Origin of the sequence: Gibbsiella dentisursi (assembly GCF_039539505.1) — a bacterium.
Classification (GTDB): domain Bacteria; phylum Pseudomonadota; class Gammaproteobacteria; order Enterobacterales; family Enterobacteriaceae; genus Gibbsiella; species Gibbsiella quercinecans.
Map to the genome: position 1 here is coordinate 402,826 of NZ_BAABDG010000003.1, position 115,343 is coordinate 518,168.

Below are 115,343 nucleotides of genomic sequence, written 5' to 3' on the forward strand. Positions count from 1 at the left end.
CAGCGCCGCGGAAGCCGAATCCCGATTTGCCCGTTGCACGTCCAGCTCGGCGCGGGAAACCACATGCCGCTGCGCCAGGGTGGAAAAACGTTCGAATTGACGCTGCGCCAGGTTAAACGCGCTCTGGCGTTCTTTTACCCGCAGGCCGGCATCGCTCGCATTCAGCTGCGCCAGGATATCCCCGGCTTTGACCTTGGCCCCTTCACGTATATTCAACTGCTGTAATTGGCCAGCGCGCTTGAAAGACAGCGTGGTATCATCCCCGGCCAACACACGGGCCGGAAAAACGCGGCTATCAAGGCGGTGCGTTTCATCGACAGTAAATACTTTTACCTGGCGTGGGGGAGCATTCACTTCCGGTTCGGAACGATCGCAGCCCACCAGCAGTAGGGCAGAAAAAACGACAAGCAGAAAATGGATTTTCAACACTTCACCTCATACGTACGGGGTATAGTTTTTCTGGCCCCAAAGCGCAAACGCTCGCCTTTTTCCTGTTAGAGCAGGCAAGAAGCCACCTGTAAAATGAATGGCAAAGAACAATATTCCCTATATTCAGTAGTGCTACCCTATATTGCTGCTTACCGATGTCAGATTGAAGACAAACGGTTGGTCAACGCAATTTCGGCACTCAATAGAGTATGTATTCATTATTGACACGCCATCTTTAACTATTGCGCGCCCGTAAGGAAATCGCCACATTTTGTGCCAAAAAAATTATAACCAACTGTTTTGAAAGACTATAAATTTGATTATAAGCTAAAAAACATCTTAATGTGGTATTTAATATATTATGGTTTAAGCTTGATTTATATTTTGATTTAGAAAAACCGTAAAATGCCTATTTATTGGATAAAAAAACAAAGAAAAAATATTTCAAAATTCCCACACCGTTTTTTAACATTTTTTTTATGAAATTTAAGGTTGTCCCCATGATGTCTAACCGGATTAACCGGATCAAACAGGAGTCAGACGTATGAGTGATATAAAGCCACCTGTCGTGGATCCTATTTCACCCCAGGAAGAATGGTATCAGCGCAGTGTTGAAGAAAGCCTGTCTGCACTCAACACCACACCAAGCGGCCTGAGTAGCGCTGAAGCACAGCAACGTTTAACGCAATATGGGGCGAATGTCTTACCGCAGGCACAATCCAAATCATTATTTATTAAATTTATTGCGCATTTTAAAGATGTGCTGATCTATATCCTGCTGGCGGCTGCGGTTGTCACCGCCATTATGGGCCACTGGGTCGATACGCTGGTGATCCTCGGCGTTGCGGTGATTAACGCACTCATCGGCTTTATCCAGGAAAACAACGCGGAAAAATCGCTGAAAAGCATTCAGAATATGTTGTCCAACGAGGCGCAGGTATCGCGCGATGGCCAGCATATGACCCTTGGCACCGAACAGTTGGTTCCCGGCGATATTGTCCTGCTGCGCCCTGGCGATCGTATTCCCGCCGATCTACGCCTGATCGAAGTGCATAATTTGCGGGTGGAAGAAGCCATTCTGACCGGGGAATCTACCGTCGTCTCAAAGAAAATCGATCGGCTCGAAGGCGAAAAATCGCTGGGCGATCGTAAAAACCTGGCGTTCTCCGGCACCACCGTCAGCTCCGGTACCGCCGTTGGGGTGGTGATCGCCACCGGCGGCAATACGGAACTTGGGCATATCAACGAAATGATCTCCTCTATTGAGGAGAACAAAACCCCGCTGCTGGTGCAGATTGATAAGCTGGGCAAGGCGATTTTCGTCATCATCCTGTTCATGATGGCCGGCCTGTTAATTTTTGGCTATATGCTGCGCGACATGCCATTGCCGGACCTGCTGCTGGCCGTGATCAGCCTGGCCGTAGCCGCCGTGCCGGAAGGCTTGCCGGCAATCATCTCGATTATTCTTTCGCTCGGCGTACAGGCCATGGCCCGTTCGCGCGCCATCATTCGCAAACTGCCGACGGTTGAAACCCTGGGCGCCATGTCGGTGATCTGCTCGGATAAAACCGGCACGCTGACCATGAATGAAATGACGGTGAAAGCGGTGATCCTGGCAGATAAAACCTGGCGGGTGGAAGGCAACAGCTACGAGCCGCAGGGCGATTTCTATATCGATGGCGAAACCACCGCAACCGCCCCAGACAGCTCGCCGCTGTTGAGCCAGTTCCTGCGCGCCGTGGATTTGTGTAACGAAAGCCAGCTGCGGCAGGACAAACAAGGGCTGTGGTCCATCACCGGCGGCCCGACCGAAGGGGCGCTGAAGGTACTGGCGGCGAAGGCCAGGCTGCCGGCCACCCAGAATGAAATCACCACCAAGATCCCCTTTGATTCGCTGTACAAATATATGGCGATCGCCTGTAAAGTCGACAATCAACCGCAAATTCTGTTGACCGGCGCGCCGGACGTCCTGCTGAACCTGTGCCAATTCCAGCAAACGGCGCCCGGCGCCGAACCGCTGGATAAAACCTACTGGGAAAACGCCATTGCACGCTACGCACGCGAAGGCCTACGTATGGTGGCCGCCGCCTGGAAAGCGCCGCAGGAGGTGATCGACAAACTCGATCACCCGATGCTGCACGACGGCATGATCCTGATCGGCATCGCCGGCATGATGGATCCGCCGCGCCCTGAAGCCATCACCGCGATCGACGAATGCCAACAGGCCGGCATTCGCGTGAAGATGATCACCGGCGATCACCAGGAGACGGCGATGGCGATCGGCAAAATGCTGGGGATCGGCAACAGCGCGGATTCCGTTACCGGCTATCAGCTTGAGCACATGGACGATGAAGAACTTAAAGACGTCGCCCAGAAATACGACATCTTTGCCCGCACCAGCCCGGAACATAAACTGCGCCTGGTGAAGGCACTGCAGAAAACCGGTGAAATCGTCGGCATGACCGGCGACGGGGTGAACGATGCGCCGGCGCTGAAGCAATCCAACGTGGGCATCGCCATGGGGATTAAAGGCACCGAGGTAACCAAAGAATCCGCCGATATGATCCTGGCGGACGATAACTTCGCCACCATCGCCAATGCCGTTAAAGAAGGCCGCCGGGTTTACGATAACCTGAAAAAAACCATCCTGTTCATCATGCCGACCAACCTGGCGCAAGGGTTGTTGATCATCATCGCCATCCTGATGGGCAACCTGTTGCCACTGACGCCGGTGCAAATTCTGTGGATGAACATGGCGACCTCCGCCACCCTCTCCTTCGGCCTGGCGTTTGAAGCGGCGGAAAGAAACGCCATGCGGCGCCCGCCGCGCAATGTTAAAAGCCATGTGATGGACGGCTACGCAATTTGGCGCGTGGTGTTTGTCGGGCTGCTGATCTCGATCAGCACCTTTATTCTGGAAGCCTGGCTGCAGCCACGCGGTTACAGCCCGGAATTTATCCGCACCGTGCTGCTGCAAACGCTGGTCACCGCCCAGTGGGTGTATATGATCAACTGCCGTGATTCCGAGCACTTCTCGCTCAACCGCGGCCTGTTGCAGAACAAAGGGATTTGGATCGTCACCGCCGCGTTGGTCGCGCTGCAAGCGCTGATTATCTACGTACCGCTGATGAACACGCTGTTCGGCACCCAACCGCTGCCGTTCCGTTACTGGCTGATTGCGTTGGGCATCGGCGTCGCGCTGTTTATCATTGTCGAAATTGAAAAACGCCTGACCCGCCGCTGGCGCAAGGCGTAACCGCAGCCGATAAAGGCGGCGCCTGCACAGCGGGCGCCGCCCCTTTCCCGTTTAAGGTCAACGGCAGTAAATACGGAACAGGCGCGCCAGATGCGCCCCCACCGGCGTCAGCGTCGTGTCCTTACGCTGCACCAGGTAAAACGTCGCCCTCGGCAGGCTTTCCGCCAAATCCAACGCCACCAGATGGCGCCCCATGATCGGATCCGAGATCACATCCACCGACAGGATGCTGACGAAATCGCTCTGCGCCACCAGACTGGTGCAACTCATGAAGGTTTCACAGGTCACGCTGACCGCAGGCAGTATTCCCATATTGCCGAACAATTCATGTAACAGCCGATAGTAGCTGCCCTGCGGCGTCGGCATGGTCCAGTCGCAATGTTGCAATTCTTGCAGCGTTGTTGCTCCTTCCAGCGGGTGCCCCTTACGCACCACCACCTTGTACTCTTTATCCATTAGCCGTTCATAGCTCAATTCATTATCCTGGCCGCAGGGATAATAGGTATTGACGGTAAAATCCAGCTCCCCCTGGCGTAACGCCGGGATCATCGAAACCAACTGCCCCTCGACGATACGCACCTTCACGTTGGGATACTCGCGGTGAAATTGCGTGATCACCTGCGGCATCACCGTGCGCGCAATGCTGCCGCCGATGCCGATGTTCACCGTGCCGCCGGCAAGCCCCAGCCGCTGTTGAATATCCTCCTGCGCCACGCGCAGCTCTTCCAGAATCAGGCTGGCGTGCTGAAAAAAGTTATCGCCGCAGTCCGTCAGCACCACTCCCTCGCGGCGGCGGATAAACAGCCTGGCGCCCAAAAACGCTTCCAGTTCCTGAATCGATTTGGTCAGCGCCGGTTGGGAAATATGGCAAATGCGGCTGGCGGCACGAATGCTGCCGTGGCGGCTAACGGCCACAAAGGCGCGCAGCTGATGCAGTTTTATTGCGGCGGGCATAGGCAATGGTGATAACCGTTGTTTATCAATAACAAGATATTGGCATCTTATTTATCCGGTTTCCATTGTGTACATTCGAGAAAAAGCATAATAAATAACCATCCGTTATTTTACACATTTAGCAAAATTTTCCGCTTTTTCGATGGAAATAAGCAATATTTAACACTTTTTCTCATGCAATTGATCAGAGCTTCAATGCTGCCTGCCTTTTGCGCAGGCGCGATAACTATGGAAAATCACGATGGACACACTCTCAACGTTAATCGCCGAACTTTCGCCCCAGCTCCAGGCCTGGCGCCGTGACTTCCACCGCTATGCGGAATCCGGCTGGTTTGAATTCCGCACCGCCACGCTGGTGGCGGAACAGTTGGATCGCTTAGGTTACCGGCTACAGCTTGGCCGCGAAGTCATCAAAGCCGATGCCCGTATGGGCCTGCCTTCGGCCGAAGCGCTGCTGGCGCAGGAGCAACGCGCGCGCGAACAGGGCGCGCTGGAGAAATGGCTGCCGTACTTTTCCGGCGGCTTCGCCGGCATTGTCGCCACGCTGGAAACCGGCCGCCCCGGCCCAACCATTGCCTACCGCGTCGACATGGATGCCCTCGATCTGGACGAACTGCTGCAACCGGCGCACCTGCCGTTCCGCGAAGGTTTCGCCTCTTGCAACAGCGGCATGATGCATGCCTGCGGGCATGACGGCCACACCGCCATCGGCCTGGGGCTGGCGCACGTCTTCAAACGTCTGGAAGCGCAGCTCAGCGGCACCATCAAACTGATTTTCCAGCCGGCGGAAGAAGGCACGCGCGGCGCGAAATCCATGGTGGAAGCCGGGGTCGTGGACGACGTCGATTTCTTTACCGCCACCCATATCGGCACCGGCGTACCCACCGGCGAACTGGTGTGCGGCAGCGACAGCTTTATGGCCACCAGCAAGCTGGACGTCACCTTTCGCGGCACGGCCGCCCATGCCGGCGCCAAGCCGGAAGACGGCCGCAACGCACTGCTGGCGGCGGCGCAGGCCACCCTAGGGCTTTATGCCATCCCGCGCCACAGCGAAGGCGCTTCGCGCATCAACGTAGGGGTGCTGCAGGCCGGCAGCGGGCGCAATGTGATTGCCGATCGCGCGTTAATGAAGGTGGAAACCCGCGGCGCCACCAATGAAATCAACGAGTTTGTCTATCAACAGGCGCTGAACGTGATTCAGGGCGCCGCCCAGATGCACGGCGTCACCTGCGATATTGCCCTGATGGGAGCCGCGCAAAGCAGCAAACCAACGCAACCGTGGGTGGAATATATCCAGCGCCAGGCCCAGGGCATCAGCGAACTGCGCTCGGTGGTGCAACGCCGTGAACAGGCGGCCGGTTCGGAAGATGCCACCTACATGATGGAGCGGGTGAAAGCGCACGGCGGCCAGGCGTCATACGTGATTTTCGGCACCGAACTGAGCGCCGGCCACCACAATGAAAAGTTTGATTTCAATGAACAGGTCATGGCCGTGGCGGTGAAAACCCTGGCGACCCTGGCGCTCAACCTGCCAAGTTTTGGCGAGGCACGATGAGCCACCCGGCGGGGGTAAACCCTCGCCGCTGTAGGTATAACCGTCCCCCAGCGCAGGCTGGGGCGGCGGGAACAAGCACAACACAAAATAATTATAAATAAATCAAATAATAATAATTTCCCACGGCAAAAAATGGCGCAGCGCCCGGCAACGGCGCAACGCCAATTATGGGATATCACAACAGGACAAACACCGAGGGTAGAATATGAATGAGGCGATTCACGCGGCCGATAAAAAACCCAGCCGCATTTTTTACTGGGTTGAACGCATCGGGAATAAAATTCCCAATCCGTTTTTGTTATTCGTTTATCTGATTATTATTCTGATGCTGGCCACCGCGCTGTTCTCCTGGCTTGGGGTCGTGGTGAAAAACCCGGCCAACGGCGCACAGATCCAGGTGAAAAACCTGTTGAGCGTGGAAGGGATCCAGTGGATTTTCCCCAATATCATCCACAACTTCAGCAGCTTCGCCCCGCTGGGGGCGATTCTGGCGCTGGTGATCGGCGCCGGGCTGGCGGAAAAAGTCGGGCTATTGCAGGCGCTGATGTACAAAATGGCTTCGTACGTCAATGCCCGCTACGCCAGCTATATGGTGCTGTTTATCGCCTTTTTTAGCCATATTTCCTCAGATGCCGCGCTGGTAGTCATGCCGCCGCTGGGCGCGCTGATCTTCCTGGCGGTTGGCCGCAACCCGATCGCCGGGCTGCTGGCCGCCATCGCCGGCGTCGCCTCCGGCTTTACCGCCAACCTGCTGATCGTGACCACCGACGTGCTGCTTTCCGGCATTAGCACCGAAGCGGCCAAAGCGGTGGACGGCGCGCTGCACGTCAGCGTGATCGACAACTGGTACTTTATGGCCACCTCGGTGATCGTGCTGACCATCGCCGGTGCGCTGTTGACCGATAAGGTCATTGAACCCCGCCTGCCGGCCTGGGAAGGCGGCGCCGAAGACAAAATTGAAGCACTGACCCCGCTGCAAAATCGTGGCCTGATGATGAGCGGCATTGCCGCGCTGATCTTTATTGCGGCGATCGCCGCGCTGGTGGTGCCGGAATCCGCGCCGCTGCGCGATCCGAAAACCGGTTCGATCATCCCTTCGCCGTTCATCAAAGGCATCGTGCCGATCATCATCCTGTTCTTTTTCGCCGTTGCCATTACCTATGGCGTGGTCACCAAACAGATCCGCCGTGCGGATGACGTTCCCAACCTGTTGATCGATCCAATGAAAAATATGGCGGGCTTTATCGTGATGGTGTTTCCGCTGTCGCAGTTTGTCGCCTTTTTCAACTGGAGCAACATGGGCAAGTTCATGGCCATCGGCCTGACGGATATGCTCGAAGCCGCCGGCATGAGCGGTGCGCCGGCGTTTCTTGGCCTGATGTTCCTTTCCGCCTTCCTGTGCATGTTTATCGCCAGCGGTTCGGCCATCTGGTCGATTCTGGCGCCGATTTTCGTGCCGATGTTCATCCTGCTGGGCTTCCACCCGGCGTTCGCCCAGATGATTTTCCGCATCGCCGACTCCTCCGTATTGCCGCTGGCGCCGATGTCGCCGTTTCTGCCGCTGTTCCTCGGCTTCTTGCAGCGCTACCGCAAAGATGCGCAGTTGGGCACTTACTACATGCTGATCATCCCCTACCCGCTGGTATTCTTCAGCGTCTGGATCCTGTTGCTGCTGGCCTGGTATGCGCTTGGCCTGCCGATTGGTCCGGGCATATACCCAAAACTGGGTTAATCTGCAATGCTCCCCGGCGCTTTACCGGGGAGAAAAGCAACTATTGCAAAAAAATGGCCCGATGACGGCTCACAATTTTGATCTGGTTAACATCTCTCAGATAATTTGTTGCATTGCTAAATCGGTTCTTCTATTTTAGCACCCCATCTATCTACGTTAAAAAAGCAGGGATTAATCATGGCTAATCGCGTGTGGGTTCTGGGTGACGCCGTCGTCGACCTGGTGCCAGGAAATTCAAACAGTTACCTAAAATGCCCCGGCGGCGCACCGGCCAACGTTGCGGTAGGCATCGCGCGTCTGGGGGGCAACAGCGCCTTTATCGGCCGCGTGGGTAACGACAGTTTCGGTTCTTTCCTGCAACAGGTGCTGTGTGACGAAGGCGTCAACACCCAGCATATGACGCAAGACAACGAATACCACACGTCGACCGTAGTCGTGGATCTGGATCAGCAAGGTGAGCGCTCATTCACCTTCATGGTCAGCCCCAGCGCCGATCTGTTCCTGCAACCCAGCGATTTGCCAACCTTCCAATCCAGCGAATGGCTGCATGTGTGTTCTATCGCGCTTTCCCAGGAACCCAGCCGCAGCACCACGTTCGCCGCGATGGAAAATATCAGGGCCGCAGGCGGCTGGGTCAGCTTTGATCCCAACATCCGCGAAGACATCTGGAAAGACCCGGAAGAACTACGCCGGAATCTGGAACAAGCGCTGATGCTGGCCGACGTGGTAAAAATCTCGCAGGATGAGCTGAGCTTCATCAGCAAGATTGATGAATTGGAAAGCGCGGTTGACTGGATGATGGCTCACTTCCCGCTGAAGCTGTTGCTGGTGACCCTCGGCGGCAAAGGCGTTTGCATTCACGATGGCAAACAGCATCATCATTTCAACGCCATGTCGATCACTCCGGTGGACACCACCGGCGCAGGCGATGCCTTCGTGGCCGGGCTGCTGGCCGCACTGGCGGTGCTAGGCCGCCTGCCGAATGACGACGAATGGGCAGCGGTGATCGCCCAGGCCCAGGCCTGCGGCGCGTTAGCGACCACGGAAAAAGGCGCCATGACGGCGCTGCCGCGCGCCAACGAACTGATGGCTTTCCTGAAAAAACACCTGCATCAGCAAGCCTGAGCACCATATAGGCTTGCGAGGCAGGCCCGTGCGACAACGCCATTCATGTTTGTTGCGATGAATGGCGTTATGGCGAGTTCCTTTAGCACTTATGTATTTGGTCAATAAACCGTCAGTTTTCGGGCTAAATTGGGCGCTTGATCACATTAGCGGGATCGTATTCGTCAACTTCGTTGCCAAGTTACACGGACATTTATTATCTTACGGCCAAGAAAAATCGGTTTAGCAATTTAGCAAACATCATAATGCGTTCATATAACGCATCAGCATGGTGAAAACCCACGCTATCTGGCTGGCATAACGGGGTTCCCCCGTTTACCTGGCCCGGCATTTTGGTTTCGGCCGCAACCGTCTTGCGCGCGCTGCGACGCACAGACAAACCGGCGCCTGAACCGGGCTTTCAGTACGTTTCTCACGCTGACCGACTCATTTCCGCTGTGGCGAAGCCAACAGCGGCGTTTTTGTATATATAGGGGATAACATGGATATTACTGCAACCGCCAAGGCGTTGTTACCACTGCTCGGTGGTAAGGATAACATCGCTAGCGCGGCACACTGCGCAACCCGTTTGCGCCTGGTGCTGGTCGACGACAGCAAAGTAGACAAGGCGGCCATCGGTAAACTGGAAGGCGTAAAGGGCTGCTTTAGCAACGCCGGGCAAATTCAGGTGATCTTCGGTACGGGGCTGGTGAACAAAGTCCATGCGGAATTTATCAAAGCCGCTGGCGTGAGCGAATCCAGCAAATCAGAAGCCGCCAATATCGCCGCGAAAAAACTGAACCCGCTGCAACGCATCGCCCGCCTGCTTTCCAACATCTTTGTGCCGATCATCCCTGCCATTGTGGCCTCCGGCCTGCTGATGGGCCTGCTCGGTATGGTGAAAACCTACGGCTGGGCCGATGCCGGCAGCGCCCTGTTCATCATGCTGGATATGTTCAGCTCTGCGGCATTCATCATCCTGCCGATCCTGATCGGCTTCACCGCCGCACGCGAATTCGGCGGTAACCCTTATCTGGGCGCCACGCTCGGCGGCATTATGATCCACCCGGCGCTGACCAATGCCTGGGGCATCGCCAGCGGCTACCCGACCATGAATTTCTTCGGTCTGGATATCGCCATGATCGGCTATCAGGGCACGGTATTCCCGGTATTGCTGGCGGTATGGTTCATGAGCCTGCTGGAAAAACAGCTGCGTAAAGTGATCCCGAACGCGCTCGATCTGATCCTGACGCCGTTCCTGACGGTGATCATCTCCGGCTTTATCGCCATGCTGTTCATCGGCCCGGCCGGCCGCGCCCTGGGCGACGGCATTTCCTTCGTGCTCAGCAACCTGATTGCCCACGCCGGCTGGCTGGCTGGGCTGCTGTTCGGCGGTTTGTACTCCGTGATCGTCATTACCGGTATTCATCACAGCTTCCACGCGATTGAAGCCGGCCTGCTGGGCAACCCGAATATCGGCGTTAACTTCCTGCTGCCTATCTGGGCCATGGCCAACATCGCACAGGGCGGCGCCTGCCTGGCGGTGTATTTCAAAACCAAAGATGCCAAGATTAAGGCTATCGTGGTGCCTTCTGCGTTTTCCGCCATGCTTGGCGTGACCGAAGCAGCGCTGTTCGGCATCAACCTGCGCTTTGTGAAACCGTTCGTGGCCGCACTGCTCGGCGGCGCGCTGGGCGGCGCCTGGGTGGTTGCCAACCACGTGGGGATGAACGCCGTCGGCCTGACCGCCGTTCCCGGCATGGCAATTGCGCAAGCCAGCTCACTGATGAACTATATTATTGGTTTGGTTATCGCTTTCGGCAGCGCCTTTATTGTTTCCCTGCTGCTGAAATACAACACGGCGGACAGTGAATAATGGAAGAATTGAGCTTGATGAAACAGGCAGCGCTGGCCCTGATGAATGGCCAGCAACGTGCCGCAAGCGATCCGCACCGCCCGGCCTGGCACCTGGCGCCAAGCGTGGGTTTGCTGAACGATCCCAACGGTTTTATCCAGCATAACGGCACCTTTCACCTGTTTTATCAGTGGAACCCCTTGGCCTGCGATCACACCCGCAAGTGCTGGGGCCACTGGCAATCGCGCGATCTGGTGCACTGGCAGCACCAGCCGGTGGCGCTGCTGCCCGGCAACTGTTATGACAGCCACGGCTGCTATTCCGGTTCCGCGGTGGCGCAAGACGGCGCCATCGTGCTGGTGTATACCGGCAACGTGAAGTTCCCGGACGGCTCCCGCACCGCCTACCAGTGCCTGGCGCGGGAAGGTGAACTGGGCGAGTATGACAAACTCGGCCCGGTGTTGCCGCTGCCGGAAGGCTACAGCGGCCACGTACGCGATCCCAAAGTCTGGCGCCACCAAGGCAGTTGGTACATGGTGCTGGGCGCTCGCGATTTACAAGATCAGGGCAAAGTGCTGCTGCTGCGCTCCGACGATCTGCGCGCCTGGCAGCTGCTGGGCGAAATCGCCGGTTCGCGGCTCAACGGCCTGGGTGATTTCGGCTACATGTGGGAATGCCCGGATCTGTTTAACGTCGATGGCCAGGACGTGCTGATCTGCTGCCCGCAGGGGCTGGCGGCGCAAGAGGAATGCTACCTTAACGTTTATCAGGCCGGGTATTTTAGCGGCAGCCTGGATTATCAGGCCGCGCGTTTTGCCCATGGCGCGTTCCATGAGCTGGACGCCGGGTTTGAGTTCTACGCGCCGCAAACAACCCAGGCCGAAGACGGCCGCCGCCTGTTGGTCGGTTGGATGGGCGTGCCGGAACAGGATGAAGCATACCATCCGACGGTGGGCTACGGCTGGATCCACACCATGACCTGCCCGCGCGAACTGACATGGAACAACGCGAAGCTGTACCAACAGCCGGCGCGCGAACTGCAGCAACTGCGCGGCGAACTCACCCAGTGGCAAGGCAAAGCCGGCGACGCCCCGGCGCTGGCGATCGGCAGCGCCGAGCTGCAACTGGCCCCAAGCGGCCCGTTCAGCGCCCGCTTCGGCGATGGCATGACGCTGGCCTGGGACGGCGAACGCCTGCAGCTCACGCGCGCCAACCTGCACAGCGGCAAGCCAGAGCACCGCTACTGGCGCGGCCAGGTGACGCACCTGCAGATGCTGTTTGACCGTTCCAGCGTGGAAATCTTCATTAACCACGGCGAAGCGGTGATGAGTTCGCGTTACTTCCCAACGCCGGCGCCGCAGTTGGCATTGGCCGGAGATGCTACAGTCACGTTACAACACTGGCCGATGGCGTCATGCATGCTAGAATGAGTCACCCTGTGACGAATTCAGATGCTGTCAGTGAAAAAAAATAAACGCATTACCATCAGTGATATCGCTGCCCTGGCTGGCGTGTCGAAGTCGACCGCCAGCCTGGTGCTCAACGGCCGCAGCAAGGAATATCGCGTTTCAGATGAAACCCGCGATCGCATTATGGCGTTAGCCAATGAGCACCACTACCAACCCAGTTTCCATGCCCGCTCGCTGCGCTCTAGCCGCAGCCATACTCTGGGGCTGGTGGTGCCGGAAGTGACCAACTATGGTTTTGCCGTTATCTCGCGCGAGCTGGAAACCCTATGCCGCGAAGCCGGCCTGCAACTGCTGATCGCCTGCACCGATGAAAACCCCAGCCAGGAAATGATGGCGGTTAACAGCCTGGTGCAACGGCAGGTCGACGGGCTGATCGTCGCCTCCAGCCAACTGAACGACACCGAATACCAGAAGATCAACGCCCGGCTGCCGGTGGTGCAGATGGACCGCCTGATCGCCAATTCAGATCTGCCGCTGGTGATCACCGATTCGGTATCCGCGACCGCCACGCTGGCGGAAAACGTCGCCCGCCAGCACCCGGATGAGTTCTATTTCCTCGGCGGGCAGCCGCGGATCTCCCCCACCCGCGATCGCCTGGCCGGCTTCCAGCTTGGCCTTGAACGCGCCGGCGTGGCATGCAAACCCGAGTGGATCATCAACGGGCACTATCACCCCAGCGCCGGCTACGAGATGTTTGCGCAGCTGTGCGCCCAGCTTGGCCGGCCGCCCAAGGCGGTGTTCACCGCCGCCTGCGGCATCCTGGAAGGGGTGTTACGCTACCTGACGCAGCATTCGCTGATGGAAAGCGATATCCACCTGTGCAGCTTTGACGACCATTACCTGTTTGACTGCATGACGCTGAAAATAGACACCATTGCCCAGGATTGCCAGGGCCTGGCGCAGTTCAGCTTTGACATGGTCACCGCGCTGATTGACGAGCGTGAGCCGGCCAACCGCAGCCTTTACCTGCCCGGCACCATCCACTGGCGCCACCCCGGTTCGCAGGCGCTGAACGCCTGATGCGCTTGCCAGGCCCGCTCCGGGCCTGGCGCAGTGCCGGCCAATAATGCACATTTGTGCCGTTTCTTTATTCCCCGCCAAAATAAAACTGTGATGCATCGCCGATTTTCGCTCACACGTGCACGCTTTTCCTTCTGCCACAAAAGTAAGTGCGATCAACCAAATAGATGAAAATGCACATTAGTGCATTATTTCATTCTGTATTTTTTTATTTTATACAACGTTAATACCGGGAAATGGATAAATATTCGCGTGCGCTGTTTTGACACTGCCGGAGGGAAATGCTTATATCAAATCAGAAACAGCCTAACGCCATTTGCACATTTGTGCAAATCAATCCGGGGTAATAAATGGAAAGCAATAACGATCTGCGCCTGTTGATAAAAGTTGCCCAAATGTATTATGAGCAGGATCTGACGCAGGCGCAGATCGCGAAATCGCTGGGGATTTACCGCACCACCATCAGCAGGATGCTGAAAAAGATCCGCGATCAGGGCATTGTGACGATCGCCATCAATTACCAGTACCATGAAACCCTGCAACTGGAACAACGCTTAAAACAGCGTTACGGCCTGAAGGAGGCGATTGTTTCTCCGGTGGGCGCAGAGCAATCGCCGCAGGAGAAACTCGACAGCATCGGCCTGCTGTGCGCCAACTTTCTCAATAATATCATTGAGGATCGTGATGTTATCGGCTTCTCGTGGGGCAGCGCGCTGGCGGCCACCGTGGAGCATATGGCTGATGGCTGCGGTAAGAAAAGCGCTATCTGCGTGCCGATGGTCGGCGGGCCTTCCGGCAAGCTGGAAAGCCGCTACCACGTCAACACCATTGTCTACAGCGCGGCGGTAAAAATGCGGGCGGAGTCTAAACTGATTGATTTCCCTGCCATTCTTGAACAAAAGCTGATCCGCGACGGCATTATGGAATCGCAGCATTACCGCACCATCGCTGAATATTGGGATCGGCTCGATATTGCCGTGTTCGGCATCGGTTCGCCAAATATCACCGGCCAGTCCACCTGGCGCGCCTTTTACGGCAATGACGCCATCGCGCATTTTAATAGCGCGGCGGTGGCCGGCGATATTTGCTCACGCTTTTACGATGCCGCCGGCAAGCGTATTGATACCTATCTTTCAGAAAAAACCATCAATATCACACTGGATAAAATCAAGCGCGCCAATTACGCCATTGGCGTGGCGCACTCCTATGAAAAATTATCCGGTATTATCGGCGCCCTGCGCGGCGGCTATATTAATTGTCTGGTGACAACCAAGGAGACAGCAGAAAAACTATTAACCCTTAATGAATAAGTAAATAAACGATAAAAACCACAAAGCGGTAATACACCGCCGACGGCCCCCTTTTGCCCAAAATAAATATCTGCGATGGAGAACACTATGCACGACTGGTTAAATATCAAAGACAAGGTGATTATCGTCACCGGCGGCGCTTCCGGCATCGGCAAGGCGATTGTTGAAGAATTACTGGCCAACGGCGCACGGGTGCAATTGGCCGATGTTCATCACAACCAGGAAGAATTCGCGCCGCACCCGCAGTTGCGGTTTATTCAAACCGATATCGCCGATCGCCACAGCGTGGCGAACCTGGTCGACCAAACGCTGGTTACTCACGGCCGTATTGACGCGCTGGTCAACAACGCCGGCATCAACCTGCCGCGCCTGCTGGTCGATCCCGCCCAGGAAAACAGCGACTACGAACTCAATGACGACGCCTTCGAAAAAATGACCGGGGTGAACCAAAAAGGCGTTTATCTGGCCTCGCAGGCGGTGGCGAAAACGATGGTGAATCAAGGCAGCGGCGTGATCGTCAATATCGCCTCGGAGAGCGGGCTGGAAGGCTCCGAAGGGCAAAGCTGCTATGCCGCCACCAAGGCCGCCATGTACAGCTTCACCCGCTCATGGGCGAAAGAGCTGGGTAAGTACGGTATCCGCGTGGTGGGGGTAGCACCGGGCATCCTGGAAAAAACCGGCCTGCGCACGCTGGATTACGAACAGGCGCTGGCCTACACCCGCAATATCAGCGTTGAACAACTGCGCGCCGGCTACAGCAAAAACGCCATCCCGTTGGGGCGCGTCGGCCGGCTGAGCGAAATCGCCGATTTCGTCACCTATCTGCTTTCCGAACGCGCCAGCTATATCACCGGCGTCACCTACAACATTGCCGGCGGCAAGACGCGCGGCTAGGAGGATAGCGATGCCAACCCCCATCATCCTGTGCGCCCACGGCGAACTTTCTGCGGCGCTGCTCGATTCGGTACAGATGGTTTACGGCGCCACCGGCCCTATCTACCCGCTGGCCTTCCGCCAGGGGCAAAACGCCGAAGATATCGTGCGCGCTATGCAGCACTGCATGGCGCAATTGCCGCCGCAGCCCTGGCTTATCGCGGTCGATCTGTTCGGCGGCAGCCCCTATAACGCCGCAGCGGCGCTGGCCCAGCAAGATCCCACGCTGGAGGTGGTGACCGGTATTTCATTACCGCTGTGCCTGGAAATTGCCGATAACCAGCATGACATGAGCGCCACACAGCTTGCCGCTCATTTGCTTGAGGTGGGTAAAGCCAGCGTGTGCTCTCTGCGCGCCCTGCAACAGAACCTGGAACAAGAAGAGGCGGATTTCTTATGATCATTAACTTAGCCAGAATCGACGATCGCCTGATCCACGGCCAGGTCAGCACGGTCTGGGCCAAAGAGGCCAGAGCCGATCGCATCATTATTTGCAATGACGATGTTTATAACGATGAACTGCGGAAAACATTATTAAAACAGGCCGCGCCGCCGGGCATAAAAGTCAATATTGTGAATATTGAAAAAGCCGTTGCGGTTCATAATAACGAAAAATACGCCAACGATAAGGTTTTTTATTTATTCACCAATCCGACTGATGTACTGCGTATGGTTAACGCCGGTGTCGAGATAAAGAAAATTAATATTGGCGGCATGGCGTACCGTATTGGTAAAACGCAGATCACCAAAGCTGTTTCGCTGGATAAACAAGACGCAGAGGCTTTTCAACAGTTGGCCGCCGCCGGCGTGGAATTGGATCTTCGCGTGGTGATCTCCGATCCGAAAATAGATTTTATCAGCAAAATTAATGCCGTTGAGTTCAGTTAAAAAAATAAATCGTCGTTTTATTTAATCATTAATCGCATTTCATGCCCCGCATGAAACATGGGGTTGTTTTACACAAAAAACGTAAGGCGCACCATCATGGAAATAAGTATCCTACAAATCATCTTTATATTTCTCTTTGCCTGTATTGCCGGCATGGGCAGCGTGCTCGATGAGTTCCAAACGCACCGCCCGCTGATTGCCTGCACCATCACCGGCCTGATTCTGGGCGATATGACTTCCGGCGTGATTTTAGGCGGTACGCTGGAGCTGATCGCCCTGGGCTGGATGAATATAGGCGCCGCGCAGTCGCCCGATTCGGCGCTCGCCAGCATCATCTCCACCATTCTGGTGATTGTCGGCCAGCAAAGCATTCCCACTGGCATCGCCATCGCGCTGCCGGTCGCCGCCGCCGGCCAGGTGCTCACCGTCTTCGCCCGCACCATTACCGTGGTATTCCAGCACGCCGCCGACAAGGCGGCGGAAAAAGCCAACTTCGGCCTGGTTGACCTGCTGCACGTCTCGGCCCTTGGGGTACAGGCGCTGCGGGTGGCGATTCCGGTGCTGCTGGTGGCGATGTTCGTCAGCGCCGACACCGTCAGCCAAATGTTGAACGCCATCCCGGAAGTGGTCACGCGCGGTTTGCAGATCGCCGGGGGCTTTATCGTGGTGGTCGGCTACGCCATGGTGCTCAACATGATGGGCGTTAAGTACCTAATGCCGTTCTTCTTCCTCGGTTTTCTGGTCGGCGGCTACCTCAACTTCAGCCTGTTAGCCTTTGGCGGCATCGGCCTGATTATCGCGCTGATTTATATCCAGCTGAACCCGAACTACCACCAATCGAACAACGCTGCCGCCCGCGGCAATAGCCAACGCATCGACGAGTTGGAAGACTAGGAGCATCGCCATGAACCATTCCCCAAAACGCCTGACCAAATCCGATCTGTTCCGCATGTTTCTGCGTTCGAACCTGCAACAGGCGTCATTCAACTATGAACGGATCCACGGCCTGGGTTTCTGCTACGACATGATCCCGGCGATCAAACGGCTGTACCCGTTGAAAGAAGATCAGATCGCGGCGATGAAACGCCATCTGGTGTTCTTCAACACCACCCCGGCGGTGGTCGGCCCGGTGCTGGGTGTCACCGCCGCAATGGAAGAGTCGCGCGCCAACGGCGCCGACATTGACGAAGGCGCCATCAACAGCCTGAAGGTCGGCCTGATGGGCCCGCTGGCCGGCGTTGGCGATCCGCTGATCTGGGGCACGCTGCGCCCGATCACCGCCGCGCTGGGCGCTTCGCTGGCGCTAAGCGGCAATGTGATGGGCCCGATTTTGTTCTTTTTCTGCTTCAACCTGGTGCGGCTGGCGCTGAAGTGGTTCGGGTTGCAGTACGGCTTCCGCAAGGGTGTGGACATCGTCAAGGACATGGCGGGCAACCTGCTGCAGAAACTGACCGAAGGCGCTTCGATCCTCGGGCTATTCATTATGGGGGTGTTGGTCACCAAGTGGACCAGCATCAACGTGCCGCTGGTGGTTTCGCAAACCCCCGGCCCGCAGGGCGAACCGGTGGTGATGACGGTGCAAAACATCCTCGATCAACTCTGCCCCGGCCTGCTGGCGCTGGCGCTCACGCTGCTGATGATGCGCCTGCTCAAACGCAAGATAAACCCGATTTGGCTGATCTTCTCCCTGTTTGGGCTGGGCATCTTCGGCTACGGGTTCGGCATTCTTTCCTGATTTTCTACCTGACAATACAGAGGGCCCTATGAAAACAACCGCATTACGCCTGTATGGCAAAAACGATCTGCGCCTTGAGCAGTTTGCACTGCCGGACATGGCGGAGGATGAAATCCTGGCAACGGTAATGACCGACAGCATCTGCCTTTCCTCCTGGAAAGAAGCCAACCAGGGTGCCGACCATAAAAAGGTGCCGAATAAGGTGGCGGAAAACCCGATCGTTATTGGCCATGAGTTCTGCGGCGAGATCCTGCGCGTCGGCAAAAAATGGCAGCATAAGTTCACCCCCGGCAGCCGTTACGTGATTCAGGCCAACCTGCAACTGCCGGATCGCCCCGATTGCCCGGGGTATTCCTTCCCGTTCGTGGGCGGTGAAGCCACTCATGTGCTGATCCCGAACGAGGTGATGGAACAGGACTGCCTGCTTAGCTACCAGGGCGACTGCTATTTTGAAGGCTCGCTGGTAGAGCCGTTGTCGTGCGTCATCGGCGCGTTCAATGCCAATTACCACCTGGCCGCCGGCAGTTATAACCACACCATGGGCATCAAACCCGGCGGCAACCTGTTAATCCTCGGCGGCACCGGCCCGATGGGGCTGCTGGCGATTGACTATGCGCTGCATGGCCCCGTGCAGCCGCAACGGCTGGTCGTGACCGATCGCCAGGAAGAAAAACTGCGCCATGCACAGCGCCACTATCCCGCCGATAACGGCGTGCAGGTACATTATTTGAACGCCCACACGTTGGCGGATCAGCGCAGCCATTTGCTTGGCCTGACGGCAGGCGCCGGCTATGACGATATCTTCATTTTTGTGCCTTCGGCCGAATTGGTCACCCTGGCCTCTTCGCTGCTGGCGCCGGACGGCTGCGTCAATTTCTTCGCCGGGCCGCAGGACAAGGCCTTCAGCGCACCGATCAATTTCTATGACATACACTATGCGTTTACTCACTATGTCGGCACCTCCGGCGGCAATACCGCCGATATGCGCGCCGCGGTGAAACTGATCGAAGAGAAAAAAATCGATGTCCGCAAAGTGGTTTCGCACATCCTCGGCCTGGACGCGGCGGCACACACCACCCTTAACCTGCCGCAGATCATTGGCGGCAAGAAGATGGTGTACACCCAGAAGGCGCTGCCGCTGATTAGCCTCAATACGTTGTTGCAGGAAGAGCCGGAAACGGACTTTCTGCGCCAACTGAAGCAGTTACTGGTGGCAAGCGGTGGTCTGTGGTCGAAGCAAGCCGAGGATTTTGTGCTGAAAAATGCCCCCGGCATCTGAATCCTCTAACATTTGGCGTAAGCTGAATGGGTCAACCTTGCGTGAAAGAGAAGGACCAACCATGAGCCGTGAAATCAATAAAGACACCCAACTGTGCATGTCGCTGTCCGGCCGCCCCGGCAACTTCGGCACCCGCTTTCATAACTACCTGTATCAGGAACTGGGGCTGAACTTCATTTACAAGGCATTCACCACCCAGGATATTCAGGCCGCGGTGGGGGGCGTCAGGGCGTTGGGGATCCGCGGCTGCGCGATCTCCATGCCATTCAAGGAGAGCTGCATCCCGTTCCTGGATGAACTCGATCCTTCGGCCAAAGCCATAGACTCGGTGAATACCATCGTCAATGACGCGGGATATCTGCGCGCCTACAACACCGACTATATCGCGATAGCCAAACTGCTGGCGCAATACCAGGTGCCGCCAACCACCCGCTTTGCCCTGCGCGGCAGCGGCGGCATGGCGAAAGCGGTGACGGCGGCGCTGCGCGATGCCGGGTTCAGCGACGGCCATATCATCGCCCGTAATGAAGCCGCCGGTAAAGCGCTGGCGGCGCAGTACGGCTACTCATGGCAGCCCGAACTGGGGGATCTGCAAGCGGCGATGGTGATCAACGTCACGCCGATCGGCATGGCCGGCGGCGCGGAAACGGATCAATTGGCGTTTCCACCTGCCGCTATCGATGCCGCCAGCATCGTCTTTGACGTGGTTGCCTTGCCGGCGGAAACGCCGTTAATTCGCTACGGGCGGGAAAAAGGCAAGCAGGTGATTACCGGCGCCGAGGTGATAGCGCTGCAGGCACTGGAACAGTTTGTGTTGTACACCGGGGTGCGGCCAACCGATGCGCAGGTGGCGCAGGCCGCCGCACATGCCCGCGGCTAGGCCCCAATAAAAAAGCCAGCCAGGGAAACTGGCTGGCTTGATAGCCGCGGCGGCTCAATAACCCTGCCGCCATACTATTTGCTGGCGCTCTCCATCCCCACCAGCCCGACTTTCAGATAGCCCGCGCGGCGTAAGGTATCCATTACGCGCATCAGGGTTTCATAGTTCACGCTCTTGTCAGCCTGGAAGAAAATGGTGGTTTCTTTATCGAAATTGGTCTGTTGCTCCAGCACGGAAACCAACTGTTCATAGGTGACCGTCTGCTCGCCGATGTACAGTTGCCCATCGGCTTTCACCGACAGGAATACCGGCTTCTCTGGGCGCGGCTGCGGCTTGGCGGAAGACGCCGGCAGATCGACACGGACATCCACCGTCGCCAACGGCGCTGCGACCATAAAGATAATCAGCAGCACCAGCATAACGTCGATAAACGGCGTGACGTTGATGTCATGCATTTCACCCGCGTCGTCGATATCTTCATTCAAGTGCATCGCCATAACTCAACCCACCCGCAGTTGATGTGCGTGCTGAGAGCGCTTTGCTTCTGCCGTGGCCTCCAGATCCAGATCGCGGCTGAGCAACAGCAGCACCTGCGCGGCCACATCGCCAACCTGGGCACGGTGGCCGCCAATCACACGGGCAAAGATGTTGTAAATCACCACCGCCGGGATAGCCGCCACCAGGCCCAGAGCGGTAGCCAGCAGCGCTTCGGCAATCCCCGGCGCCACAACCGCCAGGTTGGTGGTTTGCGAATGGGCGATGCCGATAAAGCTGTTCATGATGCCCCACACGGTGCCGAACAGGCCGACAAACGGCGAGATCGCGCCGATGGTGGCCAGGAAGCCGTTGCCGCGGCCCAGATGCCGGCCATAGGCCGCCACTTTGCGCTCCAGGCGGAACCCGGTGCGGTCTTTAATCCCGCCGTTATCGTGGGAATCGGCAGACAGCTCCAGTTCGTTTTTCGCGTCGTTCAGCAGGGCGGCGCTGATGCTTTCCGCCGAGAATTGTTGCGCCAGTTCTGCGGCCTCATCCAGGGAGCGTGCTTCGGCCAGCGCCTGCTGCTCGCGGCGTAAACGGCGTTTGGCGCGGAACAGTTCGCTGCCTTTGGCAAACAGAATGGTCCAGGTCACGATAGAGGCCAACACCAGGCCAATCATCACCGTTTTCACCACGGCATCGGCGTGCTCGTACATGCCCCAGACCGACAGATCGGTGCTCAGCATTTCAGCCGGTGCATTGGCCGGTTGCTGCGGCATAACCGGCGCTGCTGCTGCGGGCGGTGCTGCATTTTCAGGCGCGGCGGGCGCGGGCGTTGCCGCCGGCGCAGCGCTTTCTGCAATGCCCGGTGCCGTTGCCGGCGCAGCATGCACATAGCCTGCCAGCCCCACCATTAACACCATCGGCGCAATAACACCGCGCCCGATCGCATTCCATACTCCCCGGCCAGTACCGTGAGATCCTTGATTCATCGCTTTGCCAGCCGTTTTCACGCTGCGCCTCCACCCATTACCGAAAATTAGAGAATGTACCGAATAAAAAACCAGAGAATAAATCAGCCTGCGATCATATCAAACCGACCGTGAATTGATAGTAGTTATCATTATTATTTGCGCAATAATGCATCTGTGGAAAAAAAATGATGCTTCCACAATAAAAGCAGGGAAATACATCCCCTTACCATGCAACATCAGCGCCTAAAAAGGTTAACAAAAAACCGCTATAACGGCGCCGACGCTTCACATTCCTGCAGGCTAACGGGCCACATCTTGCCGCTTGAAACAGCATGATGCTGCGCTACTGTGCCCCAGCGTAGCAGATTATAGCCACTTGCCACCATAGCAGTTAAAACGTCTGGATGGCTATTCTTGACCATGTTAACGTAAAGGCCATCAACATGACCAGCAGTGAAGCGTAACCAAGGTGAGCCACAGATGAAATCAGAACATATCGAAACCGCACTGATCGGCGCAGGCCGTACAAAACGCTATACCCAGGGCGCCGTTAACCCGGTGACGCAACGCGCCTCTTCACTGGTGTTCGATTCCGTGGCCGCCAAGAAGCACGCCACCGCCAACCGTGCGAAAGGCGAGCTGTTTTACGGCCGCCGCGGCACGCTCACCCATTTTGCCTTTCAGGAGGCAATGACCGAACTGGAAGGCGGCGCCGGCTGCGCACTTTACCCCTGTGGGGCGGCCGCGGTATCCAACGCTATTTTATCATTCGTCAGCGCCGGCGACCATGTACTGGTTACGGGCTCGGCGTATGAGCCTACGCAGGATTTTTGCACCCATATTCTCGGGCGCATGAACGTCAGCACCACCTATTTTGATCCGCTGATTGGCGCCGCCATCGGCGATCTGGTGCAGCCCAATACCCGGGTGGTGTTTCTGGAATCCCCCGGTTCCATCACCATGGAAGTCCAGGATATCCCGGCCATCGTGCAAGCGGTGCGGGCGGTGAACCCCGAAGTCGTCATCATGATCGACAATACCTGGGCTGCCGGCGTGCTGTTCAAGGCGCTGGACTTCGGTATTGATATCTCCATCCAGGCGGGCACCAAATACATTATCGGCCATTCCGACTATATGCTCGGCACCGCCGTCGCCAACGCCCGCTGTTGGGATCAACTGCGTGAATACTCTTACCTGATGGGCCAAATGGTGGATGCCGATACCGCCTACATGGCTAGCCGCGGCCTGCGCACCCTGGGCGTGCGCCTTAAGCAGCACCAGCAAAGCAGCATCGCGGTGGCACAGTGGCTGGCGGCGCGGCCGGAAGTGGCACGGGTGAACCACCCGGCGCTGCCCGGCAGCAAAGGGCACGAATTCTACCAGCGTGACTTCAGCGGCTGCAGCGGGCTGTTCTCCTTTGTGCTCAAGCAGCGCCTAAGCGACCAGCAGCTTGCCGACTATCTGGATAACTTCCGCCATTTCACCATGGCCTATTCCTGGGGTGGCTTTGAATCGCTGATCCTGGCCAACCAGCCGGAAGAACTGGCGGCTATCCGCCCGGCAGGCGGCATCGACTTCAGCGGCACCCTGGTGCGGTTGCATATCGGCCTGGAAAACACCGAAGATCTGATTGACGATCTGGCGGCCGGCTTCGAACGGATCAACCGCTAAGCGACAACCTCAACGATTTGTGCAGTAATTTTGTTTCCTGATACATATTTCTGCACGTCGTTTAATGTTCGCAACCGCGAATAGCGTTACACTGTGGGCAGTTTTGTTAATCGCGATACCCACAGTGATTGGCCCGGCGGCAAAGCCGTAAACGCGTAAATCCTCAGATGCGTTACCACCCGATACCGGTGTGCCTTCGCCCGCCAGCGGTTAGCTGCGCCGCCGTGCCAAAAGCAATGGGTATAGACCAAATAGCCTCGAGAAAGTGACCAGGCGCAACGGGACAGAGAATGGAAGTATTAAGAGAGATTGTTCACGCGCTTTGGCAACAGGATTTTGCGGCCCTGGCCAACCCCGGCGTGCTTTGGGTGGTTTATGCAGTGCTTTTCGCCACCCTGCTGTTAGAAAACGGTTTACTGCCGGCGTCTTTCCTGCCCGGCGACAGTCTATTGCTATTATCCGGGGCGCTGATCGCCAAAGGGGTGATGGGCTATGTGCCAACGTTGCTGATCCTGACCATCGCCGCCAGCCTGGGGTGTTGGTTAAGCTACCTGCAGGGCCGTTGGCTCGGCCACACCAGGGTGGTTAAAGGTTGGCTGCTGCAGCTCCCCGCCCAATACCACCAGCGGGCGCATATGCTGTTCAACCGCCACGGCCTGACGGCGCTACTGATCGGCCGCTTCCTTGGCTTTGTGCGCACCATTTTGCCGACCATGGCAGGCATTTCCGGCCTGAACAGCGCGCGCTTTCAGCTGTTCAACTGGCTAAGCGGGCTGATTTGGGTTACCGCCGTGGTCAGCCTGGGTTATGCCTTCAGCCAGATTCCCCTGGTTAAACGCTATGAAAGCCAGGTTATGACCGGGCTGATGATCCTGCCCCTGGCGTTGCTGACCATCGGTTTGCTGGGCGGCATGCTGGTGATCTGGCGTAAAAAACGCGCCTAATCCTAACGCGCGTCTCCTCAACCGGCGCAGCAGCGCGCCGGTTGGGCGCTTCCGCTTTCTGCTTTAATCAACCACCACGGTGCCATTGCCTTCGCGCTGGCGGGCAAGTTCATCACTGGGCGTAATGCCAAAGAAACGCTTGAACTCGCGGCTAAACTGGGAGGCGCTTTCATACCCCACGCGGTTGGCGGCCGTGCTGGCATTCAGGCCATCAAAGACCATCAGCAACCGCGCCTTATGCAAACGGTAGGATTTCACATACTGCAACGGCGACGTATTGGTCACCGCCTTAAAATTATGGTGGAACGCCGACACGCTCATGTTCACTTCGCTCGCCAGCGTTTCGACGTTCAGGTTTTCCGCATACTGGCGCTCAATACGCCGCAGTGCCTTGGCGATCTGGCTAAAGTGCGTCTGGCGGTTAACCAGCTCCTGCAAGGATGCACCGCAGCGGCCCAACAGCACATAGTAAAGAATTTCCCGCACGATCTTTGGCCCCAGCACGCGCGCATCCAGCGGGCGCGCCATCACGTCCAGCAAACGCTCGGTGGCACACAGCATCTCATCGGTTAAGACGGCGCAGCTCATCCCGGTGCTCTCGGCATGTGGCTTCATCAGGAAATCATCGTCGCCGATGTCGATCAGCAAATCCTGCAGCATCTGCGTATCGATATTCACCGCCATCCCCACCAGCGGTTGCTCCTGGCTGGCAAAGGTTTCGCATTCAAGCGGCAGCGGCACCGTCATCACCAGGTAATTACGCGGATCGTACTGGAACACCTTATTGCCGCAGTAGCCCACCTTATGCCCCTGGAACACGATCACGATACCCGGCTCATACATCACTGGCTGGCGCGGGCGGTGCTGATCCACGTATAAAATCTTCACCAGCGGCACCGGTGATGGCGTGTAGCCGTTGCCCCTGGCAAAGCGCGCCGCCTGGCTTGCCATACGGCTGCGCAGCGCATCAATGTCTGTCATCGCACCCCCTATAAAATTCAAGAATAATCTAGCATCAATCATAATAAAAATATTCACATTCCTACAGACAAATGTAGGAATAGGCAAGATACCAACAGGAATGTGCATTGCGATACCGGCCCAGCTTACTGACAATAAAACCATTGAGAATGCCCGGCGCTGCCAAAACACGCCGGGCTAAGGGACCTCCAACGCAAAGCAGGAACGTTATGAACCAGACTATAGAACTGCTCACCAGCCACCGCAGCGAACGTAGCTACCTGAATAAACCGATTGCCGACGATATCCTCGACAACATCATCGCCGCCGCGCACTTGGCGCCGACCTCCGTCAACTCGCAGCAAGTTTCTCTGGTGGTCACCCGCGACGCCAAACAGCGGGCGCGTATCGCCGAACTGGCCGGCGGCCAGCCGTGGATTGCCCAGGCGCCGGTGTTTATTACCGTGGTGCTGGACATGTACAAAACCCGGCTCGGCATCGAAATGAGCGGCAAACAACAGGTGGCGCATCAGAGCATCGAGAGTCTGATTTCTGGCACCACCGATGTGGGTATCGCGTTGGGCGCGTTAATGACCGCCGCCCGCTCTTATGGGCTGGGCATCGTGCCGATCGGCGGCATCCGCCGCAACCCACAGGCGATGATTGAACTGCTGCAACTGCCGGAACTCACGTTCCCAGTGGTGGGCCTGGTGCTCGGTTACGTTGACCAACCGGCGCACCAAAAGCCGCGCCTGCCTATCGCCAGCTTCCGCCATGACGAGCACTACCAACCGGAAGCGCTGCCGGCGGCAATCAATGCCTATAACCAAACGCTGACGGCTTACTGGCAGAAACTCGGCCGCAGCGACGGCGATGACTGGGGCCACAATACCGCCAGCTATTATCAGCATATTTATTACCCGGATGTGCTGCCCGCGATTCAAAAACAAGGCTTTAAACTGGATAAATAACCCATGCAAAATTTTACTCTCCATACCCCGACCAAGATTCTGTTTGGCCAAGGGCAGATCGCCGAAGTGGGCAAACAGATCCCCGCCGATGCGCGCATCCTGATCACCTATGGTGGCGGCAGCGTGAAGAAAAACGGCGTGCTCGATCAGGTCTATGCCGCATTGGCGGGCCGTGATGTGCGTGAATTTTCCGGCATTGAACCAAACCCGACCTATGAAACGTTGATGAAAGCCGTCGACATCGTGCGCGATGAAAAGATTGATTTCCTGCTGGCCGTGGGCGGCGGCTCAGTGGTCGACGGCACCAAATTCATCGCGGCCGCCGCGCATTACACCGCCGCCAGCGATCCCTGGCATATCCTGCAAACGCTGGGCCACGAAGTCACCCACGCGGTGCCGCTGGGCTGCGTGCTCACCCTGCCGGCCACCGGCTCGGAATCCAACAGCGGCGCGGTGATCACCCGCAAAACCACCGGCGATAAGCAGCACTTCCATTCACCTTATGTTCAGCCGCTGTTCGCCGTGCTCGATCCGGTCGTCACCTATACGCTGCCGCCGCGCCAGATCGCCAACGGCGTCGTTGACGCCTTCGTGCATACCATTGAGCAATACCTGACCTACCCGGTCGATGCCAAGGTGCAGGATCGCTTTGCCGAAGGCCTGCTGCTGACGCTGATCGAAGAAGGCCCGCGCGCGCTGGCAGAGCCGGAAAACTACGCGGTGCGCGCCAACGTGATGTGGAGCGCTACCCTGGCGCTTAACGGCCTGATCGGCGCCGGCGTGCCGCAAGACTGGGCGACCCATATGCTTGGCCATGAGCTGACCGCGATGCACCACCTGGATCACGCCCAGACGCTGGCGATCGTCCTGCCGGCGCTGCTGGTAGAGAAAAAGGCGCAAAAACGCGAAAAACTGCTGCAATATGCCGATCGCGTTTGGGGGCTGCGTGAAGGCAGCGAAGACAGCCGTATTGACGCGGCGATCGCCGCCACCCGCGCCTTCTTCGAAACAATGGGCGTCGCCACCCGGATGGCCGATTACCAGCTCGATGGCAGCAGCATCCCGGCGTTGCTTAACAAGTTGAAAGAGCACGGAATGACCGCGCTGGGCGAGCACCAGGATATTACGCTGGATGTCAGTCAGCGCATTTATGAAGCCGCGCGCTGATCACGATCCGCGATTTCCTGCTAGGCTTTAGTTTCCAGCTCGTTATCGCAGCCGGCTCCGCGCCGGCTGCACTCCCCGCACCACGGCGTTTCTGCCATATTCTGTTTACTTTTTCATTCTTCGCCGGTGGGAACGCGGGGCACCGGCAAAACCGGCAGACGGCCATTTTGCCATCTAAAATATAACGAGAATCTTTCCGGCATTTACCACGCCGGCAATCAGGTTAAAAGGAGAGACGCATGACAACGCAATCCATCATCAAACTGCACGATGGCAATCTGATGCCGCAGTTAGGCCTTGGCGTTTGGCAGGCGAGCATTGAAGAAACCACCAACGCGGTAGCCTGCGCGCTGGAGACCGGTTACCGTTCGGTCGATACGGCGGCAATCTACAAAAATGAAGAAGGCGTCGGCCGCGCATTGCAAGCCACGGCAATCCCGCGTAACGAACTGTTTATCACCACCAAGCTGTGGAATGACGATCAGAGCAACCCGCAGGCGGCGCTGGAAACCAGCCTGAAGAAACTGCAGCTCGATTACGTTGATCTCTATCTGATCCACTGGCCGCAGCCGGCGCAGGATCAATACGTTAATGCCTGGCGCGCGCTGATCAAACTGCGCGAACAGGGGCTGACGAAAAGCATCGGCGTGTGTAACTTCAACATGCCGCATCTGCAGCGCCTGCTGGACGAGACCGGCGAGATCCCGGTGGTGAACCAGATTGAGCTGCATCCGCTGATGCAACAGCGCCAACTCCACGCCTGGAACGCGACTCATAAAATCGCCACCGAGTCCTGGAGCCCGCTGGCGCAGGGCGGCGCCGGAGTATTCGATCAACCGATCGTCAAACAGTTGGCGAAGAAATATGGCAAGACGCCGGCACAAATCGTGGTGCGCTGGCATTTGGATAACGGCCTGATCGTGATACCGAAGTCCGTTACGCCATCGCGCATTCGGGAAAACTTCGACGTGTTTGATTTTAAGCTGGATAAGGATGAGCTAAGCCAGGTAGCCAAGCTGGATATCGGCAAGCGCCTGGGGCCGGATCCAGATACGTTTTAAGTCATCACCTTCCCTTTTCCCTCACCCCAACCCTCTCCCAAAGGGAGAGGGAGCCAATAGTGCAAATACCCGGCTATTGTTCCCCCCTGTACTATCGCAAAGGGAGAGGGAGTTGATGGTGCAAATACCCGGCTATAACGTCTCCTGTACTTTCTAACACAGTCTCGTCATCAATATGCACGTTCTAACAGAGAGCGAGAGTTAGTCACTTAACATGAATACGGCCGCGGGCTGCTCCCTCTCCCTTTGGGAGAGGGAGCCGATAGTGCAAATACTCTGCTATGACTCCCCTGTACTTTCTAACACAGTCTCGTCATCAATATGCACGTTCTAACAGAGAGCGAGAGTTAGTCACTTAACATGAATACGGCTGCGGGCTGCTCCCTCTCCCTTTGGGAGAGGGAGCCGATAGTGCAAATACTCAGCTATGACTCCCCTGCACTTTCTAACACAGTCTCGTCATCAATATGCACTTTCTAACAGAAAGCGAGAATTAGTCACTTAACATGAATACGGCCGCGGGCTGCTCCCTCTCCCTTTGGGAGAGGGAGCCGATAGTGCAAATACTCAGCTATGACTCCCCCTGTACTTTCTAACACAGTCTCGTCATCAATATGCACGTTCTAACAGGGAGCGAGAGTTAGCCACTTAACATGAATACGGCCGCGGGCTGCTCCCTCTCCCTTTGGGAGAGGGTTGGGGTGAGGGCAGGCTACGCCGGCTGAACCACAAACTGGCCGGCAGAACCGCGATCGGCCATTTCCAGCGTCTGGCTGTAGTAAAGGAACGGGAAGTGCTCTGAAGACACCTGCGGGAAATACACCAACAGCTCAACATCGCCGTCAACCCACACCGTATCTTTCCAGCCGCGGTCTTCCGCCATCGGCTGTGCGCCATTCACCCGCTTAATCAAGAACTGCACGCCCTGGATATGGAACGCCTGCGGCGTATCGGCGTGGATCGTCCAGCGCTCCCAGGTGCCCTGCTTCGCCTGCACGTCAATACGGTTCATGTCCCAGATCGCGCCGTTGATGCCGGCCAGACTATCGCCCAGGCGGAACTCGCGCGAACGCACCGCGTTGCCATCCAGCAACTGATCCGCCATCAGGCGCATCGGCAGATTATCGGTCACCAGCGGCAGCAGCCCGGTGGGCTTCAGCGTCAGCACCTGCGTCGACACCAGAATACTCGATGGCTCGAACAGGCCGCGCAGGCGATCCATAATGCCCGCCGACTCGCCGGCGCTGATCGTCACTTCATCGCCCGTCGACATATCAAGCAGCACTTCACGCCGCTCCCCCGGCGCCAGCATCAGCGCCTGCACCACCACCGGCGCAGGCAGGAAGCCCTGATCGCTGGCAATCACATGGAAAGGCCGGCCGTCGCTCAGCTGCAGCGTATAGCGCCGCGAGTTGGACGCATTCAGCAAACGCAAGCGCACCCAGCCGCGCGACACTTCAACGTAGGGGTTCTGCACGCCATTGACCAACAGCGTGTCGCCGACGAAGCCGCCCTGCCCCGGCGGATCGTATTCCGGCATACCGAAGTTATCCAGGCGCTTGTCCTGAATAATCAGCGGGAAGTCATCCACGCCGTAGTGGTTCGGCAGCGGCAACGCCTTGCTGACGGCGTCCTCCACCAGCCACAGGCCCGCCAGGCCGTTATACACGTGCGGGGCCATACGGTTGGGGGTATTCGCGTGATACCAACAGGTGGCCGCCGCCTGCCGGATGGGGATCACCGGCGCCCAGTCAACGCCGGGCGACATCATGCGCGCCGCGCCGCCGGCCAGCGTGCCTGGCACTTGCAGGCCGCTGATGGTCATGGCAACCGGCTCCAGCAGCCGGTTGCTGTAGATGAGCTTAACGTCATCGCCGCTGTATACCCGCACCGTTGGCCCAAGATACATGCCGTTAATGCCCCAGACGGAAGCTTTACGGCTATCCATAAAGGCCCAATGGGCACGTTGCAGGGTTAAAAACAGCGGCTGGCCCCGGCGTGATTCCAGCAACGGGGGAACAGGTAGAGGGGTCTGCGTTCCTTTCGCTTCAGCCCTCAGCGGCACGCTACCCGCACACAGCGCCAGACCCGATGCCTGAATAAACCGACGTCGACTGAGTGACATAAACTCTCCATTAAAAAACAAAGATTGACCATGTGCAAAAAAGCCAGCCCCCAGGGATCATCTGGGGGCCTAAGCGTTAACAGCATCCAGTGCTGTTTAAAATACCTGTTTTAACGCCAGCGGATAATGTTATTTTTTAGCCGCTTCAAGCTGGGCGACTTCGGCATCCAATTCGGCGATTTTTGCCTGCATCAGATCGTGGCAATGCGCCGCCAGTTCGCGCACGTTTTCCTTGCCATACTGGCTGACATCCACCGGCTCCAGCATTTCAACAATCACGTGGCCGTTATTCCAACGGTTCAGACTGATTTTATTGCTGGTATTGGAGACACAGATCGGCACAATCGGCACCCCGGCGGAAATGGCCGCGTGGAAAGCGCCGGTTTTGAACGGCATCAACCCACGCCCACGGCTACGGGTACCTTCCGGGAACATCCAGATTGAAATGTTCTTTTTCTTAATCTGCTCAACCACCTGGGCAATGGTGCCATGCGCCTTGGCACGGTTATCCCGATCGATCAGCAAGTTACCGGCCAACCAATACAGCGGCCCAAAAAAGGGGATCCACGCCAGGCTTTTCTTACCGACGGTCACCGTCCGCGGCTGCACGATATTCGACGCCGTGACCATATCGTAATTATTCTGGTGGTTGGCAATATAAATGCAGTTGCCGTAGCTGGCCGCCGCCGCGGGCTTACGCACCTGAACCTTCAGCCCCAATACGCGTGACAGCCGGCCAAACAAATGCCCAAAGGTGGCGACATGGCGGGGATTACGCGGGCTAAATAAACAATAAATAGAACCGAAAACGCACACCAAAATACAAAACAGAGTGACGAAAACGGCACGTAAAATTAATAACATAACAACCTCTTTAGCACACTGCCGGCACGGCGATAACTGCTGCGCCGCTCTTTGCTTATTTATACCCCGAGGGTTCGGGCTATTTTCCTGCCAGCCGCCGCCGCGCACAATATATTTATGCGTTTCAACGTCATTGATTTAACCATGCCGGCGCCCGGGGGGAATAAGGGCGCAGCTTGTGGCCGCGCCCGGGATTGTATTACTCCTCGCTGGCATCCGCACGCGGCGGCATATCCAGCTCGACGCGATCGATCCGCTGCAGCCCGCGCGGCAACAGCGTGCCCTTGCGGCCACGTTCGGCGCGGAACTTCTGCAAATCTTCCGGCCGCAGCGTCAGCTTGCGTTTACCGACGTGCAGGGTAACGGAAGTCTGCGGCGGCAGCACGAACAGCCAGGCAAGAATATCCTCGCCGGAAGAGGCCTGCGCCGAAGGAATAGAAACGATTTTATTGCCCTTGCCCTTCGAGAGTTGCGGCAGATCGGCCACCGGGAACATCAGCATGCGCCCCGCCTTGGTGATCGACAGCAGCATATCGTCGTCGCTGTAAATCTCCAACGGCGGCAACGCCTTGGCATTATCCGGCAAGGTGATGATCACTTTACCGGCGCGATTGCGCGCCACCAGATCGCTGAAGGTACAGACGAAGCCATAGCCGGCATCGGACGCCATCAGCAGCTTCTGCTCGTCCGGCGCCATGATCACCTGTTCAATGGTGGCGCCCGGCGGCGGCGTCAGTTTGCCGGTCAGCGGTTCGCCCTGCCCACGGGCAGACGGCAACGTCAGCGGATCAAGCGCATAGCTGCGCCCGGTGGAGTCGATAAACACCACCGGCTGATTGCTCTTGCCGCGCGCGGCGGCGCGGAAGCTATCGCCGGCTTTGTAGTTCAGGCCAATCGGATCGATGTCATGGCCTTTGGCGCTGCGCACCCATCCCATTTCGGACAGCACGATGGTCACCGGCTCGGACGGCACGAAATCGTGCTCGCTCATCGCCTTGGCTTCGGCGCGCTCGGTAATCGGTGAGCGGCGATCGTCGCCATAGGTTTGCGCATCCGCCTGGATCTCTTTTTTGATCAGCGTATTCAGCTTGCGCTCAGAGGCCAGCAGCGCCTGCAGATGATCGCGCTCTTTCGCCAGCTCATCCTGCTCGCCGCGGATTTTCACCTCTTCCAACTTCGCCAGGTGGCGCAGTTTCAGTTCCAGGATCGCTTCCGCCTGGGTATCCGTAATGCTAAAGCGCTGCATCAGCACCGGCTTCGGCTCGTCCTCGGTACGGATGATGTGGATCACTTCATCAATATTGAGAAACGCAACCAGCAAACCTTCCAGGATATGCAGGCGCCTGAGCACTTTTTCCAGCCGGTAGTTCAGGCGGCGGCGCACCGTCTCGCGCCGGTAGGCCAGCCACTCGGTCAGGATTTCCACCAGCCCTTTCACCGCCGGGCGGTTGTCCAGGCCGATCATGTTCATGTTGATGCGGTAGCTGCGCTCCAGATCGGTGGTGGCAAACAGGTGGCTCATCACCTGCTCCAGATCCACACGGTTCGAGCGCGGCACAATCACCAGCCGGGTCGGGTTCTCGTGATCGGATTCGTCACGCAGATCTTCCACCATCGGCAGCTTCTTGGCACGCATCTGGCTGGCGATCTGTTCCAGCACCTTGGCGCCAGAAACCTGGTGCGGCAAGGCGGTGATCACCGCGCTGCCGTCTTCTTTTTTCCAGATGGCGCGCATACGCACCGAACCGCGGCCATTCTGGTAAATTTTGCGCAGTTCGTCGCGCGGCGTGATGATTTCAGCTTCGGTCGGGAAATCCGGCCCCTGCACAAACTCCAGCAGTTCGTCCAGGCCGGTGTTAGGTTTCTCCAGCAGCGCCACCGCAGCGGCGGCTACTTCGCGCACGTTATGCGGCGGGATATCGGTCGCCATCCCCACGGCGATGCCGGTGGTGCCATTGAGCAGCACGTTAGGCAGGCGCGCCGGCAGCATTTTCGGTTCCTGCAGCGTGCCGTCGAAGTTCGGCACCCAGTCGACCGTGCCCTGGCCCAACTCGCTCAGCAACACCTCGGCGTATTTCGACAAGCGCGATTCGGTATAACGCATCGCGGCGAAAGATTTGGGATCGTCCGGCGCACCCCAGTTGCCCTGGCCGTCAACCAGCGGGTAACGGTATGAAAACGGCTGCGCCATCAGCACCATGGCTTCATAGCAGGCGCTGTCGCCGTGTGGGTGATATTTACCTAACACGTCACCCACAGTACGGGCGGATTTTTTGAACTTGGCGCTGTTAGTCAGCCCCAGCTCAGACATCGCATAGATGATACGGCGCTGTACCGGCTTGAGGCCGTCACCAATGTACGGTAACGCTCGATCCATGATGACGTACATGGAATAGTTCAGATAGGCGTTTTCAGTGAATGTGTGCAGCGGTAAACGCTCTACACCGTCATGAGTCAGGTCGCTCATTACTCAAATATCCTCAGACCGTGGCTTGGCAATGCTTGTCGATTCTTGCCCGCGATAGTACCCCATCTGCGGGTCACTGTCACAATTGGTGCATTTCTCGTTCACCGGCGCCGGGCAAAATTTTATTTTGTGCAAAATGGCGCTGCTGCCAGGCGTTTTTATTGATTTTTAGTCAAGACTGTTGTGCGCTAGATCTCATTTTCCCTTTCCTTGCTAAGTATTACACTGGCAGTCAGCGTAAGTTCTGTACGGCATGTACAGGGAAAAATCCTTTTTATCGGACAGGAATGACAGACGATGAGCAACATACTGATTATCAATGCCAAAAAACAGTTCGGCCATTCTGAAGGCCGGTTAAACCAAACCCTGAGCGACGTGGCGGAAAACGTGCTGCGCGCCGCACAGCACGACGTAAAAGTCACCGTTGTCGATGATGGCTACGATATCAACGCGGAAATCGAGAAATACCTGTGGGCCGATACGGTTATCTACCAAATGCCCGGCTGGTGGATGGGCGAGCCCTGGATCCTGAAAAAATACATCGACGAAGTCTTTACCGTTGGCCACGGCAGCCTGTATGCCAGCGATGGCCGCACCCGCTCCGACGCCAGCAAAAAATACGGCTCCGGCGGCCTGCTGCAAGGCAAAACGTACATGCTAAGCCTGACCTGGAACGCCCCGTTGGAAGCCTTTACCGATCCAGCTCAGTTCTTCCATGGGGTGGGCGTCGACGGCGTGTACCTGCACTTCCACAAGGCGAACCAGTTCCTGGGCATGGAAGCGCTGCCAACCTTCATCTGCAATGATGTGATCAAAGATCCGCAGATCGACACGTTCATCGCCAACTATAAGGCGCACCTGGGCAACGTGTTTGCCTGATCGCACATGCCCGCCCGCACCGCGGGTGGGCGTTGCCGCTACAGGTGCTGGGCGTCGATATGGGCGCTCACGTAGTCCAGGAAACAGGTAATTCGCGCCGCCAGCGGGGTATTGTGATAATACACCGCGTTAATTGGCCGATGCCCGCCCTGGGTTTGCGCTTCCAGCAGCGGCACCAGCCGCCCAGCACGCTGATCTTCCCGCGTCATGAAATCCGACAGTTGCACGATCCCTTCCCCACACAGCGCCAGTTGCCGCAGGGTTTCCCCGCTTGAAGCCGAAATGGTCGGCGTGATGGTGAAAAATTCCGCCTGCTCATCGCGCAGCGCCCATTGGTTCAGCGATTCCGGCTGGCTAAAACCCAGCAGGCAATGGTCATGCAGGTCGCTCACGCGCTGTGGCGCGCCAAAACGGGCAATGTATTCCGGGCTGGCCAGGATGCGCAGCGTGCTGTAGCCCAGCAAGCGTGCGTGCAGGGTGGAATCGCGCAGGGTGCCGATACGAATCGCAATATCGGTGCGCTTTTCCAGCAGATCGATAAACAGGTTATCGGTATTCAGCTCCAGCGTGATCTGCGGAAACTGACGGCGGAACCCGGCCACCAGCGGCACAATCACGTGCTCCATAAACGGCGCCGCGGCATTGACCCGCAGCCGGCCGGCCGGCAAGGTGCGCCGTAACGCCATCTGTTCCTCGGCATTTTCAACCGAGCGGATGATTTCACGGGCGTGGCTTAGGAAAGTTTGCCCTTCTTCGGTCAATTCAAGGCGGCGGGTCGTGCGGCGCAACAACGTGGTATCGAGCTTTTTCTCCAGCCGGCTGAGGGCGCGGCTGATGCCGGAAGTGGTTTGGCCAAGCTGTTCGGCTGCCGCAGTAATCGAGGTGCAATCCACCACTGCGGTAAATGCCAGGAGTTCTTCAAGGGTGATTTTCATGCATTCCGCCCTGTTCAAGCGCAGAAAACCAGGCCCGATAACCACCGGGCCTGGCTGGGGTTAGACCGACAGTTCTGCCATATCGCCCTTGTCTTGCAGCCAGTTACGGCGATCTTCCGACCGTTTTTTCGCCAGCAGCATATCCATCACGGCCAGCGTCTGATCGACGTTGCCATCATCCACCGTCAGTTGCACCAGCCGGCGAGTGTTGGGATCCAGGGTGGTTTCGCGCAGCTGCAGCGGGTTCATTTCCCCCAGCCCTTTGAAACGCTGGACGTTAGGCTTGCCCTTCTTGCGTTTCAGTTGCTCCAGCACGCCCGCTTTTTCTTCTTCGTCGAGGGCATAGTAGACCTCTTTGCCAAGATCGATACGGTACAGCGGCGGCATCGCCACATACACGTGCCCATCTTTCACCAGGGCGCGGAAATGGCGCACAAACAGCGCGCACAGCAAGGTGGCGATATGCAGGCCATCGGAATCCGCATCCGCCAGGATACAGATCTTGCCGTAGCGCAGTTGGCTGAGATCGTCGCTGTCGGGATCGATACCTATCGCGACTGAAATATCATGCACTTCCTGCGAAGCCAGCACCTCATCCGAAGACACTTCCCAGGTATTGAGGATTTTGCCCTTCAGCGGCATGATCGCCTGATATTCACGATCGCGCGCCTGCTTGGCGGAGCCGCCCGCAGAATCCCCTTCCACCAGGAACAGTTCGGTCATGCTCAGGTCCTGTGCCGTGCAGTCCGCCAGCTTGCCCGGCAGCGCGGGGCCGCTGGTCAACTTTTTGCGCACCACTTTCTTGGCCGCGCGCAGGCGGCGCTGGGCGCTGGAAATCGCCAGTTCCGCCAGCTGTTCCGCAGCCTGCACGTTCTGGTTCAGCCACAGGCTAAAGGCGTCTTTCACCACGCCGGCGACAAACGCGGCGCACTGGCGCGATGATAAACGCTCTTTGGTCTGGCCGGCGAACTGTGGATCCTGCATTTTTACCGACAGCACGTAAGCACAGCGATCCCAGATATCCTCTGCGGAGAGCTTCACGCCGCGCGGCAGGATATTGCGGAATTCGCAAAACTCGCGCATCGCATCCAGCAGCCCCTGGCGCAGACCGTTAACGTGGGTGCCCCCCTGCATGGTGGGGATCAGGTTAACGTAGCTTTCGGTCAGCAGTTCGCCGCCTTCCGGCAGCCACAGCAGCGCCCAATCCACGGCTTCGGTATCGCCGGAGAACGTTCCAACGAAAGGCGCTTCCGGCAATGTAATCAGGCCGTTGACCGCTTCCATCAGGTAATCGGTTAACCCGTCCTGATAACACCAACGCTGTTCGGTGTTGTTGAGCTTGTCGAAGAAATAGATTTCCACGCCCGGGCACAGCACCGCTTTGGCTTTCAGCAGATGCGACAGGCGCGTGACGGAAAAGCGCGGGCTATCGAAGAACTGTTCGTCCGGCCAGAAGTGGACGCTGGTGCCGGTGTTACGTTTGCCGCAGGTCCCGGTCACTTCAAGATCCTGCACTTTATCGCCGTTTTCGAAGGCCATGCTGTAGACATTGCCGTCGCGGCGCACGTTCACCTCAACGCGTTTTGACAAGGCGTTGACCACCGAGATGCCCACGCCGTGCAAGCCGCCGGAGAACTGGTAGTTTTTGTTGGAGAACTTGCCGCCGGCGTGCAGCCGGCACAGGATTAACTCCACCGCCGGCACGCCCTCTTCCGGGTGGATATCCACCGGCATGCCGCGGCCGTCATCAATCACTTCCAGTGACTGATCGGCGTGCAGGATCACATCGATGCGTTTTGCGTGGCCAGCCAACGCTTCATCGACGCTGTTATCAATCACCTCTTGGCCAAGGTGGTTCGGGCGCGTGGTATCGGTATACATACCGGGACGACGGCGCACTGGTTCTAGACCGCTGAGTACTTCAATGGCATCAGCGTTATAGCTGGATTGAGTCATCGTTGATTATTTTTTCGTGGTTAAAGGAAGGTGCCGGAACCGCCTGCTCAGACAGCGTTGAGCCCTAAAAAATCCACAATCTGGGGAAAATAGTGCTCGAAACCGACAAAGGCATGGTTTCCACCGGCCTCTACCGTTTGCCGGCAGGCAGTGTAATACGCCACAGCCTGGCCGTAATCGAGTATTTCATCCCCTGTTTGCTGCAGCAGCCAGATTAAATCTGGCGACTCCAAAGGGTCGATCTGCATCACCTTCAGATCGTAAATGTGACGAGACTCTAACACATATTGCTGGCCGGTGTAGGGGTTCTCATTTTCCCCCAGGTAATCAATCAGCAATTCAAACGGTTTTACCGCGGGATTGACCACCACGGCAGGCAGGGAGAAACATTGCGACAGCCAGGTGGCGTAATAGCCGCCCAGCGAAGAACCGACGATCCCCATCTGCCGGCCGGCGCGCGCCATCACCAGGCTTTCGAGCATTTCCGCCGTTTCCGCCGGGTAGGCCGGCAACTGCGGCACCAGCATTTCGACGCCCGGATGATGTTCGGCCAACCACGCCTTGAAGGCAGCCGCTTTGGCTGACTGGGGCGAACTGTTGAAACCGTGCAAATAGAGTAGCGTTGACATGAGGCGGTATCTCGTCGTTGTACGTGAGCCGTTGATGCTATTTTAGGGCAAAACAGCGCGCGGGCGTGGCCAGGTGAATGAACACGGCAAGGAGCACCGCCCTAATAACCATCGGAATCCATATCAGGGCGAAAATCGTCGTTATCCAGGCGATACACCTGGGTTTCCACCCGCCCGTCTGGCAGCAGATCCAGATAGCGCCAGCCGGGGGAAAGATCGTCAATGGCGAAGTTGGTGCAATGCGGTTTGAACTGCACGCAGGTTGAAGGGCTTGCCAACAGCCGCCGCCCCTGCCAGGCGATATCCATCTCCTGATGGATGTGCCCACACAGCAACGTATTGACCTTCGGAAAGCGCAACAGGATCTCCCCCAGCATATGGGGGTTGCGCAGGCTGTGTTGATCCAGCCAGGTGCAGCCGGACGGCAGCGGATGGTGGTGCAGCAGCAATAGCGTATAGCGCTCGGGATGGGCCTGCAGGCAGCGTTCCATCCATTCAAGCTGATATTCGCTCAGTTCACCGTGCGGCACGCCGAAAACCTGGCTGTCCAACAGAACCACTTGCCAGTTATCGCCCAGCAGCACGTGTTTGGAAGGCGTGATGCCGGCAGCGGCCAATGCGTCCACCATCGCCGGCTGGAAATCATGATTACCCGGCAGCCAGACACAGGGCGCCGGCAGTTGCAAAATGCCCTCGGCGAAATGCCGATAGGCGGCCTGGGAATGATCCTGCGCCAGATCGCCGGTCGCGACGATCAAATCAACCCCCCGCTGCTGTGCCTTGATGGCTTCCAGCACCGCAAGGTAGCTGCGATAAGTATTAATGCCGAGCAGGCTTTCATCCTTGCCGGCAAAAAGGTGGGTATCTGTTATTTGCAGGATTCTGACCTTGGCCCCACTCGCCACGGGCAGTTTAAACAGGCTTTCCAAATGGTGTCCTTTGCTATTTCAGTCTGTCTAACAAACCGGAACCGCCATCGCGCCATGCGCTAAACAGTAGCGCAGCCAATCAGCAAGAAACTGGTTAATTTGATGCTTTTCGTCGCGTTGATGCAACTTTTTATTCGGATAATCATAACGTGCTTTAAAACGGTAGATCTGCTGGCTGGAACACACTTCCGCAACCATGGCGTCGTGGTACAGCCGCACCGTCATTGCCGGCAGGCTCCAGTAACTGACTGCCGGAAACACCTGCTTGATCTCCACCAGCGAGGTATAGCGCGTGGACTCAATAATGGTCAGACGATAACTGGCGCCGTTCACCTGATAAGTCACCGTTTCACCCACTTCATCATTACGCGGCAATAAGCGGCGCAATTGTGCGAAGTTGGTTTCACACAGCCTCATCATTTCCGGGAAATCAGGGGTATAGCGTTTTGTCATGAGTTGACCCATTCTTTTCTGAGCGATTCATGGTGCAGCGCCAACCACTGCAATGCAATCACTGATGCGGCGTTATCAATTACGCCCTCTTCTACCCAGCAATAAGCCTGTTCGCGGCTAACCACATGGACACGGATATCTTCATCTTCTGCCGCCAGCCCGTGAATCCCTTCCGCGGTGGTGGCGTCGACTTCCCCCACCATAATCGACAGGCGTTCGCTGGTGCCGCCGGGGCTGGCCAGATAGCTTAGCACCGGTTTACAACGCCCCACCGCCACACCGGCTTCTTCCTGGGCTTCACGCCGGCAGACGTCTTCCACGCTTTCGCCCGTTTCGATGATACCTGCCACCATTTCCAGTAGCCAGGGGGAGTTACTGCTCTCCAACGCCGGGATGCGCAATTGCTCAACCAACACAACTTCATCGCGCCGTGGATCATAAGGTAGCAGCACTGCGGCATGCCCGCGCTCAAAAACCTCACGTTTCACTTCCCCGCTCATTTCGCCATTGAATAAACGATGACGGAACCGATATAAATTAAGCGAGAAAAAACCACGATACAGCGTCTCACGTGCAATAATTTCTACATCATCTTTACCGAAAGTAACGGGTGTGGTTTTAAGCTGCTTCATCGGTGGCGTTCTCCTGCATGAATGGAGTAGTAGTATAAAGAACCGGGGCTGATAGCGGAAACAGTAAGCCTGCCGCCATCCTCTTTGTGATAGATTGTGAAACATCATAATATCAATTGAGGCGTGAGCAGCCAGCTCCATATGGCTCGTACTCAAGCCAGCAAGGCAAAAAAGTTACGCCAGAGGGCACATTCAGCCACCTGATGCGCAGCCTGGACTCTGCTAAAATCGGCACCTATTCGCCTATCGTCAGCGCTAACATAGCAATATTGCTGCACAACAAGGAATGCAAATGAAGAAACTGCTCCCCCTTCTTATCGGACTGAGCCTGGTTGGGTTCAGTACCATGAGCCAGGCAGAGAACCTGCTGCAAGTTTATAAACAGGCAAGGGAAAACAACCCGGATTTGCGCCAGGCAGCCGCTGTACGTAATTCCGCTTTCGAAAAGATCAATGAAGCGCGCAGCCCCTTGCTGCCGCAGTTGGGCCTGACCACCGGTTATACCTATAACAGCGGTTACCGCGATGCCAACAACATTAACAGCAATGTGACCAGCGGCTCGATCGCGCTGTCGCAGGTGATTTTCGACATGTCGAAATGGCGTGCGCTGACGTTACAGGAAAAAACCGCCGGGATCGCCGACGTGACCTTTCAAACCAGCGAACAGTCGCTGATCCTGAACACCGCCACCGCCTACTTCGATGTGCTGAACGCGATCGACACCTTATCCTATGTGCAGGCGCAAAAACAGGCGGTTTACCGCACGTTGGATCAAACCACCCAGCGCTTTAACGTCGGCCTGGTTGCCATTACCGATGTGCAAAACGCCCGTTCCAGCTATGACACAGTGCTGGCGAACGAAGTGACGGCCCGCAACAATCTGGACAACGCGCTGGAAAGCCTGCGCCAGATAACCGGCAACTTCTACCCGGAACTGGCTTCGCTGAATACCACCCGTTTCTCTACCCAGCGCCCTGAAGCGGTCAACAACCTGTTGAAAGAAGCCGAAAACCGCAACCTGACCCTGCTTTCTGCCCGTCTGAACCAGGATCTGGCGCGCGAACAGATCCGCTCGGCGCAAAGCGGCCACTTGCCGACGATCGACATGAGCGCCTCCAGCGGCATCACCAACACCAAATACAACGGTTCCGCCACCAGCGCTGGCAACTACAGCGACAGCGACGCCGGCCAGAACAAAATCGGCGTGAGCCTGAACCTGCCACTCTACAGCGGCGGCCAGACCAGCTCGGTAGTGAAACAGGCACAGTATAATTTTGTCGCTGCCAGTGAGCAGTTGGAAAGCTCACACCGCAGCGTGGTACAAACCGTTCGTTCTTCCTTCAATAACATCAATGCCTCCATCAGCAGCATCAACGCCTATCAACAGGCGGTGGTTTCCGCACAGAGCTCATTGGATGCCATGGAAGCCGGCTACCAGGTGGGCACGCGCACCATCGTCGACGTGTTGGATGCTACCACCACGCTCTACAATGCCAAGCAGCAGCTTTCCAGCGCACGCTATACCTACCTGATTAACCAGTTGAACATCAAATCCGCGCTCGGGACGTTAAACGAAAACGATCTGCTGATGCTCAACGGCGCGCTGGGCACCCCAATCTCCACCTCGCCGGATGTGGTGGCGCCGCCAACCACCGCGCAGGATGCCTATGTGGATCGCAACAGCAGCAACACGGCTGCGCCGGTCGCCGCCGTTTCTGCCCCGGCCCCCGCTGCCGTAGCGCAGCCCGCCACCACCACGCAACCGCGCAACCCGTTCCGCAACTGATACGGGCCATTAAGCATCCAGGGCGGGTATTTCCCCGCCCTGATTATTTCCCCCTTGGCCTACAGGCTTCACATTCCCGTTCGGCATTCAGTGATATTATTCCCTGATACGTTCCTCAGCCCGAGCAGGATTGGATGAAGAATACTTCACGCTGGCAGCAGTTAATGGCAACCGGGGCACTCCCGGCGGAGCAGCGCCCTGCGCCTGCGATCTACGCCTCCTGGCTACGCTGCTGCAACCTGATGCGCCCCGCCGCCTGGAAAAACCCGCACTGTGCGCTTGGCACCACCTTCCATTCCATCTGCAAACGTAAGAACGATCTGCTGACGCTTGGCCAGGCGGCGCTGGAAGACGCCTACGAGTTTATGGAAAACCGCCGCTGCGTGTTGTTCATCCTCGATGAAAGCGGCTGTATGCTGTGGCTTTGCGGCGCCCCCGATACGCGGGAGCAGTTGCAACGGCTGGGGTTCAAACCCGGCGCTTACTGGGCCGAAGGGGATATCGGCACCAATGCGCCGGCGCTGGCCGCCGCAGAGGGCCACCCGATGCAGGTCTGCGGCAGTGAGCACGTGCGCCAGGCGCTGCACGGCTGGTCATTTTGCGCCACGCCGATTTATGACAACGGCGGGCGTCAACGTGGCGCCATCGCGCTGGGGTGCCTGCTGCAAGAGCGGGCCGCGGGCGATCTTTCCCTGACGCTGGCGATCGCCCGCGGTATCAGTAACTCGCTCAATGCCGACAGCCTGCTGGCTGAATCCAACCGCCACCTGAACCAGCTGTATGGCCTGCTGGAAAGCGTGGAAGACGGTGTCATGGCCTGGGATCACCACGGCAACCTGCAATATATCAACCAGCGGGCGGCAAACATGCTCAAGCTCAACGGCCAGCATAGCCAGGGCAAGCCGCTGGCGCAGTTGCTGACGTTTCCCGCGCTGCTGAGCCGGGCGGTCGCCCAGCGCCAGGCGCTGCACCATGTCGAAGTCACTTTCGAAAGCCAGCGCCAGTTTATCGCCGTCCTGCTGACCTTAAAGCCGATTCCCGACGGGGAGCGCTGTGGGTTTATCGCGCTGCTGCACCCGCTGGAGCGGATGCATCAGTACGTCAGCAGCCAGCTCGGCCGCGTCAGCCATACCTTTGAACAGATGCCTTCGGCTTCGCTGGAAATGCGCCGTCTGATCCGCTACGGCCAACAGGCGGCGAAAGGCCACCATCCGTTGCTGCTGTGCGGCGAGGAAGGAATAGGCAAAGAGTTGCTCGGCCAGGCCATCCACAACGCCAGCGAGCGCGCCGCCGGGCCTTATATTTCGCTCAACTGCCAACTGCTGCCGGAAGCTCAGGGGCTGAGCGAACTGCTGGGCTGCGACGCCAGCGAAGAACAGGCAGGCCTGCTGAGCAAATTCGAGCTGGCCAACGGCGGTACGCTGTATCTGGATCAGATCGAATACCTGCCGCCGGACATGCAGGCCGCGCTGCTGCAGGTGCTGAAAACCGGCGTCGTGATGCGCCTGAATTCCAGCCGGGTGATCCCGGTGGACGTGCGCATCATCGCCACCAGCTCCGCCAATCTGCCTTTGCTGGTGCAGCAAAACCGCTTCCGCCGCCAACTGTTTTATAGTCTGCAGGCCTTTGAAATCCAGATCCCGCCGCTGCGCCAGCGCGTCAGCGATATTCCGCTGCTGGTTAGGCACCATCTGCGCGCGCTGGAACAGCACTTCCAGTGCCGCTTTCGGGTGGATGATGAAGTTATGGCCCAGCTCAGTCTGTATCTGTGGCCGGGCAATGATCTTGAGCTGAAAGGCGTGGTCGAGCGGGCGGCGATGATTTGCCGCGGCCACCACATTCAGTTGGCCGACCTGCCCGCGCACCTTTTGGGGCATCAGCCCCTGTTGGAAAACGAAACGCAGCCAGGATCACCGCCGTTGACTTTGGAGGAAACCGAACGCCAGGCCATTATCCGTGCGGCCAATACCCGCAGGGGCCAACTGAATGAGATGGCGCAGCTGCTGGGGATTGGCCGTACCACGCTATGGCGAAAAATCAAGCAATACCAGATCGATATCAGCCAGTTCAAGCCGCACGCTTAGTGGCTAAGCTGCAGCACCCCGCGGGCCGCATCCAGCATCACCTTTTGGCCGCTGTGGGTCTTTTCCATGCAGCCGCTCAGCCCCACCACCATCGGGATGCCCATCGCTTTGGCCAGAATGGCACTGTGCGAAACAACGCTACCGCCGCTCAGGCAAATGCCGAGCACCATGCGCCGATCCAGCATCACCACATCAGAAGGCATGATCTCATCCATCACCAGAATCACCGGCTCCGCCAGCGCGATCGGCGGGATCGTTTGCTGTTGCAGGTGGCATAGGGTGCGGCGCAGCAGATCGCGCACATCCAGTTCACGCGCCCGCAGGTAGGCATCGTCCAGCGCCAGATAGTCATCGGCCACCGCCTCAAGCACTTCCCGCCATGCCCGTTCCGCACAGTAAAGCCGCTGGGCAATGCGGGCATAGGCCTGCTGCTGCAGATCCGGATCGTCCAACAGCATGCTGTGCGCACCGAAAATACCGGCCTGCGGCTTACCGATCAGCGTCGCCGTTCGCTCCGCCAACTTGTTTAGATCGCTCAGCGTATGTTGCAGGGCTTCCCGCAGCCGTTGTTGCTCGTTAATCACGTCATCGGCGCCGATCAATTTTTCAGCCACCGCCGGCCAGAAACTGGCGGCTTGCAACACCGGGCCGGTGCTGACGCTTTCCGCCACCGGCATGCCGTGCAGCGATGGCTGCTGCTGGGCCGATACCGTTTCGCCAAAATGCTGTTCCGCCAACGCTTTAAACGCCGCCAGCGCCTGATCGGCCTGTGTGCCGTTAGCGATCAGGCGGATGGTATCGCCGTGGCGCACCTGCAAGAGCGCCAGTTGGTTCAGGCTGCGCGGGTTAACGCATTGCCCGTTTTTTTCCAACAGCAGTTCGGCGTCGAAGGGCGCCAGGGTTTCCGCCAGCCGCGCCGCCGGCCGGGCATGCAGGCCGTGCGGGTTTTGCACCAGCCAACTGACGCTTTTCCCCTCGGTCAACGGCAGGCCGACGTTTTCCTCGGCGCCCGGCGCCTCGCCGAGCTGGGCCTGTTTGGCCTGCAACGCCCCCTGCGCCTCAGCCAGCACCTGCGCCAGCGGCGCGCCGGCATTGGCGGCCACCACCGCCGCCAGAGTGCCTTCCACCAGCGGCGCCGAACACAGTTTGACTTTTGCCGCCACCGCCGGCTCCAGCAGTTCCAACGCCGTTTCCGCACTTAATAACGCGCTGCCCAAATCCATCAGCACCACAATTCCGTCACACTGGGCAACGCTGTTGATCGCGTCCATCACTTTGACGGCATCCGTGCCGATAGGGTGTTCTTCATCATCCACCCCGGCCGCCAACGCCAGTTGGCAACCATCGGCGCGCATCATCTGCTGCGCTAATTCCTGCACGCCGCGCGCCAATTGCGCACTGTGCGAAACCACCACGATATTGATCATCTCACCTCCCTGGGGTTGCCTTAACCAAGCCAAACGCCACGGTATACGCACCGCGGCAGGCATGGCTTAGCCAACCACCTGCGCCAATGTTTTTATCATCAGCATTACCGAGGTCGCCCCCGGATCCTGATAGCCAATGCTGCGTTCCCCCAGGTAGCTGGCCCGCCCCTTGCGCGCCTGCATGGTGATGGTGCTTTCCACCGCTTTTTCCGCCTCGCCGACGGCGATATCCAGCGCGTCGGCCAGGTTAAGCTGCTGCCGGGCGGATTGCCCCAGGCTCGCCACCACCGGCCACCAAACATCACACATGGTTTTATCGCCCGGCTCGGCTTTGCCGCGCATCACCACGCCTTCCACCCCTTGCTGCATCACCTGGTGCAATTCTTCCAAATCCAGGCTTTGCTTGGCATTGGCCGCCTGCGCGGCGCGGATGAAAAACGTACCGAACAGCGGGCCGCTGGCGCCCCCGACGCTGGACAGCAATGTCATCCCGGTATTTTTCAGGATAAAACCGATGTCCTTGTCCGCCACCGAAGGCAGTTTTTCCGCCACTTTATTGAAGCCGCGGTTCATATTCAGGCCATGATCGGCATCGCCAATCTCGGTATCCAGGCGCGTCAGAAAATCACGCTGTTCGGCAAACACTGCCGCACAGCGCATTAGCCAATCCACCACCTGCTGTTTCGTTAATGCCATGTTTCCTCCTCAGGCCATGACTTGCTGCGGGCTTAGCGCGGCAATCGCCTCGCCGTGGGCCTTAACCCGGCCCACAGCCCTACGTTTACCTAACATCCCCAGCGTAATGCGGGCGTTTTTACCGGTGCATCCCACAACGACAGCACCTCGTCATCGGCTTTCAGTAAGGTGATGGAAACCCCCTGCATATCCAGCGAGGTGCAATAAGCGCCCACCAGATCGCGTTCAATGATAATGCCGGCCTCGGCGCAGAGCGCCGTCAGGCGGTGGTAAACACCGTACAATTCGGAAAGCGGCGTGGCCCCCAGGTTATTCACCAGCGCAATCACGCGATCGCCGCGTGCCAGCGGCTGCTTCTCTTGGATCTCTTCACGCCATTCGCCATGTTGGCGATCCCACACCCGCAGGGTGCGTTTGTAGTGGCCGTGTTCAATCAGGGTTTTGAACATGTCGTCCACCGCCTGGTTCAGGGTGGTGAACGGCCGCCGTGCGATGCCCGGTTCGCCGTGGATGCCCACGCCGAACTCCATTTCATTCTCCGCCAGTACAAACGACGGTTTGCCGGCCGCCGGCACCGTGCACGCCCCCAGCGCAATGCCGATTGAATGCCCCTGGTTGTTGATCTTGTGGCCGAACGTCACCAGCGCATCCAGGCTATCGCCACGCGCCGCCGCCGCCCCCAGCAGTTTTTCCATCAGCACCGTGTTGGCAACGCCACGGCGCCCGGCGGTAAACAGGCTGTCCTTCACCGCCACATCGTCATCAACCAACACCGTCGCGACCTGCACGCCGCTGTCGTGCAACAGCTCAGTGGCCGTTTCAAAATTCAGCACGTCGCCGGTGTAGTTTTTGACCAGAAACAACACCCCGGCGCCGCCGTCGATGGCCTGGCCGCATTCATACATTTTATCCGGCGTGGGTGAGGTAAAGATTTCCCCCGGGCAGGCGCCATCAAGCATCCCCTCCCCGACAAAGCCGCAGTGCATTGGCTCATGGCCGCTGCCGCCGCCGGAAAGCACCGCCACCTTGCCCGGCACCGGCGCATCGGCACGCACCACAAACAGCGGCTCCTGATGCACCTGCAGCTCGGGGTGAGCCTCGCCCAAGCCCCGTAACTGTTCCTCCAGGACCGATTCAACCTCATTGATCAGTTTTTTCACGGTTCATTCCTCTCTCTGGCATCGCGGGCGCGGCATGCCTCGCCCGCGATGGTAGCTATGCGTGCTGTTGCAACCAGGCACGCCCCAGCCGATCCATAGTCAAAATGGCCGCCTGTACGCTGGCCGGCGTGACCTTGAACGGCATGTTATGAATGGTTTCGCCTTCCGCGCAGCTTGCCTCGGCAACCGCCTGGATTTTCGCCGGCAGATCTTCCGTCACGCCCATCTCAGCCAGCGTGATCGGCAACCCCAGCCGGTGGCAGAAGCGCATCACCGTTTCGATCTGCTCTTCGGAACTGTTTTGCAGCACCAGTTGCGACAACGTACCGAACGCCACTTTTTCACCGTGGTAAAGGTGGTGGGTCTCTTTCAGCACGGTGAACCCGTTATGAATGGCGTGGGCCGCCGCCAGGCCGCTACTTTCAAAGCCCAGACCGCTCAGATAGGTATTGGCTTCGATCACGCGCTCTACCGATTCGGTCACCACGCCGGCCTCAACCGCCAACTTGGCCTTGAAGCCCTCTTTCAGCAGGGTTTCATAGCACAGGCGCGCCAGGCTCAACGCCGCCAGCGTTGATTTACCGCCGGCCATGCTGGTTGCCTGGGCATCAAAGCAGGCCTGTGCTTCAAAGTAGGTGGAAAGCCCATCGCCCATCCCGGCCACCAGCAAACGCACCGGGGCCTTGGCGATGATCGCGCTGTCCATGATCACCATGTTCGGCGGCGTGGGGTAAATCAGGTACTCTTCAAACTGGCTTTGCTCGGTGTAGACCACGGAGAGCGCACTGGTCGGCGCATCGGTTGAAGCGATGGTCGGGATCAACACCACCGGGACTTTCTGGTAATAGGCAATGGCTTTGGCGGTATCCAGCGTTTTGCCGCCGCCCATGCCAATAACGCCGTTGCACCCCTGGTCTTTCAGTTCCTGACCAAGGCGATCGATCTCTTTATGGCTGCATTCGCCGTTAAAAACGCAGGCATGATGTTTAACGCCGTGCTGCTGCAGGCTACCCATCACGGTGTCGCCCGCCAGTTTCATCACAAAGTCATCGGCGATAATAAAATAGTGTTCAGCCAGTGATTTCGCATATTGGCCGACGGAGGCTAACGCGTTCAGGCCCTGGATATATTTACTGGGTGATTGGATGATTCTTAACATAACCGGCTCCTTCTGGGTTCATTGACGATGTTCATTTTCAGGTGAGGTTGTTGCCGGTCTTCCGCCGGCTGGTTGTTAACAATGACTATACGGCCGCCCGCAGGCATTACGAGCCTGGCGATTTTCGTTCCATTGCGAAACGGCCAGCCCGGCAAAACGTTCCAAAATGGAACATCCAGAACAACGTTTTTGCGATTAAAGAGAACTGGCGCACACCGCCACGTAATCCTGCGTAAAGAGTCGATTATCCGCGCGTTTCAGCTTTAATTTTGCACATCTTTCCCCTATTCTTACGCCACCTACTGGGAAAAGGCCGCATGGCTAAAATAATGAATAATGGGATTTAATGCCGATGAAACGGACAAAAAACATCAATAGAGAGACGTTCCGCAAATCCTGGCGTAACTACCGCATGGCCCCTGTCGCGCTGGCCGTCAGTGCGGTATTTATGTTGGCCGGTTGCGAAAAGGCCGATGAAACCGTATCGCTGTACCAAAATGCCGATGACTGTTCACGCTCCAATCCCTCCATGACCGAGCAGTGCACCACGGCTTACAACAATGCCTTGAAAGAAGCCGAAAAAACCGCGCCGAAATACGCCACCCGCGAAGACTGCGTGGCGGAGTTTGGCGAAGCGCAATGCACCCAGGCGCCGGCACAAGCGGGCATGGCGGCAGAATCGCAAAGCAGCGGCAGCTTCTGGATGCCGCTGATGGCGGGCTATATGATGGGCCGGATGATGGGCGGCGCCGGCTTTGCCCAACAGCCGCTGTTCACCTCTAAAAACCCCGCCAGCCCGGCCAACGGTAAGTTCGTTGACGCCACCGGCAAGAACTATGGCCCGGCGACGGCCGGCGGCCGCACGATGACGGTGCCGAAAACCGCCATGGCGCCAAAACCGGCGGTCACCAACACCATTACCCGCGGCGGTTTTGGCGAATCCGTCGCCAAGCAGGCCACCATGCAACGCAGCAGCGCCACCTCCAGCTCACGCACCATGGGCGGTTAATCGATGAAACGCGTTGCTATCACCGAACGCCCAGACTGGCGTGAAAAAGCCACCGAGTTTGGTTTCAACTTCCACACCATGTATGGCGAACCCTACTGGTGTGAAGATGCCTATTATCAATTTACGCTGACGCAGATCGAAGAGATCGAAGACGCCACCGCCGAACTGCACCAGATGTGCCTGCAGGTGGTGGAAAAAGTGGTTGCCAGCGATGCGCTGATGGCGAAGTTCCGCATTCCGAAGCACACCTGGGAATTCGTCCGCAGCGCCTGGCGCACTAACCAGCCCTCGCTCTATTCACGCCTTGATCTGGCCTATGATGGCGTCAACCCGCCCAAGCTGCTGGAAAACAACGCCGATACGCCAACGTCGCTGTACGAAGCCGCCTTTTTCCAATGGATTTGGCTGGAAGATCAGCTTAACGCCGGCCGCCTGCCGGAACAGGCCGATCAGTACAACAGCCTGCAGGAAAAGCTGATTGAGCGCTTTGCGCAATTAAAGGCGCACCACGGGTTTAGCCTGCTGCACATGGCCTGTTGCCGGGATAGCGTGGAAGATCGGGGGACGGTGCAATATCTGCAAGACTGCGCGCTGGAAGCCGATTTGGCGACCGAGTTCCTGTTTATGGAAGATATCGGGCTGGGGGAAAAGGGCCAGTTTACCGATCTGCAAGACCAGGTGATCGGCAATCTGTTTAAACTGTACCCGTGGGAATTCATGCTGCGTGAAATGTTTTCCACTAAGCTGGAAGACGCCGGCGTACGCTGGCTGGAGCCGGCATGGAAAAGCATTATCTCCAACAAGGCGCTACTGCCGCTGCTGTGGGAGATGTTCCCCAACCACCCGAACCTGTTGCCCGCCTATTTTGCCGAAGACGAACATCCGGCGATGGAAAACTACGTCATCAAGCCGCTGTTCTCACGCGAAGGGGCGAATATCCAGATCGTGCAAAACGGCCAGATCGCCGCGCAGGCCGATGGCCCGTATGGTGAAGAAGGCATGATCGTGCAGCAGTTCCATCCGTTGCCGCAGTTTGAAGGCAGCTATACCTTGATCGGCAGTTGGCTGGTGAACGATCAACCCTGTGGTATCGGTCTGCGGGAAGATCGCGCGCTGATCACCCAGGATCTGTCACGCTTCTATCCGCACATCATTCTGGATTAAAGCGCGCGGCCAACGCCGAACGGCAGAAAACCCGGGCACGTCGCCGTGCCCGGGCATTCCCTCCGGTTATTTCAAGGTGACATCAATGATTGGCGGAATATAACCGTAGTCATATTCTTCCACCACGAAGGTGCGATCGCCCACCAGCTTGATGCCCACCGTTGGCGCTTCCGTACCGCCGACGCGGAAGCCAGCGTCAGAATCATCGTCCTCAAGCGGCACGTTATCGATAAACGAGGTGACCAGCCCGTTCGGCATCACATAGTGAGAATAGGTCTGGAACGGCTGGCTTGACGGGTTGCCCAACACCAGGCCGGAACCGTTCAGCGGCACGTAAGGGCCGAACAGTGAATCCGCGACAAAACCGTACACACCGTCCGGGCCGGTCAGGCCATCGGCATAGGTGTACTGATGGCTGATGGTGAACAGGTAATATTTGCCGTCCTGGAACAGCAGGTGCGGGCGCTCGGTCTGGTCATTAACGCCAACCGCCGTCAGCAGTGGAGGCAGCAGTTCCCAATCATCGCCGTCTTCATCACGCGCCATCGCAATACCGATGCAGGCGGTCTGGTAACGTGAGTTGCCCACGTCTTCATAACCCGGCGGCACGTCGCCGATTTCCGCTTCGCCCACTTTGTGTGAACCACGCTCACCGGCCACATTGCCTTCGAACAGCATATACAGCTTGCCGCTCTCAGGATCGCGGAACGGCCATGGGTCACGGAAGCCCCAGTACGGGTTTTGCGCTTCGGTTTGATACATTTTGCCGTCGGCTTCGAACAGGGAAGACACTTTTTTGAAGCCAACCATGTCAACACCGTGTTCAGTGGTCACCACGCGGCCACGCACTTTCACAATGGTCGCGCCAGGCGTAACCGCGGTGTAATACAGATCGACGTCGCCCTGGTCGTTGAGCAAAATCGGCGAGCCGGCCCATTCGCGGGTGGTTGGTGAAACGCCGTCCGCCATCACGCGGCCGCCATACACCCAGTCTTTACTGGTGCGTGAGAACCAGTAGCACATTTTTGCCCGGCCATGACGATCGTTCCAGTCGCGGTTGATGTCATAGTTGCCGTTTTCATCCAAGTACTCTGGGTTGGTCGGCTGGCGCTCCGCCGTCAGGGTGAAAATCACTGACCAGCCGTCAACGGAAGTGACGTTACCGTCGATATCACGCAGCGGCATGGTATCCCAGATAAACACCGTATCGCTCAGCACCGGGAAATCAGCGCTAACCAGCGGTTGCGTGGTGGTCGGGTCATCGGCACGCACTTTCAGCGCGTCGGCACGGGTCCAGATGGTGGATTGATTCGGCTGTTGGCCGAACTTGGCAGTGGCCGCTTTCAGGGGTTGTTGGCCGAAATTCGTAGTGGTCGTTTTCATAGGAAATACCTCGTTAATCAATCAATTAAAATATGACTTTCGTGAAATACTGTATGTTTGTACAGTGAATTCACTATAGGACGAGGAGATTTCCGGATCAAGGCCAAACGCCCTCTTCCAGGCGGGTGCTGGCTTGCTGGGCGCTGACACAACGTCAGCGGCGATAAAAAGCTGAAAAAACGACAAAAAAATGCCAGTCAGCGACTGGCATTCAGAAAATTAACCCACCTGAACCGAGAGCATACTGAGCGCTCCCATTTCAATCCCATCCACCGGGATGCCGATCGGCTCTTTACTATCCCACGCGCCAAGCACGTACAGCAGCGGCAAGAAATGTTCCGGCGTTGGGTTGGCGAGTGCGGCCCCTTCATGCTGCATAAAGTTCACCAACGGATGGTCATCCCCGCGGTAAGCCAGGTTGTCACGCACGTACTGGTTAAACGCCTGTGCCCAAGGGTATGGGCTGCCGTCCCCTTCCCACTTCACCTGACGCAGGTTATGCACCACGTTGCCGCTGGCGACGATCATGATCCCTTCATCACGCAGCGCCGCCAGTTTTCGCCCAAGCTCGAAGTGGTAAGATGCAGGCTGCGTCCCGTCAACGCTTAGCTGCACGACCGGGATATCCGCCTGCGGGTACATTTTGATCAGCACGCCCCAGGCGCCGTGATCCAGCCCCCATTCACGAGTGTCGGCGATCACCGGCAGCGGCGCCAACTGTTGCTGTATCCGCGCCGCCAACGCCGGAGAGCCCGGCGCCGGATATTGGGTATCAAACAGCGCCTGGGGAAAACCGCCAAAATCATGGATGGTTTTCGGGTTTTCCATCGCCGTTACCGCCGTGCCGCGGGTATACCAGTGGGCAGAAACCGCGATAATCGCTTTCGGCCGCGGCAGTTTCACACCCAGTTCGCGCCACGCCTGGGTATAACGGTTTTCTTCCAATACATTCATGGGGCTGCCGTGCCCTAAAAACAGCGCAGGCATGCGGGACATCGTCATAATATTCTTCTCCAGAGGGGTAGCCGGTTTATGCCAACCACCTTACGCCCTTTGCCGCACCGGCACAGCCGGATAACCATGATGATGATATTCAATAATTTTGAATGGTGATATACCCAAAATAATTCGAGTTGCAGAACAAAAACGCAAAAGCGTTTTTGAACAGCGCTAGCGCTGGCCCCGTAGGGGTGAGGCCGTATGGCCGAATCACGCGGCAACGCAGCGAATCCCCAGGAGCTTACTTGAGTAAGTGACTGGGGTGAGCGACAAATCTGCCGGGAGCAGATTTGAACGCTGTTAACAGCGGCCCCTTTGGGGCGAGGCCCAGGGATGGGCCGAGTAACCAAGCCAACACACCTGCAGCTTGAAGTATGAAGGGTATAACGATGAGAACAATCAGCCAGATCCACTCGATTTATGCTACTACTCTGTTAGTATCAGAAAATGCGAAATATTGATGAGATACCGAGGAGCCCACAATGTCTGTACCGCTGATCCTCACCTTGCTGGCTGGCGGCGCAACCTTTGTTGGCGCCCTGCTAGGCATTATTGGCCAAAAACCCTCTAACCGGGTGCTGGCCTTTGCGCTTGGCTTTGCCGCCGGGATTATGCTGTTGATCTCACTGATGGAAATGCTGCCTGCGGCGCTACACACCCAAGGCATGTCGCCGATATTGGGCTATGGCATGTTTATGGTTGGCCTGTTGGGCTATTTCGCGCTGGATCGCATGCTGCCGCACCAGCATCCGCAGGATCTGGTGGATGCCCCGATTGCCCCGCATAACCTGAAGCGCACGGCGCTACTGCTGACGCTGGGCATTAGCCTGCATAACTTCCCGGAGGGCATCGCCACCTTTATTACCGCCAGCGCCGATCTGGAGCTGGGCATGGGGATTGCGTTGGCGGTGGCGATTCACAATATTCCGGAAGGGTTGGCGGTCGCCGGCCCGGTGTACGCGGCTACCGGCTCCAAAACCAAAGCGTTGCTGTGGTCGGGGATTTCAGGCATGGCGGAAATACTTGGCGGCGTGCTGGCGTTCCTGCTGATTGGGCCGATGATTTCCCCGGTGATGATGGCGGCGATCATGGCGGCGGTCGCCGGCATTATGGTGGCGCTATCGGTGGATGAACTGATGCCGCTGGCCAAAGAAATCGATCCCAACAACAACCCAAGCTATGGCGTGCTGTGCGGTATGGCGGTGATGGGGTTCAGCCTGACGTTGCTGCAAAGCGGCGGCATCGGCTAAGAAAGGAAAAGCGCCTGTGGGCGCAATGCGGAAGAACCCAATGAACAACGCCCTCCAATGGAGGGCGTTGGCGTATATCAGCTGGCCTTTTGCTCATGCTGTTGGCGATAAGCCACCAGATCTTCAATCGTCAGCACCAGCATATCGTGCTGTTTGGCAAATTCGATCACTTCCGGCGCATGGGCCATGCTGCCATCATCGTTGGTCAACTCGCACAGCACGCCGGCAGGTTTAAAACCGGCCATGGAAACCAGATCGATCGTGGCTTCCGTATGGCCGCGGCGGTTCAGCACCCCGCCCGGCTGCGCGCGCAGCGGGAAAACGTGGCCAGGGCGGTTAAGATCGCTCGGCGTAGCGTTGTCGGCGATGGCAGCGCGGATGGTCGTCAGGCGATCCGCAGCGGAAACCCCGGTGGTCACGCCCTGTGCGGCCTCAATGGTTACGGTGAACGCCGTTTGGAAATGGCTGGAGTTGTTGGCCACCATCATCGGCAGTTCAAGCTGCTGGCGACGTTCTTCGGTAATGCACAGGCAAACAATGCCGCTGCCGTGGCGAATGGTCAGCGCCATCTGCTCAACGGTCATGGTTTCTGCGGCAAAGATCATATCACCTTCGTTTTCACGATTTTCATCATCAAGCACCATCACGCCGCGCCCGTTGCGCAAAGCGTCCAGCGCGCGTTCAACGCGTTCTGTTGGCGTACCGAAATCTGAAAGTAGCGTCTGATTCATGGTAAAAAAACCTCAATTAACTGTATTGGATTACCAGAACCAGGGCGATCTTGAGGAGTAGCTGGATAGCTAAAAAATAACGCAAGCGAGCACAAGCCCGACAGATGTCGTTACCCTCTCCCATCCGGACTATAACCGTCGGCCCCGGAATTACACCGGATCTGCTGACCTCTACCCAACCCAAAGGCTGGATGAGCGCTCGCGGGCTTTCACCATAGAAGATGATTTACCGCCGGTGGGGACTTTCACCCCGCCCTGAGAATAAGCTTAACGACTATAGCGCTAATGATTAATCAGGGCAATTAGCAAAAATGGCGATGCTAATGCATTTAGCGTAAATACACTGCCTCACCCCACACTGTACGCAAGATCCAGCGCTGAAGCGTGCCTTGTTGTTTATCCGCTGGGCAACTCGCATTACACTAATGCTATCGCCACCCAATATCAGAAAGGGATATACCATGATAGACCCGAAAAAAATTGAACAGATCGCGCGCCAGGTTCATGAGTCCATGCCGAAGGGTGTCCGTGAATTCGGGGAAGACGTCGAAAAGAAAATCCGCCAGATACTGCAAGCGCAGCTTACCCGCCTGGATCTGGTCAACCGCGAAGAGTTTGATGTGCAAACTCAGGTGCTGCTGCGCACGCGGGAAAAGCTGGCCCTGCTGGAACAGCGCCTGAACGAACTGGAAAGCAAACTGAATGCGGCCCCACAGGCCAAGCCGGAAGACGAATAAGTTTATGTTAAGGGCGCAAGGCGCGCCCTTAATGTTGCCGATTGCCACTCACGCGGTACGATTACTCATGCCCACTTTTGATGGCCTTGATGATGTTGGTTGTTGATAACCCATCTTCAAAGTTTAGCACCTTCACATCACCGCCGTTGGCCCACACCTCGGCACTGCCGGCAATCTCTTCCGGTTTATAATCCCCGCCCTTCACCAGCAGATCCGGCAGGATACCGGCGATCAGCCGTTGCGGCGTGTCCTCTTCAAACGGCACCACCCAGTCCACGGCTTCCAGCGCGGCCAATACGATCATACGGTTTTCCAACGGATTGATCGGGCGGGTTTCGCCTTTCAGACGTTTAGTGGATGCATCACTGTTAACCGCCACAATCAGACGATCGCCCAGCTTACGGGCGTTCGCCAGATAAGAAACGTGGCCGGCGTGCAAGATGTCAAAAATGCCGTTGGTCATCACAATCTTTTCACCACGCTGGCGTGCCTGCGCCACGGCCGTTTTCAGCTGTTCTTCGCTCATCACGCCAAACCCGGTTTCGGCGCGGCCGCGAATGGCATTTTCCAGCTCGATCGGGGAAACGGTGGAGGTCCCCAGCTTGCCCACCACCACGCCGGCGGCGGCGTTAGACAGGAAACAAGACTCTTCCAGCGTATTGCCGGCGGCCAGCGCAGCGGCCAGCACGCCGATCACCGTGTCGCCTGCGCCAGTCACGTCAAACACTTCCTGCGCCTGCGTCGGCAGGTGCAGCGGCTCGCGATCCGGCTGCAGCAGCGTCATCCCGTGTTCGGAGCGGGTCACCAACAGGGCGGAAAGCTCATAATCCGCCACCAGCTTCATGCCCCGCTGCACCAGTTCCTGTTCGTCTTTGCAATGGCCGACCACGGCTTCAAACTCGGACAGGTTCGGCGTCAGCAGCGTTGCGCCGCGGTAACGTTCAAAATCCGTGCCTTTGGGATCAATCAGCACTGGCACCTTGGCGGCGCGCGCCAGTTGGATGATGTCCTGCACCTTGCTCAGCGCGCCCTTGGCGTAATCAGACAGCACCAGCGCGCCAATCTGCGGCAGCGCCTGCTGAACGCGCTCCAGCAGCGGCTGGGCATCCACGTTGGCGAAGCCTTCTTCAAAATCCAGGCGTATCAACTGCTGGTTGCGGGACAGCACGCGCAGTTTGGTAATGGTCGGGTGCGTCGGCACGGAAACAAAGTCACAGCGCACGTTAACTTCATTGAGCCGGGCGCTTAATGCACGCGCGGCGTCGTCAATACCGGTCAGCCCCACCAGACGCGAGCCGGCGCCCAGAGAGGCGATGTTCATCGCAACGTTAGCCGCACCACCGGGACGCTCTTCGATGGTATCCACCTTCACCACCGGCACCGGGGCTTCCGGTGAAATGCGGCTGGTCGGCCCATACCAATAGCGATCCAACATGACGTCACCAACCACCAGCACACCGGCGCGGCGAAAATCAGGCAGTGTAACTTTCATTCGATAACTCCAAACAGGTCATAAATTTAGTTGCGCCGATATTACCACAGACACCGATAATGCCGGCAAAAAGGTGAGCTATGCGCCCGCTACGCCCAGCCATTTTTCCCAGCTGCGGCGCACCCGATCGCGCTCGGCGACAAACAGTTCGCTGCTCACCTTGCCGGAGTGCTCCTGCAAGGCCAGCCGGTGAATTTCGTCGCGCATCGTCACATAGGCGCGGGTCAACGCCTGCGCTTCTTCGTCCGGCATAATACCGTAATGGGCCATCAGTTCGAAGATGCGCACGTTATCCGACCAGCGCGCCAGCCGCGGTTCGCTGCCGGCATAGCGTAAGACCAGATATTGCGCGATAAATTCGATATCGGTAATGCCGCCTTCATCAGTTTTGATATCAAACAGCTCACGCTGCTTGTTGCCCAGATGATGGCGCATTTTTTCCCGCATTTCGCGCACCTCTTGCTGCAATGCCTCGCCGGCGCGCGGCTTGCACAAAATATCGCGCCGGATCTCATCAAAACGCTGATGCAACGCCGGATCGCCATAGACAATGCGCGCCCGCACCAGCGCCTGATGTTCCCATGTCCAGGCTTCATTTTGCTGGTAGTCGGTAAAGGCCTCGATGGTGCTCACCAGCATGCCGGCCGCCCCGGAAGGCCGCAGCCGGGCATCCACTTCATACAGAATACCGGAGGCGGTGCGGGTGCTGAACAAATGCATCACCCGCTGCGCCAGCCGCAGGTAGAACTGGCGGCCATCAATGCAGCGCGCGCCATCGGTCATCACTTCCGGCGGGCAGTCGATCAAAAACACCAGATCGAGATCGGAACTGTAGCCCAACTCCCAGCCGCCCAGTTTGCCGTAGCCGATCACGGCAAACCCGTGCCCCTGGCGCTCATGCAAATGCGCCGGCTGGCCGTAACGCGCCACCATATCGTGCCAGGCCTGCTGCACCACCGCATCGATGATCGCTTCGGCCAGATAGGTTAAGTGATCGCTCACTTTCATCACCGGCAGCACTTTGGCGATATCCGCCGCGGCGATGCGCAGCTGTTGCGCCTGTTTGAACTGGCGCAGCGCTTCCACCTGCTGCTCCTCATCGTCCGCCGGCACCCGCAGCCGATACTGGTGCAACTCGCTGCGGTAGGCGCCGGGTTCAACCGGCCGGTAGAGCGTTGCCGGATCAAGCAGCTCATCGAGCAGCATCGGGTAGCGCGCAAGTTGGTTCGCCACCATCGGCGAGGCGGCGCACAGGCGAATCAGGTGGCTGAGCGCCGCCGGATACTCCAGCAGCAGCTCAAGGTAAGTGGTGCGGGTGACAATGCTAAGCAGCAGTTGAATAAGGCGGGCCAGCGCCGTGGGCGCGTCGTCACGCGGGCAGACTTCGGCCAACAGGCGCGGCATCAGTTGATCCAGCACCTCGCGCCCGCGCGGGCCGATGGTACGCTTGCCCACGTCCTGGCGGAAATCGGTGATAATGCGCAGCACCATACGCTGTTCTTCTTCCCCCAGATGCGGCAACAGCGGCGCCAAGTCTTTTTCTTCCAGCGCATCGTGCCACAGGCCATAGTAGCGCTGACAGTGGCTATCTTCACCCACATCGGGGGTATCGTCGCCGATCATGTCGTCAAACACCGCCCGCACCGCGCGCATATGGGTATCCAGCGCGGCCAGCAGCGCCGGCCAGTCTGCCAGGCCCATGCCCCAGACCAGGCGCGCCTGATCGAGCGCATCCTGCGGCAGGGTTTGCGTTTGCTGATCGGCAATCGCCTGCAGCAAATTCTCCAGCCGGCGTAAGAACAGATAGCTGGCGCTCAGCGCCGCCACCGGTTGTGGGCCAAGCAGCCCCAGTTGGCCAATCGCCTGCAGCGTTGGCAGCAATGCGCGCCCCTGCAGGCTGGGCTCGCGCCCGCCGCGGATCAATTGGAACACCTGGGTGATAAATTCAATTTCGCGGATACCGCCGGCGCCCAGCTTGATGTTGTCTTTCAGGCCGCGCCGCCGCACTTCGCGCGCGATCATGCCCTTCATATTACGTAGCGACTGGATCACGCTGAAATCAATATAACGGCGGAAGACAAACGGCCGCAGCGTGTTGCGCAGTTCCTGGCTATAGAGATCTTCAGTACCGCCCATCAGCCGCGCCTTCACCATGGCGTAGCGTTCCCAGTCGCGCCCCTGTTCCTGATAGTAATCTTCCAGCGCGGCAAAGCTCATCACCAGCGGGCCGCTGTCGCCAAACGGGCGCAGCCGCATATCCACCCGATAAACAAAACCGTCGATGGTTTGCTGATCCAATGCTTTGATTAACCGCTGGCCAAGGCGGGTAAAGAACTGGGCGTTATCCAGCTCGCGCCGCCCGCCCTGGGTTTGCCCGTTTTCCGGGTAGGCAAAGATCAGATCGATATCGGAGGAAAAATTCAGTTCTTCCCCGCCCAGCTTGCCCATGCCAAGGATCAACAGCGGCTGGGGAACCCCCGCCGCATTGCACGGCGTGCCCCACTCGCGGCAGCAGGTTTGATACAGCCAGTCGCGGGCACGGATAATCAGCGTTTCAGCCAACCTACTGAGCTGACGCAGCGTTTGCTCGGTTGTGGCACTATTCGACGCCTGCGCCCAGGCGATGCGCACCAGTATCTCGCGGCGGAACAGGCGCAGCGCGTGCATTAGCGCCGTTTCATCCTGCACGGCTTCCAGTTCTTCCTGCAGCCATGCGCCGTAGTGGCGCCACTCATCGGCCGCCGGCGGCTGGCTACGCAGTTTCTCCAGCCACTGCGGGTGCGCCAGCAAAGCCTCGCTGACAAAATCGCTCGATGCCAGTACCGCCTGCTCCTGGCCGCTAAGCAGCACATCGGCGCCGTGGGTTTCCTGAAAACGCTGCACAATACGCTGTGCCTGCGCCTGTAACGCTGCAGAGAGTCGCGACATAATCAATCATCCGTGCGATGGCCCGCCGCAGCGGGCCGGGTATCATTAACGAACGGCGCCGTTTAACCAGAACGGCGCCTGGGACAGGGCCAGCTTACGGCTGTTTTCATAGCTCCCCTGGCGCCGTTCCGCCACCGCCCGCAACAGCTCACGCCAAGCGCCGATATAGGCGCCGCTTTCAGCGTCGACATAGGCGCCGGAAAGCAGCATAAAGGCGGCCACCTGGCGCGTCAGGCGCGGCAATTGCCCCTGATAGTCTTCGTCGGTCAGCGGGTGGTTGAACGCGTCTTTCAACTCGGCAGCGCAGCGCCCCAGCATCACATCGCTAAAACGCTTGAAGGAGCCATCCAGTTTCGCCTGGGCTTTTGCGTCGATAAACGGCCGCCAGGCGCCGGTCAGCAACCAGGATGTGAGCGCCAACTTACATTGCAGATACTCCGCGCTGTAACACAGGCTCTGCGGTTCGGCGTTGTGGTCTTCCAGTTGGGGCTCCAGCGCCGCCAGGCGGGCACGCAGATCGGCGCTGGCCTTGCGCGGCACCAGGCCGCCGAAAATCACCAGCGCCTGGCGCACCAGCACCATCGCTTCAAGCACGGCCGGGCGCGCCGCGGTGTTGCCACGCAGCCACAGCTCCTCGTGGTACTGCCAGTGGCTGAGCGCCAGCTCCAATGCCGCGATCATCCCCTGTTCCACGCTGGATTTCGCCGCCGGCTTCAGCACTTTGAGCGGGCGCAGTGCGAAAGGCGCATTGCCCTGCGCCAGGTGGTAACCGCGCGCCGCTTTGCTCAGGCTGCCCTGGCGCAGGCCGCCATGCTGTGCCAACTGCTGCGCCAACGCCAGGAGATCCGATGTATTGCCCTGTTTCAGCTCCAGTTCGATCTCGCCTATCGGCTCGGCCAGCTCGCCGGCGCGCACTTCGCCCTGATCCAGGCCAATCTCGATCTCGCTTTCCCCCAGCGCGATCAACCAGGTTTCACGCACGAAATCCGTGCGGAACAGCGGTTGCAGCGCCTGCTGCAACGCGCCGATATCGCACCCCTGCGGCCAGATATCGGCTGGAAATTCAGCCAGCGCCAGTTCAGGGCTGGCGATCGCCACATTGTATTCCGGGCGCTGATGCACCCCGCCCACCACGCGGCCGGCGGTTTTGATGGTCATCTCATACTGTTGGTTGCAGCCGCGGATACGCAACCCGATATCGTGGCGGCGCAGGAAGTTATCGGCCGTCTCGTAGTAAATATTGGTGAGTTTCTGCGGCGCGGTATGCTGATGGGGCCAGGCGGCCAACTGTGCGGACAACCCGGCGGCAGCCTGCGCGGAGGCAATAAATTTCAGTTCTATTTCAACGGTCATATGTCTTTTACACCAATAAGTTACAAATTTGCGGCCAGAGCCTTGCCCTGGCCGAATGCTGCCCGAAAAGGCACCGTTGGCACTATAGTAGCGCGATTCGTTGGCGCTTAAGCCTGCAAACTGTAGAAAAAACCTGTTACGCTGTAAAACGCGGCGTAACGCACAGAATCCGCTACAGTAAGACAGTTCTCATTCCGGTTTTAGCGTTGCGCCGTCACACTGAAGTCTCTACTATCGTTCCATAAATTCACACAGAAACGATGAACTAATGCAGAAATTACGCCTAATTTGCCTCGCGGTGCTGAGCTTCAGCATCACTTGGGGTGCACACGCCGAAGAGAAGCGCTATATCTCTGATGAATTGAACACTTACGTCCATAGCGGCCCGGGCAATCAGTACCGCATTGTCGGGACGCTGAACGCTGGCGACGAAGTCACGCTGTTAAGCGTAAATAATGAAACCCATTACGGCCAGATCCGCGATGCCAAGGGCCGCAATATCTGGATCCCGTTGGATCAGCTTAGCGAAACGCCAAGCCTGCGCACCCGCGTGCCTGAACTGGAACAACAGGTAAAAACCCTGACCGACAAGCTGACGAACATTGATAACAGCTGGAACCAGCGCACAGCGGAAATGCAGGAAAAAGTCGCCGCCAGCGATAGCACCATCAGCGGCCTGAAGCAGGAAAATCAGGATCTGAAAAACCAACTGGTGGTCGCGCAGAAAAAAGTGAATGCGGTTAACCTGCAGCTTGATGACAAACAGCGTACCATTATCCTGCAATGGTTTATGTACGGCGGCGGCGTTGCAGGCGTCGGCTTGCTGCTGGGGCTGCTGTTGCCGCACCTGATCCCGCGCCGTAAAAACAACAACCGCTGGATGAACTGACTGGCCTGTGCTGGCCAGGGGCATGGTTCGGCGCCCTCCTTGTTCAGGCCAGCATCAATCCCGCTTTCGCGTTCCGAGCGCCAGGCCGTCACCCACGGCTGGCGCTGCGGCGTTTTTATCCGTGCGGATAATTCAGGTAAGCTGTGGCGCAGAGCGGCGATAATTTCAGGAGTGCAACAGTGCAGATTTATCTGGTTGGCGGCGCAGTCCGCGACAGCCTGCTTAAGCTACCGGTGGTAGACCGCGACTGGGTTGTCGTCGGCGCCACGCCCGCGCAACTGCTGGCGTTGGGTTACCAACAGGTGGGTAAAGACTTTCCGGTGTTCCTCAATCCGCAAACCCATGAAGAATACGCACTGGCGCGCACCGAGCGTAAATCCGGCCAGGGTTATACCGGCTTCACCTGCTACGCCGCACCGGACGTCACGCTGGAAGAAGACCTGCAGCGGCGCGATCTGACCATCAACGCCATCGCCCAGGCGCCGGCAGGCGAACTGATCGATCCTTACGGCGGCGTGCAAGATCTCAACGCACGGCTGCTGCGGCACGTTTCTGATGCCTTTAGCGAAGATCCGCTGCGCGTTCTGCGCGTGGCCCGCTTTGCCGCGCGCTTTGCCCATCTGGGCTTCACCCTGGCGCCGGAAACAGCGGCGCTGATGCGCAACATGGCCGATGGCGGCGAACTTTCCGCACTGCCCGCCGAGCGCGTGTGGAAGGAAACGGAAAAAGCGTTGCAGAGCCAAAGCCCGCAGGTTTACTTCCAGGTATTGCGCGCCTGTGGCGCTCTGCAGGTGCTGTTCCCCGAGATCGACGCGCTGTTTGGCGTGCCGGCGCCGGAAAAATGGCACCCCGAAATCGACACCGGCATCCACACGCTGATGACGCTGGCAATGGCCAGCCGCCTCAGCCCGGAAGTGGACGTGCGTTTTTCCGCCCTGTGCCATGATGTGGGCAAAGGACTGACGCCGAAGCAGTTTTGGCCGCACCACCATGGCCACGGCCCAGCCGGGGTGAAACTGGTGGAGGCGCTATGCCAGCGGCTGCGCGTGCCAAACCCGATTCGCGATCTGGCGATGCTGGTGGCGGAATACCACGATCTGATCCACACCGTGGATAAGCTGCGGCCGGAAACCCTGTTAAAACTGTTTGATGCGATTGATGTATGGCGCAAGCCACACCGGCTGGAGCAGATGATCCTGACCAGCGAGGCCGATGCCCGCGGCCGCGCCGGTTTTGAAGAGAACCCGTACCCGCAGGGTGACTATCTGCGCGCGGCCTTTCAGGTTGCCAATGCGGTTTCAGTGAAAGAGGTGGTGGCCAGCGGCCTGCAAGGGCCGGCGATCCGCGATGAGCTTAAGCGCCGGCGCCAGCAGGCGTTGGCCGCCTGGAAAACCCAGCAGGCCTGACGGCGGCGCAGCCCCAATGGCCTGAATGCAAAAAAGCCAGTCAGTTAACCTGACTGGCTTTTTTTTCCGCCAACGCTACCTTGCGTTGCCGTTTGGCCTTACATAAACACCACGTAGACCGCAGCCGCCACGATAAAGCGGTAAATTGCAAACGGCACAAACGAAATACGCTTGATCAATTTCAGGAAGGTTTTAATGGCAATCAGCGCCACCACGAAGGCGGTGATAAACCCAACGGCAAACATCGGCACGTCGGCCAGCGAAAGGAACCCCAGGCTCTTGTACACATCCAACGCGCTGGCGCCAATCATCATCGGCACCGCCAGGATGAACGAAAACTCAGAGGCCGCATAACGGCTAACGCCCACCAGCATCCCGCCGGAAATGGTGGCGCCAGAGCGCGAGAACCCAGGCCACAGCGCCAAACACTGGAAACAGCCGATCATGAACGCCTGGCGGTAAGTGATGTCATCCAGCCCAACGGCGCGTGGCTTTTTAGGCTTCAGCCATTCCGCGGCCAGCAGCAGGAAGCCCCCCACCACCAACGCATACATCACATTGCGCGGCTCAAACAGCGATTTAATCACCGAGTGGAACACCAACCCCAATACCACCGCCGGGATCATCGCCAGCAGAATATGCCCCAGCTTCAAACGCCCTGCCGTATGCCCTTCATGCGCTACTGGCTTGCCGCCGAAATGAATGCCGATCAGGCCGAACAAACGGCGCCAGAACATCACCACGACCGCCAGGATCGAACCCAGCTGGATAATAACTTCAAAGGTTTTCGCTTTGTCGCCGGTAAAGCCAAGCCATTCACCGACGATGATCATATGCCCGGTAGAGGATACCGGCAAAAACTCCGTTAACCCTTCAACCACCCCAAGAACAAATGCCACAAACAGTGAATGCATGTCCGCCATGTGTGCGCCTACCCCATAAATTTACAGCTAGAAACATAAAATCCGCCCCCGAAGAAGGCGGCATTACTTTCCCATCACGGGAAAAAACCGACGGAACCCACCCTTGCGCACCTTAAACCGCACGCCCACAGGGCCGCAAGCTGGCGCTACGCGCCGGCCGCTAACACAAGCATAGTAACGGCTAACAATAAAAAAGCGGCAGTATTCAATACATTGCCGCTAAACAATTCTCTATTCAGAGCAGAATAATTACCGTTAGTTGCACATTCATGACAGGCCATCACGCCGGGCGGGTGCCCCGTTCGATGATCACGCCCACGCTGCGGGCGTGCGCCACTGCTCCTGGCTTGCTGACCTTAATACGTACCCAAGGGGAATTAAAGCGTTGAAGCAATATTTCAGAAATTTCCTCAGCGACGCGCTCCACCAAAGCAAAGCGCCCGCCCTCAACGTGTTGGACAACGGCGTCGCAGATATCGGCATAGCTCAAACAGTCGTTTACGTCATCACTGGCGGCCGCCCGGCGATTGTCCCACCCCATTTCGATATCGAAAACCAGCTTCTGGCGGATGGTCTGCTCCCAGTCATAAACGCCGATGGTGGTGATTACAGTAAGTTCTTCAATAAATACGATATCCATCACGTCGTTCTCTGTTTTTAGCCTTGCCGGATACCACTTCCAGCGGAATATGCGTATTATCCATAGATATCACGAGCAAAACGACCATTATTAAACGGAACCGCGTTATGAGTGCTACCGCGCTTGGCATGATTATCTTCGCGTATCTCTGTGGCTCTATTTCCAGCGCGATCCTGGTATGTCGGATCGCCAGGCTGCCCGATCCGCGTTTACATGGCTCAGGGAACCCAGGAGCGACTAACGTCCTGCGCATTGGCGGCCGCCTGGCGGCGGCATCGGTGCTAGTGTTCGATATATTGAAAGGCATGTTGCCGGTCTGGCTGGCTTACGAGCTTGAAATACCGCCGATGTACCTTGGCCTGACGGCCATCGCTGCCTGCCTTGGCCACATTTACCCGATATTTTTCCACTTCCGCGGCGGGAAAGGCGTTGCCACCGCTTTCGGCGCTATTGCGCCAATCGGTTGGGATCTGACCGGCCTGATGACCGGCACCTGGCTGCTGACCGTGTTGCTCAGCGGTTATTCCTCGCTGGGGGCGATTATCAGCGCGCTGATCGCCCCTTTTTATGTCTGGTGGTTCAAACCGCAGTTCACCTTCCCGGTGGCGATGCTCTCCTGCCTGATCCTGATGCGCCATCACGATAATATCCAGCGCCTGTGGCGCGGGCAGGAAGGAAAAATCTGGAATAAGCTGCGCAAGAAGAAGCCAGAAACGCCGGAAGAAGAAACCAAGAAGTAAACGGCAGGGCCGGCGTTCGCCAGCCCTGCATAGCGGCTTATACCGCAGGCAGTTCGGCCAGTGGCCAGCGCGGGCGGACGGAAACGCCAAGCGTGGGGCTGATGCCGCCGCTTTTCAGGCGCACCAGCCCGGCGTAGGCGATCATCGCGCCGTTATCGGTACAAAACTCCGGCCGGGCGTAAAACACCTCCCCACCGCGTTTTTGCATCATTTCCGCCAGTTTGCTGCGCAGCGTGCGGTTGGCGCTCACGCCGCCGGCCATCACCAGCCGGGTAAACCCGGTTTGCTCCAGCGCGCGTTTACACTTGATCGCCAGCGTATCCACCACCGCATCCTCAAACGCGCGGGCGATATCGGCGCGGGTCTGCGCATCGCTGCCGTTGCCGCGAATGGTATTGGCGGCAAAGGTTTTCAGGCCGGAGAAGCTGAAATCCAGCCCGGGGCGATCGGTCATCGGGCGCGGGAACACAAAGCGCCCGGCGTTGCCCTGCTGGGCCATTTTGGACAACATCGGGCCACCGGGATAATCAAGCCCCAGCAGTTTGGCGGTTTTATCGAAGGCTTCGCCGGCCGCATCGTCGATCGATTCCCCCAGCAGGGTATATTGGCCGATGCCGGTCACGCTGATCAGTTGGGTATGGCCGCCGGAAACCAACAGCGCGACGAATGGGAAGGCCGGTGGGCTATCTTCCAGCATCGGCGCCAGCAGGTGCCCTTCCATATGGTGCACTGGCACTGCGGGCACATTCCAGGCAAACGCCAGCGCGCGCCCAACGGTGGCGCCCACCAGCAATGCCCCCACCAGGCCCGGCCCGGCGGTGTAGGCGACGCCATCAATATCCGCGGCAGACAGGTTAGCTTCTTTCAGCGCCGCCTGAATCAGCGGCACGGTTTTGCGCACGTGATCGCGCGAAGCCAGCTCCGGCACCACGCCGCCGTAGTCCGCGTGCAGTTTCACCTGGCTGTACAATTGGTTAGCTAACAAACCGGCCTGATCGTCATACACTGCGATTCCGGTTTCATCGCAGGACGTTTCTATACCCAGTACTCGCATCACATTTCCCATCATTCACAGGCGGCCGCCAGTTTAGCACAACCGCGCCCGTTTACCGCCCCCCAGCGCAACGGGCCAGATGCGTAGCCGATATATTTTCCCGATTAAAAGCGAGCAATTTTTTCTGATTAGTCTATAATCAGCGGCCATTGCAAAATTGCGTGCGCCAGTACGGTATGGGCTGGTAGGAATTTGTCATGGTGCTTTACAAAGCAGCACTCATTGGAGTAAAATTCCGCACCATTTTGAAAAGGCTGGCGCTTGGCCAGCAACAAACCGAATTCTATTGAGGTGAGAGGCACATGCCGGTAATTAAAGTACGTGAAAACGAGCCATTTGACGTTGCACTGCGTCGTTTCAAGCGTTCATGCGAAAAAGCAGGCGTTTTAGCTGAAGTTCGTCGTCGTGAGTTCTATGAAAAACCGACCACCGAACGCAAACGCGCTAAAGCTTCTGCTGTTAAACGCCACGCGAAGAAACTGGCTCGCGAAAACGCACGCCGCACTCGTCTGTATTAATTCCCTGGGGGTAACCCCACCGCGTGTTTTATAAGCGCAGACCGAGTAGTTGTATACGAAGGCCGTGCTTTCCGTAAGGAATGCGCGGCTTGTTCTCGTTTATAGGCAGTCGAATAAGGGCTTATGGCTGGACGAATTCCACGCGTATTTATCAATGACTTGCTGGCTCGCACCGACATCATCGATTTGATCGATGCCCGCGTGAAGCTGAAAAAGCAAGGCAAGAACTACCATGCGTGCTGTCCGTTCCATCATGAGAAAACCCCTTCATTCACCGTTAACGGCGACAAGCAGTTTTACCACTGTTTCGGATGCGGCGCCCACGGTAACGCCATCGACTTTCTGATGAATTACGACAGGCTGGATTTTGTCGAAACCATCGAAGAGCTGGCCACCATGCACGGGTTGGAAGTGCCGTACGAAGCAGGCACTGGCCCCAGCCAGATAGAACGCCATCAGCGCCAAAGCCTTTACCAGTTGATGGAACAGCTAAGCGCATTCTATCAGCAGGCGTTGGTTCAACCCAACGGCAAGCAGGCGCGTGATTACCTGCAACAGCGTGGATTGAGCGAAGAGGTTATCTGCCATTTCGCCATCGGCTTTGCCCCGGCCGGTTGGGATAACGCCTTAAAACGCTTTGGCCGTGATGCCGAAAGCCGCAGCGCGCTGAACGACGCGGGCATGCTGGTCAACAACGAGCAGGGCCGCACCTACGATCGCTTTCGTGAGCGCGTGATGTTCCCCATCCGCGATAAGCGCGGGCGGGTTATCGCCTTCGGCGGGCGCGTGCTGGGCGACGGTATGCCGAAATACCTGAACTCGCCGGAAACCGAGGTTTTCCACAAGGGCCGCCAGCTTTACGGCCTGTATGAAGCGCAGCAGAGCAACGCAACGCTTTCGCGCCTGCTGGTGGTGGAAGGCTATATGGACGTGGTGGCGCTGGCGCAGTACGGCATTAATTACGCCGTTGCTTCGTTGGGCACCTCAACAACGGCAGACCATATCCAACTGCTGTTTCGCGCCACCGATAACGTCGTCTGCTGTTACGACGGCGACCGGGCCGGCCGCGAGGCCGCCTGGCGTGCGCTGGAGACCGCGCTGCCCTACCTGAACGACGGGCGGCAGATGCGGTTTATGTTTTTGCCCGACGGCGAAGACCCGGACACATTGGTGCGCAAGGAAGGCAAAGACGCATTCGAACAACGGATGGAGCAGGCGCAGCCGCTTTCCACCTTCCTGTTCGAAACGCTGATGCCGCAGGTGGATTTAAGCAGCCCCGACGGCCGCGCCAAGCTGAGCGCGCTGGCGCTGCCGCTGATTGGCCAGGTGCCGGGTGAAACGCTGCGCCTGTATTTGCGCCAACAGTTGGGCAGCAAACTGGGCCTGCTGGATGACAGCCAGCTTGACAAGCTGATGCCCAAACAGACGGAAAATGCGAATACTTATCAGGCGCCCCAGCTAAAACGCACAACCATGCGTATACTGATAGGGTTGTTGGTACAAAATCCGCGTTTGGCTACACTTATTCCTTCATTGGAAGGTTTAGGGCAAGCCAAGCTGGCGGGTTTGCCGTTATTTGTTGAGCTGGTGCATACCTGCCTGGCCCAGCCCGGCCTGACCACTGGCCAGTTGCTGGAGCTGTATCGCGATAACAAATTCAGCCAGCAGCTTGAAACCCTGGCGACATGGAACCATATGATCGTCGAGGACATGGTCGAACAGACCTTTTTGGATACGTTAGCCAGCCTGTATGACTCCGTGCTGGAGCACCGGCTGGAGACGCTAATCGCGCAGGCAAGAACGCGCGGCCTGAGCCCGGAAGAACGTGAAGAAGTCCGTTCGCTAAACCAGGTTCTGGCGAAGAAAAACTGAATATTAAACGGCTTAAGTGCCGAAACGTGTGCGGGCCGAGCCCCACAAAATGCCGCTAGGGTGGGCCGCGGCTATAACAAAAACGCCCCAAATGCTATTGTTGGCGGTTTCGCCGACCGACACCAACCCAAATACTCTGAAGTGTGGATACCGTCTTATGGAGCAAAACCCGCAGTCACAGCTTAAGCTACTTGTCACCCGTGGTAAGGAGCAAGGCTATCTGACCTATGCTGAGGTCAATGACCATCTGCCGGAAGATATCGTCGACTCCGACCAGATCGAAGACATCATCCAGATGATCAACGACATGGGCATCCAGGTGATGGAAGAAGCACCGGACGCCGATGATTTGATGCTGGCCGAGAACACCACCGATACCGATGAAGATGCGGTAGAAGCGGCCGCCCAGGTGCTTTCCAGCGTTGAATCCGAGATCGGCCGTACTACCGACCCGGTGCGCATGTACATGCGTGAAATGGGTACCGTTGAGCTACTGACGCGCGAAGGCGAAATCGACATCGCTAAACGTATCGAAGACGGTATCAATCAGGTGCAGTGCTCCGTAGCCGAATACCCGGAAGCCATCACCTATCTGCTGGAGCAGTATGATCGCGTTGAAGCAGGTGAATCGCGCCTGTCCGATCTGATCACCGGCTTCGTCGATCCTAACGCGGAAGAGGACATCGCCCCCACCGCCACCCATATCGGTTCGGAACTGTCGACCGAAGATCAAGATGACGACGAAGAAGAGGAAGACGACGACGACGATGCTGACGACGATAACAGCATCGATCCGGAACTGGCGCGCCAGAAGTTCACCGAACTGCGCGATCAGTACGAAACGACTCGCCTGGTCATCAAGAAAAACGGCCGCAGCCACGCCAGCTCCGCAGAAGAAATTCTGAAACTGTCGGAAGTGTTCAAGCAGTTCCGCCTGGTGCCAAAACAGTTCGACTTCCTGGTCAACAGCATGCGTACCATGATGGATCGCGTGCGTACCCAGGAACGCATCATCATGAAGATGTGTGTTGAGCAGTGCAAAATGCCGAAGAAAAACTTCGTCAATCTGTTCGCCGGCAACGAAACCAGCGACGCCTGGTTCGCAGCAGCGCTGGCGATGGCCAAACCGTGGTCTGAAAAGCTGAAAGACGTTGAAGAAGACGTTCAGCGCAGCCTGCAGAAACTGCGCCAGATCGAAGAAGAAACCGGCCTGACCATCGAGCAGGTAAAAGACATCAACCGCCGTATGTCCATTGGCGAAGCGAAAGCGCGCCGGGCGAAGAAAGAAATGGTTGAGGCTAACCTGCGTCTGGTTATTTCAATTGCCAAGAAGTACACCAACCGCGGCCTGCAGTTCCTGGATCTGATTCAGGAAGGCAACATCGGCCTGATGAAAGCGGTCGACAAGTTCGAATATCGCCGTGGTTATAAGTTCTCCACCTACGCCACCTGGTGGATCCGCCAGGCGATCACCCGTTCCATCGCCGACCAGGCGCGCACCATCCGTATTCCGGTGCATATGATTGAGACCATCAACAAGCTCAACCGTATTTCGCGCCAGATGCTGCAAGAAATGGGCCGTGAACCAACGCCGGAAGAGCTGGCTGAACGTATGCTGATGCCGGAAGACAAAATCCGCAAGGTGCTGAAGATCGCCAAAGAGCCAATTTCGATGGAAACGCCGATTGGTGATGACGAAGATTCACATCTGGGCGATTTCATCGAGGACACCACCCTCGAGTTGCCGCTGGATTCCGCAACCTCTGAAAGCCTGCGCTCGGCAACACATGATGTGTTGGCCGGCCTGACCGCGCGCGAAGCGAAAGTGCTGCGCATGCGTTTCGGTATCGATATGAACACCGACCATACGTTGGAAGAAGTCGGTAAACAGTTCGACGTTACCCGTGAACGTATTCGCCAGATCGAAGCCAAAGCGCTGCGTAAACTGCGCCACCCGAGCCGTTCGGAAGTGCTGCGCAGCTTCCTGGATGACTAAACGCGTTTAACGCACGAAAACCCCGGCCTGCACCGCACGCCGGGGTTTTTTATGGCGGGCGCCCTGCCCGCACCTTCGGGCCAACCGCTCCCGGCAATGCTTTATTGCCGACTTTCCAGCGCGGTGGCCAGTTGGCGATAGCTTTCGCTAAGCTGCTCCAGCGTGGCGCGGTTAAGCCCGCTGGGGTTCGGCAACACCCAGACCTCGGTTTTGCCTATCGTCAGCGCCTGGCGCCCCCAGGGCACCTGACGGACGCCAAAGGCGCTGCTGAACGCCTGTTTGCCCAATACCGCCAACGCCTGCGGTTGGTACTGCAGCATCTTGGCCTTTAGCGCCTCGCCGCCGGTGCGCAGTTCGTTACGCGCCAGTTCACTGGCTTCCACCGTCGGGCGTTCCACCAGCATAGTAATGCCGCAGCCGGTGTCCAACAGGTGCATTTCCTCTTCCGGCGCCAGCTGCCGCTCGGTAAAACCGGCCAGGTGAATCACCTTCCAGAACCGATTATTGGCGTTGGCAAAGTGGTAACCGTGGTGCGCCGTGGAAAGGCCGGGGTTAATGCCGCAAAACACCACGCGCAGGTTGTTCGCCAGAATATCGGTAATCATCATTCTTCCCATTGATACGATTTACCGTGGTTATCGCAAAATCCGCCTGCAATTACAACAAGCTAGAAATGCTCATAAAAGCAACATCCGATAGCGCTACTGTAGACCTGTACCAAAAGATTACCGTATAATCACGCCCGCACGGCCCCTTAGCTCAGTGGTTAGAGCAGGCGACTCATAATCGCTTGGTCGCTGGTTCAAACCCAGCAGGGGCCACCAGATAAAATAAGGGCTTGCGTGAAAACGTGAGCCCTTAGTCTTTCCAGCATACCGCAAGCAAGTATAAGCAGGTTTCCGCTAAACTTTTATCGACGCCGTTCTGAGTTTTTCCACTCAAATGCACTAGCATCTGTTTCACGCACAACCAAATACCCCAAATGAGGTATTCCCGTGTTCAGGTGTATCTTGATACACTAGCCTTATTGTTACGATATAACATAACAATCACTATCTACTCCGTCGATGCCTATCGCAGGCCGGGCGAGATAACGGCTACCCAATGTTGCCAGGGATCGAGACCCAGGCAAGTAGTATGCTGCGCGATAGAGTACACGTAGGCATCAGCGCAGCCAGGCAGAGCCTGAAAAACAGCAACATTTATCTGGCGTGGAAATGAGGAAAATAAGCCATAGAAATAAACGGGCTAATTACGGCCACGAAAAAACATTCATGGTACTTATAACAGAAAGAAAAACGGTGAGCGAATTCCAGAATTCGCCCCAGCAGGATAATATTTTTCTCACTTAATAATAAAGGATTATGTTTACTGATCTACGTATACACCTGCCATTAAAACAGATTTTCACTCATGATAACCTGCGGTTATATCAGTATATTAAGAAATATATCCATGTCTTAAAGAAAAGTGAGGGAAATATTAATACAACGGTTTACTGACGAGCGTAACAACGCTAAAACCCTTAATAAAAGCATTGAATTAATTAACAAAAATACATACAAAACAATAGAATAACAAAACCATTCGTGAGGGTTATTTATTTCCATCGCACCAATAAATTTCAATTTAAATATAAAAACAACACCAAATGGTTATTCCTTCACTGACGTTAATCTTGCTATGTTCCGTATTACCCCACGGAGCGATGGCGTTGCGAAATTTATTTTCACCTCGGGAAACGACAACGATGAAATTACCCCTACTTCTGGTAGCAGTTACTGTTGCAACCAGCCTGGCACCAAATGCTTTCGCTAACACAGCCAAAGAAACACTGGTGGTCACCAGTACAGAGGCAAGCAGCTATCCAGCCGCCTCTGATTCAGGCTTGCTGGCCGTGGGGTCCAGCTCCAGGCTGGAATTAACGGATAAAGAAATACCGCGCCATACCGAAACCATCAGCCAAAAAACCTTCGCGGCGAAAGGTAAACGCACACTGACAAAGATTGTCGAAACCGCCCCGGGGTTATCCGGCACCACCTCCCCCACCCAGTCAAACAGCGTTTCCCTGCGGGGGTTTATGCCGGTCTCCTGGCTTTATGATGGCGTGGAAGTCCCTGGCAGCACCATCCAGGGCGGCGATCCGGTGCATTATGAAAATATCGATGTGCTGTACGGCACGGGTTCGGTCATCAACGGCCTGAGCTCGGCCGGCGGCAGCATTAACCTGATCCCCCGCCGGGCATCGTTCAGCGCACAGCCCGTCGAGCTGGATTACGCCTGGTCAAGTTTCGCCAGCCATCGCGCCCATCTCGGGGCGGGCGGTGCGCTGATAGATAAACTGGCGGCCGGCCGCGTGGATATCAGCGCAGCCAGCATGGGTAGCCAGGTTGAAGGCGAGCGCCAGCGCCCGCAGCGGGTAACCGCCGCCCTGCTGCTAACGCCGAACGACAATATCCAGTTGGCGTTTAACCTTGATCGCATGCTGAGTGACACACATAACCCCTATTTCGGCACGCCGCTGATCGATGGCAAGGTTGATAAGAGCTTACGCCACACCAACTACAACAACCTGGAAGACGCCTGGATCCGCAGCCAGGCAACATCGTTCCAGGCAGCACAGTCATGGTTCGCCACGCCGGAACTGTCGTTTGAAAATAAATTCTATTATTACAAAGGGTTTCGTGAATGGCATAACGCCGAACGTTATTATCCGTCAGCGGCGCAGCCGGGCTATATCACCCGTGATTCCTTCGGGGATATCGCCCATGATGACAAACTAACGGGCAACCGCACCACGGTTACCCTTGCCAGGCCCCTCGGCGCCATGGAAAACCGTGTGGTGGCCGGCGTGGATTTCAACAAACGCGAGTTTCAATATTACTCCAACGGTTTTGCTGGCGAAGATACCGTGCCGCTCGTCAACCCGCCGAAAACCCCGTTTAGCAGCGGCAATGCCCCGGGCCGCGCCCCTACCCGCCATATCACGCAAAATCAGTATGCGCTGTTTATTGAGGATAAGCTGTACCTCACGGAAGCCTTCGCCCTGTTGGGCCAGGCCCGTTATACCTACCTGGACATGAACTGGAATTTTCAACAGCAAAACCAGAGCGTTAATCATCGCTACAGCTTTCTCACCGTGGCTGTCGGCCCAAGCTGGGACATCACCGAAAACATCACGTTGTACGCCAACTACGCCACAGGGAAAGAACCGGGCAGCGATCTGTTCTTTATCAGCGCGGCGCAAACCGCGCTGCCGCTTACCGCAGTGCAACAATATGAGGCCGGCGTGAAGGGCAGCTTTTGGGCCAAACGCGGCGAAGTCAAGCTGGCGGTGTATAACCTGCAGAAAAAGAACTTGTATCAACAGGATGCGCTGCAGACCGATGTCTGGCACGCGGTCGGCAAACAGACATCTAAAGGCGTCGAGCTAAGCGGTTCACTTCAGCCGCTTAGCGGCTTAACGCTGGCGGGCAACCTGGCCTATACCCATGCCCGCTTTGGTGAGTATCAGCAAGGCACGCAGAACCTTTCCGGCAAAACGCCGCGCTATGTGCCGCAATGGACGGCAAACCTGTCAGGCCGCTACATGGCGACGCAACGCCTGGGCCTTGGCACACAGCTCCACTACGTGGGCAGCAGCTATAACGACGATACCAACAGCAACAAAATGGGCGAATACATCACGGTTGATTTGGCAACGGACTACGTACTGCTGCCAGGCGTTACCGTGGGCGCCCGGGTACGTAACCTCACCGATCGCTTCTATAGCTGGCAACGCACGTATTCCACGCAGAGGCTGATCGCACCGAGCCGCACCTATGAAGCATTCGTCAATATGCGCTTTTAATGATGCGGCATCTGACCTTGTGCATGGCGTTGCTGGCAGCAAGCGCTGCCAGCCCGGCACGTTCTCTGGTGCTGACAAATTGCGGCCAGCAATGGCACTTTGACCGTGTGCCCGAGAGAACGATTGTTTACTCCCATTCCACACTGGAAAACCTGTTGGCCCTGGAGCTGGATGCCTCCATTATCAGCGTGGTCGGGTACAGCAAAGAGCAGGACATTGCGCCTTCTCCATGGACGTCGGCGGCAAAGCTGAAAGCACGCTTTGACAGTGCGCCCTGGTCGGGCGAAGCCTTGCTAGCCGCACGGCCGGATTTCATCTATTCCGGCAGCTTCTATTGGTTTAACAGCCCAGAAACCCCCAACCGGCACCGCCTTGCTGGCTGGGGGATTGCAACCTGGCTTAGCGAGAGCGTCTGCCACGGGCTGCAAAGCGGGCCTCAAACACCACTGACCTTCGCCGGCATCTTTGCGGAAGTGCGCAACATCGCCCGCATCTATGGCGTTCAACCACGCGCTGAAAACCTGATCCAGCAACTGCAACGGCAGGTAGACGCCGAGCGGCAAAAGGCCCGCCAACTGCCCGCCCAACGCATCCTCTGGTGGTATTCCGGTATCGGCACTCCCTTTGTCGCGGGCAGCCACGGTGCGCCAGCGCTGCTCACCGATGCCATCGGCAGCCAGAACGTCTTCGCCGACAGCCCAGAGCTTTGGCCCGCCATGTCCTGGGAGGTTATCGCCGAGCGGGATCCCGATCTGCTGATCATTGGCGATCTGCGCCGGGCCCAACCGGGCGACAGCGCGCAAGAAAAAATCGCCTTTCTTGAAAACAACCCGTTAACCGCCGGCATGAAGGCCGTGCGGGAGAAACGCTACATCATTTTACCTGGCTACGACATGGATCCCTCCGTCAGATCCATTCTGGCCCTTAAACGCCTGGTATCGCAGATGCGATCATTGACCGAGGAAGATGAAAATGGCTTTTCCAGCCCGTGAGCTACTGAACAATTGGGATGCGCAGCAAAGCGCTTACATTGCACATCGTGAGGCGCGTTTTGCCTCGGTGCTTGACGTATTGGCCATGACGTTTGGCGATGATTTCCACGTCATGGATATTGGCTGCGGCCCAGGCTCCTTCAGCCTGCGTTTACTGAACCGCTTCCCACAGGCGCGCGTAACGGCGATAGATCTCGATCCGCTGCTGCTGAAGGTGGCCGAAGAAGCCTTGAGCGAACATCGCCAGCGCATTGATTTCATCCGTGCGGATATTGCATCGCCGGCCTGCTTCAGCGCCATCACCGATAAGCCGCAAGCCGTGGTCTCCAGCACCGCCATTCACTGGCTGATGCCGGAGCAGCAGACCGCGCTTTACCGCGCCATCGCCCATGTGCTGCCCGCAGGCGGCATCTTCATGAATGCCGATCATCAACGCTTTGATGCGCGTAATCCCCGCCAGCAAGCCCTGGCTGAAATGCACGACAAACACACCCAGCAACAGGCCTGGCAACAGGGGACACCAGACTGGGACACCTGGTTTGATGATGCGCTGAAATACGCCCCGCTACGGGCATTGCATACGGAGCGCGAGCAGGCGTTTGCCGGCAGGCCAATGCCAGAGCCGACCGGCGTAAACTTCCAGCTTGCCATCCTGCAACAGGCGGGCTTTGCCGAGGCGGGCACCGTCTGGCAGTTCCTTGATGACTACGTGATTGCCGGCTGGAAGTAACGTGAACCGGCAATGGTTGCACTCCCTCTCCTTGCGCCTTTGTTGCCTGGCGCTCTGCCTGCTGCTGGCGCTCTGTTTGGCAGTGATGCATGGCCCGGTCGTCTTTTCGCTAAAGGACGTGGTAAAGGCGGTTCTGGCCGGATATTGGCAGAGCGATACGGAAGGCACGTTGCATCAACGCATTGTCTGGTCTTTACGGTTGCCCAGAACCTTACTGGCGGCGCTGGCAGGCGCCGCGCTGGCGCTCACAGGCACGGTATTGCAATCGCTGACGCGAAACGCACTGACCGATCCCTGGGTGCTGGGGATCTCCTCGGGGGCTGGCGCGGGAGCCGTCGTGGTCATCGCGGCCGGCTGGAGCATTGGCTGGGCGGCGGTTCCCGCCGGTGCCTTCTGCGGCGCAATGATGGCCTTTGCGCTGGTGCTGCTGTTGGCGCGCCGTTCCCTGTCTGGGCAATCAAGCCACGTCGTCTTAACCGGCGTGGCCGTAACGCAATTGCTTTCGGCGTTCACGTCGTTAGTCACGCTCTGGAAAACCGACGCGGATACCACGCGGGGTGTGATGTTCTGGCTATTGGGATCGTTTGCTCAGGCCGACTGGCTGCAGGTCGGCCTTTGCGCACTGGTGCTGGTTCCGGTTTTTCTGCTGTGCGGCTGGCACGCGATCGCGCTGGATGTGCTGTCTTTCGGCAGCGTCACGGCGCAGTCGCTGGGGGTGGCAGTGGGGCCGCTCCGGCTGCTGATGTACTGCCTGACGACACTGCTGACCGCCGTTATTGTTTCCTGCTGCGGCGCCATCGGTTTTATTGGGCTGACGGTGCCGCATATCGCGCGCATCGTCATCGGCCACCGCCATCGCTGGCTGCTGCCGGGCGCGATGCTCTGCGGGGCCATCGTGGCCGTGATGGCGGATACCCTGGCGCGCACGATCTTCGCACCGCGGGAACTGCCGGTTGGCATTTTAACGGCAATGCTGGGCGTGCCGGTGTTCCTGTTGCTGATCGCCCGTAGCCAACCCAGGTAATTCCCCCTGGCGCCGGGCTGAATGCCCGGCGCTACCGCTTAGCGATACGTCATGGTAAAGGTCGCATTCCCGTTTGCCACCCCGGGCGTAATCGTCGCCAGGGTTTGGTAATAGCGCGCCACCATCGGTATGCTGAACGCACCGGCGGTAGACACCGTACCGGCGCTGAACGCCGTGCCCAGGGTTATCGGGCTGCTGTTGTATAAAAGCTGGATACCCACACCGGTTGCCGCACTGCTGGAACCCGCCGCGGAAGACAGTGCAAGAACCCCCTGCGCATTGCTCGTATCCTTGGTGCCATCGATTTGAATATTCACTTTGGTGCTGGCGTCGCAGTTCAGATCGACGCTGAAGTTCTTGCTCCCTTCCGCAGGCGTTGAGCCAACCCCGGTAAACAATTGCTTCTTAACATCGCCCATGTTGACCGTGATATTGGTGTTGTTAACCGAGCAGGCAACGGCTTTTACGCTGCCTCCGGTAATGTTGGTGACCAGGCCGTCGAAGTAGCTGCCGGAACTGGTCATAAACTGCATTTTACCCGCCGTCCCGGTTGTCAGGGCGCCGGAGGTGATCGGCCCGGTTTTTATCAACTCAAGCGTCACGGTGGCGGAGTCAACAATCGATGTCGTCACCGAAGCAGAATAGTTTATCGGCTGGGCCGGATTGGCATAGTAGGTGCCCCCACGGCTTATCCTGATCCCCACCCCGGCGAGGTTAGTTGGATAGATATTGTTGCCCAGCGCGGTGCCGGCACCATAAGCCAGCACAAATTTACGCACATAGGTTGAAGCAGTACACACCGCCACTTGCTGGGCCGTATTTGTAGTGTTCGCCGTGGCGATAACCGAGCCGACGGCCGCATCGCGCTGCACCAAAACGCTGCCAAAATTGACGGACTGATTGAGCGGGGTTGCGGTCCCTGTCGTGCAGTTCGCCGCCAGACTATCGGCGGCGTAACCTAAAAACAGAGAAAGCGGTAATAAACAACGCAACAAACCCAAAGCTTTAAAATGACGCATTATCCCTATCCTATTTGCAAGTAGCGGTTAGACGTTGTACGGATGAGGCGTTCTCTTTCTCCGTAGGCAACACAATATCGGCAATACACCGCTGGCTTTCGCCTTCTCCCCAAATGACTTTCAACTTGCTCTTTTCCGGCATCCCGCTTAAATAAACCTGGCTATTGGCATCCACGATACCGCTGCTGGCGCTATCCTCCGGCGCGATCAGGCTGACCATGGCACCAAAGGGGATATTTCCGCCATCGTGTTTTAAGGTCAGCATAATTCGGCTGCCCAAACGCGTTTGGAAATCAGCCAGCACAACGGCCCCCTGCGTTGGGATCACCGTGCGCGTATTGGTATCGATATCAACGTCTTCCGCTAATGTCTCGGTATCAATCGCAATACGGTTTTTGCGGTAAGTGGTCACATACGGCACCACGGTATAGCCACGCCAGTCGGTGTATACCCCGGTATTATTTTGCACGTGTACGCCGGCAGCGCCCGGCGCCCTGACCAGTGACAGCGTTTCGCCTAATGCCTGGGACAGGGTTACGCCATACGGGTGAACCAACAGCCCACCTTGCAAGCCATAGTTGATTTGCTGTGAGTACTTGTTGTAGTTGTAACCGGCGTTGACTTCACCATAGGTACTCTTGTAGCTGGCGGAAGCCAGGCCGCTGGCGCCCGCCCCGCGGTTGCCATAGCTTTGCTGCACGTTATAGTTCAGGTTGTTATCCGCCAGCGCGGTGCCGCTTAGCCCAACCGACTGCTCGGCTTTGCCGTGTTTATCGACGTTGGTGGTTGAGGTTGCCCAGCTGTTTGGCAACCACTTGCTTAATGGGATCTGCACCGCGAAGGAAAATATCTGATCGTTACCGTCGCCGCTCGGCGCTTGCGTATAGCTATAGCTAAGGCTGTAGTTGATGCCGTCATGGCCGAAGTTATATCCGGCGCCCAGGTTGCGTTCATAACCGCTCTGCCGCCAGAAATCCTGCTGATAGCCGGAAATATAAATATTCCCCGCGTCGCCAATGGACTGGCTGACGTTAAGCTGCACACGGCTTCTTTTATTGTAATTTACCCGCCAGGCTTCACCTTTCGTCGCTTCCAGCTCATTGGCTTCGGTGAAGTCATAATAACCACTGGTCGAATAGCGATAGCCCGCCAGGGTAAACGAGGTGCCGCTTTCAGCAATATCTTTGGAATATTGAAAACGCAGCGATTGCCCCTGGTGATTGCCTTCGTGCTGCAGCCGGGTGCGCGCCTCGGTGACATCGAAAGACAATGACCCCAGATCGCCAAAGCCGTGGCCCACGCCAAGCAAGAAAGAAAGATAATCTTTGGAGGATATCTGCCCGGCATACACCGAAGTGTCGCCCGGCAGCCCGTAGATCAGGCTGGCCTGGGTAAAGTTGGGTTCACGGGCGCCGTTCAACAGCGAACGGTATTTCCCCACGCTCACGCCATATTTCAACCGGCCTTCACGCTGCATGATCGGCACTGCGGAATAGGGTTGAATGAATTTTCTTTCTTGGCCGCTGGCTTCTTTCACCGTGACTTCAAGGTTGCCGCTCGAGGAGGTGGGGTAAAGATCGCTGATGGCAAAAGCGCCGGGCGTCACATAAGTCTGATAGATGACATAGCCATTTTGCCGTATCGTCACCTGCGCGTTGCTCTGGGCAATCCCACGCACCACCGGTGCAAAGCCACGCAGGCTGTCAGGCTGCATATTGTCATCCGAAGCCAACTGCACGCCGCGGAATTGCACGCTGTCGAAGACATCGCTCGGCGTGTAGGCATCACCGGCGGTAAACTGCCCTTTCACACGTTCAACGTCATGCTGCACATAGGTGTTGATGCTTTTCCACTGTGAGCCGGAATTGTCGCTATTGATATAGGTCGAGTAATTGCGCAGGCGCCATCCCCCCAGGTTCAGGCCGCTGCGCAGGTTAAGATAATAGTTGTTGGTACTATTATTCTCTTCCCCACGGTTTTTCTTATCGTAATGGCTGTTCGCCCCGGTGAAGGCATAGTTCAGCATTAACGCATTAATCCCTTGATCCCAGAGTTTGGCATCAACATAGCCGCGGGCCTGCTGATCCATAAAAATCTGGGGAACGGTGATGTCCAAACGTTGCTGCCCAAAATTCAGCTTGGCATTGGCATCGGGAATATAGGCGCTAAGGTCGGTGATTTTCTCTTCGCCGGCCAAACCCAGCAGTTTATCGGAAGCCGAGGTGCGCACCCCCAACTGTTTTAATCGGTCCGGTGTGAGTACAGGCTTCAATCCCTTATCGGTGTCAACGAATGTCACATCCGCCACATCCATAATTTCCCCATTGAGATAGATATCAACGCGGTAAGTACCGGGTGCTTGCTCCCCTTCCTGGCTAAAATGGTCAAGGCTGACGTTTTGCGCGCCGGGGTGATCGCTGTGCAACGCATCGGGATTAAAATAGTCCTGAGAGAAAGAATCCGCGGCATAAGCACTGAGAACCACTGAAACAATCAGTGCTATTGGTCGGATTCGGTACAAATTTTTATATTTGTTCGTGAAACTCCCTCCTTTGCGCTGCATCACCTGCTCCTTATGAAATTCTGTTCAAAAGATTAAATACCCGCTTCAGCGACGGACGAAATCCCGCCAAAGTCGTTGATCGCACTCCAACTCACTTTGCCGTTGGCCACGGCGTTCTCATGCCATTGCCGGGTTGATTTAGGCGCGATCATTCCAGGTTCAGCGATTTCCCTGCCGTTTATTTTCAGGCTATAAAAGGAGATGTAATACGGCGTATCATTGCGAGCCTGCAGTTTCCCCTGGGCCGAACTGAACTTCAGTTCTTTAAAGGCCTCATCGGCATTTCCCGGTAATTTCGCCGGGCGATAAAACATCTTAATGCGTGTATTGACCGTAATTTGCAGCTGGTTCACTGCGTGCGGATCGGATGAGGGGATAGATTTCACATTGACGATATAGGCTGACTCTTTATCGTCCGGTATAGCACCACCGACGCGGACGATCCTGACGATATTTTCCTGCCCGGCATCCAGACGAAATAAAGGCGGTGTGATAATGAAAGGGACCTGGCTTTTATCATTGTCATCAACATTATCAAACCAGGATTGAATCAGATAAGGTTTACTTTTATCAGGGTTACTGATTGATAAAGATGCTTCTCTTTTACTTGCATCGTAAACAACCCGCGTTCCCCCAACGACGATGCCTGCCTGCGCCTGGGCAACGCCTAACAGGCCTATCATAATAATAAGGTTCTTCTTCCAGAGGCTCACGAGACTCTCCCTATCATAGCCATTAATTAACCAGCCTAATTTTATATTCTGAACTAAGCAGTTGGCTTAATGTGCCAACTGCTTAGGCTACAAATAAAACTTAGTTATAATTAACGGTGAAATTAGTTACCGAGTTTGCCGTACCGGTACCGACAGACGAAGCCGTTGCCATGTATTTAGCAACAAAGTTCAGCACATTCGGGCCTTCAGTGGTGATAGTTTGTGATGCAGAAGCGGAAGCAACCGGGATTTGCGTGGTGCTGTCGGCTTCATATAGGGCAACCCCGACGTTCGTCGCGGTTTGGCCGCTACTCAGCGCCAGGATGGACTGATTGGTGGCGTTGGTGGTGCCGTCAAATTTAACGCTGGCCTGGGTAACGGTCTGCGGGCAGTTGGTCAAATTAATAGAGAATTTGGTTGGGGCGGCAACGTCACCCGCAGCAGCAAAAGCCTTGGCGCTTACATTGCCCAGGTTTACGGTCTGATTTGCTGATGCAGTATCTACAGTACATGCCTGATCGGTAATATTACCGGTGAAATTAATCGTCCCGTCTGCAGCTTGTGCGATGTTGAATAATAACGCCGCGCTAGCAATTGCCGCTGCTGTAAATTTAATTTTCACAATATATCTCCTTGATAACGATCTTATTCATAGCCATGAAGTGAGTATTTCCTGAAGAGATGCGATTTATGCCCCAATAAATATTGCATCACAATCCGCATCGATTAATAGCTTAGCCGACACGATAAAGATATGTTCATCAATAGAGGAAAAGTGAAATATTCAGAATGATAAGACCAATAACTAAAAACAAACAAATGAAAAATTCAAATTTAGTCAATAATCCGAAAACAATATCTTAGAAAAATGTATCGAAGCATCATTGTCAATGTGAAAAATAAAAAAATAATCATGGGTAATATTCTTAATAAATAAAACCCATCATGGTTTATTTATGGTAAATATCCTAAAATAACTGAACATGCATAAAATATAAAAGTGAAATATTTATCCATTAAATAGTTTTTTTGTCGCATCATATAATTATCAATGAAAGTAAAATGCAGTGGGGCGATGAAGGTTTATTGCTATACCCAAAATAATTCGAGTTGCAGGTGATAAAAAGCCGCCTGGTCACCAAGGCGGCTTGTTTACTTATGCTTCACATCGTGGGATTACTTGATGCCGCAACCGGCGCATTTATCATTTTGGATCTGTTGGAAAAAGTCGTTGCCTTTATCATCCACCAGAATAAACGCCGGGAAGTTCTCAACTTCAATCTTCCAAATGGCTTCCATACCCAGCTCCGGGTATTCCACGCATTCCAGGCTCTTGATGCTCTGCTGCGCCAGCACCGCTGCCGGGCCGCCGATGCTGCCCAGGTAGAAGCCGCCGTGTTTGTGGCAGGCATCGGTCACCTGCTGGCTGCGGTTGCCTTTCGCCAGCATGATCATGCTGCCGCCGTTGGCCTGCAACAGGTCAACGTAGGAATCCATACGCCCCGCCGTGGTTGGCCCCAGGGAACCGGAAGCATAACCTTCCGGCGTTTTGGCTGGGCCGGCGTAGTAGATCGGGTGATCTTTCACATACTGCGGCAGCCCTTCACCGTTATCCAGGCGTTCTTTCAGCTTCGCATGGGCGATATCGCGCCCGACGATGATGGTGCCGCTCAGCGACAGGCGGGTGGAAACCGGGTATTGCGAAAGCTGCTTGAGGATCTCGCTCATCGGGCGGTTCAGATCGACACGCACCGCTTCCCCTTCGCCCGCCTGGCGTAACGCTTCCGGAATATAGCGGCCCGGGTTGCTTTCCAGTTTTTCGATCCAAATCCCTTCGCGGTTGATCTTCGCTTTGATATTACGGTCAGCCGAGCAGGAAACCCCCATGCCGAGCGGGCAAGAAGCGCCGTGGCGCGGCAGGCGGATCACGCGGATATCGTGGGCGAAGTATTTGCCGCCGAACTGTGCGCCCAGCCCCAGGTTCTTCGCCTCTTCCAGCAGTTCCTGTTCCAGTTGCACGTCGCGGAACGCCTGGCCGTGTTCATTGCCTTCGGTTGGCAGCCCATCATAATAACGGGTGGATGCCAGCTTGACGGTTTTCAGCGTCGCTTCTGCCGACGTGCCGCCGATCACAAAGGCAATATGGTACGGCGGGCAGGCCGCGGTGCCCAGCGTGCGCATCTTTTCAACCAGGTAGTTTTTCAGTTTGCCCGGCGAAAGCAGCGCTTTGGTTTCCTGGTACAGGTAAGTTTTGTTGGCGGAGCCGCCGCCCTTCGCCATGCACAGGAACTTGTACTCGTCGCCGTCCACACTGTAGAGATCGATCTGCGCCGGCAGGTTGGTGCCAGTATTCACCTCTTTATACATATCCAGCGCCGCGTTTTGCGAATAGCGCAGGTTATCTTCGGTGTAGGTGTTGTACACGCCGCGGGTCAGCGCTTCCTCATCACCGCCGCCGGTCCAGACGCGCTGGCCTTTTTTCCCCATGATGATCGCCGTGCCGGTGTCCTGGCAGGTAGGCAGAATGCCTTTGGCGGCGATTTCAGAGTTGCGCAAGAACTGTAGCGCTACGTACTTGTCGTTTTCGCTGGCTTCGGGATCGTCAAGAATCGCAGCGACCTGCTGCTGGTGGGAAGGGCGCAGCATAAAAGCGGCATCGTGGAAAGCCTGTTGCGCCAGCAGGGTGAGCGCTTCAGGTTCGACTTTCAAAATCGGCTGCCCTTCAAACTCACCCAGCGATACGTGTTCGCGGCTCAGCAGGTAGTATTCCGTTTCATCTTTCGCGAGGGGGAACGGCGCCTGGTAATGGAATGGTTTATTCGACATTGTGCTCTCACTTTATTATCAGTGGCCGCCGTGGCTTGGCTTATTCACCGGGAAGCACGCCGGCGGCATCAAGTTTGGATAGCTTAGCGGCCAGCCCATCGCCGGGCTGGCCGCATTTATTCAGAACATCATCATCATCCACGGATAACCGATCACCAGCAGGCCAATCAGGAAGATCGCGCCGAAAATAGTGCCCAGGCGCCAGTAGTCGCCGGTAGGCAGGTAACCGCTGCCGTAGTAAATCGGGCTTGGGCCGGTGCCGTACGGGGTGATGATCCCCATAATCCCCAGCGACGTCACCATCATCAGGCAGAACACCGGCATATTCATGCCAGGGATAGTCGCGCCGATGGTCAGTACGGCCGGCAGCAATGCCGTGGTGTGCGCGGTGTTGCTGGCAAACAGGTAGTGCAGCAGATAGAAGGCCACCACCAATACGATGCACGCCGTTCCAGGGGCAATACCGCTCAGCAGCGCGCCGCCCTCTTTACCCAGCCAGGAGATAAAGCCAGTCGAAGACAGGCCGTCAGCCAGCGCCACCAGGGTGGCGAACCACACAAAGGTATTCCAGGCGGCTTTGTTGCCGGTAATGTCGCTCCATTCCAGTACCCCGGTCCACAGCATCAGGCTGACGACCAGCAATGCCGCCATCGCCGGCTCAATCCAGGTAGCGGCAAAGATCCACATCACTAGCGCGCAGCACACGAACACCAACAGCAGGATTTCATTGCGGGTCAACTTGCCCAGTTTGCTCAGTTCCTGTTGCGCCCAGCGCGGCACTTCGTCGTTCAGTTTTACTTCCGGCGGATAGAGCCAGTAAGCCAGCAGCGGCATGCCCAGGATCAGGATCACGCCCAGCGGCAGGAAGGCCAGGAACCAGGTGCCCCAGGAAATGGTGATGCCGACAATGCTTTTCACCAACGCCAGCGCCAACAGGTTCGGCGCCAGCGCAGACAGGAACATGGAGCTAGTGATACAAGCCGAGGTAATAGCCACCCACATCAGGTAAGAACCAATCTTGCGGGCGCTCGGATCGTTCGGTTTGGAACCGTACAGCGGCGGCAGGTTGGCAATAATCGGGTAAATCGTCCCGCCGCTGCGCGCGGTGTTGGAAGGGGTGAACGGCGCCAGCAGCAGATCCGCAAAGGTAATGGCATAGCCCAGCGTCAGGCTGCGGCGGCCGAGATATTTCACCAGGATCAGCGCCAGGCGGCGGCCGAAACGGGTTTTATCGTAGCCGGCGGCAAACATGAAGGCGCCGAAGATCAGCCACACGGTAGAGTTGCTAAAGCCACTCACCGCCCATTTGAAGGATTGGGTCGCCAGCTTGAAGTTGGGCGCGGCCATTTGTTCGGGGCTAAACAGCACCCATTGGCTGGCCAGCGCGATGATCACCACGCCGCTTAGGCCAATAACGGCGCCGGGCTGCGGCTCAAAGATCAGGCCGATAATGACCCCCACGAAAATAGCGAAAAAATACCACGCATGCGGCGCCAGCCCCGAAGGAACCGGCACCAGCAACAGCAGCACGGCAACCACTATCGGCAACAGTGTAAAGATCAGGCGGTTTTTCTTGCCACCTGATACTTTGTTGGCCGAGTTAGGATCGGCCGTTTTGCTTTTCGATTTCATCGTCATTGAAATAGTCATAGTCATTGTCTACAAGTAGTTAAGAATCTTTTTTCTGCCCAGCGCGTTTTGGCGGTTTGCTTTGATAAAGCATCAGGCACCGTGCCCTGGGGGAATACATTCTGTGGCTTCTTTAATTTTTTTACTTTTTTTAGTTTTTTAATGCTGACAAATTAATTATCCCCGACGCGCATATTTTGCCATCGGAAGAAATAAATGATCTGAATGTTATTTATTAGTATAACCATTTTTCGATATTTACAGCAGTTGATCTTGATCAAGAAACAACGGTATAAAATAAAAATTAGTTAACTTGAAAATATGATGGCCTTTTTTAAGTGGGTTGTCATCACCGAGATATTTTTCGTTACATCAGAGTAACCATTGTGGCTAAAAGTGCCTAAAACAGTAGGTATGACACATTTCGATCCTCTAAACACATTACATAAAAAGCTGACAAAACCAGTAATGACGGGGGTTCACGCCGTCAGCCAAAATACATTGGGTCAGTTTTTGGATAAGTAATTAAAATGTTAATCGTTATTAAATATGTAACCTTTTTATTTTAAAACTGATAATAACTAATCTCACCGCGTGAATCATCCTCCGTAAATAGTTATTTAACTAATGTAATCAATTTTGAAACTAAAAACACAATACTATTAGTTGTATGAAATCGACGAGAAATAAAACGAAAAATAGGCGTCCGATAACGAATTTAAAGAATTCTAATTTTTAAATTTTGGAGTTGATGAGTATGAACAGTCACGATCAATTACTGAGCCCATTTACCCTTCCCAACGGTACTCAGCTTAAAAACCGTATTTTAATGGCGCCAATGACGACCTGCACCGGGTATTTTGACGGTAGTGTCACCAGTGAATTGGTGGAATACTACCGCGAACGCGCCGGCAGCATTGGGACCGTCATCGTCGAGTGCGCCTTTGTTGATGATAAAGGCCTGGCATTCCCGGGCGCCATCGGCATCGACAGCGACGACAAAATCGCCGGGCTGCGTAAAATCGCCCAAGCGATTCAGGCTAAAGGCTCCAAAGCCGTGCTGCAGATCTATCACGGCGGCCGTATGGTGGAACCTTCGCTGATCGGCGGCCGCACGCCGGTTGGCCCAAGCGCCATCGCCGCCCCGCGTGACGGCGCCGCAACGCCCAGCGCCTTGACCACGCAGGAAGTGGAAGAGATGGTCGGTAAATTTGGCGAGGCGGTACGTCGCGCCATAAAGGCCGGCTTTGACGGCGTGGAAATCCACGGCGCCAACACCTACCTGATTCAGCAGTTCTTCTCGCCGAACTCCAACCAGCGTGACGATGAATGGGGCGGCAGCCGTGAGAAACGTGCCAGATTCCCACTGGCGGTGCTGGAAGCCACCCATAAAATGGTGCGCCAGTATGCCGATCCTTCCTTCATCATCGGTTACCGCTTCTCACCAGAAGAAATCGAAGTGCCGGGCATCCGCTTCGACGACACCCTGTACCTGCTGGAACAGCTGGTGGAACTGGGGCTGCACTACCTGCACTTCTCAATGGGTTACACCCTGCGCCCGTCCATCGTCGATACCAACGACGCAACGCCGCTGATTAAAAAATACGTGGCCATGCGTTCAGAAAAACTGGCGCAGGTACCGATCATGGGCGTCGGCGGCGTGGTCAACAGCACCGATGCGGAAGAAGCCATTGAACACGGTTACGATCTGGTGGCCGTGGGTAAAGCCTGCATCGCCTACCCAGACTGGACCGATCGCATCAGCCGCGGCGAAACGCTGGAACTGTTCATCGACAGCACCCAACGTGAAGCGCTGACTATCCCGGAACCGCTGTGGCGTTTCTCGCTGGTGGACGCGATGATCCGCGATATGAGCATGCCGACCGGTAAATTCAAAAGCGGCGTGTTCCAGGAAAAAGTCCAGGATGAAGCCAACGAACTGCTGATCAACGTCAGCCTGGAAACCGATCGCATCGCCGATATCGAACTGGCCGAACAGCCAGAGCTGGACGTGTCTTTCGTTTCCAGCTTCGAAGTGATCCGCTCACGCATTCTTGACGCCAACAGCCCGCACGTAGACGCGGTCAGCGGCGCCACCACCCAGAGCGAAGCGGTGAAAAAAGCCGTCACCAAGGCCATCGCCAAATCCTGCAAAGCCATGGCGCTGGAAGAAGGCACCCTGGAGCCGCCACGCTACGACGTGGTGGTAATTGGCAGCGGCGGCGCCGGCCTGGCGGCAGCCATTCAGGCCAGCGACCACGACGCCCGTGTGCTGATTATCGAGAAAATGCCGACCATCGGCGGCAACACCATCAAGGCCTCGGTGGGGATGAACGCAGCGGAAACCCGCTTCCAGAAACTGAAAGGCATCGCTGACAGCAAGGAGCTGTTCTATCAGGAAACCCTGAAAGGCGGCAAACACAAAAACAACCCGGCACTGCTGCACCGCTTCGTTGAAAACGCGCCGGAAGCCATTGAATGGCTGGCAGACCGCGGCATTGTGCTGAACGACATCACCATCACCGGGGGAATGAGCATCGATCGTACGCACCGCCCGGCGGATCGCTCTGCGGTGGGCGGCTTCCTGATTAGCGGCCTGGTGCGCAATATCAACCAGCGTGAAATCGACGTGATGATGGATACCGACGTAAGCGAGATCCTGATGGAAAACGGCGCGGTCAGCGGCCTGCGCGTGGTAAACGATGAGAACGAAACCCAAACGGTTTACACCAAAAGCATCGTCATGGCCTCCGGCGGCTTCAGTGCCAACCAGGAAATGGTGGTGAAATACCGCCCGGATCTGGCAGGCTTCGTGACCACAAACCACCCAGGTGCGACCGGTAGCGGCATCGCCCTGCTGGAGCACATCGGCGCCGGCACCGTGGATATGGGGGAAATCCAGATCCACCCGACCGTGGAACAAACCACCTCATACCTGATCTCCGAAGCGATTCGCGGCGGTGGCGCCATTCTGGTTAACCAAAAGGGCGAGCGTTTCTTCAATGAAATGGAAACCCGCGACAAAGTCTCCGCGCAAATCATCGGGCTGCCGGAAAAATACGCCTATATCGTCTTTGATGAGCAGGTGCGGATGAACAACAAGGCCGCAGACGAATACATCAGTCGCGGGTTTGTGATCAGCGCAGACAACCCACGCGCACTGGCGGACAAGTTGGGGATGGATATGCACGCCTTCCTGGCGACGCTGGAGCGCTACAACCTGTTTGTTGAAAAACAGGATGACGAAGACTTCGGCCGTAAAACCGCATTGCGCCACCCGATCAATCAGGGGCCGTTCTACGCCATCCGCATCGCCCCGGGCGTGCACCACACCATGGGCGGGGTAACGATTAACACCAACACCGAGGTGCTGGATGCCAACCAACGGGTGATCCCTGGCGCTTACGCCGCCGGTGAAGTGGTTGGCGGTATCCACGGTGGTAACCGTATCGGCGGCAACGCCGTCGCCGATATCATTATTTTCGGTACTATGGCTGGCCGTAACGCCGCTTCCTGGGCGCGCCGTTAATCACAGGCCGCCAGCGCCCCGCCAGGGGCGCTGGCTTCGCGCCTCTCCCTGCGCCAAAATGGGTCAGGCTCTTTACGCCGTCAACCAGCCAGGATCCCGCTATGCCATCTGAAGCCCGCGTCTATTCCTATTCTGCCGTTTTGATGGGCTCTCCCATCCTGCTCAAACTGTTCGAAGATAACCAACCGGTTGCCGCCGCCGTTTTCCGGCTGATTAAACAGCAGGAAGATCTGCTGACGGTAAACCGCGCGCACTCCCAGATCATGAGCATCAATCAGGCCGCCGGCCGGCATCCGGTCGTGGTCAGCCCGCCGGTTTTTCGCCTGATTCAGCGCGCCAGGGCGGTCAGCCTGCTGGAAAACAGCAGCTTTAACTTCACCATCGGCCCGCTGGTGAAACGCTGGAAAATCGGCTTTCAAGGCAACAGCGTGCCGCCGCAGCACGAACTGCAGGCGCTGCTGGCGCTGACCAACCCGGCCAACGTGATCCTTAATGCCAACGAATGCTCGGTGTTGCTCGAAAAGCCCGGCATGGAAATCGATCTTGGCGCCATCGCCAAAGGCTACATTGCCGATTTGGTGCGGGATTTATTGCAACGCCAGCAGATCCGGCATGCGCTGATCAACCTGGGCGGCAATGTACAAACTCTCGGCGCGCCGCCGCACGGCGAGCAAAACGCCTGGGCGATTGGCCTGAAAAAACCTTTCGCCGACGCGGAGGCGATGATTGGCGTGATCAATGTGGCCGGTAAATCGGTGGTGACATCGGGCATTTACGAACGTTACTTTGAGCTGGATGGGCGGTTGTATCACCATATCCTCGATCCACGCACCGGCTATCCGCTTGATAACGAGTTGCTGAGCGTCACCATCATTTCAGAAGACTCGATCGACGGGGATATTTACACCACCCTGCTGTATGGCATGGGGGTTGAACAGGGGCTGGCCTACGCGGCAAGCCTGCCGCACATTGAAGCGATCTTTGTCACCAAGACGAAGCGTGTGCACCTCTCCTCGCAGCGGCAGTTCCGTTTTACCCTGCTTGACGACAGCTACACGCTGGCGTAAACCGCGCAAACGCGCCGCCAGGCGCGTAATATCCAGCGGCCAACAAAAAAGCCGCAGCGTTATCCGTTGCGGCCCTCTGAAAACCTTTAGTTGGCGGGTTACTGGCAGTACTGCTGTAATAATGCGATGTGTTCCGCCTGCACACGGTAGCGGTATACCGGCCGGCCGGTGGCGCCATAGTGGATGCTGGTGAACAGAATATTGATTTCTGTAAGCCAGATCAGGTATTTACGGCAGGAAACGCGCGAGATATTCACCGCCGCTGCCAGTTCATCCGTGGAAAACTCAATCCCCGGGTGCGCATCAATCCACAGGCAGATGGTGCGCAGGGTTTGCGGCGTTAAACCTTTCGGCAACCGCTTGGTATCCGGCGCCGCCGGCTGGTTACCGTGGATCAGCCGATCCAGATCCGATTGCTCATAGTACTGCTGGTTATCCATCAACGCCCTTTTCTGCTTCCAGGCGGTTAGCGCCTCTTCAAAGCGGGCAAACTGGAACGGCTTAATCAGATAGTCAACCACCCCATAGTGCAGCGACTTTTTGATCGTCTCCACGTCCGCCGCGGAGGAAATCATAATCACATCAATCGGGCGGCGCGAGCTGCGCAGCACCGGCAGCAGATCCAAGCCGTTATCCTGCTGCATATACACATCAAGCAAGATCAGATCTATCGGGTGCTGCGGGTTCAACACCATCGCCTTGGCCTGCTCAAGCGTTGAGGCGATACCACAGCATTTGAACCTGGGGATCTGAGCGACATAGCAGCGGTTAAGCTCTGCGACCATCGCATCATCATCGACTATTAAAACATTGATCACGTGCCTGTCCTCTCACTATCCCAGGGGAGTTGTATATAAAATTGGGTATACACGCCCGGTTCAGATTCCACGGTAATGGAACCGCCCAGGCTCTCTACTTGCTGCTTGGCCAGAAAAAGCCCCACGCCGCGGTTTTCGCCTTTCGACGAGAAGTCCTTTTCAAAGATGGCCTGCAGATGTGCCGCCGGGATCCCTGGCCCATCATCGCTCACCTCACAGGTGAGCCATCCGTTCTGATAATGCAACAGCACGCTCACTTCGCCATCGGCCTGCCCCTGCATGGCATCCAGCGCGTTCTCGGTCAGATTCCCCAGCGCGGTAATCAGCACTGCCACCTGCTTTTCATTGTCGTTATCCGGCAGGTGTGAATCTTCCATGAGGGTTAAACGCAGCCCGCTATCCCGGGCCCGGTTGATCTTGCCTAATAAGAAGCCGGCGATCACGGGGGACTTGATTTTTAACTGCAGGGAGCCGATTTCCGCCTGGTAATTATTGGCGGTTTTAATGATGTAATCTTCAAGCTGGGCGTAGCTTTTCATATGCAGCAGGCCAAGAATCACATGCAGCTTGTTCATGAATTCATGCGAGCGTTCACGCAGCGCATCCACGTAGTTTACCATGCCGCTCAGGCGCTGCATCAGTTCGCTGACCTCCGTCTTATCCCTGAAGGTACAGATCGCGCCGATAATCTTGTTGCCGCTGCGCACCGGGACGGTGTTAATCAACAGCAGCCGCTCCTTAAAATTGATTTCCTCATCTTGTACCGGCAGGCCGGTGCGCAGCACCTCACGCAGCGAAGCGATCAGGCCGGCGGAGTCACCGCTGCCGTCGGCCAGTGTGCCGGGGGCGCTGCTGCTGCCCAACAGCATCTGCCGGGCAGCCTGATTGGTCAGGGTAACGCGCGCGCGCTCGTCCACCGCAATCACCCCCTCTTTGATCGACAGCAGCATCGCCTCATGCTGTTCAAAAAGCTGAGAGATATCATAGGGCTCCAGGCCGAAGAGGATCCGTTTGAGCACCAGCACAATCGCCCAGATGCCCAGGCTACCGACCAGGGCGCCGAACAATACCGTCCAAAGGATGCTCCAGCGGCTGGTATTAATCTGCTGGCTGACCTGGCTGAGCGAGATACCCACCACCACCACGCCGATCTGCCGCTTCTGGCTATCATAAACCGGGGTAAATACCCGCAGCGCTTCCACCAGCACCCCGTGGTTCACCGCCACGTTCTCATGCCCCTGCAACGCAGTGTCAATATCACTGCCGATAAAACGGCGGTTAATCAGGTTGGGGTTGGGGTGAGAGTAGCGAACGCCGTCCATGTTGGTGACAACCACAAACAACAGGCCATTACGTTTTCGCACCGCACTGGCGATCGGCTGGATAATATTGCTGTCGACGGGCTGCGTCAGCCCGCGCTGTATTTCCGGCGAGTCCGCCAGGGTGCGGGCGAACGCCAGCGCCACATCCTTGACGCCGTCGCGGGTCACATGGCTTATTTGAAAGAAATACAGCGTATGGACCACCAGCAACACCGAGACGATCACGGCACTGACCATCAGCGTGACAAAGAGGCTAAATTTCATCGGGCGCTTACGCACCGGCAGAAGTTCTTGCGAGTCGCTCATTAGTGCCCAATACAGTGAAGGCCAAGCGGCTATTATCACCGATACCGCGCATTTGTTAAAGACAGAGCGTAAAATGTGCCGCTCGGCGGCATGCCGCACCAACCAGCAAGGAGCACCACCATGGCAACAGATAGCGAGCATTCACGCTATACACTGCGGCCCTATCAGCTAACGGATTTGGACGCGGTGCTGAACGTATTTATCGGTGCCGTGCGCGAAGTGGCCGCCAGGGACTATACGCCGCCACAAATTAATGCCTGGGTGCAGGTGGATCGCCACGCCTTTGGGCAGCGCTGCTGCACCCCAGCAACCTGGGTGGCGGTGAGCGGGCACACCCTCGTCGGCTTTACCCACCTTGAACCACAAAACCACCTGGATATGCTGTTTGTTCACCCGGCCTGGCAAGGGAGGGGAATCGCCACGCGCTTATTGGCCTGCGCCGAGCAGGCCGCCGGCGCCGGCGGGGCAACGCAACTGTTCACCGAAGCCAGCATCACCGCCCGGCCCTTTTTCGCCAGACGCGGTTTCCAACTACTGGAACAACAGCAGGTCGTGCGTCATGGCCAGTCACTGACCAACTTCCGCATGGTAAAAGCGATTTCACCCTAAATTTACTCTTGATATCTCTGGGGGTTAAACCAACGGCGCCGCGCCGATAAAACCGGCCGCCGCTTGATTTTGTACAATCAGCGAGCAATCATCGCAATACCCTTCACATGCACTCACAGGAAAATCAATGAGCCAGCCAATCCCCGTGCTTTACACCGATGCCCAATTTTTCAGCCCGTACGCCATGTCGGTATTCGTCACGCTGACGGAGAAAGCCGTCCCGTTTACCGTCAAGCCGGTGGATTTGTCGCTGGGGGAGCATCAGCACGGCACCTACGCCGCCCTGTCGCTGACGCGCCGTGTGCCGACGCTGGCGTTTGGTGAGTTCCAGCTTTCCGAATCCTCCGCCATTGCCGAATACCTGGAGGAGATGTATCCGGCCATCCCCGTCTACCCGCAGCACCGCCAACAGCGGGCCAAAGCGCGTGAGATCCAAGCCTGGCTGCGTAGCGATCTGCTGGCTATTCGCGCCGAGCGCCCAACGGAGGTCGTGTTCAGCGGCGGCCGCTTCGCCCCGCTCTCTGCCGCTGCCCAGCGCGAAGCAGAAAAACTGTTGGCCGGCGCGGCGCAGCTGTTAAGCCATGGCCAGGCGAATCTGTTTGGTGAGTGGTGTATTGCCGATACCGATTTGGCGCTGATGCTCAACCGATTGGTGATGCATGATGATGACGTGCCGGCGGCCATCAAGCGCTATGCGCTCGGCCAGTGGCAACGCCCGGCGGTGCAAGCCTGGCTGGCGCTGCAGAAAAAGAAATAAGCCGCCAGGGCGGCAACCTACGGCCACGCATTCATAACAGCATTACGCCCCCAAAGAGGGGGCGTAATGGATCGGCGTATGGCTAACGGTAAGGATTATTTACCCACGTCGATACACAGGTATTTCATCTCGACATACTCTTCGATGCCGTAGCGCGAACCTTCACGCCCCAGCCCGGACTGCTTCACACCGCCGAACGGTGCCACTTCGTTAGAAATCAAGCCGGTATTCACGCCCACCATGCCGTATTCCAGCGCTTCCGGCACCCGCCATTGACGAGCCGCATTCTGGGTGAACACATAAGCCGCCAGGCCAAACTCGGTGTCGTTCGCCAGGGCAACGGCTTCGGCTTCGTCCTGGAAACGGAACAGCGGTGCAACCGGGCCGAAAGTCTCTTCTTTGGCGAAACGCATCTGCTGCGTCACGTCGGTGACCACCGTCGGCTGGAAGAAGGTGCGGCCCAGCGCATGCAGTTGGCCGCCGGTGGCGATCTTCGCCCCATTTTCCAACGCATTGGCAATGTGGCTTTGCACCTTATCGACCGCCGCTTCATCGATAAGCGGCCCTTGCGTGGTGCCTTCCGCCGTGCCGTCGCCCACCTTGAGCTTTTCAACCTCCGGCACCAGTTTCTCCACCAGACGATCGTAGATACCGTCCTGGACATAGATCCGGTTGGCGCACACGCAGGTTTGGCCGCTGTTGCGGAATTTGGAGGCCATGATGCCCGCCACTGCCGTATCCAGATCGGCATCGTCGAACACGATCACCGGCGCATTGCCGCCCAGTTCCAGCGACAGCTTTTTAATCGTAGGCGCGCATTGCGCCATCAGAATACGCCCCACCTCGGTGGAACCGGTAAAGCTCAGCTTGCGCACCACCGGGCTATCGCACAGCACTTTGCCCACCTGCGCGGCTTCGCCGGTAACGATTTGCAGCACGCCGTCCGGGATGCCGGCATCCTGCGCCAGTTTTCCCAGCGCCAGCGCGGTCAACGGCGTTTGCTCCGCCGGTTTCACAATCATCGTGCAGCCGGCGGCCAGCGCCGGCGCCGCTTTACGGGTAATCATCGCCGCCGGGAAGTTCCACGGCGTAATGGCCGCACAAACGCCGATCGGCTGTTTCAGCACCACCAAGCGCTGGTTAGCCTGCGGCGCCTGCAATACGGCGCCGTCAACCCGTTTCGCCTCTTCGGCAAACCAAGTGATAAACGAAGCGGCATAAGCCACCTCGCCACGGGATTCCGCCAGCGATTTCCCCTGCTCGGCGGTCATCAGCTGCGCCAGATCCTCCTGCGCCGCCATGATGTTGTCTGCCCAGCGTTGCAGCAGCGCGGAACGCGCTTTGGCGGTCAGTTGCTTCCAGCCGTTTTGCGCCTGCTGCGCCGCATCAATGGCCTGTTGCGTTTCTTCGCTGCTCACCAGCGGCACCGTGGTCAGCGTGGCCCCGGTTGCCGGATTGATTACCGCTTCACGTTTGCCGCTCAGCGCATCGCGCCATTCGCCGTTAATCAGGCACTGGCTACGCAGCAGGTCGGCATTGTTCAGTTTCATGCACATCGCTCCTCAGTTGGTCAGCGCTCGGCCCAGGATGCCCAGAGCCTTGTTGAACTGGTCGTCAGGAATAGTCAGCGGGTACAGGAAGCGGATCACGTTGCCGTTCACACCACAGGTCAACAGCAGCAAGCCCTCTTCCAACGCTTTTTGTTGCACCTTGTGAGTATAGGCGGCGGAAGGCTTGCCGGTTTGCGGATCGTTAAATTCAACCGCTACCATCGAACCTAAAGCGCGAATATCGGCAATCGCCGGGCAGGTGTTGCGCGCCTGCTGCAGAAATTCCACCAGGTGTTGCCCCAGGCGCTGCGCCCGCTGGCACAGTTGTTCTTCTTCAATCACATCCAACACGGCGTGCGCAGCGGCCACCGCTAATGGGTTACCGGCATAGGTGCCGCCCAGCCCGCCAGGCCCCGGCGCATCCATCACTTCGGCGCGGCCGGCAACCGCAGAGAGCGGAATACCGCCCGCCAAGCTTTTCGCCATGGTGATCAGATCCGGTTTGACGCTGTAATAATCCATGGCAAACAGCTTACCGGTACGGGCAAAGCCGCTCTGCACTTCATCCGTTACCAGCAGGATGCCATGCGTGTCGCACAGTTCGCGCAGCGCCTGCATAAATTCGGCCGGGGCAACGTTAAAGCCGCCCTCGCCCTGAACCGGTTCCAGCACAATGGCTGCCACCTGTTTAGGATCGATATCCGCTTTAAAGATACGCTCCAGGCTGTGCATCGCATCTTCAGTGCTGACGCCATACAGCGCGTTCGGGTACTGGGCGTGGAAAACGGAGCCAGGGAACGGACCGAAGCCCAGCTTGTACGGCGCCACTTTACCGGTCAACGCCATGGTCATGTAGGTACGGCCGTGGAAACCGCCGCCAAAGGTGATGATGCCGGGGCGGCCGGTATAAGAACGGGCGATTTTCACGGCGTTTTCAACGGCTTCCGCACCGGTGGTGAAAAAGGTGGTTTTACACGGCCCTGCAATCGGCGCCACTTGGTTGATACGCTCGGCCAGCGCCACATAGCTTTCGTAAGGGACGATCTGGTAAGCGGTATGGGTAAATGCCCGCAGTTGTTTTTCAACGGCAGCGATAACTTTAGGGTGGCGGTGGCCGGTATTGAGCACCGCAATCCCGGCGGCAAAGTCAATCACCTCTCGCCCTTCCACATCCCACAGGGTGGCGTTTTCCGCACGCTCGGCGTAAAAACCGCACATAACCCCCACCCCGCGCGGGGTAGCATCCTGACGACGTTGATCCAACTCTGCATTTTTCATGGTGTTCTCTCCGCTTACTGCCATCTGTACGATTTGCCCACATGCGAGGCCCAATACCCTTTATGTACACGGGATGTGGCCCTATAATCGAGTGCCAGTTACGAATAATTTAGGGATCCAATTGCGCTCTCTGTGTGGTGACCTGTTGTTGCAGCGTCTGGGCGAACAGCCCGATGATAAGCTGCACAAGCAGTTATATAATGCGATCCGCACCTCCATTTTGGATGGCAGCCTGCCGCCGTCCAGCCGCCTGCCGCCCACGCGCGATCTGGCGCAGCAGCTGCGCCTGTCCCGCAACACGGTGTTAACCGTCTATGAACAACTGCTGGCCGAAGGTTACGTGTTTTCACGCCAGGGCAGCGGGACCTTCGTGGCCGAAACCGTGCCGGACAGCTACCTGTCCGCCATCAGCATGCCGGTGGGCGAAGACGGCGCCGAACGCCCGGTCGAATTTTCCACGCGCGGCGCCAACCTGCTGGAACACGCCAGCGCCAGCCCCAAACAGTGGGGCGCCTTTATCCCCGGCGTGCCCGACGTCAACGTGTTCCCGCATCAATTGTTCAGCAAGATCCAGGCCCGCGCCAGCCGCCGCCCCACGCCGCAACGCCTCACCTACAGCAATCAGGGCGGCAGCCCGGAACTGCAGCAGGCGCTGGTGGATTACCTGCGGGTCGCACGCTCGGTGCGTTGCCAGCCCGAACAGATCCTGATCACCGAAGGCATCCATCAGGCGATCGATTTGGTCACGCGCATGCTGTGCAACCCCGGCGACGGCGCCTGGATAGAAGAACCGGGCTACTGGGGGATCCGCAATATCCTGCGCATGAACGCGGTCAATCTTTGCCCGCTGCCGGTGGATGAAGCCGGCATGGTGCCCCCCGAGCAGCCGACTACGGCGCCGCGGCTGATATTCGTTACCCCATCGCACCAATACCCGCTCGGCTCGGTGATGAACCTGGCACGCCGCCAACGGCTGCTGGCGCTGGCGCGCAACAGCGGCAGTTGGATCGTCGAGGACGATTACGACAGCGAATTCCGCTTCTCCGGCCAGCCCATCCCGGCGCTGCAAGGGTTAGAGGCGGATGCGCCGGTGATTTACATCGGCACCTTCAGCAAAACGATCTATCCCGCGCTGCGGCTGGGCTACGTGGTGTTGCCCAAACCGCTGATGCACGAACTGAAAACCGCCCACGCCGAGCTGTACCGCGGCGGGCACCTGCTGATTCAGGCAGCGCTGGCGCAGTTTATCGACGAGGGCCATTACACGGCGCACATCCGCCGTATGCGCCTGCTGTACGCCAGGCGGCGCGCATTCCTCACCGGCCTGATCGAACAGCACTTGGGCCCGCACGCGTTGAATGCGTTCAACAGCAACGCCGGGCTGCACCTGGTGCTCAACCTGCCGGACGACGCCGACGACGTCGCCATCGCCAGCGCCGCCGGCGCGCGCGGCGTGCTGGTGCGCCCGCTCTCGCGTTATTACATGCTGCCGAACCGCCGCCGCGGCCTGCTGATGGGCTTCGCCTGCGTGCCGGAGCAGCAAATGGCGGCAGCATTCGCCATCCTGCTGGAATGTATCCGCGCCTAGATCGCTCATCAACGGCGCCACAGATTCATGACCCCCATCACATTCAGCGCAAGCGCCGCGCCTAACCCCGCCCACAACGGCTAGATTTATCTCATCCGACCACTTAGCTATGGCCGTATATAACAACAATAAGCGCACTCTTTTCACCCGCTGGAGGCAACCATGAGCGCATACCCCCACCTGCTGGCACCGCTGGATCTTGGCTTTACCACCCTGAAAAACCGGGTGTTGATGGGATCGATGCATATCGGCCTGGAAACGTTGCCTGACGGGCCGCAGCGCATGGCGGCATTTTATGCCGAACGCGCGGCGGCCGGCGTCGCGCTGATCGTCACCGGCGGCATCGCCCCCAATGAGCAGGGCGTGGTCTACCGCGGCGCCGCCACCCTGTGCCAGCCAGAGCAGGTGGCGCACCACCGGGTTATCACCGACGCGGTGCACCAGGCCGGGGGCAAAATCGCGCTGCAAATCCTGCACGCCGGCCGCTACAGCGCCCAACCGCACCCCGTCGCCCCCTCCGCATTGCAGGCGCCAATCAGCCCGTTGATGCCGAGCGCCATGAGCGAAAGCGAAATCAGGCAGACCATCGCAGACTTCGCCAACTGCGCCGCCCTGGCCCAATTGGCGGGCTACGACGGGGTGGAAGTGATGGGGTCGGAGGGGTATCTGATCAATCAGTTCCTGGTGGCGCGCACCAATCAGCGTGATGATGCCTGGGGCGGCAACATCGAAAAGCGCATGCGTTTTGCCATTGAGATCGTCCGCGCCGTGCGCCAGACCGTCGGCCGGGAATTTATCCTGATCTATCGGCTATCGATGCTCGATCTGGTGGAGAACGGCGCCAATTGGCACGAAATCGAACTGCTGGCGCAGAGGGTGGAACAGGCAGGCGCGACGCTGATCAACACCGGCATCGGCTGGCATGAAGCGCGTATTCCCACCATCGCCACGCGTGTGCCGCGCGCGGGCTTTAGCTGGGTTACACAGCGGCTGATGGGCAAAGTTCGCATTCCGCTGATCGCCACCAACCGTATCAACCTGCCGGCGGTGGCGGAGCATGTGCTGGCGCAAGGCTGCGCCGATATGGTCTCAATGGCGCGGCCATTCCTGGCCGATGCCGAATTCGTCCGCAAGGCCGCCGAAGGCCGGGCCGATGAGATCAACACCTGCATCGGCTGCAACCAGGCCTGCCTGGATCAGGTGTTCGCCGGCCAGCCGGCCTCTTGCCTGGTCAACCCGCGTGCCGGCCGGGAAACCGAACTGCCGCTTCACCCTGCGGCCGCGCCAAAGCGGCTGGCCGTGGTGGGCGCCGGGCCGGCCGGGCTGGCATTCGCCACCGCCGCCGCGCGGCGCGGGCACCGGATTACGCTGTTTGACGCCGCCGGCGAGATCGGCGGCCAGTTCACCATCGCCAGGCAAATCCCCGGCAAGGAAGAATTTAATGAAACGCTGCGCTATTTCCGCCGCCAGTTGGCGCTGTTGGGCGTTACGCTGCAATTGGGCCGGCAGGTGCAGGCACAAGATCTGGCGGCGTTTGACGAAGTGATCCTGGCGTGCGGCATCGTGCCGCGCACCCCGGCAATCCCCGGCATCCACCACCCCAAAGTGCTGAGCTACCTGGACGTGCTGCGCGACAAACAGCCGGCCGGCCGGCGCGTGGCGATTATCGGCGCCGGCGGCATTGGCTTTGATACCGCGGAATACCTGAGCCAACAGGATACGGCCGGCGGCCAGTCCCGCGCGGCGTTTAACCGTGAATGGGGCATTGACGAGCAGTATCGCCACCGCGGCGGGCTGGCGGCCGACGGGCCGCTAAACATGCCGCCGGCGCGTGAGATTTGGCTATTGCAACGCAAAGCCAGCAAGGTGGGCGAAGGGCTGGGCAAAACCACCGGCTGGATCCACCGCGCCAGCCTGGCAAAGCACGGCGTAACCATGCTGAGCGGCGTCAGCTATCAGCAGATTGACGATCGCGGCCTGCACATTATCCACGCCGGCCAGGCAAGCTGCCTGCCGGTGGATAGCGTGGTGATCTGCGCCGGGCAAGAGCCACGCCGCGAGTTGCAGCAGCCCTTGCTGGCGATGGGGAAAACAGTGCATCTGATCGGCGGCGCAGACGTTGCCGCCGAGCTTGATGCGCGCCGCGCCATCGAACAGGGCACCCGGCTGGCGTTGGCCCTATAGCTTAGTAACGCCGCGCGCCGGTTTTCACCGATTTCAGCACCAGGAATTTCTGGTTGGAGGCCACCGTGGTGCAGTTGCCGAACAGGCGTTTAAGCTTCTGGTAGTAGTCCAGATGGCGGTTACCGACGATGCGCAGTTCACCGCCCACCTTCAGGCAGCGCTTGGCATCCAGGAACATTTGCCAGGCGGTGTGATCGGTAATGGCATGTTGCTGATGGAACGGCGGGTTGCACAACACCGCCTGTGCGCTGCCGCCGTCAACCCCGGCCAGGCCATTGTTCACATTGAACTGGCAACGCGCCAAATCCTGCGGCAGGTTGTGGGCCACGTTCAACTCGCTCGACGCCACTGCCATATAGGATTCATCAACAAAGGTCACCTGCGCCTGTGGGTTTTGCACCAGCGCCGTCAGGCCGATAATGCCGTTGCCGCAGCCCAGATCGATAATCTCGCCGTCCAGATCGCTTGGTAGGTGTTCCATAAACAGGCGAGCGCCAATATCCAGCCCGCCGCGCGAAAACACGTTGGCATGGTTGTGGATCAGCATATCGGTGCCGTCCAGCAGCCAGTCGGTGGTTTGCGCTGCGGCCGGCGGCACGATATCCGCCACGTCGCAGTGAATCAGCCGCGCCTTTTTCCACGCCAGGCTGGTGCGCGTTGGCCCGAGCACGCGCTCAAACAGCTGCAGGGTAGAGGTATGGACATCGCGCGCTTTGGCGCCGGCGACGATCACGGTATCGGCCGCCACCACATTGCGCAACGCCCGCAGTTGCTGCTCCAGCAGCGCCAGGGCTTTGGGGATCTTGATGATCACCAGCGCCGGGGCGGCCGGCAGCGCCGCCAGGCTGCTAAGCAACGTAACCCGCTGCGGATCCAGGCCGTTAAGCTGCAGGTTGTGCTGCGTGGCCAGTTGGCTCATGTAGGAATCGCTGATACTGTATGGCTGGCGCTCGTGCAACGCACAGGCCAGCGTGCCGAAAGCATCGTTAAAAATCAGCACGGGCCGATCGCCGGCGCCGTGGCTATCAACCTGTTGCAGCAGGTATTCATCCGCCGCTTCCCATGCCTGCAACTGGGTTGCTTCTTCCTGTTGGGGATAACGCTCCAGCTCAAGTTGCCGTGTTCCCAGATCGAGTTGGCTCATTGCCCCTCCTGACTAATAAAATTTGGGCTGTTTATCCCCTAAAAACGCCCGGCAGTAAATGTTTTTCGTCAATTCACGCGCATCTTTACGCCCGTTGGCCCACGCCGGCATGCAATCTGCCGCCCAGGGCGGGACTTGCGTGAGAAAACCGCCTACAATAATCCGCCTGATTGCCCGCCAAGAGCCGATACGCATGCCCGAACTCGCTTACCTGCAAGGCTACCCGGAACACCTGCAAAGCCAGGTGCGCCAATTGATTTACCAGCAACGGCTGGGGGAAGTGCTGCTGCAGCGTTACCCGGACGTCCACGCCTGCACGACCGATAAATCGCTCTACCAGTTCACCGTCGAGCTGAAAAACCAGTATCTGCGCAACGCCCAGCCGTTGAGCAAAGTCGCCTATGACGGCAAGATCCAGGTGATGAAACATGCGCTGGGGCTGCATACCGCCATTTCGCGCGTGCAGGGGGGCAAACTGAAAGCCAAAGCGGAAATCCGCGTGGCGACGGTGTTCAAAAACGCGCCGGAAGACTTTCTGCGGATGATCGTGGTGCATGAGCTGGCGCACTTGAAAGAGAAAGAGCACAACAAGGCGTTTTACAGCCTGTGCTGCCACATGGAGCCCAGTTATCACCAGTTGGAATTCGACACTCGCCTGTATCTGACGCACCTGTCGCTGTTCGGCGAACTCTATATATAACAACCACGTTCTCATCACGGTTCGCCTGGCGGCCATCGCATGATAATCTGCTATCTTCATGGCTTGGGAACCGGAGTTATCTATGATTCGCTTTGCCGTTGTCGGCACCAATTGGATCACAGAACGCTTTATCGACGCCGCCCACGAGTGCGGCAAAATGAAACTGACGGCCATCTATTCACGCCGGCTGGAACAGGCGCAAGCGTTCGGCACCAATTACCCCGGCGCCGCTTGTTTCGATTCGCTGGCGGCGCTGGCGCAGTCCGACACGATCGACGCCGTGTATATCGCCAGCCCCAACGCCCTGCACTGCAGCCAGTCCCTGTTGTTTCTGCGCCACAAAAAACACGTCATCTGCGAGAAACCACTGGCCTCCAATCTGAACGAGGTGGAACAACTCCAGGCCTGCGCGCGGGAAAACCAGGTGGTGCTGTTCGAGGCGTTCAAAAGCGCCCACTTGCCCAATTTTTTGGCACTGCAACAGGCATTGCCGAAGGTGGGGCAATTGCGCAAAGCCTTTATCAACTACTGCCAGTATTCCTCGCGTTACCCGCGCTACCTGGCCGGTGAAAACCCCAACACCTTCAACCCGCAGTTTTCCAATGGCTCAATCATGGACATCGGTTATTACTGCGTCGCCAGCGCCGTCGCGCTGTTTGGCGCCCCGCTGTCGGTGATCGCCAATGCGACATTGCTCGGCAGCGGGGTAGACGCACATGGCACCGCCTGCCTCAACTACGGCGATTTCGATGTGATCATCAGCCATTCCAAAGTCAGCGATTCGGCGATCCCAAGCGAAATCCAGGGTGAAGCAGGCAACCTGATTATTGATAAAATCGCCGAGTGCCAAGGGGTGGTGCTGGCGCCGCGCGGCGGGAATAAACAGGATCTGACCCAGCCGCAGCATATCAATACCATGCTGTACGAAGCAGAAGTCTTCGCCAGCCTGGTGGAACAATGCCAGGTAGAGCACGCCTGGCTTGCACATTCACGGATAGTTGCCACGCTGCTGACGGAGATCCGCCGCCAGACCGGCGTCGCATTCCCGGCCGACAAGGAAATAGCATGAAGCCACTGTTACTGATGCAAACCGGCGATGCGCCGGAAGCCATTCAGCGTGAACGCGCCAACTTCACGCAGATGTTTGTACAACAAGGCAATATCGCCGCCGAGCGCCTGCAAACGGTTTTTCTGCCCGCCGGCGAGCAACCGCTGCCGCCCGAAGCATACTGCGGCGTGATCATCACCGGCTCGGAGGCCATGGTCTCTGAACGCTTACCGTGGAGTGAACAGGCGGCCGAATGGCTGCGCCAGGCGATGCGCATTTCCCTGCCGATTTTCGGCGTGTGCTACGGCCACCAGTTGCTGGCCCATGCGCTGGGTGGCAAAGTGGACTATCACCCGCAAGGAATGGAGGTCGGCACGCTGGACGTCACATTGCTGCCCGCCGCCGCCCACGATCCGCGCCTGGCGGGCCTGCCGACGCGCTTTAAAGCCAACCTGATTCATTCGCAAAGCGTGTTGGAGCCGCCAGGCAGCGCAGAGGTGCTGGCGCACTCGGCGCAGGATCCCTACCAGATCCTGCGTTACGGGCCTTATGCATTAACCACCCAATTCCACCCCGAGTTCGACGGCGCCACCATGCAGAGCTACCTCAACCTGCTGGCGGAAAGCCATCCGCAACGCCAGGCGGCATATCAGCACCAGCTGCGCCAGGCCGGCGATACCCCCTTCAGCCAGCAGTTGCTGCAGGGGTTTGTCGCCGGGTTGGGCGCGCAGCTTAAATGTTAGCAAAAGTTGACCGCTGACATATTTTGCATTACTTTCTGTTAAGCAAAGGGGAGTAACTTCATTGCCGGTTAATCGTCATTACGGTGCTTAGGCACCCGGTTACCGGGCAACCTGGTGTTCAAGGTATCTACCTTCATCAATGTTGTAAGTGAGACCTTGCCGGAAGGCGAGGTTTGCTTGCAGCGTCACATAGCGGCTCGCGTCTTCCGACGCCGGCCGTTTTTGTTTTTTTAAGGATACACTGATGATGAATACCGTAGGCACGCCGTGGTTGTGGGGCAGCTTTGCCGCCATTATCGTTGTGATGCTCGCCATTGATTTACTGTTGCAGGGCCGCCGCGGCGCGCAGACCATGACGCTGAAACAGGCCGCCTGTTGGTCGCTGGTGTGGGTTAGCCTGGCGCTGCTGTTTAACCTCGGCTTCTGGTATTACCTGAATGAAACCGCCGGGCGGGCGGTGGCCGATACCCAGGCGCTCGCCTTCCTCACCGGCTATTTGATTGAAAAAGCCCTGGCGGTGGATAACGTTTTTGTCTGGCTGATGCTGTTCAGCTACTTCGCCGTGCCGGCCAACCTGCAACGCCGCGTGCTGATCTTCGGCGTGTTGGGCGCGATTGTGCTGCGTACCATCATGATCTTCGCCGGCAGTTGGCTGGTTACCCAGTTCGACTGGCTGCTGTACCTGTTCGGCGCATTCCTGCTGTTCACCGGTATCAAAATGGCGCTGGCGAAGGAAGACGATGCGGCTATCGGCGATAAGCCGTTAGTGAAGTGGCTGCGTGGGCACTTGCGCATGACCGACAACCTGGAAGGCGAGCGTTTCTTCGTGCGCCGCAACGGCATACTGTTCGCCACCCCGCTGGTTTTGGTCTTGATCCTGGTGGAATTGAGCGACGTTATCTTCGCCGTCGACAGTATCCCGGCGATTTTTGCCATCACCACCGATCCGTTCATCGTCCTGACCTCCAACCTGTTCGCCATCATGGGGCTGCGCGCCATGTACTTCCTGCTGGCCAGCGTTGCGGAACGTTTCTCGATGCTGAAATACGGCCTGTCGGTGATCCTGGTGTTTATCGGCGTCAAGATGCTGATTATGGATTTCTTCCATATCCCCATCGCCATTTCACTGGGCGTGGTCGGCGGTATCCTGGCGATCACGCTGCTGCTCAATGCCTGGGTGAACCAGCGTAATGCCCGCCTGAAAAAATAAACGCTTAGTTTTCAGACACCAGGCGCCGCTTCGGCGCCTGTTTTTCTATCGCGAACGGATCGATACCGCGGCGCAACAGGCGGCGAAAACGCAAAATATTAAATGCGTTCATCACCAGGAAACTGCCTTCAATCAATGAACCGCCGATGGAGCCCAGCCAGATATTATGGGTCACCCAGCAGGCCGTTGAACACCACATCACGCAACGCGTCGTCAGCCCACGGGTACGAAAAAGCGCCCAGGTGCTGATCGTAGTACCAAAAATCGGCAACAGTTCGATCCAATGGTGAAAACGCGACAGCCCCATCACCAGCGTTAACGCCAGGAAAATCCACATCACCCACAGGCTGCAGGTGCGGATGGCAACCAGGTTGCGGCAGGCGCTAAGCACGGCGCTGCTGCCGGCGGCGCTGGCGCCCATCAGGAAATAATGGATGCCGATAATCAGACTATAGGCGGAAAGCTGGAGCTTAAAGCGCCGATCATCACGATTGAAGAAACTGGTGATGCCCACCAGAAAGGCCAGCACGCCAATAGACTGCGCAAACCAATAAAACGCCATGAACGAAACGACCCTGGAACGGAAGATGGAAATAAAATGAAACAGAATGGACGTTTTATGCTACTCCTGCTCACAAGGCTTTACAATGTGATCCAGCGCATAAAAATCAGCCAGTGCAAAAAAAAGCGGTCAAGAAACCACGGCCAATGTCAGGTAATGTAAAAACGGCTTAATCCCTGCCAGGATCGCCGGTTGCCGTGTAATATTCCTGCGGCGGCCGCTGATATTTCCCTGTTGCAAAACAAGCAATTTTGATACAGTTAGGCCACTTTTTTTACCCTTTTTAGCTTTAGGGCGGAACACGGATAGATGCGTTTGTTGTTTGCCATGCTAATAGCTGTTTTTTGCTGGGCCGGTTCGGCTTCCGGCAAAACGCTATGCACCACACAAACCAAACAGGCGCCTGCCGCATTGGGCATGTTACTGGCGGCTAACGAAGCAGGGCTTTCCCCGTTCGATCCGGCCTACCGGCCGCCGCAAACGGATTTGCGTCGTAAGGCGCCTGGCAAACTGCCGCTGTTATTACCACGGGTTCACTCCTACCCCAGTTCTCTGTCCGCTTCCGGGTTCAAAACGCCGGCCTATTGCCTGACGGCAGAGTTGGGCCTGTGCGGCGCCGCGCCGCGCCAGATCGCCCCGGCGCCAAACCGGTTAGCCCTGGCCGACTGGACGCTGCATATCGGCAATCAGCACAACAGGCTCGGCGGTTGGAAAGAGAGTAATACACTGTACCGGGGAATGCTGACGTATCACTCATAACGGTGTCGCACTAACAGAACCATTAGAAAGCAACACCGACGCTTCATTCTCAGCAATTTGGAAAACCCGCTTGGCCTGCGACCATTCGCGTTCTCGCTGGGGAAAGACCCAATAATGACGTTTTAGGAACACCCGATGGACATCATCAAACAATTGTTGGATGCCTTATGGCAGCAAGACTTTGAAACGCTGGCAAACCCCTCACTGGTGTGGACCCTCTACGCCATTTTGTTCATGATCCTGTTTCTGGAAAACGGCTTGTTGCCCGCAGCCTTCCTGCCCGGCGATAGCCTGCTGATCCTGGTTGGCGTGCTGGTTGCCAAGGGCACCATGAACTTCCCGTTGACCATTTTCATTTTAACCGTGGCCGCCAGCACCGGGTGCTGGGTCAGTTATATACAGGGGAAATGGCTGGGGAATACGCGAACGGTGCAGGGTTGGCTCTCTCACCTGCCAGCCCACTACCACCAGCGGGCGCACCAGTTGTTCCATCGCCATGGGCTCTCCGCCCTATTGATCGGCCGCTTCCTGGCGTTTGTGCGCACTCTGCTGCCGACCATCGCAGGGCTTTCCGGGCTGGACAACCTGCGCTTTCAGTTCTTCAACTGGATGAGCGGCCTGCTGTGGGTCCTGATCCTGACCTCATGCGGTTTTGCGCTGGGTAAAACCCCGATGTTCCGCAAGTATGAAGATCAATTGATGTTTGGCCTGATGCTGCTGCCGTTGGTGTTGCTGGTCGCCGGCCTGGTCGGCTCGCTGTTCGTGCTGTGGCGCAAGAAACGGGCGACCAGCCAGGGGAAAGGCGTGTGATAAGCCGACGCCCACGCTGGAAACACGTGCTGATTATCTCGTTAGCCCTGGTGCTGCTGGCCGGTTTCCTGTTGCCGCGCATGATGCGTACCGAAAGCGAACTGCACATTCGCGCCAACCATCAGGGGCTTTCGTTGCCGGACGGCTTTTTTGTCTATCAGCGCCTGGACGAACGCGGCATTCGCATTAAGAGCATTACCCCTGAGGGGGATGGGCTGGTGGTGCGCCTGGACTCCCCGGAACAACAGGGGTTAGCCCGTGAAACGCTACAGGCCGTCCTGCCCCCAGGCTACACCATTGCCCTAAGCAAATCGCCGGTACCGCCGCTGTGGGTGCGCGAGTTTGCTCGGGCACCGCTGAATTTGGGCTAAGCGGCAACAATATTTTGCAAGCTGCGCCTCATTCAGAATGAAAATTTTGGCGTCTGCGCTATTTATGGCTATGCTGAATTTAGCCTGGCCGATGAGCTAAGTTTTACTACCCTGCCTAACGGCAGTAGGAACCCGGTGTGAATCTTCACACCCTTTTAATAAGGAAATAAAATCATGCAGTTGCGTCATTCCCTGTTGCTAGCGCTCCCTTTACTTGCCTGCTCTTCTCTGTCCTTTGCCGCACTGGAAGGCGGCTGTGCCAAGAAAGCGCAGGACATTCAGACCCAAATCGATTACGCGAACCAGCACGGCAATACCCATCGCGTCGCCGGCCTGAAAACGGCGTTGAGCGAAGTGCAGGCTCACTGTACCGAAAGCGGCCTGCAGGCAGAGCGTCAGCAAGACATCAAAGACAAACAGCATAAGGTAAGCGAGCGCCAACGTGAGCTGGCAGAAGCTGAGCAAAAGGGCGATAAAGACAAAATCGCCAAGAAACAGGAAAAGCTGGCTGAAGCGCAAAAAGAGCTGCAACAGGCACAGGCGAAATAATTTTTTACTCCAGCGGATTTATCGATGAGAACCCCATTTCACGGGATTTTCAGGGAAAATTAAAGGGCTGATTAGAGAGATCAACCACCTCACGCCTTTGCCCCACCGAATAAAATCCGCTATGTTGAAAGTCTGTCTCAGTTAAAGGAGTTATCGAACATGGCACATGATTCAAATGCAGAAAACTTACGCGCTGAACTGAAATCCTTAGCCGATACGCTGGAAGAAGTGTTGAACTCCTCCACCGATAAACCGAAAGCTGAGCTTGATAAGCTGCGTTCAAAAGCAGAAGGCGCGCTGAAAGAAACGCGCGCGCGTTTGGGCGATGCCAGCGACAAAATCGCTTATCAAACCAAACAGATCGCCGGCCAGGCCGATGAATACGTGCGTGAAAACCCGTGGACGGGCATCGGTATCGGTGCTGCCGTCGGGGTGGTGTTGGGTGTGCTGTTGGCGCGCCGCTAATGGCAGAGTATCCACAACAACGTGCTCAGGGGCCCGCTAAAGGGCTCCTGGACGCTGGTCAGCGTATCATTACCATTCTGGTCAGCATGGTAGAAACGCGGTTACGCCTGGTTGCCGTCGAGCTGGAAGAGGAAAAAGCGAATCTCATCCAGTTGATTTTGATGGCGGGTTTAACCCTGTTGTTTACCGCGTTTGGCCTGATGAGCCTGCTGATCCTGATCTTTTGGGCCGTTGAGCCGGAGTACCGCCTGATTGCGTTAGGCTCCACCACCGCCGTGCTGCTGTTCCTGGCCTTGGTTGGCCTGATCTGGACCTTGGTCAAGGCACGCCGCACCACGCTGTTGAGCAATACGCGCAAACAGCTGGAGCTCGATCGCGCCAAGCTTGAAGGTAGAGCAGAATGAATAACCGCCAGTACCGCGAATGGCGAAAGCAAAGGCTGCTAAGCCAGATCCAGCAACAACGTGTGGATCTGGCGCAGAACACCGCCGTGCTACTGGAAAAAACCGAACGTATTGATCGCGGTTGGCAGGCTTTGTTTGGCATGCGCAAAGTTATGGCCATCGGCGCCAGCGTGGTGGCTATCTATGGCATCCGCCACCCCAGCAAGCTGATCCTGTGGTCACGCCGTGCGTTTGGCGCCTGGGGCACGCTCCGCCTGCTGCGCAAAACCCTTTCAACGAAATAACGTGCCGGCCAGGCCGGCCCTTTTCCCTTTGCCGCTGGCGGTTCTCGCTTCCTTTCCCGTACTCCCCCATTATTGCCATCTTTATCATTAGCAGACTACATGTACATTTTTTTTGAAGAAATACAACAGTTTTACTTGCTAACAACTCAGCACATTGCCGTTTAACATTCACTGCATCAACCAACCGCGGCCATTATCGGGCGGAAATACCGGTATATCACCGGACCAACAGTCCCTAACACATTTGGAGTGAATGATGAAAAAATTAGAAGATACCGGCCTGCTGGTCGCACGTATTCTGATGCCGATCCTGTTTATCGTTGCCGGCTACGGCAAAATGGGCGATGCCTATGAGGGCACCCAGCAATACATGCAGTCGATGGGCGTGCCGGGATTCTTGCTGCCGCTGACCATTCTGCTGGAGTTTGGCGGCGGCTTTGCCATCCTGTTCGGCTTCCTGACCCGCACGACGGCGCTGTTCACCGCAGGCTTCACCGTGCTGACCGCGCTGTTGTTCCACACCAACTTTGCCGAAGGTGCTAATCAGTTGATGTTCATGAAAAACCTGACCATTGCCGGCGGCTATATCGTACTGGCGGTTGCCGGCCCCGGCGCATTCAGCCTCGATCGGCTGCTGAATAAAAAATGGTAAGCTAAACTCAGATGACTGACAAAGCGTGGTAGCAGTACCTACGTGAACAAGGAGAACCAATGGGACAGTTAGTGGATGGCGTTTGGCAAAACACATGGTATGACACCAAATCAACCGGGGGCCGCTTCAAACGCTCCACTGCGCAGTTCCGTAACTGGGTGACCGCCGACGGGCAACCCGGTGAGCACGGCGCCGGGGGCTTTAAGGCAGAAAAAGATCGTTATCATCTGTACGTCTCCCTCGCCTGCCCGTGGGCGCACCGAACACTGCTGATGCGTAAGCTGAAAGGGTTGGAGCACCTGATCCCGGTTTCTGTCGTGCACCCGCTGATGCTGGAAAACGGCTGGACATTCGCCAGTGATTTCCCGGCGGCAACCGGCGATCCGTTGTACCACGCGGACTTTCTTTACCAGATCTATCTGCATGCCGATAGCCAATACAGCGGCCGCGTCACCGTGCCCGTGCTGTGGGATAAACAGCAGCAAACCATCGTCAGCAATGAGTCCGCAGACATTATCCGCATGTTCAACAGCGCCTTCGACGCCCTGGGCGCACGCGCCGGCGATTACTACCCCAGCGCCTTACGCGGCGAGATCGACGAACTCAACGGCTGGATATACAGCAAGCTGAACAACGGGGTCTATAAAGCGGGCTTCGCCACCAGCCAGGAAGCCTATGACGAAGCGGTCAACGGGGTATTTGAGGCGCTGGCGCGGCTGGAGCAGATCCTCAACCGCCAGCGCTACCTGACCGGGGCGCAGTTGACCGAAGCCGATCTGCGGCTGTGGACCACGCTGGTGCGTTTTGATCCGGTGTACGTCACCCATTTCAAATGCGATCGGCGCCGCATCAGTGATTACCCGAACCTGTATGGCTTCCTGCGCGATATTTACCAGATGCCGGGTATCGCGGAAACCGTCAATATGGCGCATATCCGCAATCACTATTACCGCAGCCACAGCACCATCAACCCGCACGGGATTATCTCGATTGGGCCGGCCCAAAACCTGGATGAACCGCACGGCCGCGACCAGCGCTTCCGCTAACCCGCAGGCGCTTACCCTTCCTGGCGGGCCAGCAGGCGTGGGATTTCACGCAGAAACCAGGCCTTGGCTTCGCCCATGCTGTCGCGCCGCCAGGCCATGATGATATCGGCTTCGCTGCTGTATTCCGGGCTCACTACGCGCAGGCGCCCCTGCGCAATATCCTGTTCCACCATGGCATATGGCATGGTCGCCACGCCAAGCCCCGCCAACAGCGCCAGGCGTTTATCCTCAATGCTGCTGACCGTCAGGCGCTGCTGCTTATCCAACAGTTGCACCGTCAGCACCGGCCGTTCGCGCGCGGTGTCCGCCACCGCAATACCGCGATACTTCACACGTGTGGTTTCCGACAACGGCTCCGCCTCTTGATGGATCGGGTGATCCGGCGCCGCGACATACACGTTCATCACCTTGTACAGCTTGCGGGTGTTAACCTCGGACGAGGAGCGAAAATGCATATCAGGCGCAATCACGATATCGGCCCGCCCTTGCTCCAGCCGTTCCCAGGCGCCGGCCAGCACCTCGGTCAGAATCGACACTTGAGTATTGGCCTTCTGCGCCAGCTTATCGATTAACGGAAACAGCTTGCTGGCCGGCGACAGTGCCTCACAAACGATGGTCAGGTGGGGTTCCCAGCCACGCGCCAGCGCCTCGGCATCGGTCGTCAGCTTATCCGCCGCCTCCAGCAGCACGCGCCCGCGCTCCAGCAACATGCGGCCAACGTTAGTGAATTTGGTGCGATGCCCGGATCGATCGAACAACACCACGTCCAGTTCTTCTTCCAATTTTTGCATGGTGTAGCTGAGCGCCGAGGGCACACGCCCCAATTCGTCAGCCGCCGCTGCAAAACTGCCACGCCGATCGATGGCGTCCATTACCCTTAGTGCTTCCAGCGTTAATGCCCGATCTCTGGCCATCGCATCTCTCTGTCAGGAAATTTGAATATGCCAACCAGATTAACTGGCTAACAATCCGCCGTCCAGATGCTTACCATTAACTTCATCCTTTTAGAGAGCCGATCGCCATGATTACATGCAGAACAGCACAACAATGCGGGCAAGCTGACTTCGGCTGGCTGCAGGCTCGCTATACCTTTTCCTTTGGTCATTATTTTGATCCCAAACTGATGGGCTACGCCTCGCTACGGGTGCTGAACCAGGAAGTGTTGGCGCCGGGCGCCGCCTTCCAGCCGCGCACCTATCCCAACGTGGATATCCTCAACCTGATCCTGCAGGGCGAAGCGGAATATCGCGACAGCAACGGCGAGGCCACGCGGGCCAAATCCGGTGAAGCCCTGCTGTTGAGCACCCAGCCGGGGCTTAGCTATAGCGAACAGAATGTGGGTAGCGAAACGCCGCTGACGCGGCTGCAGCTGTGGCTTGATGCCTGCCCGGAACGCAGTAATGAACGCATCCAGCGTTTGTCATTAGGGGAGCGGCGGCACACGCTGCTGGCCTCGCCGGATAGCGAACAGGGCAGCCTGCAACTGCGCCAGCAGGTGTGGATCCACCACCTGATGCTGCAGGCGGACGAACAGCTCACGCTGCCGCTGCATGGGCCACGGGCCTATCTGCAGTCGATCCACGGCACGATCCAGGCCACCGGCGAGCGCGATGGCACCCACCGCCTGACCTGCGGCGACGGCGCATTTATCCACGAGGAACCGCGCCTGACCCTGCATGCTCAAACCGCCTTGCGCGCGCTGTTGATCGATTTGCCGGTGTAATACCGCCTGCTGGTGGCGCTGAAAAAAGAAAACCCCGCGCGGCGCAAACCGTGCGGGGTTACTTATATATAGAGGGAGTTGACCGGTAAGCCGGGTTCTGTCGTGGACAGTCATTCCTCTAGGCCAGCAATCGCTCACTGGCTCAAGCAGCCTACCCGGGTTCAGTACGGGCCGTACCATGTGAACCCCTATTTGGCCTTGCTCCGGGTGGAGTTTACCGTGCCACGAACTGTTGCCAGCCGCGCGGTGCGCTCTTACCGCACCCTTTCACCCTTACCTGATCCCGCTTGCGCAGGCCATCGGCGGTTTGCTCTCTGTTGCACTAGTCGTGGGCTTGCGCCCCCCAGGCGTTACCTGGCACCCTGCCCTATGGAGCCCGGACTTTCCTCCCCTCCACCTGTCTCCCCCAAAGGGACGGCAGTGAAGCGGCGACTGTCTGGTCAACTCCGGCGCGGATTATAGGCGGTTTGGCGCGGCTTGTATACCTGCCGCTACCACATCGCGGCCGTCTGCCGATTAATTATCCGTCTGCTGCGCTAACGCATGCTTATATAAGGCATTTTTCTTCACGCCGTGGATCTCGGCCGCCAGTTGGGCCGCCTTCTTCAGCGGCAGCTCCTGCTGCAACAG

Annotated in this window: 99 protein-coding genes, 1 tRNA gene, 1 other RNA gene and 1 riboswitch (2 of these 102 only partly in view); of the genes, 58 read left to right on the plus strand and 43 right to left on the minus strand. The window is 57.3% G+C overall.

Translation table 11 applies throughout. The annotated features are described in order from the left end of the window. Positions 1–426: the 5' end (the start) of an efflux RND transporter periplasmic adaptor subunit gene (locus ABFX35_RS12490; protein WP_346081386.1), read on the minus strand. It extends 660 nt beyond the left edge of the window; only the first 426 of its 1,086 coding nucleotides appear in the window; it begins with the start codon at positions 424–426; its stop codon lies beyond the left edge, outside the window. Positions 427–973: 547 nt separating this feature from the next. Here ABFX35_RS12490 and ABFX35_RS12495 point away from each other — a divergent pair. Next, positions 974–3,685 (plus strand): cation-transporting P-type ATPase, encoded by a 2,712-nt coding sequence (locus ABFX35_RS12495; protein ID WP_346081388.1) that lies wholly within the window; start codon positions 974–976, stop codon positions 3,683–3,685. Positions 3,686–3,742: 57 nt separating this feature from the next. On the opposite strand, the gene ABFX35_RS12500 is transcribed toward ABFX35_RS12495, so the two are convergent. Then, on the minus strand, positions 3,743–4,639 hold the full coding sequence (locus tag ABFX35_RS12500; protein WP_279022725.1) for a LysR family transcriptional regulator: 897 nt from the start codon (positions 4,637–4,639) through the stop codon (positions 3,743–3,745). A 241-nt stretch (positions 4,640–4,880) separates the two neighbouring features. Between ABFX35_RS12500 and ABFX35_RS12505 the strand changes: the two genes are divergently transcribed. The 14 genes from ABFX35_RS12505 (at position 4,881) to ABFX35_RS12570 (ending at position 20,399) form a co-directional block, all read left to right on the plus strand. Continuing rightward, a complete protein-coding gene (locus ABFX35_RS12505) occupies positions 4,881–6,194 on the plus strand; it encodes a M20 family metallo-hydrolase (protein WP_279022724.1) in 1,314 nt (437 codons plus the stop codon). A gap of 205 nt (positions 6,195–6,399) precedes the next feature. Next, on the plus strand, positions 6,400–7,926 hold the full coding sequence (gene abgT, locus ABFX35_RS12510; protein ID WP_279022723.1) for a p-aminobenzoyl-glutamate transporter: 1,527 nt from the start codon (positions 6,400–6,402) through the stop codon (positions 7,924–7,926). A 177-nt stretch (positions 7,927–8,103) separates the two neighbouring features. Beyond that, positions 8,104–9,051, plus strand: a complete 948-nt coding sequence (locus ABFX35_RS12515; protein ID WP_346081391.1) for an aminoimidazole riboside kinase — start codon at positions 8,104–8,106, stop codon at positions 9,049–9,051. 481 nt (positions 9,052–9,532) lie between these two features. Beyond that, entirely contained in the window at positions 9,533–10,906 is a 1,374-nt protein-coding gene (locus ABFX35_RS12520) for a sucrose-specific PTS transporter subunit IIBC (protein ID WP_346081393.1), read from the plus strand. After that, positions 10,906–12,315, plus strand: a complete 1,410-nt coding sequence (locus tag ABFX35_RS12525) for a sucrose-6-phosphate hydrolase (protein ID WP_346081395.1) — start codon at positions 10,906–10,908, stop codon at positions 12,313–12,315. Before ABFX35_RS12520 ends, ABFX35_RS12525 begins: the two co-directional genes overlap by 1 nt. A gap of 21 nt (positions 12,316–12,336) precedes the next feature. Then, positions 12,337–13,374 (plus strand): LacI family DNA-binding transcriptional regulator, encoded by a 1,038-nt coding sequence (locus ABFX35_RS12530; protein WP_165907041.1) that lies wholly within the window; start codon positions 12,337–12,339, stop codon positions 13,372–13,374. 350 nt (positions 13,375–13,724) lie between these two features. Further along, positions 13,725–14,684 carry a sugar-binding transcriptional regulator gene (locus ABFX35_RS12535; protein ID WP_346081398.1) on the plus strand — a complete coding sequence of 320 codons (960 nt, stop codon included), beginning with the start codon at positions 13,725–13,727 and terminating at the stop codon, positions 14,682–14,684. Between the two features lie 87 nt (positions 14,685–14,771). Further along, on the plus strand, positions 14,772–15,578 hold the full coding sequence (locus ABFX35_RS12540) for an SDR family oxidoreductase (RefSeq protein ID WP_346081400.1): 807 nt from the start codon (positions 14,772–14,774) through the stop codon (positions 15,576–15,578). A gap of 10 nt (positions 15,579–15,588) precedes the next feature. Beyond that, complete coding sequence (locus ABFX35_RS12545; protein ID WP_121525359.1) at positions 15,589–16,017, plus strand: PTS sugar transporter subunit IIA; 429 nt, start codon at positions 15,589–15,591, stop codon at positions 16,015–16,017. Next, entirely contained in the window at positions 16,014–16,505 is a 492-nt protein-coding gene (locus ABFX35_RS12550; protein ID WP_279022789.1) for a mannose/fructose/sorbose PTS transporter subunit IIB, read from the plus strand. Before ABFX35_RS12545 ends, ABFX35_RS12550 begins: the two co-directional genes overlap by 4 nt. A 96-nt stretch (positions 16,506–16,601) precedes the next feature. Then, positions 16,602–17,399: a PTS mannose/fructose/sorbose transporter subunit IIC gene (locus ABFX35_RS12555; protein WP_279022717.1), complete on the plus strand. Its 798-nt coding sequence runs from the start codon at positions 16,602–16,604 to the stop codon at positions 17,397–17,399. A 10-nt stretch (positions 17,400–17,409) separates the two neighbouring features. Further along, positions 17,410–18,240, plus strand: a complete 831-nt coding sequence (locus tag ABFX35_RS12560) for a PTS system mannose/fructose/sorbose family transporter subunit IID (RefSeq protein ID WP_095847206.1) — start codon at positions 17,410–17,412, stop codon at positions 18,238–18,240. A gap of 28 nt (positions 18,241–18,268) precedes the next feature. After that, positions 18,269–19,519 carry a zinc-binding dehydrogenase gene (locus ABFX35_RS12565; RefSeq protein ID WP_346081403.1) on the plus strand — a complete coding sequence of 417 codons (1,251 nt, stop codon included), beginning with the start codon at positions 18,269–18,271 and terminating at the stop codon, positions 19,517–19,519. A 61-nt stretch (positions 19,520–19,580) separates the two neighbouring features. Further along, the gene (locus ABFX35_RS12570; RefSeq protein ID WP_279028558.1) at positions 19,581–20,399 is read left to right on the plus strand and encodes a shikimate 5-dehydrogenase; all 819 of its coding nucleotides are present in this window, start codon (positions 19,581–19,583) and stop codon (positions 20,397–20,399) included. Between the two features lie 74 nt (positions 20,400–20,473). Here the strand turns inward: ABFX35_RS12570 and exbD are convergent, their stop codons facing one another. Together exbD and exbB are read right to left on the minus strand one after the other, a co-directional pair. Next, positions 20,474–20,896: a TonB system transport protein ExbD gene (exbD, locus tag ABFX35_RS12575; protein WP_279028556.1), complete on the minus strand. Its 423-nt coding sequence runs from the start codon at positions 20,894–20,896 to the stop codon at positions 20,474–20,476. A 3-nt stretch (positions 20,897–20,899) separates the two neighbouring features. Then, positions 20,900–21,889: a tol-pal system-associated acyl-CoA thioesterase gene (gene exbB / locus ABFX35_RS12580; protein WP_279028554.1), complete on the minus strand. Its 990-nt coding sequence runs from the start codon at positions 21,887–21,889 to the stop codon at positions 20,900–20,902. A 441-nt stretch (positions 21,890–22,330) separates the two neighbouring features. Here exbB and metC point away from each other — a divergent pair, with 441 nt between their 5' ends. Beyond that, positions 22,331–23,521, plus strand: a complete 1,191-nt coding sequence (gene metC / locus ABFX35_RS12585) for a cystathionine beta-lyase (RefSeq protein WP_279028553.1) — start codon at positions 22,331–22,333, stop codon at positions 23,519–23,521. 290 nt (positions 23,522–23,811) lie between these two features. Continuing rightward, positions 23,812–24,465, plus strand: a complete 654-nt coding sequence (locus ABFX35_RS12590) for a DedA family protein (protein WP_279028551.1) — start codon at positions 23,812–23,814, stop codon at positions 24,463–24,465. A gap of 63 nt (positions 24,466–24,528) precedes the next feature. On the opposite strand, the gene ABFX35_RS12595 is transcribed toward ABFX35_RS12590, so the two are convergent. Then, positions 24,529–25,446: an AraC family transcriptional regulator gene (locus ABFX35_RS12595; protein WP_346081407.1), complete on the minus strand. Its 918-nt coding sequence runs from the start codon at positions 25,444–25,446 to the stop codon at positions 24,529–24,531. A 209-nt stretch (positions 25,447–25,655) separates the two neighbouring features. Here ABFX35_RS12595 and ABFX35_RS12600 point away from each other — a divergent pair, with 209 nt between their 5' ends. The 3 genes from ABFX35_RS12600 (at position 25,656) to dkgA (ending at position 28,624) form a co-directional block, all read left to right on the plus strand. Next, positions 25,656–26,396, plus strand: a complete 741-nt coding sequence (locus ABFX35_RS12600; RefSeq protein WP_346081409.1) for an NADPH-dependent oxidoreductase — start codon at positions 25,656–25,658, stop codon at positions 26,394–26,396. A 3-nt stretch (positions 26,397–26,399) separates the two neighbouring features. After that, positions 26,400–27,563 carry an alcohol dehydrogenase gene (gene yqhD / locus ABFX35_RS12605; protein ID WP_346081411.1) on the plus strand — a complete coding sequence of 388 codons (1,164 nt, stop codon included), beginning with the start codon at positions 26,400–26,402 and terminating at the stop codon, positions 27,561–27,563. A gap of 239 nt (positions 27,564–27,802) precedes the next feature. Next, complete coding sequence (gene dkgA / locus ABFX35_RS12610) at positions 27,803–28,624, plus strand: 2,5-didehydrogluconate reductase DkgA (RefSeq protein WP_346081413.1); 822 nt, start codon at positions 27,803–27,805, stop codon at positions 28,622–28,624. Between the two features lie 712 nt (positions 28,625–29,336). Here dkgA and ftsP read toward each other — a convergent pair. The 3 genes from ftsP to parC all read right to left on the minus strand — a co-directional run bounded on the left by ftsP (position 29,337) and on the right by parC (position 34,080). After that, positions 29,337–30,749, minus strand: coding sequence for a cell division protein FtsP (ftsP, locus tag ABFX35_RS12615; RefSeq protein WP_346081415.1), 1,413 nt, complete (start codon positions 30,747–30,749; stop codon positions 29,337–29,339). Positions 30,750–30,878: 129 nt separating this feature from the next. Then, positions 30,879–31,613: a 1-acylglycerol-3-phosphate O-acyltransferase gene (locus ABFX35_RS12620; protein ID WP_279027642.1), complete on the minus strand. Its 735-nt coding sequence runs from the start codon at positions 31,611–31,613 to the stop codon at positions 30,879–30,881. Between the two features lie 199 nt (positions 31,614–31,812). Then, positions 31,813–34,080, minus strand: a complete 2,268-nt coding sequence (gene parC / locus ABFX35_RS12625) for a DNA topoisomerase IV subunit A (protein ID WP_346081417.1) — start codon at positions 34,078–34,080, stop codon at positions 31,813–31,815. A 297-nt stretch (positions 34,081–34,377) separates the two neighbouring features. Between parC and ABFX35_RS12630 the strand changes: the two genes are divergently transcribed. Next, positions 34,378–34,959: an NAD(P)H-dependent oxidoreductase gene (locus ABFX35_RS12630; RefSeq protein WP_279027638.1), complete on the plus strand. Its 582-nt coding sequence runs from the start codon at positions 34,378–34,380 to the stop codon at positions 34,957–34,959. Between the two features lie 38 nt (positions 34,960–34,997). Here the strand turns inward: ABFX35_RS12630 and ABFX35_RS12635 are convergent, their stop codons facing one another. The 6 genes from ABFX35_RS12635 to nudF form a co-directional block, all read right to left on the minus strand. Further along, positions 34,998–35,894, minus strand: coding sequence for a LysR substrate-binding domain-containing protein (locus ABFX35_RS12635; RefSeq protein WP_346081420.1), 897 nt, complete (start codon positions 35,892–35,894; stop codon positions 34,998–35,000). A 60-nt stretch (positions 35,895–35,954) separates the two neighbouring features. Further along, complete coding sequence (gene parE / locus ABFX35_RS12640) at positions 35,955–37,850, minus strand: DNA topoisomerase IV subunit B (RefSeq protein ID WP_346081422.1); 1,896 nt, start codon at positions 37,848–37,850, stop codon at positions 35,955–35,957. A gap of 47 nt (positions 37,851–37,897) precedes the next feature. Next, positions 37,898–38,479, minus strand: coding sequence for an esterase YqiA (yqiA, locus tag ABFX35_RS12645; protein ID WP_095847190.1), 582 nt, complete (start codon positions 38,477–38,479; stop codon positions 37,898–37,900). 101 nt (positions 38,480–38,580) lie between these two features. Beyond that, positions 38,581–39,408, minus strand: coding sequence for a 3',5'-cyclic-AMP phosphodiesterase (gene cpdA, locus ABFX35_RS12650; RefSeq protein ID WP_279027632.1), 828 nt, complete (start codon positions 39,406–39,408; stop codon positions 38,581–38,583). 27 nt (positions 39,409–39,435) lie between these two features. Then, a complete protein-coding gene (locus ABFX35_RS12655) occupies positions 39,436–39,861 on the minus strand; it encodes a DUF1249 family protein (protein ID WP_095847188.1) in 426 nt (141 codons plus the stop codon). After that, positions 39,858–40,493, minus strand: coding sequence for an ADP-ribose diphosphatase (gene nudF / locus ABFX35_RS12660; protein ID WP_121555039.1), 636 nt, complete (start codon positions 40,491–40,493; stop codon positions 39,858–39,860). The genes ABFX35_RS12655 and nudF overlap by 4 nt, the downstream gene beginning before the upstream one ends. 292 nt (positions 40,494–40,785) lie before the next feature. Between nudF and tolC the strand changes: the two genes are divergently transcribed. Further along, positions 40,786–42,279 (plus strand): outer membrane channel protein TolC, encoded by a 1,494-nt coding sequence (gene tolC, locus ABFX35_RS12665; RefSeq protein WP_346081426.1) that lies wholly within the window; start codon positions 40,786–40,788, stop codon positions 42,277–42,279. 134 nt (positions 42,280–42,413) lie between these two features. Next, a complete protein-coding gene (gene dhaR, locus ABFX35_RS12670) occupies positions 42,414–44,363 on the plus strand; it encodes a dihydroxyacetone kinase operon transcriptional regulator DhaR (protein WP_346081428.1) in 1,950 nt (649 codons plus the stop codon). Here the strand turns inward: dhaR and dhaM are convergent. From dhaM to ABFX35_RS12690, 4 genes are all read right to left on the minus strand, one after another. Then, positions 44,360–45,790, minus strand: a complete 1,431-nt coding sequence (gene dhaM / locus ABFX35_RS12675; protein WP_346081430.1) for a dihydroxyacetone kinase phosphoryl donor subunit DhaM — start codon at positions 45,788–45,790, stop codon at positions 44,360–44,362. The two genes, dhaR and dhaM, sit on opposite strands and share 4 nt — an antisense overlap. Before the next feature lie 66 nt (positions 45,791–45,856). Then, entirely contained in the window at positions 45,857–46,486 is a 630-nt protein-coding gene (gene dhaL, locus ABFX35_RS12680; RefSeq protein ID WP_279025660.1) for a dihydroxyacetone kinase subunit DhaL, read from the minus strand. Between the two features lie 89 nt (positions 46,487–46,575). Further along, complete coding sequence (gene dhaK, locus ABFX35_RS12685) at positions 46,576–47,646, minus strand: dihydroxyacetone kinase subunit DhaK (protein WP_346081432.1); 1,071 nt, start codon at positions 47,644–47,646, stop codon at positions 46,576–46,578. 55 nt (positions 47,647–47,701) lie between these two features. Then, positions 47,702–48,805, minus strand: coding sequence for a glycerol dehydrogenase (locus tag ABFX35_RS12690; protein WP_095847181.1), 1,104 nt, complete (start codon positions 48,803–48,805; stop codon positions 47,702–47,704). A 352-nt stretch (positions 48,806–49,157) separates the two neighbouring features. Here ABFX35_RS12690 and ABFX35_RS12695 point away from each other — a divergent pair, with 352 nt between their 5' ends. Both ABFX35_RS12695 and ABFX35_RS12700 read left to right on the plus strand, forming a co-directional pair. Further along, a complete protein-coding gene (locus tag ABFX35_RS12695) occupies positions 49,158–49,814 on the plus strand; it encodes a DUF1190 family protein (RefSeq protein ID WP_346081435.1) in 657 nt (218 codons plus the stop codon). A gap of 3 nt (positions 49,815–49,817) precedes the next feature. Then, on the plus strand, positions 49,818–50,978 hold the full coding sequence (locus ABFX35_RS12700) for a glutathionylspermidine synthase family protein (protein WP_346081437.1): 1,161 nt from the start codon (positions 49,818–49,820) through the stop codon (positions 50,976–50,978). Positions 50,979–51,044: 66 nt separating this feature from the next. On the opposite strand, the gene ABFX35_RS12705 is transcribed toward ABFX35_RS12700, so the two are convergent. Beyond that, complete coding sequence (locus ABFX35_RS12705; RefSeq protein ID WP_279025653.1) at positions 51,045–52,361, minus strand: glycoside hydrolase family 68 protein; 1,317 nt, start codon at positions 52,359–52,361, stop codon at positions 51,045–51,047. 219 nt (positions 52,362–52,580) lie between these two features. Then, a complete protein-coding gene (gene ygiD, locus ABFX35_RS12710) occupies positions 52,581–53,363 on the minus strand; it encodes a 4,5-DOPA-extradiol-dioxygenase (protein ID WP_346081439.1) in 783 nt (260 codons plus the stop codon). 479 nt (positions 53,364–53,842) lie between these two features. Between ygiD and zupT the strand changes: the two genes are divergently transcribed. After that, on the plus strand, positions 53,843–54,610 hold the full coding sequence (zupT, locus tag ABFX35_RS12715; protein ID WP_346081441.1) for a zinc transporter ZupT: 768 nt from the start codon (positions 53,843–53,845) through the stop codon (positions 54,608–54,610). Positions 54,611–54,687: 77 nt separating this feature from the next. Here the strand turns inward: zupT and ribB are convergent, their stop codons facing one another. After that, on the minus strand, positions 54,688–55,341 hold the full coding sequence (ribB, locus tag ABFX35_RS12720) for a 3,4-dihydroxy-2-butanone-4-phosphate synthase (RefSeq protein ID WP_346081443.1): 654 nt from the start codon (positions 55,339–55,341) through the stop codon (positions 54,688–54,690). A 108-nt stretch (positions 55,342–55,449) separates the two neighbouring features. Continuing rightward, positions 55,450–55,608: riboswitch (FMN riboswitch) on the minus strand. Between the two features lie 194 nt (positions 55,609–55,802). On the opposite strand from ribB, the gene ubiK reads away from it, so the two are divergent. Next, positions 55,803–56,078, plus strand: a complete 276-nt coding sequence (gene ubiK / locus ABFX35_RS12725) for a ubiquinone biosynthesis accessory factor UbiK (protein ID WP_121555436.1) — start codon at positions 55,803–55,805, stop codon at positions 56,076–56,078. Positions 56,079–56,139: 61 nt separating this feature from the next. On the opposite strand, the gene hldE is transcribed toward ubiK, so the two are convergent. The 3 genes from hldE to ABFX35_RS12740 form a co-directional block, all read right to left on the minus strand. Then, positions 56,140–57,570 carry a bifunctional D-glycero-beta-D-manno-heptose-7-phosphate kinase/D-glycero-beta-D-manno-heptose 1-phosphate adenylyltransferase HldE gene (gene hldE, locus ABFX35_RS12730; protein WP_279025645.1) on the minus strand — a complete coding sequence of 477 codons (1,431 nt, stop codon included), beginning with the start codon at positions 57,568–57,570 and terminating at the stop codon, positions 56,140–56,142. Positions 57,571–57,648: 78 nt separating this feature from the next. Then, positions 57,649–60,498: a bifunctional [glutamate--ammonia ligase]-adenylyl-L-tyrosine phosphorylase/[glutamate--ammonia-ligase] adenylyltransferase gene (glnE, locus tag ABFX35_RS12735; protein ID WP_279025643.1), complete on the minus strand. Its 2,850-nt coding sequence runs from the start codon at positions 60,496–60,498 to the stop codon at positions 57,649–57,651. 45 nt (positions 60,499–60,543) lie between these two features. Further along, entirely contained in the window at positions 60,544–61,851 is a 1,308-nt protein-coding gene (locus ABFX35_RS12740) for a CYTH domain-containing protein (protein WP_346081447.1), read from the minus strand. Between the two features lie 268 nt (positions 61,852–62,119). On the opposite strand from ABFX35_RS12740, the gene ABFX35_RS12745 reads away from it, so the two are divergent. Both ABFX35_RS12745 and ABFX35_RS12750 read left to right on the plus strand, forming a co-directional pair. Beyond that, positions 62,120–62,740, plus strand: a complete 621-nt coding sequence (locus tag ABFX35_RS12745; protein ID WP_121555440.1) for a TIGR04211 family SH3 domain-containing protein — start codon at positions 62,120–62,122, stop codon at positions 62,738–62,740. Positions 62,741–62,919: 179 nt separating this feature from the next. Then, positions 62,920–64,146 carry a multifunctional CCA addition/repair protein gene (locus ABFX35_RS12750; protein WP_279025638.1) on the plus strand — a complete coding sequence of 409 codons (1,227 nt, stop codon included), beginning with the start codon at positions 62,920–62,922 and terminating at the stop codon, positions 64,144–64,146. 98 nt (positions 64,147–64,244) lie between these two features. Here the strand turns inward: ABFX35_RS12750 and bacA are convergent, their stop codons facing one another. Then, positions 64,245–65,069: an undecaprenyl-diphosphate phosphatase gene (gene bacA, locus ABFX35_RS12755; protein WP_095847171.1), complete on the minus strand. Its 825-nt coding sequence runs from the start codon at positions 65,067–65,069 to the stop codon at positions 64,245–64,247. A gap of 280 nt (positions 65,070–65,349) precedes the next feature. Then, the gene (gene folB, locus ABFX35_RS12760) at positions 65,350–65,709 is read right to left on the minus strand and encodes a bifunctional dihydroneopterin aldolase/7,8-dihydroneopterin epimerase (protein ID WP_095847170.1); all 360 of its coding nucleotides are present in this window, start codon (positions 65,707–65,709) and stop codon (positions 65,350–65,352) included. Positions 65,710–65,816: 107 nt separating this feature from the next. Here folB and plsY point away from each other — a divergent pair, with 107 nt between their 5' ends. Then, on the plus strand, positions 65,817–66,449 hold the full coding sequence (gene plsY, locus ABFX35_RS12765) for a glycerol-3-phosphate 1-O-acyltransferase PlsY (protein ID WP_095847169.1): 633 nt from the start codon (positions 65,817–65,819) through the stop codon (positions 66,447–66,449). Positions 66,450–66,486: 37 nt separating this feature from the next. On the opposite strand, the gene tsaD is transcribed toward plsY, so the two are convergent. Then, on the minus strand, positions 66,487–67,503 hold the full coding sequence (tsaD, locus tag ABFX35_RS12770) for a tRNA (adenosine(37)-N6)-threonylcarbamoyltransferase complex transferase subunit TsaD (RefSeq protein WP_346081450.1): 1,017 nt from the start codon (positions 67,501–67,503) through the stop codon (positions 66,487–66,489). A gap of 302 nt (positions 67,504–67,805) precedes the next feature. On the opposite strand from tsaD, the gene rpsU reads away from it, so the two are divergent. The 3 genes from rpsU (at position 67,806) to rpoD (ending at position 71,889) form a co-directional block, all read left to right on the plus strand. Next, a complete protein-coding gene (gene rpsU, locus ABFX35_RS12775) occupies positions 67,806–68,021 on the plus strand; it encodes a 30S ribosomal protein S21 (RefSeq protein WP_001144069.1) in 216 nt (71 codons plus the stop codon). Between the two features lie 123 nt (positions 68,022–68,144). After that, the gene (gene dnaG / locus ABFX35_RS12780; RefSeq protein ID WP_346081452.1) at positions 68,145–69,893 is read left to right on the plus strand and encodes a DNA primase; all 1,749 of its coding nucleotides are present in this window, start codon (positions 68,145–68,147) and stop codon (positions 69,891–69,893) included. Between the two features lie 157 nt (positions 69,894–70,050). Next, on the plus strand, positions 70,051–71,889 hold the full coding sequence (rpoD, locus tag ABFX35_RS12785) for an RNA polymerase sigma factor RpoD (RefSeq protein WP_279025620.1): 1,839 nt from the start codon (positions 70,051–70,053) through the stop codon (positions 71,887–71,889). Positions 71,890–71,990: 101 nt separating this feature from the next. On the opposite strand, the gene mug is transcribed toward rpoD, so the two are convergent. Next, positions 71,991–72,494, minus strand: coding sequence for a G/U mismatch-specific DNA glycosylase (gene mug, locus ABFX35_RS12790; RefSeq protein WP_095847165.1), 504 nt, complete (start codon positions 72,492–72,494; stop codon positions 71,991–71,993). A gap of 143 nt (positions 72,495–72,637) precedes the next feature. On the opposite strand from mug, the gene ABFX35_RS12795 reads away from it, so the two are divergent. From ABFX35_RS12795 to ABFX35_RS12815, 5 genes are all read left to right on the plus strand, one after another. After that, a tRNA-Ile gene (locus ABFX35_RS12795) sits at positions 72,638–72,713 on the plus strand. A gap of 1,013 nt (positions 72,714–73,726) precedes the next feature. Further along, a complete protein-coding gene (locus ABFX35_RS12800; RefSeq protein ID WP_346081455.1) occupies positions 73,727–75,739 on the plus strand; it encodes a TonB-dependent receptor in 2,013 nt (670 codons plus the stop codon). Next, on the plus strand, positions 75,739–76,731 hold the full coding sequence (locus tag ABFX35_RS12805; RefSeq protein WP_346081457.1) for an ABC transporter substrate-binding protein: 993 nt from the start codon (positions 75,739–75,741) through the stop codon (positions 76,729–76,731). Before ABFX35_RS12800 ends, ABFX35_RS12805 begins: the two co-directional genes overlap by 1 nt. Further along, positions 76,712–77,461 carry a class I SAM-dependent methyltransferase gene (locus tag ABFX35_RS12810; RefSeq protein ID WP_346081459.1) on the plus strand — a complete coding sequence of 250 codons (750 nt, stop codon included), beginning with the start codon at positions 76,712–76,714 and terminating at the stop codon, positions 77,459–77,461. Before ABFX35_RS12805 ends, ABFX35_RS12810 begins: the two co-directional genes overlap by 20 nt. 1 nt (position 77,462) lies before the next feature. Then, complete coding sequence (locus ABFX35_RS12815) at positions 77,463–78,485, plus strand: FecCD family ABC transporter permease (RefSeq protein WP_346081461.1); 1,023 nt, start codon at positions 77,463–77,465, stop codon at positions 78,483–78,485. Between the two features lie 38 nt (positions 78,486–78,523). Here the strand turns inward: ABFX35_RS12815 and ABFX35_RS12820 are convergent, their stop codons facing one another. The 6 genes from ABFX35_RS12820 to ABFX35_RS12845 all read right to left on the minus strand — a co-directional run bounded on the left by ABFX35_RS12820 (position 78,524) and on the right by ABFX35_RS12845 (position 87,238). Further along, the gene (locus ABFX35_RS12820; protein ID WP_346081463.1) at positions 78,524–79,504 is read right to left on the minus strand and encodes a fimbrial protein; all 981 of its coding nucleotides are present in this window, start codon (positions 79,502–79,504) and stop codon (positions 78,524–78,526) included. A 10-nt stretch (positions 79,505–79,514) separates the two neighbouring features. Next, entirely contained in the window at positions 79,515–81,989 is a 2,475-nt protein-coding gene (locus ABFX35_RS12825) for a fimbria/pilus outer membrane usher protein (RefSeq protein WP_346081465.1), read from the minus strand. Between the two features lie 110 nt (positions 81,990–82,099). Continuing rightward, on the minus strand, positions 82,100–82,780 hold the full coding sequence (locus tag ABFX35_RS12830) for a fimbrial biogenesis chaperone (protein ID WP_230472728.1): 681 nt from the start codon (positions 82,778–82,780) through the stop codon (positions 82,100–82,102). 100 nt (positions 82,781–82,880) lie between these two features. Beyond that, positions 82,881–83,402 (minus strand): fimbrial protein, encoded by a 522-nt coding sequence (locus tag ABFX35_RS12835; RefSeq protein ID WP_346081468.1) that lies wholly within the window; start codon positions 83,400–83,402, stop codon positions 82,881–82,883. A gap of 554 nt (positions 83,403–83,956) precedes the next feature. Then, positions 83,957–85,606: a class I fumarate hydratase FumA gene (fumA, locus tag ABFX35_RS12840; RefSeq protein ID WP_346081470.1), complete on the minus strand. Its 1,650-nt coding sequence runs from the start codon at positions 85,604–85,606 to the stop codon at positions 83,957–83,959. Positions 85,607–85,726: 120 nt separating this feature from the next. Beyond that, on the minus strand, positions 85,727–87,238 hold the full coding sequence (locus ABFX35_RS12845; protein ID WP_346081711.1) for an anion permease: 1,512 nt from the start codon (positions 87,236–87,238) through the stop codon (positions 85,727–85,729). A gap of 754 nt (positions 87,239–87,992) precedes the next feature. Between ABFX35_RS12845 and ABFX35_RS12850 the strand changes: the two genes are divergently transcribed. Both ABFX35_RS12850 and ABFX35_RS12855 read left to right on the plus strand, forming a co-directional pair. Further along, the gene (locus ABFX35_RS12850) at positions 87,993–90,764 is read left to right on the plus strand and encodes a flavocytochrome c (protein ID WP_346081713.1); all 2,772 of its coding nucleotides are present in this window, start codon (positions 87,993–87,995) and stop codon (positions 90,762–90,764) included. Positions 90,765–90,865: 101 nt separating this feature from the next. After that, entirely contained in the window at positions 90,866–91,831 is a 966-nt protein-coding gene (locus ABFX35_RS12855; protein WP_346081472.1) for an FAD:protein FMN transferase, read from the plus strand. 98 nt (positions 91,832–91,929) lie between these two features. On the opposite strand, the gene dcuR is transcribed toward ABFX35_RS12855, so the two are convergent. After that, the gene (gene dcuR / locus ABFX35_RS12860) at positions 91,930–92,649 is read right to left on the minus strand and encodes a two-component system response regulator DcuR (RefSeq protein ID WP_095847144.1); all 720 of its coding nucleotides are present in this window, start codon (positions 92,647–92,649) and stop codon (positions 91,930–91,932) included. After that, the gene (locus tag ABFX35_RS12865; protein WP_346081474.1) at positions 92,646–94,277 is read right to left on the minus strand and encodes a sensor histidine kinase; all 1,632 of its coding nucleotides are present in this window, start codon (positions 94,275–94,277) and stop codon (positions 92,646–92,648) included. The genes dcuR and ABFX35_RS12865 overlap by 4 nt, the downstream gene beginning before the upstream one ends. Before the next feature lie 120 nt (positions 94,278–94,397). Between ABFX35_RS12865 and ABFX35_RS12870 the strand changes: the two genes are divergently transcribed. Next, a complete protein-coding gene (locus tag ABFX35_RS12870; RefSeq protein WP_346081476.1) occupies positions 94,398–94,886 on the plus strand; it encodes a GNAT family N-acetyltransferase in 489 nt (162 codons plus the stop codon). A gap of 127 nt (positions 94,887–95,013) precedes the next feature. Further along, positions 95,014–95,643 (plus strand): glutathione transferase, encoded by a 630-nt coding sequence (gene yfcF, locus ABFX35_RS12875; protein ID WP_346081478.1) that lies wholly within the window; start codon positions 95,014–95,016, stop codon positions 95,641–95,643. 95 nt (positions 95,644–95,738) lie between these two features. On the opposite strand, the gene ABFX35_RS12880 is transcribed toward yfcF, so the two are convergent. Both ABFX35_RS12880 and ABFX35_RS12885 read right to left on the minus strand, forming a co-directional pair. After that, complete coding sequence (locus ABFX35_RS12880; protein WP_346081480.1) at positions 95,739–97,193, minus strand: NAD-dependent succinate-semialdehyde dehydrogenase; 1,455 nt, start codon at positions 97,191–97,193, stop codon at positions 95,739–95,741. Between the two features lie 12 nt (positions 97,194–97,205). Next, entirely contained in the window at positions 97,206–98,471 is a 1,266-nt protein-coding gene (locus tag ABFX35_RS12885; protein ID WP_279025806.1) for a 4-aminobutyrate--2-oxoglutarate transaminase, read from the minus strand. Between the two features lie 121 nt (positions 98,472–98,592). On the opposite strand from ABFX35_RS12885, the gene pdxR reads away from it, so the two are divergent. Together pdxR and ABFX35_RS12895 are read left to right on the plus strand one after the other, a co-directional pair. Then, complete coding sequence (pdxR, locus tag ABFX35_RS12890; protein WP_346081483.1) at positions 98,593–100,059, plus strand: MocR-like pyridoxine biosynthesis transcription factor PdxR; 1,467 nt, start codon at positions 98,593–98,595, stop codon at positions 100,057–100,059. 162 nt (positions 100,060–100,221) lie between these two features. Next, positions 100,222–102,243: an oxidoreductase gene (locus ABFX35_RS12895; RefSeq protein ID WP_346081485.1), complete on the plus strand. Its 2,022-nt coding sequence runs from the start codon at positions 100,222–100,224 to the stop codon at positions 102,241–102,243. Position 102,244: 1 nt separating this feature from the next. On the opposite strand, the gene rlmG is transcribed toward ABFX35_RS12895, so the two are convergent. After that, on the minus strand, positions 102,245–103,387 hold the full coding sequence (gene rlmG, locus ABFX35_RS12900; protein WP_346081487.1) for a 23S rRNA (guanine(1835)-N(2))-methyltransferase RlmG: 1,143 nt from the start codon (positions 103,385–103,387) through the stop codon (positions 102,245–102,247). Positions 103,388–103,580: 193 nt separating this feature from the next. Between rlmG and ABFX35_RS12905 the strand changes: the two genes are divergently transcribed. The 4 genes from ABFX35_RS12905 (at position 103,581) to ABFX35_RS12920 (ending at position 107,088) form a co-directional block, all read left to right on the plus strand. Further along, positions 103,581–104,087 carry a M48 metallopeptidase family protein gene (locus ABFX35_RS12905; protein WP_095849044.1) on the plus strand — a complete coding sequence of 169 codons (507 nt, stop codon included), beginning with the start codon at positions 103,581–103,583 and terminating at the stop codon, positions 104,085–104,087. Positions 104,088–104,169: 82 nt separating this feature from the next. Beyond that, entirely contained in the window at positions 104,170–105,156 is a 987-nt protein-coding gene (locus ABFX35_RS12910; RefSeq protein ID WP_346081489.1) for a Gfo/Idh/MocA family protein, read from the plus strand. After that, entirely contained in the window at positions 105,153–105,878 is a 726-nt protein-coding gene (locus tag ABFX35_RS12915) for a glutamine amidotransferase (protein ID WP_121555130.1), read from the plus strand. The genes ABFX35_RS12910 and ABFX35_RS12915 overlap by 4 nt, the downstream gene beginning before the upstream one ends. Before the next feature lie 244 nt (positions 105,879–106,122). Then, positions 106,123–107,088, plus strand: coding sequence for a TerC family protein (locus ABFX35_RS12920; protein WP_279025818.1), 966 nt, complete (start codon positions 106,123–106,125; stop codon positions 107,086–107,088). 4 nt (positions 107,089–107,092) lie between these two features. Here ABFX35_RS12920 and ABFX35_RS12925 read toward each other — a convergent pair whose 3' ends face one another. Next, positions 107,093–107,650 carry a YgjV family protein gene (locus tag ABFX35_RS12925; protein ID WP_279025820.1) on the minus strand — a complete coding sequence of 186 codons (558 nt, stop codon included), beginning with the start codon at positions 107,648–107,650 and terminating at the stop codon, positions 107,093–107,095. Between the two features lie 309 nt (positions 107,651–107,959). Between ABFX35_RS12925 and ABFX35_RS12930 the strand changes: the two genes are divergently transcribed. The 9 genes from ABFX35_RS12930 (at position 107,960) to ABFX35_RS12970 (ending at position 112,990) form a co-directional block, all read left to right on the plus strand. Continuing rightward, positions 107,960–108,409: a hypothetical protein gene (locus tag ABFX35_RS12930; protein ID WP_279025822.1), complete on the plus strand. Its 450-nt coding sequence runs from the start codon at positions 107,960–107,962 to the stop codon at positions 108,407–108,409. A gap of 135 nt (positions 108,410–108,544) precedes the next feature. After that, the gene (locus ABFX35_RS12935) at positions 108,545–109,219 is read left to right on the plus strand and encodes a DedA family protein (protein WP_279025824.1); all 675 of its coding nucleotides are present in this window, start codon (positions 108,545–108,547) and stop codon (positions 109,217–109,219) included. Beyond that, positions 109,219–109,590 (plus strand): EnvZ/OmpR regulon moderator MzrA, encoded by a 372-nt coding sequence (gene mzrA / locus ABFX35_RS12940; RefSeq protein WP_095849043.1) that lies wholly within the window; start codon positions 109,219–109,221, stop codon positions 109,588–109,590. Before ABFX35_RS12935 ends, mzrA begins: the two co-directional genes overlap by 1 nt. 174 nt (positions 109,591–109,764) lie before the next feature. Then, positions 109,765–110,139: a DUF1090 domain-containing protein gene (locus tag ABFX35_RS12945; protein ID WP_279025826.1), complete on the plus strand. Its 375-nt coding sequence runs from the start codon at positions 109,765–109,767 to the stop codon at positions 110,137–110,139. Between the two features lie 159 nt (positions 110,140–110,298). Next, positions 110,299–110,604: an ElaB/YgaM/YqjD family protein gene (locus tag ABFX35_RS12950; RefSeq protein ID WP_095847129.1), complete on the plus strand. Its 306-nt coding sequence runs from the start codon at positions 110,299–110,301 to the stop codon at positions 110,602–110,604. Then, positions 110,604–111,008, plus strand: coding sequence for a phage holin family protein (locus ABFX35_RS12955; RefSeq protein WP_279025829.1), 405 nt, complete (start codon positions 110,604–110,606; stop codon positions 111,006–111,008). Before ABFX35_RS12950 ends, ABFX35_RS12955 begins: the two co-directional genes overlap by 1 nt. After that, positions 111,005–111,292, plus strand: a complete 288-nt coding sequence (locus ABFX35_RS12960) for a YqjK-like family protein (RefSeq protein WP_095847127.1) — start codon at positions 111,005–111,007, stop codon at positions 111,290–111,292. The genes ABFX35_RS12955 and ABFX35_RS12960 overlap by 4 nt, the downstream gene beginning before the upstream one ends. A 256-nt stretch (positions 111,293–111,548) precedes the next feature. Further along, positions 111,549–111,944, plus strand: a complete 396-nt coding sequence (locus ABFX35_RS12965; RefSeq protein ID WP_279025837.1) for a DoxX family protein — start codon at positions 111,549–111,551, stop codon at positions 111,942–111,944. Positions 111,945–112,003: 59 nt separating this feature from the next. Continuing rightward, positions 112,004–112,990, plus strand: coding sequence for a glutathione S-transferase family protein (locus ABFX35_RS12970; protein ID WP_121555136.1), 987 nt, complete (start codon positions 112,004–112,006; stop codon positions 112,988–112,990). A gap of 11 nt (positions 112,991–113,001) precedes the next feature. Here ABFX35_RS12970 and ABFX35_RS12975 read toward each other — a convergent pair whose 3' ends face one another. Beyond that, complete coding sequence (locus ABFX35_RS12975) at positions 113,002–113,904, minus strand: LysR family transcriptional regulator (RefSeq protein ID WP_095847124.1); 903 nt, start codon at positions 113,902–113,904, stop codon at positions 113,002–113,004. Between the two features lie 107 nt (positions 113,905–114,011). On the opposite strand from ABFX35_RS12975, the gene ABFX35_RS12980 reads away from it, so the two are divergent. Continuing rightward, complete coding sequence (locus tag ABFX35_RS12980; RefSeq protein ID WP_279025833.1) at positions 114,012–114,713, plus strand: pirin family protein; 702 nt, start codon at positions 114,012–114,014, stop codon at positions 114,711–114,713. 70 nt (positions 114,714–114,783) lie between these two features. Here ABFX35_RS12980 and rnpB read toward each other — a convergent pair. Together rnpB and rsmI are read right to left on the minus strand one after the other, a co-directional pair. Continuing rightward, positions 114,784–115,161, minus strand: an RNA gene (rnpB, locus tag ABFX35_RS12985) — RNase P RNA component class A. 68 nt (positions 115,162–115,229) lie between these two features. Beyond that, a protein-coding gene (gene rsmI / locus ABFX35_RS12990) for a 16S rRNA (cytidine(1402)-2'-O)-methyltransferase (protein ID WP_121555138.1) crosses the window boundary here: on the minus strand, positions 115,230–115,343 show its final stretch. 753 nt of this gene lie beyond the right edge of the window; only the last 114 of its 867 coding nucleotides appear in the window; its start codon lies off the right edge, out of view — the gene reads right to left on this strand; its stop codon occupies positions 115,230–115,232.

Bases quoted from the DNA above. Each gene is read 5' to 3' on its own strand.
- ABFX35_RS12590 (WP_279028551.1), top strand. From the start codon at position 23,812: ATGGAAGTATTAAGAGAGATTGTTCACGCGCTTTGGCAACAGGATTTT.
- ABFX35_RS12820 (WP_346081463.1), bottom strand. From the start codon at position 79,504: ATGCGTCATTTTAAAGCTTTGGGTTTGTTGCGTTGTTTATTACCGCTT.
- tsaD (WP_346081450.1), bottom strand. From the start codon at position 67,503: ATGCGAGTACTGGGTATAGAAACGTCCTGCGATGAAACCGGAATCGCA.
- yqiA (WP_095847190.1), bottom strand. From the start codon at position 38,479: ATGTCAACGCTACTCTATTTGCACGGTTTCAACAGTTCGCCCCAGTCA.
- ABFX35_RS12930 (WP_279025822.1), top strand. From the start codon at position 107,960: ATGCGTTTGTTGTTTGCCATGCTAATAGCTGTTTTTTGCTGGGCCGGT.
- ABFX35_RS12960 (WP_095847127.1), top strand. From the start codon at position 111,005: ATGAATAACCGCCAGTACCGCGAATGGCGAAAGCAAAGGCTGCTAAGC.
- dhaL (WP_279025660.1), bottom strand. From the start codon at position 46,486: ATGGCATTAACGAAACAGCAGGTGGTGGATTGGCTAATGCGCTGTGCG.
- dnaG (WP_346081452.1), top strand. From the start codon at position 68,145: ATGGCTGGACGAATTCCACGCGTATTTATCAATGACTTGCTGGCTCGC.
- ABFX35_RS12530 (WP_165907041.1), top strand. From the start codon at position 12,337: ATGCTGTCAGTGAAAAAAAATAAACGCATTACCATCAGTGATATCGCT.
- ABFX35_RS12980 (WP_279025833.1), top strand. From the start codon at position 114,012: ATGATTACATGCAGAACAGCACAACAATGCGGGCAAGCTGACTTCGGC.
- ABFX35_RS12810 (WP_346081459.1), top strand. From the start codon at position 76,712: ATGGCTTTTCCAGCCCGTGAGCTACTGAACAATTGGGATGCGCAGCAA.
- ABFX35_RS12845 (WP_346081711.1), bottom strand. From the start codon at position 87,238: ATGAAATCGAAAAGCAAAACGGCCGATCCTAACTCGGCCAACAAAGTA.
- abgT (WP_279022723.1), top strand. From the start codon at position 6,400: ATGAATGAGGCGATTCACGCGGCCGATAAAAAACCCAGCCGCATTTTT.
- ABFX35_RS12700 (WP_346081437.1), top strand. From the start codon at position 49,818: ATGAAACGCGTTGCTATCACCGAACGCCCAGACTGGCGTGAAAAAGCC.
- ftsP (WP_346081415.1), bottom strand. From the start codon at position 30,749: ATGTCACTCAGTCGACGTCGGTTTATTCAGGCATCGGGTCTGGCGCTG.
- ABFX35_RS12920 (WP_279025818.1), top strand. From the start codon at position 106,123: ATGATGAATACCGTAGGCACGCCGTGGTTGTGGGGCAGCTTTGCCGCC.
- folB (WP_095847170.1), bottom strand. From the start codon at position 65,709: ATGGATATCGTATTTATTGAAGAACTTACTGTAATCACCACCATCGGC.
- ABFX35_RS12925 (WP_279025820.1), bottom strand. From the start codon at position 107,650: ATGGCGTTTTATTGGTTTGCGCAGTCTATTGGCGTGCTGGCCTTTCTG.
- ABFX35_RS12870 (WP_346081476.1), top strand. From the start codon at position 94,398: ATGGCAACAGATAGCGAGCATTCACGCTATACACTGCGGCCCTATCAG.
- rlmG (WP_346081487.1), bottom strand. From the start codon at position 103,387: ATGAGCCAACTCGATCTGGGAACACGGCAACTTGAGCTGGAGCGTTAT.
- ABFX35_RS12570 (WP_279028558.1), top strand. From the start codon at position 19,581: ATGAGCCGTGAAATCAATAAAGACACCCAACTGTGCATGTCGCTGTCC.
- ABFX35_RS12600 (WP_346081409.1), top strand. From the start codon at position 25,656: ATGAACCAGACTATAGAACTGCTCACCAGCCACCGCAGCGAACGTAGC.
- ABFX35_RS12945 (WP_279025826.1), top strand. From the start codon at position 109,765: ATGCAGTTGCGTCATTCCCTGTTGCTAGCGCTCCCTTTACTTGCCTGC.
- ABFX35_RS12975 (WP_095847124.1), bottom strand. From the start codon at position 113,904: ATGGCCAGAGATCGGGCATTAACGCTGGAAGCACTAAGGGTAATGGAC.
- ABFX35_RS12595 (WP_346081407.1), bottom strand. From the start codon at position 25,446: ATGACAGACATTGATGCGCTGCGCAGCCGTATGGCAAGCCAGGCGGCG.
- nudF (WP_121555039.1), bottom strand. From the start codon at position 40,493: ATGAAGCAGCTTAAAACCACACCCGTTACTTTCGGTAAAGATGATGTA.
- rpsU (WP_001144069.1), top strand. From the start codon at position 67,806: ATGCCGGTAATTAAAGTACGTGAAAACGAGCCATTTGACGTTGCACTG.
- dhaM (WP_346081430.1), bottom strand. From the start codon at position 45,790: ATGATCAATATCGTGGTGGTTTCGCACAGTGCGCAATTGGCGCGCGGC.
- ABFX35_RS12740 (WP_346081447.1), bottom strand. From the start codon at position 61,851: ATGACCGTTGAAATAGAACTGAAATTTATTGCCTCCGCGCAGGCTGCC.
- ABFX35_RS12690 (WP_095847181.1), bottom strand. From the start codon at position 48,805: ATGTTAAGAATCATCCAATCACCCAGTAAATATATCCAGGGCCTGAAC.
- ubiK (WP_121555436.1), top strand. From the start codon at position 55,803: ATGATAGACCCGAAAAAAATTGAACAGATCGCGCGCCAGGTTCATGAG.
- exbD (WP_279028556.1), bottom strand. From the start codon at position 20,896: ATGGCGATGCACTTGAATGAAGATATCGACGACGCGGGTGAAATGCAT.
- ABFX35_RS12695 (WP_346081435.1), top strand. From the start codon at position 49,158: ATGAAACGGACAAAAAACATCAATAGAGAGACGTTCCGCAAATCCTGG.
- dhaR (WP_346081428.1), top strand. From the start codon at position 42,414: ATGAAGAATACTTCACGCTGGCAGCAGTTAATGGCAACCGGGGCACTC.
- parC (WP_346081417.1), bottom strand. From the start codon at position 34,080: ATGAGCGACCTGACTCATGACGGTGTAGAGCGTTTACCGCTGCACACA.
- ABFX35_RS12630 (WP_279027638.1), top strand. From the start codon at position 34,378: ATGAGCAACATACTGATTATCAATGCCAAAAAACAGTTCGGCCATTCT.
- ABFX35_RS12885 (WP_279025806.1), bottom strand. From the start codon at position 98,471: ATGAAAAATGCAGAGTTGGATCAACGTCGTCAGGATGCTACCCCGCGC.
- ABFX35_RS12895 (WP_346081485.1), top strand. From the start codon at position 100,222: ATGAGCGCATACCCCCACCTGCTGGCACCGCTGGATCTTGGCTTTACC.
- yqhD (WP_346081411.1), top strand. From the start codon at position 26,400: ATGCAAAATTTTACTCTCCATACCCCGACCAAGATTCTGTTTGGCCAA.
- ABFX35_RS12865 (WP_346081474.1), bottom strand. From the start codon at position 94,277: ATGAGCGACTCGCAAGAACTTCTGCCGGTGCGTAAGCGCCCGATGAAA.
- bacA (WP_095847171.1), bottom strand. From the start codon at position 65,069: ATGGCGGACATGCATTCACTGTTTGTGGCATTTGTTCTTGGGGTGGTT.
- tolC (WP_346081426.1), top strand. From the start codon at position 40,786: ATGAAGAAACTGCTCCCCCTTCTTATCGGACTGAGCCTGGTTGGGTTC.
- glnE (WP_279025643.1), bottom strand. From the start codon at position 60,498: ATGTCGCGACTCTCTGCAGCGTTACAGGCGCAGGCACAGCGTATTGTG.
- ABFX35_RS12905 (WP_095849044.1), top strand. From the start codon at position 103,581: ATGCCCGAACTCGCTTACCTGCAAGGCTACCCGGAACACCTGCAAAGC.
- ABFX35_RS12805 (WP_346081457.1), top strand. From the start codon at position 75,739: ATGATGCGGCATCTGACCTTGTGCATGGCGTTGCTGGCAGCAAGCGCT.
- ABFX35_RS12560 (WP_095847206.1), top strand. From the start codon at position 17,410: ATGAACCATTCCCCAAAACGCCTGACCAAATCCGATCTGTTCCGCATG.
- ABFX35_RS12705 (WP_279025653.1), bottom strand. From the start codon at position 52,361: ATGAAAACGACCACTACGAATTTCGGCCAACAACCCCTGAAAGCGGCC.
- yfcF (WP_346081478.1), top strand. From the start codon at position 95,014: ATGAGCCAGCCAATCCCCGTGCTTTACACCGATGCCCAATTTTTCAGC.
- parE (WP_346081422.1), bottom strand. From the start codon at position 37,850: ATGACTCAATCCAGCTATAACGCTGATGCCATTGAAGTACTCAGCGGT.
- ribB (WP_346081443.1), bottom strand. From the start codon at position 55,341: ATGAATCAGACGCTACTTTCAGATTTCGGTACGCCAACAGAACGCGTT.
- ABFX35_RS12855 (WP_346081472.1), top strand. From the start codon at position 90,866: ATGCCATCTGAAGCCCGCGTCTATTCCTATTCTGCCGTTTTGATGGGC.
- ABFX35_RS12535 (WP_346081398.1), top strand. From the start codon at position 13,725: ATGGAAAGCAATAACGATCTGCGCCTGTTGATAAAAGTTGCCCAAATG.
- ABFX35_RS12745 (WP_121555440.1), top strand. From the start codon at position 62,120: ATGCAGAAATTACGCCTAATTTGCCTCGCGGTGCTGAGCTTCAGCATC.
- ABFX35_RS12950 (WP_095847129.1), top strand. From the start codon at position 110,299: ATGGCACATGATTCAAATGCAGAAAACTTACGCGCTGAACTGAAATCC.
- ABFX35_RS12935 (WP_279025824.1), top strand. From the start codon at position 108,545: ATGGACATCATCAAACAATTGTTGGATGCCTTATGGCAGCAAGACTTT.
- ABFX35_RS12965 (WP_279025837.1), top strand. From the start codon at position 111,549: ATGAAAAAATTAGAAGATACCGGCCTGCTGGTCGCACGTATTCTGATG.
- ABFX35_RS12850 (WP_346081713.1), top strand. From the start codon at position 87,993: ATGAACAGTCACGATCAATTACTGAGCCCATTTACCCTTCCCAACGGT.
- mug (WP_095847165.1), bottom strand. From the start codon at position 72,494: ATGATTACCGATATTCTGGCGAACAACCTGCGCGTGGTGTTTTGCGGC.
- ABFX35_RS12955 (WP_279025829.1), top strand. From the start codon at position 110,604: ATGGCAGAGTATCCACAACAACGTGCTCAGGGGCCCGCTAAAGGGCTC.
- ABFX35_RS12555 (WP_279022717.1), top strand. From the start codon at position 16,602: ATGGAAATAAGTATCCTACAAATCATCTTTATATTTCTCTTTGCCTGT.
- ABFX35_RS12520 (WP_346081393.1), top strand. From the start codon at position 9,533: ATGGATATTACTGCAACCGCCAAGGCGTTGTTACCACTGCTCGGTGGT.
- fumA (WP_346081470.1), bottom strand. From the start codon at position 85,606: ATGTCGAATAAACCATTCCATTACCAGGCGCCGTTCCCCCTCGCGAAA.
- ABFX35_RS12525 (WP_346081395.1), top strand. From the start codon at position 10,906: ATGGAAGAATTGAGCTTGATGAAACAGGCAGCGCTGGCCCTGATGAAT.
- ABFX35_RS12915 (WP_121555130.1), top strand. From the start codon at position 105,153: ATGAAGCCACTGTTACTGATGCAAACCGGCGATGCGCCGGAAGCCATT.
- ygiD (WP_346081439.1), bottom strand. From the start codon at position 53,363: ATGACGATGTCCCGCATGCCTGCGCTGTTTTTAGGGCACGGCAGCCCC.
- hldE (WP_279025645.1), bottom strand. From the start codon at position 57,570: ATGAAAGTTACACTGCCTGATTTTCGCCGCGCCGGTGTGCTGGTGGTT.
- ABFX35_RS12655 (WP_095847188.1), bottom strand. From the start codon at position 39,861: ATGACAAAACGCTATACCCCTGATTTCCCGGAAATGATGAGGCTGTGT.
- ABFX35_RS12970 (WP_121555136.1), top strand. From the start codon at position 112,004: ATGGGACAGTTAGTGGATGGCGTTTGGCAAAACACATGGTATGACACC.
- ABFX35_RS12550 (WP_279022789.1), top strand. From the start codon at position 16,014: ATGATCATTAACTTAGCCAGAATCGACGATCGCCTGATCCACGGCCAG.
- ABFX35_RS12545 (WP_121525359.1), top strand. From the start codon at position 15,589: ATGCCAACCCCCATCATCCTGTGCGCCCACGGCGAACTTTCTGCGGCG.
- ABFX35_RS12635 (WP_346081420.1), bottom strand. From the start codon at position 35,894: ATGAAAATCACCCTTGAAGAACTCCTGGCATTTACCGCAGTGGTGGAT.
- ABFX35_RS12880 (WP_346081480.1), bottom strand. From the start codon at position 97,193: ATGAAACTGAACAATGCCGACCTGCTGCGTAGCCAGTGCCTGATTAAC.
- rpoD (WP_279025620.1), top strand. From the start codon at position 70,051: ATGGAGCAAAACCCGCAGTCACAGCTTAAGCTACTTGTCACCCGTGGT.
- ABFX35_RS12620 (WP_279027642.1), bottom strand. From the start codon at position 31,613: ATGTTATTAATTTTACGTGCCGTTTTCGTCACTCTGTTTTGTATTTTG.
- zupT (WP_346081441.1), top strand. From the start codon at position 53,843: ATGTCTGTACCGCTGATCCTCACCTTGCTGGCTGGCGGCGCAACCTTT.
- ABFX35_RS12565 (WP_346081403.1), top strand. From the start codon at position 18,269: ATGAAAACAACCGCATTACGCCTGTATGGCAAAAACGATCTGCGCCTT.
- dkgA (WP_346081413.1), top strand. From the start codon at position 27,803: ATGACAACGCAATCCATCATCAAACTGCACGATGGCAATCTGATGCCG.
- ABFX35_RS12540 (WP_346081400.1), top strand. From the start codon at position 14,772: ATGCACGACTGGTTAAATATCAAAGACAAGGTGATTATCGTCACCGGC.
- ABFX35_RS12505 (WP_279022724.1), top strand. From the start codon at position 4,881: ATGGACACACTCTCAACGTTAATCGCCGAACTTTCGCCCCAGCTCCAG.
- metC (WP_279028553.1), top strand. From the start codon at position 22,331: ATGAAATCAGAACATATCGAAACCGCACTGATCGGCGCAGGCCGTACA.
- ABFX35_RS12495 (WP_346081388.1), top strand. From the start codon at position 974: ATGAGTGATATAAAGCCACCTGTCGTGGATCCTATTTCACCCCAGGAA.
- ABFX35_RS12500 (WP_279022725.1), bottom strand. From the start codon at position 4,639: ATGCCCGCCGCAATAAAACTGCATCAGCTGCGCGCCTTTGTGGCCGTT.
- ABFX35_RS12515 (WP_346081391.1), top strand. From the start codon at position 8,104: ATGGCTAATCGCGTGTGGGTTCTGGGTGACGCCGTCGTCGACCTGGTG.
- ABFX35_RS12910 (WP_346081489.1), top strand. From the start codon at position 104,170: ATGATTCGCTTTGCCGTTGTCGGCACCAATTGGATCACAGAACGCTTT.
- plsY (WP_095847169.1), top strand. From the start codon at position 65,817: ATGAGTGCTACCGCGCTTGGCATGATTATCTTCGCGTATCTCTGTGGC.